The sequence below is a fragment of the Paenibacillus sp. sgz302164 genome, from assembly GCF_056120505.1.
On sequence record NZ_JBVYOL010000005.1, the window covers coordinates 118,840 to 234,182 of the forward strand.

General features: G+C 52.3%; 74 protein-coding genes and 2 riboswitches (2 of these 76 only partly in view). Of the genes, 10 read left to right on the forward strand and 64 right to left on the reverse strand.

Translation table 11 applies throughout. The features are described 5' to 3' along the window. On the reverse strand, positions 1 to 1,609 hold the 5' portion of the coding sequence (locus tag AC0LWT_RS10325) for a glycoside hydrolase family 127 protein (RefSeq protein WP_474681152.1). It extends 341 nt beyond the left edge of the window; only the first 1,609 of its 1,950 coding nucleotides appear in the window; its start codon is at positions 1,607 to 1,609; its stop codon lies off the left edge, out of view. 164 nt (positions 1,610 to 1,773) lie between these two features. Between AC0LWT_RS10325 and AC0LWT_RS10330 the strand changes: the two genes are divergently transcribed. Then, the gene (locus AC0LWT_RS10330; protein WP_474681153.1) at positions 1,774 to 2,673 is read left to right on the forward strand and encodes a helix-turn-helix transcriptional regulator; all 900 of its coding nucleotides are present in this window, start codon (positions 1,774 to 1,776) and stop codon (positions 2,671 to 2,673) included. A 64-nt stretch (positions 2,674 to 2,737) separates the two neighbouring features. Here AC0LWT_RS10330 and AC0LWT_RS10335 read toward each other — a convergent pair whose 3' ends face one another. The 6 genes from AC0LWT_RS10335 to AC0LWT_RS10360 all read right to left on the reverse strand — a co-directional run bounded on the left by AC0LWT_RS10335 (position 2,738) and on the right by AC0LWT_RS10360 (position 8,585). Then, positions 2,738 to 3,931 carry an ADP-dependent glucokinase/phosphofructokinase gene (locus tag AC0LWT_RS10335; RefSeq protein WP_474681154.1) on the reverse strand — a complete coding sequence of 398 codons (1,194 nt, stop codon included), beginning with the start codon at positions 3,929 to 3,931 and terminating at the stop codon, positions 2,738 to 2,740. Further along, positions 3,928 to 4,752: a carbohydrate ABC transporter permease gene (locus AC0LWT_RS10340; protein WP_474681155.1), complete on the reverse strand. Its 825-nt coding sequence runs from the start codon at positions 4,750 to 4,752 to the stop codon at positions 3,928 to 3,930. Before AC0LWT_RS10340 ends, AC0LWT_RS10335 begins: the two co-directional genes overlap by 4 nt. Before the next feature lies 1 nt (position 4,753). After that, the gene (locus AC0LWT_RS10345) at positions 4,754 to 5,662 is read right to left on the reverse strand and encodes a carbohydrate ABC transporter permease (protein ID WP_474681156.1); all 909 of its coding nucleotides are present in this window, start codon (positions 5,660 to 5,662) and stop codon (positions 4,754 to 4,756) included. A gap of 54 nt (positions 5,663 to 5,716) precedes the next feature. Next, on the reverse strand, positions 5,717 to 7,072 hold the full coding sequence (locus AC0LWT_RS10350) for an ABC transporter substrate-binding protein (RefSeq protein WP_474681157.1): 1,356 nt from the start codon (positions 7,070 to 7,072) through the stop codon (positions 5,717 to 5,719). Between the two features lie 94 nt (positions 7,073 to 7,166). Next, on the reverse strand, positions 7,167 to 7,703 hold the full coding sequence (locus AC0LWT_RS10355; protein ID WP_474681158.1) for a D-lyxose/D-mannose family sugar isomerase: 537 nt from the start codon (positions 7,701 to 7,703) through the stop codon (positions 7,167 to 7,169). 18 nt (positions 7,704 to 7,721) lie between these two features. After that, positions 7,722 to 8,585, reverse strand: coding sequence for a ketose-bisphosphate aldolase (locus tag AC0LWT_RS10360; protein ID WP_474681159.1), 864 nt, complete (start codon positions 8,583 to 8,585; stop codon positions 7,722 to 7,724). Positions 8,586 to 8,938: 353 nt separating this feature from the next. On the opposite strand from AC0LWT_RS10360, the gene AC0LWT_RS10365 reads away from it, so the two are divergent. From AC0LWT_RS10365 to AC0LWT_RS10380, 4 genes are all read left to right on the forward strand, one after another. Next, positions 8,939 to 9,688, forward strand: coding sequence for a DeoR/GlpR family DNA-binding transcription regulator (locus AC0LWT_RS10365; protein WP_474681160.1), 750 nt, complete (start codon positions 8,939 to 8,941; stop codon positions 9,686 to 9,688). 144 nt (positions 9,689 to 9,832) lie between these two features. Beyond that, on the forward strand, positions 9,833 to 10,486 hold the full coding sequence (locus tag AC0LWT_RS10370) for a TetR/AcrR family transcriptional regulator (protein ID WP_474681161.1): 654 nt from the start codon (positions 9,833 to 9,835) through the stop codon (positions 10,484 to 10,486). A gap of 67 nt (positions 10,487 to 10,553) precedes the next feature. After that, entirely contained in the window at positions 10,554 to 10,973 is a 420-nt protein-coding gene (locus tag AC0LWT_RS10375; RefSeq protein ID WP_474681162.1) for an SRPBCC family protein, read from the forward strand. Further along, positions 10,970 to 11,563 carry an NAD(P)H-dependent oxidoreductase gene (locus tag AC0LWT_RS10380; RefSeq protein ID WP_474681163.1) on the forward strand — a complete coding sequence of 198 codons (594 nt, stop codon included), beginning with the start codon at positions 10,970 to 10,972 and terminating at the stop codon, positions 11,561 to 11,563. The genes AC0LWT_RS10375 and AC0LWT_RS10380 overlap by 4 nt, the downstream gene beginning before the upstream one ends. Before the next feature lie 159 nt (positions 11,564 to 11,722). On the opposite strand, the gene AC0LWT_RS10385 is transcribed toward AC0LWT_RS10380, so the two are convergent. The 13 genes from AC0LWT_RS10385 to AC0LWT_RS10445 all read right to left on the reverse strand — a co-directional run bounded on the left by AC0LWT_RS10385 (position 11,723) and on the right by AC0LWT_RS10445 (position 39,799). Beyond that, positions 11,723 to 12,157 (reverse strand): hypothetical protein, encoded by a 435-nt coding sequence (locus tag AC0LWT_RS10385; protein ID WP_474681164.1) that lies wholly within the window; start codon positions 12,155 to 12,157, stop codon positions 11,723 to 11,725. A gap of 31 nt (positions 12,158 to 12,188) precedes the next feature. Continuing rightward, positions 12,189 to 13,040 (reverse strand): sugar phosphate isomerase/epimerase family protein, encoded by an 852-nt coding sequence (locus tag AC0LWT_RS10390; RefSeq protein WP_474681165.1) that lies wholly within the window; start codon positions 13,038 to 13,040, stop codon positions 12,189 to 12,191. Positions 13,041 to 13,248: 208 nt separating this feature from the next. Continuing rightward, entirely contained in the window at positions 13,249 to 14,493 is a 1,245-nt protein-coding gene (locus AC0LWT_RS10395) for an LL-diaminopimelate aminotransferase (RefSeq protein WP_474681166.1), read from the reverse strand. A 56-nt stretch (positions 14,494 to 14,549) separates the two neighbouring features. Then, complete coding sequence (locus AC0LWT_RS10400) at positions 14,550 to 15,692, reverse strand: radical SAM protein (protein ID WP_474681167.1); 1,143 nt, start codon at positions 15,690 to 15,692, stop codon at positions 14,550 to 14,552. A gap of 53 nt (positions 15,693 to 15,745) precedes the next feature. Then, a complete protein-coding gene (locus AC0LWT_RS10405; protein ID WP_474681168.1) occupies positions 15,746 to 16,006 on the reverse strand; it encodes an acyl carrier protein in 261 nt (86 codons plus the stop codon). 13 nt (positions 16,007 to 16,019) lie between these two features. After that, the gene (locus AC0LWT_RS10410; RefSeq protein ID WP_474681169.1) at positions 16,020 to 23,087 is read right to left on the reverse strand and encodes an SDR family NAD(P)-dependent oxidoreductase; all 7,068 of its coding nucleotides are present in this window, start codon (positions 23,085 to 23,087) and stop codon (positions 16,020 to 16,022) included. 27 nt (positions 23,088 to 23,114) lie between these two features. Then, positions 23,115 to 24,380, reverse strand: a complete 1,266-nt coding sequence (fabD, locus tag AC0LWT_RS10415; RefSeq protein WP_474681170.1) for an ACP S-malonyltransferase — start codon at positions 24,378 to 24,380, stop codon at positions 23,115 to 23,117. A gap of 114 nt (positions 24,381 to 24,494) precedes the next feature. Continuing rightward, on the reverse strand, positions 24,495 to 25,541 hold the full coding sequence (locus AC0LWT_RS10420) for a MupA/Atu3671 family FMN-dependent luciferase-like monooxygenase (protein WP_474681171.1): 1,047 nt from the start codon (positions 25,539 to 25,541) through the stop codon (positions 24,495 to 24,497). Further along, positions 25,538 to 29,302 carry a non-ribosomal peptide synthetase gene (locus AC0LWT_RS10425; protein ID WP_474681172.1) on the reverse strand — a complete coding sequence of 1,255 codons (3,765 nt, stop codon included), beginning with the start codon at positions 29,300 to 29,302 and terminating at the stop codon, positions 25,538 to 25,540. Before AC0LWT_RS10425 ends, AC0LWT_RS10420 begins: the two co-directional genes overlap by 4 nt. Before the next feature lie 17 nt (positions 29,303 to 29,319). Further along, positions 29,320 to 32,442, reverse strand: coding sequence for a cyclic peptide export ABC transporter (locus tag AC0LWT_RS10430; RefSeq protein ID WP_474681173.1), 3,123 nt, complete (start codon positions 32,440 to 32,442; stop codon positions 29,320 to 29,322). After that, positions 32,439 to 33,692, reverse strand: a complete 1,254-nt coding sequence (locus AC0LWT_RS10435; protein ID WP_474681174.1) for a macrolide family glycosyltransferase — start codon at positions 33,690 to 33,692, stop codon at positions 32,439 to 32,441. The genes AC0LWT_RS10430 and AC0LWT_RS10435 overlap by 4 nt, the downstream gene beginning before the upstream one ends. 42 nt (positions 33,693 to 33,734) lie before the next feature. Beyond that, complete coding sequence (locus AC0LWT_RS10440; RefSeq protein WP_474681175.1) at positions 33,735 to 35,207, reverse strand: SagB family peptide dehydrogenase; 1,473 nt, start codon at positions 35,205 to 35,207, stop codon at positions 33,735 to 33,737. Between the two features lie 83 nt (positions 35,208 to 35,290). Next, on the reverse strand, positions 35,291 to 39,799 hold the full coding sequence (locus tag AC0LWT_RS10445) for an amino acid adenylation domain-containing protein (protein ID WP_474681176.1): 4,509 nt from the start codon (positions 39,797 to 39,799) through the stop codon (positions 35,291 to 35,293). Positions 39,800 to 40,109: 310 nt separating this feature from the next. Here AC0LWT_RS10445 and AC0LWT_RS10450 point away from each other — a divergent pair, with 310 nt between their 5' ends. Together AC0LWT_RS10450 and AC0LWT_RS10455 are read left to right on the forward strand one after the other, a co-directional pair. Further along, a complete protein-coding gene (locus tag AC0LWT_RS10450; RefSeq protein WP_474681177.1) occupies positions 40,110 to 41,672 on the forward strand; it encodes a cysteine peptidase family C39 domain-containing protein in 1,563 nt (520 codons plus the stop codon). A gap of 107 nt (positions 41,673 to 41,779) precedes the next feature. Next, complete coding sequence (locus tag AC0LWT_RS10455; protein WP_474681178.1) at positions 41,780 to 42,097, forward strand: hypothetical protein; 318 nt, start codon at positions 41,780 to 41,782, stop codon at positions 42,095 to 42,097. 73 nt (positions 42,098 to 42,170) lie between these two features. On the opposite strand, the gene AC0LWT_RS10460 is transcribed toward AC0LWT_RS10455, so the two are convergent. The 8 genes from AC0LWT_RS10460 to AC0LWT_RS10495 form a co-directional block, all read right to left on the reverse strand. Beyond that, on the reverse strand, positions 42,171 to 42,341 hold the full coding sequence (locus AC0LWT_RS10460; protein WP_474681179.1) for a hypothetical protein: 171 nt from the start codon (positions 42,339 to 42,341) through the stop codon (positions 42,171 to 42,173). A 276-nt stretch (positions 42,342 to 42,617) separates the two neighbouring features. Next, positions 42,618 to 43,133, reverse strand: a complete 516-nt coding sequence (locus AC0LWT_RS10465; protein WP_474681180.1) for a hypothetical protein — start codon at positions 43,131 to 43,133, stop codon at positions 42,618 to 42,620. Between the two features lie 381 nt (positions 43,134 to 43,514). Next, positions 43,515 to 43,895, reverse strand: coding sequence for a hypothetical protein (locus AC0LWT_RS10470; protein ID WP_474681181.1), 381 nt, complete (start codon positions 43,893 to 43,895; stop codon positions 43,515 to 43,517). 807 nt (positions 43,896 to 44,702) lie between these two features. Next, positions 44,703 to 45,053, reverse strand: a complete 351-nt coding sequence (locus AC0LWT_RS10475) for a hypothetical protein (RefSeq protein ID WP_474681182.1) — start codon at positions 45,051 to 45,053, stop codon at positions 44,703 to 44,705. Between the two features lie 16 nt (positions 45,054 to 45,069). Continuing rightward, on the reverse strand, positions 45,070 to 46,596 hold the full coding sequence (locus tag AC0LWT_RS10480; protein WP_474681183.1) for a WXG100 family type VII secretion target: 1,527 nt from the start codon (positions 46,594 to 46,596) through the stop codon (positions 45,070 to 45,072). Between the two features lie 35 nt (positions 46,597 to 46,631). Continuing rightward, positions 46,632 to 49,151 (reverse strand): DUF5704 domain-containing protein, encoded by a 2,520-nt coding sequence (locus AC0LWT_RS10485; RefSeq protein WP_474681184.1) that lies wholly within the window; start codon positions 49,149 to 49,151, stop codon positions 46,632 to 46,634. Between the two features lie 1,058 nt (positions 49,152 to 50,209). Beyond that, a complete protein-coding gene (locus AC0LWT_RS10490) occupies positions 50,210 to 51,487 on the reverse strand; it encodes an S-layer homology domain-containing protein (RefSeq protein WP_474681185.1) in 1,278 nt (425 codons plus the stop codon). Between the two features lie 53 nt (positions 51,488 to 51,540). Beyond that, positions 51,541 to 51,651, reverse strand: a riboswitch (cyclic di-GMP riboswitch). Between the two features lie 304 nt (positions 51,652 to 51,955). After that, positions 51,956 to 52,354 carry a hypothetical protein gene (locus tag AC0LWT_RS10495; protein WP_474681186.1) on the reverse strand — a complete coding sequence of 133 codons (399 nt, stop codon included), beginning with the start codon at positions 52,352 to 52,354 and terminating at the stop codon, positions 51,956 to 51,958. Between the two features lie 275 nt (positions 52,355 to 52,629). On the opposite strand from AC0LWT_RS10495, the gene nfi reads away from it, so the two are divergent. Further along, entirely contained in the window at positions 52,630 to 53,319 is a 690-nt protein-coding gene (gene nfi, locus AC0LWT_RS10500) for a deoxyribonuclease V (protein ID WP_474681187.1), read from the forward strand. A 93-nt stretch (positions 53,320 to 53,412) separates the two neighbouring features. On the opposite strand, the gene AC0LWT_RS10505 is transcribed toward nfi, so the two are convergent. The 12 genes from AC0LWT_RS10505 to AC0LWT_RS10560 form a co-directional block, all read right to left on the reverse strand. Next, positions 53,413 to 53,718 carry a toxin-antitoxin system YwqK family antitoxin gene (locus tag AC0LWT_RS10505; protein WP_474681188.1) on the reverse strand — a complete coding sequence of 102 codons (306 nt, stop codon included), beginning with the start codon at positions 53,716 to 53,718 and terminating at the stop codon, positions 53,413 to 53,415. Positions 53,719 to 53,882: 164 nt separating this feature from the next. Beyond that, entirely contained in the window at positions 53,883 to 54,242 is a 360-nt protein-coding gene (locus AC0LWT_RS10510) for an Imm3 family immunity protein (protein WP_474681189.1), read from the reverse strand. 14 nt (positions 54,243 to 54,256) lie between these two features. Beyond that, positions 54,257 to 55,081 (reverse strand): deaminase domain-containing protein, encoded by an 825-nt coding sequence (locus AC0LWT_RS10515; RefSeq protein WP_474681190.1) that lies wholly within the window; start codon positions 55,079 to 55,081, stop codon positions 54,257 to 54,259. A 743-nt stretch (positions 55,082 to 55,824) separates the two neighbouring features. Then, positions 55,825 to 56,193: a hypothetical protein gene (locus tag AC0LWT_RS10520; RefSeq protein WP_474681191.1), complete on the reverse strand. Its 369-nt coding sequence runs from the start codon at positions 56,191 to 56,193 to the stop codon at positions 55,825 to 55,827. 14 nt (positions 56,194 to 56,207) lie between these two features. Further along, a complete protein-coding gene (locus AC0LWT_RS10525) occupies positions 56,208 to 61,883 on the reverse strand; it encodes an RHS repeat-associated core domain-containing protein (protein ID WP_474681192.1) in 5,676 nt (1,891 codons plus the stop codon). 353 nt (positions 61,884 to 62,236) lie between these two features. Continuing rightward, positions 62,237 to 62,347: riboswitch (cyclic di-GMP riboswitch) on the reverse strand. A 276-nt stretch (positions 62,348 to 62,623) separates the two neighbouring features. Next, the gene (locus tag AC0LWT_RS10530; protein ID WP_474681193.1) at positions 62,624 to 63,319 is read right to left on the reverse strand and encodes a YesU family protein; all 696 of its coding nucleotides are present in this window, start codon (positions 63,317 to 63,319) and stop codon (positions 62,624 to 62,626) included. Positions 63,320 to 63,359: 40 nt separating this feature from the next. After that, positions 63,360 to 64,979, reverse strand: coding sequence for a sulfatase family protein (locus AC0LWT_RS10535; protein WP_474681194.1), 1,620 nt, complete (start codon positions 64,977 to 64,979; stop codon positions 63,360 to 63,362). Further along, the gene (locus AC0LWT_RS10540; protein ID WP_474681195.1) at positions 64,976 to 66,178 is read right to left on the reverse strand and encodes an oligogalacturonate lyase family protein; all 1,203 of its coding nucleotides are present in this window, start codon (positions 66,176 to 66,178) and stop codon (positions 64,976 to 64,978) included. The genes AC0LWT_RS10535 and AC0LWT_RS10540 overlap by 4 nt, the downstream gene beginning before the upstream one ends. Positions 66,179 to 66,271: 93 nt before the next feature. Beyond that, positions 66,272 to 67,828 carry an extracellular solute-binding protein gene (locus AC0LWT_RS10545; RefSeq protein ID WP_474681196.1) on the reverse strand — a complete coding sequence of 519 codons (1,557 nt, stop codon included), beginning with the start codon at positions 67,826 to 67,828 and terminating at the stop codon, positions 66,272 to 66,274. 88 nt (positions 67,829 to 67,916) lie between these two features. Continuing rightward, positions 67,917 to 68,798, reverse strand: a complete 882-nt coding sequence (locus AC0LWT_RS10550; protein ID WP_474681197.1) for a carbohydrate ABC transporter permease — start codon at positions 68,796 to 68,798, stop codon at positions 67,917 to 67,919. A gap of 15 nt (positions 68,799 to 68,813) precedes the next feature. Next, positions 68,814 to 69,779, reverse strand: a complete 966-nt coding sequence (locus tag AC0LWT_RS10555; protein WP_474681337.1) for an ABC transporter permease — start codon at positions 69,777 to 69,779, stop codon at positions 68,814 to 68,816. Between the two features lie 150 nt (positions 69,780 to 69,929). Continuing rightward, positions 69,930 to 72,542 carry an exo-rhamnogalacturonan lyase family protein gene (locus AC0LWT_RS10560; RefSeq protein ID WP_474681198.1) on the reverse strand — a complete coding sequence of 871 codons (2,613 nt, stop codon included), beginning with the start codon at positions 72,540 to 72,542 and terminating at the stop codon, positions 69,930 to 69,932. Positions 72,543 to 72,859: 317 nt separating this feature from the next. On the opposite strand from AC0LWT_RS10560, the gene AC0LWT_RS10565 reads away from it, so the two are divergent. Then, the gene (locus AC0LWT_RS10565) at positions 72,860 to 74,194 is read left to right on the forward strand and encodes a hypothetical protein (protein ID WP_474681199.1); all 1,335 of its coding nucleotides are present in this window, start codon (positions 72,860 to 72,862) and stop codon (positions 74,192 to 74,194) included. An 852-nt stretch (positions 74,195 to 75,046) separates the two neighbouring features. On the opposite strand, the gene AC0LWT_RS10570 is transcribed toward AC0LWT_RS10565, so the two are convergent. Both AC0LWT_RS10570 and AC0LWT_RS10575 read right to left on the reverse strand, forming a co-directional pair. Then, the gene (locus AC0LWT_RS10570) at positions 75,047 to 77,344 is read right to left on the reverse strand and encodes a helix-turn-helix domain-containing protein (protein ID WP_474681200.1); all 2,298 of its coding nucleotides are present in this window, start codon (positions 77,342 to 77,344) and stop codon (positions 75,047 to 75,049) included. A 154-nt stretch (positions 77,345 to 77,498) separates the two neighbouring features. Beyond that, positions 77,499 to 78,962 (reverse strand): stalk domain-containing protein, encoded by a 1,464-nt coding sequence (locus tag AC0LWT_RS10575; RefSeq protein WP_474681201.1) that lies wholly within the window; start codon positions 78,960 to 78,962, stop codon positions 77,499 to 77,501. A gap of 367 nt (positions 78,963 to 79,329) precedes the next feature. Between AC0LWT_RS10575 and AC0LWT_RS10580 the strand changes: the two genes are divergently transcribed. Continuing rightward, a complete protein-coding gene (locus AC0LWT_RS10580) occupies positions 79,330 to 79,914 on the forward strand; it encodes a Crp/Fnr family transcriptional regulator (RefSeq protein WP_474681202.1) in 585 nt (194 codons plus the stop codon). Between the two features lie 8 nt (positions 79,915 to 79,922). Here AC0LWT_RS10580 and AC0LWT_RS10585 read toward each other — a convergent pair whose 3' ends face one another. From AC0LWT_RS10585 to AC0LWT_RS10690, 22 genes are all read right to left on the reverse strand, one after another. Further along, positions 79,923 to 80,642, reverse strand: coding sequence for a DUF4386 domain-containing protein (locus tag AC0LWT_RS10585; protein WP_474681203.1), 720 nt, complete (start codon positions 80,640 to 80,642; stop codon positions 79,923 to 79,925). Between the two features lie 231 nt (positions 80,643 to 80,873). After that, the gene (locus tag AC0LWT_RS10590) at positions 80,874 to 82,016 is read right to left on the reverse strand and encodes a glycerate kinase (RefSeq protein ID WP_474681204.1); all 1,143 of its coding nucleotides are present in this window, start codon (positions 82,014 to 82,016) and stop codon (positions 80,874 to 80,876) included. 85 nt (positions 82,017 to 82,101) lie between these two features. Beyond that, positions 82,102 to 83,577, reverse strand: coding sequence for a sulfatase (locus AC0LWT_RS10595; protein ID WP_474681205.1), 1,476 nt, complete (start codon positions 83,575 to 83,577; stop codon positions 82,102 to 82,104). Between the two features lie 72 nt (positions 83,578 to 83,649). Then, on the reverse strand, positions 83,650 to 84,642 hold the full coding sequence (locus tag AC0LWT_RS10600) for a formylglycine-generating enzyme family protein (protein WP_474681206.1): 993 nt from the start codon (positions 84,640 to 84,642) through the stop codon (positions 83,650 to 83,652). 25 nt (positions 84,643 to 84,667) lie between these two features. Further along, positions 84,668 to 85,204 (reverse strand): chromate transporter, encoded by a 537-nt coding sequence (locus AC0LWT_RS10605; RefSeq protein ID WP_474681207.1) that lies wholly within the window; start codon positions 85,202 to 85,204, stop codon positions 84,668 to 84,670. Positions 85,205 to 85,219: 15 nt separating this feature from the next. Further along, on the reverse strand, positions 85,220 to 85,864 hold the full coding sequence (locus tag AC0LWT_RS10610) for a chromate transporter (protein ID WP_474681208.1): 645 nt from the start codon (positions 85,862 to 85,864) through the stop codon (positions 85,220 to 85,222). A gap of 288 nt (positions 85,865 to 86,152) precedes the next feature. Further along, entirely contained in the window at positions 86,153 to 86,962 is an 810-nt protein-coding gene (locus tag AC0LWT_RS10615) for an ABC transporter permease (protein WP_474681209.1), read from the reverse strand. Between the two features lie 5 nt (positions 86,963 to 86,967). Then, entirely contained in the window at positions 86,968 to 87,777 is an 810-nt protein-coding gene (locus AC0LWT_RS10620) for an ABC transporter permease (RefSeq protein ID WP_474681210.1), read from the reverse strand. Continuing rightward, the gene (locus AC0LWT_RS10625) at positions 87,752 to 88,759 is read right to left on the reverse strand and encodes an ABC transporter ATP-binding protein (protein ID WP_474681211.1); all 1,008 of its coding nucleotides are present in this window, start codon (positions 88,757 to 88,759) and stop codon (positions 87,752 to 87,754) included. The genes AC0LWT_RS10620 and AC0LWT_RS10625 overlap by 26 nt, the downstream gene beginning before the upstream one ends. Positions 88,760 to 88,768: 9 nt before the next feature. After that, on the reverse strand, positions 88,769 to 91,000 hold the full coding sequence (locus AC0LWT_RS10630) for a type I polyketide synthase (protein ID WP_474681212.1): 2,232 nt from the start codon (positions 90,998 to 91,000) through the stop codon (positions 88,769 to 88,771). Beyond that, positions 90,993 to 94,745 (reverse strand): SDR family NAD(P)-dependent oxidoreductase, encoded by a 3,753-nt coding sequence (locus tag AC0LWT_RS10635; protein WP_474681213.1) that lies wholly within the window; start codon positions 94,743 to 94,745, stop codon positions 90,993 to 90,995. Before AC0LWT_RS10635 ends, AC0LWT_RS10630 begins: the two co-directional genes overlap by 8 nt. A 20-nt stretch (positions 94,746 to 94,765) precedes the next feature. Then, a complete protein-coding gene (locus AC0LWT_RS10640; protein WP_474681214.1) occupies positions 94,766 to 102,217 on the reverse strand; it encodes an amino acid adenylation domain-containing protein in 7,452 nt (2,483 codons plus the stop codon). Continuing rightward, positions 102,177 to 103,472, reverse strand: coding sequence for an ACP S-malonyltransferase (locus AC0LWT_RS10645; RefSeq protein WP_474681215.1), 1,296 nt, complete (start codon positions 103,470 to 103,472; stop codon positions 102,177 to 102,179). The genes AC0LWT_RS10640 and AC0LWT_RS10645 overlap by 41 nt, the downstream gene beginning before the upstream one ends. After that, positions 103,469 to 104,506: an HAD-IIIC family phosphatase gene (locus tag AC0LWT_RS10650; RefSeq protein WP_474681216.1), complete on the reverse strand. Its 1,038-nt coding sequence runs from the start codon at positions 104,504 to 104,506 to the stop codon at positions 103,469 to 103,471. The genes AC0LWT_RS10645 and AC0LWT_RS10650 overlap by 4 nt, the downstream gene beginning before the upstream one ends. A 4-nt stretch (positions 104,507 to 104,510) precedes the next feature. Continuing rightward, entirely contained in the window at positions 104,511 to 104,762 is a 252-nt protein-coding gene (locus AC0LWT_RS10655) for an acyl carrier protein (protein ID WP_474681217.1), read from the reverse strand. Between the two features lie 11 nt (positions 104,763 to 104,773). Continuing rightward, a complete protein-coding gene (locus AC0LWT_RS10660) occupies positions 104,774 to 105,223 on the reverse strand; it encodes a 3-hydroxyacyl-CoA dehydrogenase family protein (protein ID WP_474681218.1) in 450 nt (149 codons plus the stop codon). A gap of 155 nt (positions 105,224 to 105,378) precedes the next feature. Then, on the reverse strand, positions 105,379 to 109,167 hold the full coding sequence (locus tag AC0LWT_RS10665) for a non-ribosomal peptide synthetase (RefSeq protein ID WP_474681219.1): 3,789 nt from the start codon (positions 109,165 to 109,167) through the stop codon (positions 105,379 to 105,381). Between the two features lie 12 nt (positions 109,168 to 109,179). Next, entirely contained in the window at positions 109,180 to 109,578 is a 399-nt protein-coding gene (locus AC0LWT_RS10670) for a VOC family protein (protein WP_474681220.1), read from the reverse strand. Positions 109,579 to 109,590: 12 nt separating this feature from the next. Continuing rightward, on the reverse strand, positions 109,591 to 110,757 hold the full coding sequence (locus tag AC0LWT_RS10675; protein ID WP_474681221.1) for a pyridoxal phosphate-dependent aminotransferase: 1,167 nt from the start codon (positions 110,755 to 110,757) through the stop codon (positions 109,591 to 109,593). A gap of 3 nt (positions 110,758 to 110,760) precedes the next feature. Then, on the reverse strand, positions 110,761 to 112,044 hold the full coding sequence (locus tag AC0LWT_RS10680; RefSeq protein WP_474681222.1) for an ACP S-malonyltransferase: 1,284 nt from the start codon (positions 112,042 to 112,044) through the stop codon (positions 110,761 to 110,763). Beyond that, on the reverse strand, positions 112,044 to 112,745 hold the full coding sequence (locus tag AC0LWT_RS10685) for a thioesterase II family protein (RefSeq protein ID WP_474681223.1): 702 nt from the start codon (positions 112,743 to 112,745) through the stop codon (positions 112,044 to 112,046). Before AC0LWT_RS10685 ends, AC0LWT_RS10680 begins: the two co-directional genes overlap by 1 nt. After that, on the reverse strand, positions 112,745 to 115,343 hold the 3' portion of the coding sequence (locus AC0LWT_RS10690) for a cyclic peptide export ABC transporter (RefSeq protein ID WP_474681224.1). It continues 509 nt past the right edge of the window; 2,599 of the gene's 3,108 nt are visible here — the last part of the coding sequence; its start codon lies beyond the right edge, outside the window; it ends in the stop codon at positions 112,745 to 112,747. Before AC0LWT_RS10690 ends, AC0LWT_RS10685 begins: the two co-directional genes overlap by 1 nt.

The window sequence follows — 115,343 nt, forward strand, 5'->3', positions numbered from 1 at the left end:
GCACTTTTTCAACCGGCATCGGAAGCGTCATTTCGATGCTGTCGCCGCTCCGCCATTCCCGCTTTATTTTCGCATAGCCTTTGTGCGTGCAATCGGCAAGATCGAGCGGGGCTCCGTTGACGGCAATGCGAACATCTTTGCACCAAGCGGGCAAACGGAGCGCTATTGTGAACTCGCCCATCTGCTCCGCCTCCCCCGCAACGGTCAGCGTTACGCGCTCATCCCACGGATAATTCGTTTGCTGGCGAATTTCCACGCCGTTTCCGTGAATCGTTTGCCGCACGCTGCCGCCTATGTACAAATGCACGAACAATTCCTGCTGCCCTTCATCGTAGGAGTAGATGTACTGCCCGAGCGAAGCGATCAGCCTGGCGATGTTCGGCGGACAGCAAGCACAGCCGAACCACGGCATCCGCTCCCGCTGCACCGAACGCAAATCTTCGCGCAGGTCGCAGGCGGCCGGCCAAACTTCAAGCGGGTTGACGTAAAAATACCGTTTGCCGTCGAGCGAGATGCCGCTGAGAATGCCATTGTACAGCACGCGCTCCATGACATCGGCGTATTCCCGGTCCCTTTCGTTTTGCAGCAGGCGGCTCGCCCAGAACATCAGGCTGATCGCTGCGCAAGTTTCCGTGTAAGCCCGGTCGTTGGGCAGATCGTAATCCACGGTGAACGATTCCCAATATTCATTGGAACCGATGCCCCCCGTAATGTACATCCGCTTCTGCGTCACGTTGCGCCACAATGTTTTGCACGCTTCAAGCAAGCCGCTATCGTTATATTCGGCCGCAATATCGGCTGCACCGCTGAACAAATACAGCGCCCGGACCGCATGGCCTTCGGCGGTTGTCTGCTCGCGCACAGGCAGATGCGCCTGAAAATAGTCCGCCCTGCGCTTCGCCACCCGGTGCTCGGTACGCTTCTTCTCCTCATCGTCAAAAAAATAGGGCTCCCGGCCGCGTTCCTCGACGAAATATTTGCTTAACTCCAAATATTTGCCGTTGCCGGTCGCATGATACAGCCTCACCAGCGCGAGCTCGATTTCCGGGTGTCCGTCATATCCGCGAATTTGCCCGGGTTCCGGGCCGAAGACGGCGGCGATATGGTCGGCATAGCGGGTCATGACGTCAAGCGCTTTCTTTTTCCCCGTTGCCTCGTAGTAAGCGACTGCGGCCTCGATCAGATGGCCCGCGCAATACAGCTCGTGATCGTCGCGCAAATTGGTCCATTTCCGCCCGGGCTTTGCCACCGTGAAGTAGGTGTTTAAATAACCGTCCTCCTGTTGAGCCCGTTCCAGCAGCTCGATCACTTCGTCGGCTATGCGCTCCAGCTTGTCATCCCGCTTCAGGGAGACGGCGTAGGCGGCGGCCTCCAGCCATTTGGCCAGGTCGCTGTCCTGGAACACCTGCCCGTAAAAATCCGCCTTCAACTCTCCGGCGGCAATCCGGAAATTGTCCACCGTATGGCTCGGTTCGGTGTCCGGAATCGTATCGTTCAACGCATCCCACTGGTAAGGAATGGCGGTCTCCCGAATCAATTGCTGACGCTTCGACCAGAAAAAATCGTCAATCTTGACCTGCTTCAAAGGAATGGCGCGCATTGGCTTCATAGGTTTCCTCCCTTAGCCGTCCGGCTACATTTTGTACCAATGGCTTAATGATAGCACCGCGGCCCTCATTCTGTCGGCAGTCTCAAACCAACAATAGGTGTACAAAACTTACCTTTTTGGATAACATAGGGAGGTAATCAGCCGGAAAGGATGTGGCCGCTCCAATGAAGCTTCTGAAAGCGAACATAACCGCCCCAATTGAATTCATATCTGGAGGACAATTCGAATCCGGCGCGCCCTGGATACATTCGCGGCGAACGATCGACAGCTTCGAGATGATTATCGGCGTCAAAGAAACGCTTTATATCGAGCAGGAAAATGTTCAATACGCGGTAAAACCCGGGGACATGCTGCTGCTGCTGCCGAACCGCATCCATCAGGGCTGCGCGCCCAGCCGCAAAGGGCTTTCCTTCTACTGGTTCCACTTTATATGCCCCGGCGAGCACCATATCGCCGACGTTCAAACCGTCGCCGATGAAATCCGTCTGCTGCAAACAGACCCGGAAGCGCACCGCTTCAACACGTCCGTGTACATCCCGCTATATTTCAAGTCCCCGACCATCGAGCGCATCAACATCATCTTTCAGCAATTGCAGCATCTCAATAACTCGAATTATTCCACCCGATTCGGCGTCCATTACTTCCTGACCTCGCTCCTGATCGAATTGTCGGAACAGGCGATTGCCGGCTTTCATCCTGCGAACGCCCGCCCCCGCCGCGATGAGGACAATACGATGGCACGGATCGCCGAATGGGTCCGCATTCATGCCTCGGAACCGATTTCCGTCGCTGAAATTGCCGATAAATTCAGCTACAACAAGGACTATTTGTCCCGCTGCTTTAAAAGAAAGACAGGCATGAATTTGCTGGAATACATCCATGTTCTGCGCATTTCGAAGGCCAAGGATTTGCTTTTTCGGACAACGCAAAGCATCAAGGAAATTTCTTATTCGGTAGGCATCCGCGATGAAAAATATTTCATGAAACTGTTCAAAAAATACGAAAAAATAACGCCCACGGATTTCCGCAAGGCGTACTATATGACGCATATGAATAAGGAGTAGGCAAGGCCATGTCATCGTGTTCCCGATGCACCGGGGAGGAAGAAGCGGCCTGATCGGATCGGGATCAAGCCCCCTCATTCTCCCCCGGGGCCGCCGAAATTGGCGCAGTCAATAGCAAACCGCCTGTAAAGGTATCGCCTAGTCCTACCGTGCATACCGCCCGGGCTTTCAATGCGGGAACGATAATCACGCTGTCTGTTTTTTCCGCCGCTTGCGCCAGTCTTGCTCCCCGCGGATGCGGCTGCAGCGCCGATTCCCACGTTTCGATTTCGGAAAGCGTGCAAAAACGCCCTTCGGCAGCTTTGGATGCCGCAAATCGAACGCCGTTGCTCAGCGCCTCTTTCCACCCGGAACGGCTCCCGCTCGTTACGCACGCAGCGAACTGATGCGTATGGACAATTAAGTTCGGCGCTTTAAACAGGTTGTGCGCTTCCAGCAACATGCCGATCAGCCGGTCATCGTTCAGCTCCAGCAGCGGCCGCTCCGTTGGAAACAGCTCGCCCAGTTCATCTTCGTTTAATCCGATGCTTTGCACCAGCGGCCCAAGCTCATGAATGATGCGATACTGATCGTCCCTCGAAAATATCGCCGCCAATTCCAGATGAACAGGCAGGCGGCATTCGCCCAGCGTCTGCAAAAATTGTTTGGTTTCCGCCAACAATTCAACCATATCCTCAGCGGCATCGGCAGCGTTGTACCCCGATATAAGCAGCCAACGGCATTTGTCCGGCTTATTTCGCAAACGCTCCGCAAAACCGGGGGCAATCAAACGTTTGCCAAACTCTTTCAAGCCCCGCAGAATGATCCGGTTGGAGACGTCCTCCCGATTGTACTCCAAAATATAATGAACAGCAGGGCGTCCGTGTTCCTTCAATTCCATTTCAAGACCGCTTTGGGAAACGAGAAAATCGAAATCTTTCGACCAAACGGGAAAATTAACGACGGCGCCATACCCCGCTGCGCAAACAGCGCTTGCCGCCTGCAGGCCTGTTCCGCCTACGGCCCAACTCCAATCCGTCAGGCTGTCCATCTCCGCTAAAACGCTTTCATTTGTAATGATATATTCCGCGCCGCTTCCCCTTTGAACGTTCCAAACAATCGCTTTGTACAACTCATCCCAAGAGGAAATATAAGATACCGGAGGGGCGGCAGACATATTTGGTAATGTACATCGTTGTTGAATCCGGTCTAGCAGGGCTTCATTTAATGTTCCCGTCGCATCGGCGTTGGCCGTAAAACCGCAGGCGATTCGTATCATCCTTTTACCGCACCACCTATCAAACCTTTAGTTAATTTATTTTCAAAAAGTATAACGATGAGAATTAGCGGCAAAGTAACGACGATGGAAGCGACGGACATATCGCCCCACGGGACATAAAACATTTGGGGAAATAAAGCGATGCCTACCGGAATTGTCTGCGATTGAATGTTATTCGTCAGCGTAAGCGCCAACAAAAATTCGTTCCATGAGGCGATGAAAACGAGCAGTCCCGCAGAAACAATACCCGGCATGATTAAAGGCAGCGCAATTTGCCAGTACGTTCGGACAATCCCGCAGCCGTCCACCGCCGCAGCTTCCTCAAGATCGCGAGGCAAATCCCGAAAAAATCCGTACAAAAGCCAAACGGATAAAGGCAGGCAAAACAGCATGTAAGAAATAATGAGTCCGGTATAGCTGTTGTAAAAACCGATTTGTTTCACAAACGAGTACAGCGGAATGACCACGGCAATTTGCGGAAACATCGAGGTTGCCAAAAATAATCCGAGGGCAAGCCCTTTGCCCTTAATCGGCAATCTTGCGATCGAATAGGAAGCCAAGCTTCCTAAAAGAAGACAGATGAAAGTAACGCTGACCGCTACGATAGAGCTGTTGGCAATGAATCGGATAAAATTCGATTCCAGCACATTTTTATAATGGGATAGCGTAAATTTGGGCGGTAAAATAGGAGGCAAAGAATTTAAATCGCGATCAAGCTTAAATGACGTAATGATTTGCCACAGAAACGGTCCGACATTAAAAATTATAACTGCGGCGTACAGCAGCAAAAGAAACGCTTTAACTATTTGTTTGCGCTGCATATCAGTTTTCACCTTCTATCCAAACATAGGTGCGGCGCAGCAAATATTGGATGATCACAGCAAAGATAAGCACGGATACGGCCATCACCGCCGCCATGGAAGCGCCATACCCGACCTGTGTCGCGGAAAACGTCGTTTTATACGCGTAGCTCGACAACACTTCCGTCGAGTTGGCCGGTCCCCCGCCAGTCAAGACGTAGATCAAATCAAACACCCGATAAGCGTCCAATGCCCGCAATAAAAAAGCAGTCAATAAGGTTGGCAAGAGCAGCGGGAATGTAATGAGCCGGAACCGCTGCCAGCGGCGCACGCCGTCAATATCCGCAGCTTCGTATATTTCTTCCGAAATCGTTTGCAGGCCTGCAAGCAGGATGAGGGCCATGAAAGGCGTCGTTTTCCACACATCCGCAATGATGACCGCCCACAAAGCGGACGAACTGTCGCCCAGCCAATTTTGGTAAGACCCGATGATTCCCGCTTTGGCAAGCAGATAGTTGATCAAGCCAAAATCGCCGTTGTACAGCCACTGCCACATCCTGGCGGAAATGACCGTTGGAATCGCCCATGGAATAAGGACGCTCACTCTGACCCATTTTCGGCCTGGCAGCTTTTTGTCGAGCAGCAGAGCGATGCCGAGTCCCAATACGGCTTCCAAAATAACTGAAATCATCGTAAACAGCCACGTATTCTTATATGCAACCTTAAACCATACATCGCCCGCTAAGTCGACATAATTCCTTATTCCGACGAACGCGGATACCGGATTAATAAATGTCGTGTCGTAAAAGCTCAAGATGAACGTCCGCATCAAAGGATAAAATCCGATCACCATTAGAATCAGCAGTGCGGGAGCTATGAACAAATATCCGGCCAGCATCGATTTATGCTGTCTTTTCATTCTTGGCATCATCTATGACCACCTTTTGAGCTGCGCGGACAACGCAGCTCATGGACTTGGGCGCAGTTATTTCAACAGGTCGTTCATTTGCTTGTCTAGGTCGGCCAGCGCTTTATCGATCGGCATTTTATCTGCCAGCACCGCGGAAATGCCGGCCTGCAGCTTCAGCGAGATTTGCGGATATTTAGGGCTAACCGGGCGGGCGATAGTGCCCCTGAACACATTGTCGAGATTGGAAAGAAGCGGCACGCTTTTCTTGAGCTCTTCATCGGCCAAAACCGCCGGACGCGTCGGACTGAACGCCATTTTTTTGGCAAAGTACAGCTGCGATTTTTCGCTGGACAAAAATTTAGCGAATTTAACGGCCGCTTCTTTATTTTTGGAATTTTTCGCAACCATAAATTGATATCCGCCCATGGCGGAAGCGCTTTTGCCTCCGTCAAAAGACGGCAGCGGAGCGACGCCGACCTTTCCCGCTACCTTCGAGCTTTTCTCGTCTTGCGATACGTTCCAGGTATACGACCAATTGCGCAGGAAAATCGCATTTCCGTCCGTGAATACGGTTCTGCTCGGCTCTTCGTCGGACGACAGCACAGAGTTCGGACTTAAGCCGCTCGCGATCGAGTCTTTCATAAATTGCAGCGCCTTGGCGGCTTCCGGGCTGTGGATGACCGGTTTTTCGCTCTCATCCAAAACCGCTCCATTGGCGCTTGTCAAAAATTCCACAAAATCGCAAACGAGAACCTCAGCCTGCTTCGCTTGCCACATGAAGCCTTGCAATTTGGAGTTGTTCTCTTTTTCCTGTATAAGCTTGGCGGTTTTCGCCAATTCGTCCCACGTTTTGGGCACGGGCTGATTGTATTTGTCCAGCAAATCTTTGCGGTAAAACAGCATACCTCCGTCGACATACCAGGGCACGGCCATCAATTGCTTCTTATAGGTTAGCGCGCCGATGACTCCGGGATAATATTTATCTTTATCCGTAATGTACGCATCCATCGGTTCCGTCCATCCGGCGGCGGCAAATTCGGGCACCCAAATGACATCGCCGGTAAATACGTCAACATCGTTTTGTCCGGAGGATAAGGCGGTGACCAAATATTGATGTATAGCCGTGCTTTCCGAAGGAGCGGGGAGTTGATTCACTTTGACGGCAATATCGGGATTTTCCTTTTCGAATTGTTTGACCAATTCCGTCCAGGAATCTTCGCCAAAAGTTTTCATCCCGGCAAAATTGATGGTTACTTTCGGAGCCGGCTTTGCATCTGAACTTTGAGCGGATGCCGATGCCGATGCTGCCGCACTTGGCGACTGGGCTGCACGATCCCCGCCGGTTACTTGCGCTTGCCCTCCGCATCCACTGATTGCGGCCACAACCATACATGCGGGAACGGTTAAAGCAAACCAACGTTTTTTTTGCAAAATCAACGCCTCCCCATTCATTTTTGAAAGTCGATCCACATCGCCGCACGATATGTAAGCGTGTTCAAATCGGCGTAAACATACGGCTGTATGTTTAAACCGTTCTTACGACCCGCGGATCGGTAAACACGTCATACTCATCCAAGCTTATGGAGGAAAACTCGCTTATAATGGCTCCGTCGGCTCCGGCTTGAAACCAATGCTTGACATTAGGCCGAATCGTATACTGCTCCCCCGGGCGCAACATAATTTCGTGCATAGCCGTATAAAACGCTTCATCGCCACGTGGCACGCAGCTCTTGATATGAGGCGCCGCCTCCCCTTCCACATAAAGATACACAAGACCTGAACGGCAGCGAAAAGTTTCCTGTTTGCCCGGATTCCCGGCATCGATCGGAGGATGGGCATGTTCCGCACAAGTTTGCCCCGGGAACAGTACAAGCTCTTTTGCACAATAACGAGGCATGTTGACATAAGTAAATAATTGCAATCCGGTTCGCTGCAAATTTCCCAGACCAAAATCCGTAATCTCAATTTGCGATTGTTCGCCGGGAGTAAGGACAATTCCCGCGCTTTTGAAATAGTCCATCGTTTTTTTCCTGGCTTCTTCCCTTTCCAAATGAGTCAGCATATACCCAACTCCCCGAAATTAGTATAGGGCGCTTTTCCCGGTTGAACCGAATAGCTCCATTTTTTTCAATATCAAAGCTTTGGCGGCTTCGATAGGGGCCGGAAATAAAACCGTCGGCTCGCATTCTTTTTCGCGGGCTGCGAATTCCGCGCGCATTTGCGTGAAAAATGCTTTTTTCATTTCCGTCGAAATGTTCACTTTGCTAATACCGAGCCGGATCGATTCGGCTACTTCTTCGGGAGCGTTATCGGAACCGCCGTGCAGCACTAAAGGAATGGGCACTACAGATGCAATTTGCTTTAAACGTTCCAGCTGCAGCTTTGGCTTTCTGGATTTCGGATACATGCCGTGAGCGGTGCCGATAGCTACAGCCAGCGTATCGATTCCGGTCAGAGATACGAATTCCGCCGCTTCTTGAGGGTCTGTATACATGATCTCCTCCTCTCCCCCTTCCATGCTTCCTTCCGCTTGGCCTACCGTACCGAGCTCGGCTTCGACGGAAACCCCCACCGACTTGGCGATGGCCACAGCCTCGCGGGTTCTTCTTACATTTTCTTCAAAGCTGTATGTAGACGCATCTATCATGACTGACGTAAAGCCGCAGCGAATCGCCCGGATGATCTGCCCGTTCGCGGCGCCGTGGTCCAGATGCATAACGACCGGCACTTTAACCTTGTTCGCCGCTTCCCGGCAAAACGCCACAAAGCTGTCCGTCAAAAATTCAAGCTCGGAAGGATGGATTGCCAAAATAACCGGAGATTCGTGCGCTTCCGCCGTTTCCAGAATTGCCCGTAAAAATTCCCCGTTGCCGACGTTAAAAGCACCCACAGCAAATTTATTTTTGTAGGCAACCGACAACAACTCGCTCATCGTCATTAACATAGATCATCCGTCTCCTTTAATTGGGTTGTATTTCCATGATCATATTAACAACATTTTGTTTGATAGTCAACATAAAACAAACAATTAAAACTTTTCTATGCGCTTACAGCAAGTTTCATTGCTATAATTCCAACATTTTTACTTAAAAATAGATCAAAATCACCCAAATTGTTTATATTCACGTTGGAAAAATCTAACCAAATACGCGTTTTTGTGCCCTGATTTACTGCAATGATTTATTTCTCATCCATATTGTTTTGATTTTGTTTATATACCCAGCGAATTATTTGACAAAAAGAGGCTTTTTAACTTAGTATGTTTATATAAACATTTTGCAAACTGGAGGAACTCCAATGTCAGAAAGACGATTAAAACAAGCCTCCGAGTTGATTAAGTTAAAGAAGAGCGTCTCCGTGCAGGATCTCATGGAACATTTCGATGTTTCCGATATGACCGTTCGCAGAGATCTGTTGAAGCTTGAGAAAACCGGAGAATTTCGCAGATTTCACGGAGGCGTGCGCTATATCGACGAAGCGCCCCTGGACTTGAGAGAAAGTCAGCATGAATCGGAGAAACGGCGAATTGCCGACTATTGTTTGACATTAATTCAACCCTATGACACGATCATTTTGGATTCGAGTACGACAACGTATCAAATTGCCGTTGCTATGGCTGAATCCCAGCTTCGGGACATTACGGTAGTCACGAACTCCCTGAATGCCGCGTATCAACTGAGAAATATGGAACATATTACATTGATGATGTGCGGCGGCGAGATGAGGAAACCTTCCAAATCGTTCATCGGCAGCACCTCCAGAGAGTTTTTTACAAACATTAACGTCAACAAAGCTTTTATATCGACCGGCGGCATTACCATTAAGGGGTTCACGACCCATGACTACGCGGAGGCGGAAATCAAACATTGCATGACGCAGGCAAGTGAAATGACTTACATCCTCGCCGATTCCTCCAAATTCAATCAACGCTCCTTGCATTTGTTCGCCCCGCTGGAAAGCGCGAATATGATTGTTACGGATAACAACGTAACGGACGAATGGGTGCAAACGATTGAGAAATGCGGGATTGAATTGGTCAAAGTTTAAAAAACAAAGGGCTGTCCCTTCGTCGTTTTGATGACTTATGGGACAACCCTTTATTGACGTTTGGGCGAAAGGCAGGGTGCGGATTTCCATCTTGATCGCTTTCACGTATACTGGTAATAAAAAATGTAAGCAAGGTGTGAAGACATGTCTCCCCGTACAAAGGAACAGAACGAGTCTATTCGAGCGCAGCGTAAGCAAGAGATTTTGCAGGCAGCCGTTCACGTCTATGTGTCAAAGGGCTTTTCGGCCGCGACATTGAGTGACATTGCAAATCAGGCGGGCCTTGCACATGGACTGGTGTATTACTACTTCAAAAATAAAAAAAGCCTGTTTCGGGAACTTTACGAAAGCCTGATGGACCGCTCCCTTAACTACACAACTGAGCATTTTGAACAGGATACGCCAGTGCTCGAGCAATTCAAAAGCTATGCCCTGCTCGTCTGCGAACGTATCATCAAAGATCCCGTGACCCAACGTTTTTATATGCGAATCAGTCTGGATCTGCATCATCTGTATCAGCCCGGGGAATTGTCGCCCTTTGAATGGATGAAGAGCTTTATCAAGCCGATGGCGCAAGCGATTGACAAAGGAATTCATCAAGGAGTCATCCGTCAGGGAGACGCAAACCTTATGGCCATGCAATTTTGGGGAGCGGTCTCTCAGGGAATGAGTTACATGGATCAGTTTCTTCAAGATCTGGCCGCCCAAAATTTGACGGAAACGGAAATAAACAACGAAATGAGCGAAAAAGTCCAACAAATAGCCGCATCGGCAGTTTCGTTTTTCAAGCCGGATTAATTTTTTTCGGTTTATGGTTGACTGAGTTCTCAACCAAAAATATAATGAACTCAAGGAGCGTGATCATTTGCCAACGATTTACAAAGAGATTTTGATTGATGCCTCGCCTGAGCAAGTATGGGATGCGGTCAGCGACGTAGGTGCTGTCCATCATCGTCTGGTCCCCGGCTATACCGAGAACACCCTTATGAACGGTAACGAAAGAACGCTCTTTCTGCCAAAAGGCGGCATGGTTCGCGAGCTCATCGTTTCCGTTGATGAAAAGGAACGGAGAATGGCGTACGCGGTAAAAGAAGGACGTATGCCGCTATTGCATCATCATGCATCCTTCCAAGTCTTCCCACATGGCGACAACGGCACCAAGCTCGTATGGATAACCGATTTCCTCCCGGAACATCTTGCTGCCGAAATTCAAGCACGTGTAAATCGCGGAGCAGAGGTTATGAAAGAAACCATCGAGGCCGAAACGAAGGGAGGCTATCGATGAAAATTCTAGTCATTGCAGCTCATCCGAGGATCGAACAGTCTCGCGTAAATAAACGCTGGTTGGCGGAATTGCGTGGATACCCCGATCAAATAACGGTTCATGAACTATATCAGGCATACTCCGATTTTGTAATCAACGCGGAACATGAACAAGACCTCGTTGCACAGCATGACCGCATCGTGCTGCAATTTCCAATCCAGTGGTATAGCACACCGGCTTTGCTCAAGCAATGGCTCGATGACGTGTTTACGACATCCTGGCTGTTCGGAGCTGGCGGCAAAACCGTTGCGGGGAAAGAACTCGTCCTGGCCATGTCGATCGGAGGCGATGAATCCTCCTATCAGTCGGGCGGCTTAATCGGCTATACAATCAGCGAACTGATCCGCCCCATTCAAGCGTTTGCCAATCAAATCGGCATGACTTTCCTGCCGCATTACAAATTTTATGGCGCGGTCAAAGCGGCAGATGACCAAATCGAAAATAGTGCCTCAGACTACGCGAAGTACATCTTATCTCCCGATCTCAATCCCCTCATCGTTCGCAAACGTATGCTCGCTGAAATGAGCAAGGTCAACTCAACGCAAGTATAAGGAAAAATGTAAAAAGACCTACTAAATTGTCTTGGTCCCGGAACAGCTCAGTCGGGGGGATTCGTAATACACCTGATTGGTTTTACCGTTATCGTAGAGCATGAGGCCGAGGCTAAGGCCAAACTTGCTCGCAAACTACCCGTTTCACCGTTTTTAACGTCATATGCGCGGCACTTCGCCGCCAAAGAAACCGGCAAATCCGCCGGCCAGTCGTCGCGCGTGGTAGAAAGCCTGCAAAAGTGCAGGCTTTTTCCATAAAAATGGTTCATTTCCGAGAAAAGCCTGCGATTGTGCAGGAATTTTCGATGAAAATGAACCTGAGCCCATGTTCGCGGCGAAAAGCCTGCACAATTGCAGGAATTGTTCGCGGCGAGCGATTAAGGACGCAAATTCATGTATTTTTGCAGGTTTTCTTCGTGCAGCCAGGCAAATTGAGGCTATCTCCTCTAACGCGGGGGTTTCTGGGCAGCCTAAGATTTGCAAAATAGTTCGCAGCCCCAGCGCATCGAGAACGTCAGAGCTGCGAGTCGGTTCGAGGCAATCTTCATTGCCTTGACCGTCCCCGACCGTGCCCCCTACGACTGCCGCAGACAAGAAAAAAGAGGTGCACCCGGCACCCCTTTTATTAGGCTTCTTTCAATAATCGCTCCAAGTTGCGATAGCTGATCGCAATGCCTTCCAGCTCGTCTCTGGCAGTCACGTCCTGCTCGACGAACATATATTTGGCGGCCCCGATGCTGCGCGCGGCTCGGATAAATGAGCGGATGTCCAGAACGCCTTCGCCCACTTCCGAAAAATGACCGGGATCCTGCGTCTTATACAGCTCATCGATCGTAATAGGACTGTCCGCTCCGAAGACGTCGAACCAATTCACAGGCTTGGCCACAGCCGGCAGATCTTTTTGATGCAGCATTTCGCAGCGGTCCCCCAGCTTGTTCAGCCAGTGAACCGGGTCTGCGCCGCCTCTGGCCGCCCAATACGTATCGAACTCGAATTTGACCAAATCTTTCTCCATATGCTCCAGCATGATGTCCATGACCGTCTGTCCATCAAACACCTGAAACTCATGAAAATGATTGTGATAGTACAAGTCCAGGCCGTTCTTTTTGCACAATTCCCCGTACCGGTTAAACGATTCGCTGAATCTCAGCACGTCGTCCCGGTTGGAAAAAAACGCGATCGAGCACCCGATCGCCTTGCTGCCGATGATGTGGTTGGCCTCGATAATGCCTTCCCACTCGGTCTCCTCATTCACCCGGGTATGGCAGCCGACGGCTTGCATGCCGAGGCGGTCAAGATGTTCCCTTACCTGAGCGGGTGTAACGTCGCCTCCCAAGCTTAATCCCTCATCCGTCTTGCGAATGACCATCTCCAAATTTTTGTAACCGATTGCCGCGACCTTTTCCAAAGTGCCGACAAAGTCTTGTTTTAGCGCATTTTTTACTGAAAACAGCTGCAAACCCATCGATAAACTCATGTCAACTACCTCCGCTACCCTATAATCATTTCGTTGCTAGCGTACAATTACAATTGTAGAACAAGCCGTTCGTTCCCCTCTACCCGAAAACCGACTTCAATTAACGTTATAACGACTTTTTTCCGGCCGGCATGGCTATAACAAAGAAAAACCCGGTACAATCCATACCGGGAACCGCGCATACGGCAAACCTATAGTGAGTATTTTCCTACCACACAAAGCGGATATCGTGCAATCTCTCGCTCAGTTCCTGCATCAACGCGTCTTCAGCCTGCTCATCCTCGGCCTCGAACGTAACGGAAAACCGCACATGGGCTCCCGCGTCGTCCCAAGGTACTGTCGAGATGAGCTTTTCCATGATCAAGTATTCGGAAAACTCCTCCGCCGAGGCGAACTGCCTTCCGTTCTCGATCCCCCGCGGAATCGGCACGTACAGGAAGAAGGAGGCTTTCGGCTTTTGCACGTCAAAACCTGCCGACCGCAGCACTTCAACGAGCTTGTCGTGCCTGCGGGAATACTTTTCAACGGTGAGAGCCGTAATTTCAGGGTGGTTCAAACAGTAAACGGCCGCCTTCTGGATAGCCAAAAATTGACCCGAGTCATGGTTTTCCTTGACATGGGCAAAAGCTTTTACAATCAGCTCGCTGCCCGCAACGAAGCCGATCCGCCAGCCCGTCATATTGTACGCCTTGGACAAAGAATGCACAGCAACGCCGATTTCCTTCGCACCCGGAACATTCAAAAAGGACAGCGGCGGATTGCCGTCAAATGTTAGAGCGGCGTAAGCTTCGTCGGAAATGACGATAATTTCGTGCTTGCGGCAAAACGCCACCACTTCTTCGTAATACGCTCTCGTTGCCGTCGCGCCGGTCGGATTGTTCGGGTAATTCAAATACAGCAGCTTCGCCCGGCGGACCGTTTCTTCGGGAAGCGCGTTCAAATCCGGGAAATACCCGCGTTCCTTGACCAGAGGGAGCTTGACCGTCTCGCCGCCGAACCAATTCGTATGCGTACCGATGATCGGATATCCCGGTGCCGTCATCAGCGTAACATCGCCGGGGTTGATAAAAGCGGCTGGCAGTTGCGCCAGGGCGCTCTTCGATCCGATGCAGTGATTGATCTCGGTCTGCGGGTTCAACCCCGTTATCCCGTAAATGCGCTCCATATATCGGGCCGCCGCCTCTTTCAACTCCTCTGAACCGTTGTCCGAGTAAAAGCGGTTTTCTTTCTTCGCAGCTTCGGCCGCAAGTACCGCCACAACCTGCTCATCGGCCATCCAGTCCGGTTCGCCGAGCCCCATATCGATAATCGCGATGCCCGGCTTTTCTTCCCGGGCACGCGCGCGGGCCCTTTTGATTTTCTCGAATTTGTAAACGGTGGTGTCTTTGCCAAACCGCTCTCCGCCGATTCGTTCGGCGAACATGTTTTGAATGTAGCTTTCGACAGTCAGCATGCAATCATCCCTCCATGATAATGACATTTTCGAATGACGGTTCGGAATGCGCCTCGTTAAAACGTTTCCGGGTCGGCGAACAGCCGCGTGCACCGGTTGCACATCATCAAATTGTCGGTTTTCAAATAATTGCGGAACGTGCCCGCCCTCTCGCCCTCCCATATATGCTGGAACGAATGCTCATAAATATTGCCGAATTTATAGTCGGGAAGATCGACGCAAGGATAGACGTCGCCCGTTCTGCGGATGATCAGCTCATGCCAGGGAGCTACGCACTTGGACCGGCCGAAGACGTTGTCGATATCCGTGTAATAATCGTGAATATCGACGTAGTCCGAATAGTCGACGCCTTCGGCGCGCCATATTTCTTGAAGATCGCTTTTCAAATATTCGGTATCGATATCGATCGACTCATCGACGAATCCTTGCCAGGCAGGGGACACGTCGCAGTCCAGATGCTCTTTCATTTGAGCGGCATATGCCTGTCCCCGTTCATGCGTCGTGTAGAGCAGGGGGGCGAAGTTGACCGAGATGTCCCGGCTTTTGGACCACGGGCTTTTGGTGTCGTGCAGAATGATCGCAGCGTCCTTGAACCGTTCCCGGAGGGAAGGTATAAAATGTTTGGCGCTTTTGTAATTGGACGGGGACAGCACCATGTTAATGCTGATGAACGGAAACATTTTTCTCCTGCGTTTCTTTTCCAGCAGCAGCGCCTCGATATTGTCGCAAATCGTTTGAAAGCTGTTTTTGCCCCGGATAGCGTCGTGATACGGCTCAGGGCCGTCGATCGAAATATTGACGACGACGACGTTCTCGATCAGGAAGGGAATGCTTTTCTTGATCAGGGAACCGTTGGTGTTCACGTACACGTTCATCTTTTTGCTGCGCAGATGGCGCACCAGCTCTTCGAAATGCTTGTAAAGCATAATTTCGCCGCCCGTCAAAATGACGCCGATTTTGCTGTTCACGGCCGCCGTTTCATCGATAAACCGTTTGAGCACATCGATATCGAGCTGTTCTTTGATGATTCTTTGCGGTTCTTTGAGCGCCCACCCGGTCTCTCCCCATATATGGCAAAAGGAACACCGGTAATTGCATATTTCCGAAGGAAAAATAGTCAATTGCTTCAAATGAGGAACCAAGTTTTCCACATGCTTGACGAGCTTGTCACCGCTCAAAGCCCCGGCATTCGTCCACATCAAATGTCCCTTCTTTCTATCGATTAGTAAACATCCGGCTGAGATCGGTTCGGTCAGGCGCTGGAAGGCATAGAGCTCGATACGTACTTGATTATATTGTTCACGGTCAAAAAGTTTTGGAACTGCAAATCATCATCGTCCCACGAAACCCCGAACTCCATCTCCAGCGCCAACACGAGCCGGATGAAGGTCATCGAATTGACGCCGAATTCGGACAAATCGTCCTCTGGCCCCATTTGTTCCAACCGGCCTTCGCTATCCTCCAAAATATCTTTCAGCATGAGCATGACTCTATCTTTGATATCGTCTTCCACCTTAATTCCTCCTTTAGTTAGGTGATGAACTTTTCTCCAGGCAAGCTTCCAATTGCGACGAAAGAAGGGCGTTGAATTTGTTTTCGGCTGCGGCGAGCAGAACCAGCTTTTCATTGCCCGCTGCAAAAACCTGCGGATTGAAATCCGGCTGATACATGAATCTGGCCATTCCTTTTCTGACGTATTCCCATTTGCCGATCACGTCGTCCAGCGCTTCGAGCAGCACTTCTTCTTGTCCGAAAAGCTGGGTCAACCGGTACTTTTCCACCTGTTTCACCGTAATCGCCTCATTCATGAACGCGACCAAATGAGCGGAATGTTCCTTTAACACCTCCCCGGACGCAGTCAGGCTGCGGTAAGTGCCGATGAACCGGTTAAGAACGTTCATGCTGGCGGCGATTTTATCCTTGCCCGCCGCCATATTTTTGGCAAACGTTTGAACAGCGGATGCTTTGTCCGATGGCACCGGGGCATGGCGGAATACAAAATGGGTGGCCAGATGCAGGCCCTCGTTCACAAAATGCTCGGTAAAACCCGCGCAGGCCCGTCTTACATCCTCAAAGGGAATGACGCGTTTTTTGTAGGACAAGTTTTCCCGTCTGTCGTGCTCGATGATGTGAAACATCCGCTCTTTGCGGTTATAGCCGTACACCAGCAGCGTATGGTCGATATGCTGTTTGAGATAGGCGTCGCGGCGAATCGATTCATAGAAGGAATCGACCCAGACGACGGCCGGATTTCCCTCGGACAAGCTTGCCGTGATCTCCTCGACAATGTTTGCATTGTCATAACGCGTCTCCACGCGCAGGCCTGCTTGTCCGAACAGCTGCTCCAACGGAATCGACGGCGCGTACCCGGCGCTGAACTGCTCTCCCGCATATTCGTAAACGATCAGATCGTTGACTAAAAACGGCAAAATACTTTGCCCAAAATGGCCCGCAATCGGAAACATCGAGTTGAAAAAGCAATTTTGGTAAAAAATTTCGTTGAACGGCTCGAACCGCGGGAGAATGACGGCATCGCTGTCATCCGCTTGCTCGCTCGGCGGACGATCGGCTTTGTCGTTCGACTGACGCTCTGCTCTATCGTTCGGCTTGGCCGGATTCGTTTCCGCCGCCGGCTCCCGGCTGCCGCCCCCCAAATGTTCAGCCAATTCCTTGATGCACCTGAATCGGTACAAATCGTCCGCGGAAACGGAAATCCGGCTATCGCTCCATTCGGCTTCCAGCCGGATCGCCGACAAGGAGTTGCCGCCCAATTCAAAGAAATCGTCGTAAATGTCGATGTCCTGAATGCCCAGCAAGTTCCCCCATGCTTGGCCCAGCGCTATTTCCAACGACGTGTAGCGGCGATCCTCCCTTCCTTGCAGACGGACGGGAACGGCGGATTCCTCCGAACGCGGTTCCCGGTTCTCTTGCTCGATACCGGGCTCATCCGGTTCCGGTTCGATCCAGCACCTCGTCCGCTGGAACGGGTACAGCGGAACTTGAACTTTGGTCCGCGCTTCATCGCCGTACAAGCTTTCCCAATGAATATCCGCGCCTGATACGTACAAGCGGCCCAGCTCGTTCATATCCGCCTGATGCCGCCCGCTCCGCCGCATCGCATCCAGCAGGGCGGACGCTTCCGCGCTCAGCCACCTCCGCTCGCCCGCTGCGAGTTCTCCGCGCTGCAGCTTTTCCTTGTGAACGGTGATGATGCGGTGTTCGCCGTAAAACGTCCCTTCGGGCAGAGGCCCGTCCAGCCCCTCAGCGCACAGCTGCTGAAGCTTCGCGAGCAAGCCGGCTTGATCCTCAGCGACAATCGCCAGCCTGTGGGCGTAATGCCCCCTTCCCGTATTTGCCGTGTAGCAAATATCGCTTAAATCGGCTTCGGCCGACTCTGACCCGGCGAATTCCCGGTAGCTGCGGAGCAGCGCTTCCAGGGCCGGCCGGCTTTTGCCCGACAGCGCCAGCAGATGGCGGTCACCCGGTGCGGCTTGCCGTCCGCCCGCGCCCTCGGTTCGGGAGCCTGCCGCCGGAGCTTCTTCCAGGATGACGTGGCAATTCGTGCCGCTGAAACCGAACGAGCTGACCCCGCATCTTCTCGGGATTCCCACTTCCGCTTCCCATGCCGCCGCTCTGTCATTGACATAGACGGGCGAGAGCTCAAAAGGAATTTTGCGGTTCGGCCTCGAAAAATGCAGCGCAGGCGGCAGTTCCTTGTAGACGAGCGCCGCAATCGCTTTAACAAGACCAGCCACGCCGGAGGCGCTGTCCAAATGGCCGACATTGCTTTTGACCGAGCTGACCGCGCAAAATTGCTTTTTGTCCGTAAACCGCCTGAACGCCCTCTGGATGCCCTCGATTTCAATCGGGTCGCCGAGCTTTGTGCCCGTCCCGTGCGCCTCGATGTAGGCTATCGTTTCAGGATCGATACCCGCCTGCTCCCAGGCTTTGACCAGCACTTGCTCTTGAGCCGGAGCGTTCGGAGCGGTAATTCCGATGGATGCGCCGTCCTGATTGATCGCGCTGCCTTTAATGACCGCGTAAATGCGGTCCCGGTCCGCGACGGCCCGGTTTAGTGGCTTCAGCAGCAGAGCAACCGTCCCTTCCCCCCACACCGTGCCGTCCGATTGATCGTCGAAAGCGCACGTTTGCCTGCTGGACGATTCGATGCCGATGTCGGAAACGCCGTCGACAGGCATGAGGCATACTTTGACGCCGCCGGCAATAGCCATATCGCATTCGTCGTTTTTCAAAGCCATGCACGCCAAATGCACGGCGACAAGCGACGAGGAGCAGGCCGTATCGACCAGGAAGGCAGGGCCTTTCAGATCGAGCAGGTAAGAAATCCGGCTGGCGATCAGGGAAGGGGTATTGCCGGCACCGGCCATTTGAACGAGAGATGGATGCTTTTTGGTAATGTACTGCCCGTACACCGGCCAATCCGCAAAGCCCAAATAAACGCCTGTCCGGCTGCCCGCAAGCTTGCCGCCGCCATAACCCGCATCTTCGATCGATTGCCAGCAAGCTTCCAGAAACAGCCGTTGGTTAGGGTCCATCAGCATGGCTTCTTTGGGCGACAAATTGAAAAAGCCGTAATCGAACCCGTCGACTTCGTCCAAAAAGCCTCCGTAGCTGTACTCGATATCCTGTTTGCGCAAGCTGGTGTAGTTCAAAATGAAACCTTGGCAGTCCTTCTGTCTGCTCGGCGGATATTTCCTGATCGACTCCCGCTTATTGCTGATATTTGCCCAAAATTGCGCGAGATGATCGGCATCCGGCATGTTGAGCGAAAGCCCGATGACGGCGATATCGTTCACATCCCGCCCGGCGCCGCTTGCTCCGGCGGATGAAACCGCCGCTTCTGCTTCCGTTTCCTCCGGCCCTTGCAGAAACGCCGATATTTGAGCGATCGTCGTATGGGTGAAAAAATCGGCAATCGCCGTTTTTCCGGGAAACTGCGCTTCGATGATCGCATGCACTTTGGTCAGCAAAATCGAATCGCCGCCGATTTCAAAAAAGTTGTCGTGAACGTCCAGTTCCTCATATCCGAGCACCTGGACCCACGCCTGCGCCACTTTTTGCTCGATCTCCGTGTACTCGCTATCCGCTTTGCCTTTCAGCTGCATGCGTTTCGCTGCCGCAGGCGCCTGAGCCGGCGCTTGTGCAAGCGGCGCTTGCTCCGCTTTCCGGAGACCGATTTGACGCTGCAGTGTCCCGGTCAGCCGGAAAGGCAGCCTGTCGCCCAGCTCAAACAGACGGCAGTCAAGGTTCCATTTGCCGACAAACAGCTGCCGGAAATCGCGGTTCAAGGCAAAATCGAAAGCGTGAACGCCCTGCGCGACAGGCAAAACGTGAAAAAGCTCTTTCTGCTCGTCGACGGACGTGCCTTCGGAAAGACCGGTATTGTCCCAAGCGGGCCAATTGATGACGAACGTCCGCCGGCCTTGGCGGCTCCGGAACGCTGCAAATGCGTCCAGATAGCTGTTTGCCGCCGTGTACGGGCCTGATCCGACGCCCCCGATGAGCGTAATCGCGGAGGAGAACAGCGCAAAAAAGTCAAACGGCTCCCGGCGCGTCCAGCGATCCAAAAGCCAGGTTCCCTGCACCTTGGCGGCCAATATGGCACCGAATCGCTCTTCCGACAAACGGCTTACATAGTCGCCCTCGCCAATCCCGGCCGCATGCACGATGCCGTTTATTTTGCCGTAGCGCATCTTCAGCATGCCGATCGTTTCTTTTACTTGCTTTTCGTCGGCGATGTCCGCGCTGATACACTGCACGGAGGAGCCGTTTTGCTCCATTTCCCGGATAGCGGCAATCCGGCTGCACATTTTGGGATCCGCACCGCCGCTTAGCAAGCGATCCCACGTGGGCGGCTCCGGGAAAACGGAACGGTTGATCAGCGCCAGATGGATGCGATGCCTGGAAGCAAGCCATTTGGCGACATGCAGTCCGATGCCTCCCAAGCCGCCCGTTACGATATAGACGCCATCGGATTTCAGCTCGATCGGGCTTTCGTTCCCGCTCTGCACGTCGATCGGACCGATTCGTTCGACGTACCGCTCGCCGCTGCGGTAAGCGACCTTGTATTCGCTCGTTTCCGCGCCCAGCTCCGCCAGCACGCAGTCAAGGTCTGACGCGGCTTCGATATCGATGCACCGCACGCGAATATGTTTGTGCTCCCAGCCGAGCGCTTTGCCCAGTCCAAATAAAATCGAATGCTCTGGATTGACGCGGGCTTGGCTGCCCTTCACCTCATGAACGTGATCGGAAACGAGAAATAGTTCCATCGCGTTGGTATTGCCGCTCTCGCTCATCGCTTGCAGAAGGTGAACGATACTGTATGCGCCGCGCTTCAAGCTGCCCTCAAGATCGTCCAAAGTATGACACTCCGCTTGATCGGTGAAAGAAGATAGGTGAACGATTCGGGTCACGTTCTCTTCGCCGATTTCCCGCAGCAGCCGCCTGTAGTCATCCGCCGAGCCCGCAATCGAGTAGGCGTCCTCACCCACGGCTTCAAACTTGCCGCCGAACCCCACCTCGATAACCCGGCTGCCATCCGCTCTCAGCTTCGCGGCAAGCCGCTCCCCCATGCCCCCATCGCCGTCTTTAAACAGCAAATAACGATGGCGGGCCGCTTTCCGGCCTTGCAAATCGGGGGCGATTTCGCTTTTTTCCCAAACCGCTTGATGGAAAAGACTTTCCGCTCCGGCGCCTGGCTCCGCTGCAAGGGCATCCGTCTCCGGAGAGAGAGCGGGAATATCCAGCCAGCAGCTCTTTTTGTCGAAAGGATACGCCGGAAGATGGAGCCGCCGCCGTTTTTCCTGCCTGTAGAGCCGGTGCCATTCGATATCCGCCCCATTCTCGTATAAGAGGCGAAGCTCATGCAAAAGGGCGTCCTCCTGCTCGCCTTTCGCCGCATATCGGTCCAAAATGTCCGCGGCCGCCCGGCTTGCTTGTTGCGAATAGGCGCTCCGCCCGCTCGTCGTCCCGTCGCGCTCAAAGGAGGACAGCGCCCTTGCCAGTTCCGCGGCATTGCCGGAGACAAGGGCGAGGCGGTAAGGATAATGCCCCCTGCCCGTGCTGAGCGTGCAGCACAAATCGCCCATATCCGCAGACGGGTGAGCCGCCAAAAATTCGGCATAGTTCCGCGCCAAATTCCGCAAAGCCGTTTCCGATTTCGCCGAAAGCACGAACAGGCGCGGCCTGTTCCCGGGCTCATCGCTTCCACCGAACGCATCGGGAGCCTCTTCCAGCACGATATGGCAGTTCGTCCCGCTAATGCCGAACGAGCTTACGCCGCAGCGCCTAACGCTGGCTTGCGAGTCCCACTTGGCCAGCCTGCCGTTCAAGTAAACCGGCGATTCCGCGAAATCGATTTTCCGGTTCGGCCGGCTCACATGCAGCGTCGGGAACAGCTCCCGATGCTTCAAAGACAGCACGGCTTTGACGAGTCCGGCGATTCCCGCCGAATTGTCGAGATGGCCGACATTGCTTTTGACGGAACCGATGGCGCAAAACTGCTTTTTGTCCGTAAACATGCGAAACGCTTTTTGTATGCCCTCGACTTCGATCGGATCGCCGAGCTTCGTCCCCGTTCCGTGCGTTTCGATATAAGCTATCGATTCGGGATCGATGCCGGCTCTTTTCCACGCTTCTGCGATAACTTCCGCCTGCGCATCCGAATTGGGCGCCGTTATTCCGGCCGAGCTGCCGTCCTGGTTGACGGCGCTGGATTTGATGACCGCATAGATCGAATCGCGGTCTTCCTGAGCTTTGTACAAAGGCTTCAGCACGATCGCCACGACGCCCTCGCCTGTACCGGTGCCGTCGGAAGCATCGTCGAACGCCCGCGTTCTGGAGGTCGAAGATTCGATGCCGACTTCAAACGGTCTGACCGGCAGAAGGTGAATCTGGATGCCGCCTGCAACAGCCACATCGCACTCCCCGTTGCGGATGGCCTGGCAGGCCAAGTGAACCGCGACGAGCGAGGAGGAGCAGGTCGTATCCACGATCAGGCTCGGCCCCTTGAGATCCAAAATGTAGGACAGCCGGCTCGCGATGATCGGGCGGATGTTTCCGGCCATCGACATGGAGGCGGATTCGGGCTCGGCTTGCTCGATCATTTTTTTGTACTCCGAATCGGACCCGTATCCGAGGTAAACGCCTGTCCGGCTTCCCTGCAGCTTGTTTCCGCCATAACCGGCATCTTCGATGGAGTTCCAGGCGGTTTCCAGAAACAATCTTTGATTCGGATCGAGCAAGCCCGCTTCCTTCGGCGACAATTTAAAAAACGGGTAATCGAATTTGTCGATCTCCTCCAAATAAGCCGCCTCGCCGTAGCGAACCCGGGCCGGATCGGTTCCGGTATAACGATAAAACCGGTCTGCCGCCGTTTTTCTGGAAGGCGGAAGCTCCCGCACACAATCGACGCCCGTCCGCAAAATATCGTGGAAATCTTCCAACGTCTCCGCCAAAGGAAACTTCAAGGCGATTCCAATGATCGCGATATCGCTTTCCGCCACTTCGTCCATGTGCACATCGTCGTCTTCTTCCAATGCCAATCCGTCCAATTTAATGGCGTGGAATTCCACTCTTCTTCACCTCCTGGTTGTGCGCGGCTAAGCGCTGTAGAAGTGCGCAAACTGCTCTCGCGTACCCGTATCTTCCACAATTTCGCGGAACCGTTCCCTTTGTTCGGCTTCGGAAACCCCTTTCGTATCCATAATCAGCTTCAGCATTCGCAGCGCTTCATTCATTTGCCCAAAATCGGGGCTACTCCCGTTCTTGTCCAGCTGTTCCTGCATCGATTGAATGTTCCGGTAAGGCTCAACAACTCCCCGGCGGTATGCATCGTCGTCCCAATTCGTATTGCGCGTGCTCACCGCTGCCGTCAGGCATTTTGTGACTACGTTGTTGACGGTATTTCTTTGCGCTTGCTCCCGCAATTCCGGCTCCAGCCCTTTGCGGACTTCTTCCAGATTTTCCAATTTTTCAAAAGGGTAGCCTATCATTTGCGGATCATTCGTCTTCGCCAGGTTGGCCAGCACTCTTTTCGGTCCGAGCTCAATCGCCTTCTCGACGCCATTGCGGCTGAGATACCGCATCGTCGCGTCCCATCTGACAGGCGATATCATTTGCGCGACCAAATTCCGCACGATCTCATCCGGCTCCGAATAAGGCTCCCCTGTCACATTGGACAAAACGGGCCAGCGGAACGGGCCGAAAGCGCAGCGGTTCAGTTCTTTTTCCAGCTTTGCCGCCGCAGGCGCCATAAGCGGGCTATGAAAAGGCGCGCTGACGTTCAAGTAAGAAAGCCTTGCGCCTTGCGCCTCCAATCTTTGTGCGGCCGTCCGCACCGCCTCCGCATGCCCGGAAATAACGATTTGGTCCGGCGCGTTGTAATTCGAAACGACAACCTCCCCGCCGTGACCGGATGCGCGCTCGCACTCCGCATGAATCGTCTCTTTGCCGATTCTCATCACGGCGCACATCGCCCCGATCCCTTCCGCCGCCGCTTCCTGCATAAACCGTCCTCTCGCCCGGACAAGGGTCACGGCATCCGCGAAGCGGATAGCGCCAGCGCACGCGAGCGCCGAAAATTCGCCCAGACTATGCCCTGCGGCATAAACGGGAGATATACCAATTTCCTCCATAAATACCATGTACGCCGCCACACTGACCGTCAGCAGAGCAGGCTGCGTATACTCCGTCCGCGACAATTGCTCGAGGCTGCCCTCAAAGCACAGCTTGCTCAAACTTTCGTTCAACGTATCGTCAGCCTCTTGAAAAACTTGCCTCGCCGACGCGTATCCGTCGTAAAGCTCTTTGCCCATACCTGCATATTGCGAGCCTTGCCCGGGAAACAGGAAAGCCAATTTTCGCATGAATACCATTCCTTTCCACCCAATCCGTCATCCATGAGTCAGTCCGACGGAGTTACTTTTGTGCATACCTTCTACGTGATTCATCGGACTGACTCCTGGGAGTCTGTCCTTGCTTCACGAACCGTAACGCCGCCTTAAGCGGTCCACCTGCTCCAAACTTTCGAGAATATCGGCGTGCCGCAGCCCAAAATCAACGAGACAGGCAATTTCGTTAACGCCGATGGAAGCCATGGCGTCCACCGTGCGGGCGCATGACTCCGGGCTGCCGAAGAGCGCGCATTCTTTCCAATATCGCTCGAACGCCATGGAAGCCAGCAACCGGCGGTGCGCATCGGTAATTTGCTCGGGGCTTATGCCCAGCGCTTTCCGGATCATTTCCGCATCGTACATCTCGGTATGCCGCATCAAATATTGAATCATCGGCTCGCGTACCGTCTCCCTGACCCTCTGGACATCCTCGCCCATAAATGTGTGCAGCATAAGCGTGACGACACCGTCCGAGGCATGTCCGAATTTCCTCCGCTCGCTGCGGTAAATGGCGATATTCTCCTGAAGCGTGGCGATGTCGATAGCATACAGCGCGGTTAAAATGTTGGCCCCGATCTCGCCCGCTTTTCTCCAAGTTTCTTTCGTTCTTGCCGTCGTCACCCAGATGTCGAGCTTGCGCTGTTTGGGCTCGGGATAAATCTGATCAATGACATGCTCGGTATCGCCGGAAGGGAACGTCACGGGCTCCCCCCGCCAAAGCCGCTGCAAAATATCGATCCGCTCGAACATAATCTCTTTGCGGATTTCGAAATGATCGGGCGCCAGCACGTATTCTTTGGGATGCCACCCGTAAGTCACGGAAATGTCGACCCTGCCGTTCGACAAATTGTCAACGACAGACCAATCTTCGGCGACGCGAATCGGGTGGTGAAAAGGAAGCGAGATGCTCCCGGCCCGGATTCGGATCCGCTCGGTTTTGACGGCGATGGCGGCGCTGAGGACGGACGGATTCGGAAACAGGCCGCCGAAACGATGGAAATGCCGCTCCGGAGTCCAGATGGCTGCAAACCCGCGCTCATCGGCAAATTGGGCGATTTCCAAAAGAGAGCCGTATTTGTGCCCGGCATTTTCCTCGCTGTCCGACGAAAAAAAGAAGATGCTGAACGCCGTCATGAATAGACCCTGCTCTGAGACAACTGTGTGAGCAATCGGCCATAGGAACGGAAAAGGGTGTTCATCTTTTCTTTATCGAGCCTTTTGCCGTTAAACTTGCCCACAAAAGAGATCCGCTTCCCGTCGCCGTCCCCTTCGATGCCGAGCGCAATATCGTACACTTCCAGCAACCGGTCAACCTCCCCTGGCCCGGCGCCTTTGTAAACGAACGGCAGCACGGCATCTTTGGGTTTGCTCGTCACGTCCAAAGCGAGTCCGTCCCTTCCGTTAAACCGGTACGCTTCCAGGCCCCCGGAACCGCTCCTCGCGCCGTTTACGAACCGGAACAGCTCCTGAAAGCCTTGCAGTTCCGCCAAATCAATCCGCACCGGCAGCACGTCCCCGCCGTCCTCCGACAAACAATGCAGCGTTGCGGTCTTGCTTCCGCTGATTTCGGTAAAAAGATAGCCGTACATGGACACCAGCACGTCAACCAATTCGACATTGCTCTCGGCGGCCAATTGCCGGAGCGATTCCGGCAGTCCGTTTTGCAGATGAAACCGGACGACCCCGACCCCGCTTGCGTGCGGCTGATGCGCGAAATAAGCGGCAGGCAGCGGCTGATAGCCCGCGACGGCCGGCCGTTCGGACAGCGGAGCCCTGTCCTTCGCATCCACCCAACCGGCCAGCTTGGAAATAGTGGACTGCGAAAATAAATCCGCAATGTTCGTCCCCCAGGCGTACTCTTTTTCCAGCTTGGCGTGCATGTGCATCAGCAAAATCGAATTCCCCCCGATATCGAAGAAATTGTCATGAAGGCCCACGCTGTCCGACTGCAAAATTTCTTTCCATACCGCCATAATTTTATGTTCGGTTTCGCTGGCGAACTGCTCTTCCAAAACGCCGGCGTTCAACCTTTCCTTGGACCGCATGAGCGCTTTTTTGTCGATTTTGTCATTGCCCGTCCGCGGAACTTCATCGATCTTATAGTAATAGGAAGGGAGCATATAATGAGGAAGACGCCCGCTCAAATACTCCCTCAACGCATAGCTTTCGATCTCGTCCGCCGGCTTGATGTAAGCGGCGATGCACTTCGTTCCGCTCGCGTCGTCAATCGGCAAAACGACCGCCTCGCCGACGGCTTTATGCCCCAGCAGCGCATGCTCGATTTCCCGCGGATCGATCCGGTAGCCCCGTATTTTGACCTGTTCGTCGTTTCTGCCGACAAACCGGATACGGCCGTCCGGCTGCCAAACCCCGATATCGCCTGTCCGGTACATGCGGGTTCCGGAATCGAAAGGGTTCGCGACGAAGGCCCGCTCCGTCAAATCCGGGTTGTTCAAATACCCTCTGCTTACGCCGCTGCCGGCAATGCAAATTTCCCCCGGTATGCCGATGGGCATTAACCGGTTTCCTTCATCCAAAACGTATACGTTATAACCCGTAATCGGCGAGCCGATGGGAATGTTTTTCACCATTTGGGTACCGCATTTGTAATAGGTTGCGCAAACCGTAGATTCCGTAGGCCCGTAAGAATTGTATACATTCGCATACTTCACGAGATTGGAAAAATGCTCAAATTTAAATACGTCCCCTCCGCTGATGAAAGTATGAACGCTCGCCAGCCGCTCCCGCTTGTTCAATTCGTTCAAAAGCAGCGGCTGAACCGTCACGACGCTAATGGTGTGCTCCTCGATAAGCGCTGTCAGCCGATCGATATCGATAACGTCCATCCGGTTGGCGATGACGATCGTTCCCCCGCTTAACAATGCGGGATACGCTTCCTCCACAAAATGATCGAAGGAGCATGAAGCTTGCTGGAGGACGACATCCCCCGCCGTCAGGCCAAATTCGTCCTGAAACGCTTGCACGTAACTCAGCAAATTCCGATGCTCCGCCATGACGCCCTTCGGATTGCCGGTCGAGCCGGACGTGTAGATGACGTAAGCGAGATGCTCCGAAACGTTGACATTCTCCAAATCGGCGCTATCGCCGGTGCGCAAAAGATCGTCGTCCGCATGGATGACCGTTCCTGCAAAAGCGAGCCCATCCGCCGCCCCCTTGCGCGTCAAAACAATACCCGCAGCGCTGTCGCGCAAAATATAAGCAATTCTTTCGGCCGCAAACGTATGATCGATCGGAATATACGCGCCTCCCGCCTTCAGCACGCCGAGCATGGCGACGATGAAATAAGCCGACCGTTCCATCAGCAGGGCGACGAGACCGTCGGGCGCCATGCCCGCTTCCCTAAGCCGCCTGGCCAGCCTGTTGGCCATTTCGTTAATTTCCCTGTAGCTGTATTTGTTCCCCTCGCAAATAACCGCAATATGGTCCGGCGTTTGGCGGGCTTGCTGTTCAAACATTTGATGAATAAGCTCAGGGCCATGCTTCCGGATTGGGCGGTTAAAATCGCTGAGCAGTTGATGCCGCTCCCGCTCCGTGACGATCCCGATGTCGCTGACCTGCACGTCCGGGCGGCGGATCATTTGCCGCATCACTTCCTTGAAATGCCCGGCGATCCGTTCCATCGCATCCTTGGAAAAGCCGCTCGTATGATAGGCGAACTCGATCTCCCACTCGCCGAAAGTTTGGATGCCAAGCGTCAAAGCGTAATGCGTCGTTTCATGCATGCTGTAGCCGTCAACCTTAAGGTAACGGCCTTGCTTCGCGCTGCTGTCCAGCGGATAGTTTTCGATCACGACGATCGAATCGAAATAATCGTCCTTCCCCGTCATCCCGCTGTACCGCCCGATATCCGGCAAAGGGGTGTTTTCGAACCGTTCTCTCTTTTTCAGCATGCCGTCGACGGATCGGATCAGTTCCTCCGCACGTCCGCCATCGGGGAAATGAACCCTCAAAGGGATCGTATTGATAAAAAGCCCCACCATCTCGTCCACCCGATCGACATCCGGCACCCGGCCCGACACGGTCGTTCCGAAAACGATATCACCGGACCGGTTGTATTTGTGCAGTAGGACAGCCCAAGCGCTGTACAGCAGCGCAGCCGGCGTAATTTGGCGGCTCGCCGCAAATTCGGTCATGGCGCTTACTTCCGAAGCCGTGAACGCCGCCGTATGGCTCGCGGCCTTGCCGGACTCCGTTTCCGAACGGTCCTCCAGAACGTGCGGCAAGGAAGTGCGGTCCGCAGCATCCTTCAGGCACTCGCTCCAAAACACTTGCTGCTCGCGCTTGTCCTGGCCCTGATGCCATTTGATAAACTCCTTGAATTTCGTTTTCCGGGGTTTTACAGGCTCTTGGCCCGAATGGAACGCGTCATAGGCGGCCATAAATTCCTGCAAAATAATGCCGTTGCTCCAGCCGTCATACACCAAATGATGCCAGGTGACGATCATTTCGGAGCGCACATCGTCAAGCTTGCACCATGTAATTCGAAAAGGCCGCGTTTCCAGATCAATTTGCGTCCGCCTGTCCCGCTCCCCGATTTCCCGGGCCAGCCTTTCCCGGTCTTCGGCAGGGTAGGAGGACACATCGTACGTCATCATCGGAACTTCGATTGCGGCCAGCACAATTTGCACGGGATGCTCAAGCTTTTTCCATCTGAATACCGTCCGCAGCATTTCATTCGTCTCTATGACGTAGTTCCATGCTTTTGTCAGCGACTGCAGGCACATTTCGCCGGAAAGCCGCAAAGTCAGCTGCTGGAAATAAAAACCGTTCTCTTCGCTGCTCAAATAGTGATAGAGCATTCCTTCCTGGGTAGACGTCAAGGCCAGCACGTCTTCTATATTTCTTTTGTCCAACTTATTCGCGTCCGTTGCCATCAATGCTCCCACCCTCTTCACGAATTCATGGCCGTATCCATGGCGGCCGCCGCAAAACTGCGTCTTTCGCGCTTCATGACTTTCCCCGTCTCCATCTTAACGATCTGATCGGCCATGCCGAAAAACCGGTCGTCATGCGTAATCGCAATGACGCATTTCCCTCTGCCCGTCAGTTCCGGCAGCAGCGTGTCATAAAAAAACTGCCTGAACTCGGGGTCCTGATCGGCCGCCCATTCGTCGAACAAATAGATCGGGCGATCCTCCAAATAGCTGACCAGCAGCGCTAACCGTTTCCTTTGCCCGGCGGAAAGCCGGAGCGTGCTCCATTCGCCGTCCTGGATGCGGACCTTGTCGTGCAAACCCAAAACGCTCAAATACGTTTCGACGTCGCCCGTTTTTGCTTCCCAATCGATGCCATACAGCTTCGCGAACAGATGAAAATCGCTAAAAACCGCAGCATAATGCTGTCCAAGCCGCTGCGTATCGATGCCGGTTCCGTTCACCCGGACTTCGCCGCTGTCAGGCGCATACAAGCCGGAAATAAGCTTGGCCAGCGTCGACTTCCCGCTGCCGTTCCCGCCGGTTATGAACGTAATTTCGCCTGAACGGAACGCCAAATCGACGGGCCCGACCTTGAAGGTTTCGCCTTCCTCGTTCGTATACTGGTAGACGACGTTTACCAGCTCCAGCTCCGCGAAAGGGGCCGGCTGCGGCTCCGCCAAACGGGCGGTCTGCTCCCCGTCTGCGGCATCGAGCTGCCGGGAAAGCTCGTTAATTCTGCCCCAGCTGATTTTCACCCTGAACAAATTCGGAATCGTGCCCAAAATGCCGTGAATAGGCCCGGTCATATACAGCAGCACGAAAACATAAGTCCGAATCGACGTATCTTTTAAATCGGGAAACAGCACAGGGAACAGGAAAGCGATCACGCCGACAACAAAAGAAAACAGCAGCTCTCCGATCACGTTCACATTGGCAAACTTCATATCGCCCTGAATGCGCTTTTGCCTGTACGTAGAAGAGCTGGCGATCATATCGCGCTTGAAGTCCTCCCGTTTGCCGTTATGGATGCTCAGTTCTTTGAACCCGGCGATTAAATCGTTAATAAAGGTAAAAAAGACATTTTGAATGTCCCGCGTCTGTTCCCACAGCTTGCCTGCCTGTTTGCCCATCCCAAAATGGAGCCCGGCGGCGAGTACAATGACGAGCACCGAAACGAGCAATCCGTACACGCTGATCGTACCCATGTAGACAAAACAGCAAATCAGCGTAACGAGACTTGTCGCGCCGGTAATGACGATGTTGGAAAAATCGCTGATCGTCTCCGTGTCGTTGTTCAGCGCCGCCTGGATTTTTCCGTATTCCAGCTTTTCGACTTTTTGATAGGACGTATTCAAAATTTTTCGAATCAAATCCGTTCGCTTCTGGTACACCATGTTGTTGGCCATATGGATCAAACGGCTTCTGACCAGCCTTTGCCCGCACACATAGACGGCGATGCCGACGAGCAAATACAGCAGCAGGCCGCTCTGAAACTTCTCATTGTCGCGGTTCAACGCCTCATTGACAACAAATATAATCATCGCATTGCCAAAACCGCTCGCCATGCTGAGCACGATCATCACGAAAATCGGCTTTTCGCCGGGCTTCGGGAAAAACTGCGTGAGCATAAAATACAGGCTGAACAGCAAGACAGCCGCAAACACCGCAAGGACGGCGGCGCCAAGCGTAGAAGGCGCCCACACTTGAATGAAATTCCAGTTAAGCCCGAAATAAATTACATCCGGGATGCGGTACAGGCAATAAGCGAAAGCGGCCATAAAAACAAGAAACGTCAGAAAGACGAGCGTAACGCCGGCCGCGTTTCCGGTAAATCTCCGTTGTTTTCCGAGCGCCTGCCGGGCGAAAACGGACATCAACCATAGGGTCAAAGCGATGATCGGAAAAGAGATGAAGAGCACAGCCGACGCTATGCTATCCATACTTTTGTACGTATCGTTCGCCGGCTTCGGCAGCTTTTTGTTTTGGATGATGTTCATCACGCCCTGCCCGATCGTCTGCGTGTAGGAGGAGTTCAGATTGGCCATGACGGCCACGCCGACGCCGTCCTGCGGCCTGAATACGATATACGACGAGAAATTCGGATTGTTTCCGCCGTGCGACAGCTCGCCCGAACCGCTCTGGTAAACCGACCAGCCCGAAGCGTAGGAAGAGCCGTCGTCGCTGGGCGCGACCGTCTTGTCCGGCAGATGGGACTTCTCGATCAGCCTGCGGTCGAAGCCGCCCGGAACGGCCGTTTCCAGCTGAATTTTCAACCATTTTGCCATGTCCTGCCCATTGGTGATGACGTAGCCCGCCGGAACGTTGCCCCTGTATGCGGGAGCGTCATAGGCCGCCGCCCGAAACAGCGCGAATTTGTATCCCTGCGCCAAATCGCCGGAATTGGCACCCGCTTTGAACATCACCGTATGATTCATGCCAAGCGGCTTTAAAATATGTTCGGCCATATAAGATTCGTAGGACTGGCCCGACACTTCCTGAACGATTAGCCCCAGCACGTCATAGTTGATGGTGGCATAGACGTATTTGTCGCCGGGAGGGAAATCCAGTTCCTGCCCGACCAACGTTCTCACTGTTTGTTCCAGCCCGTCTTCGGCGTCCGACTTCGGAATGTCTCCGATCGTTTTGAACGGAATGCCGCTCGTGTGGTGCAGGAGCTGGCTTAAGGAAATGTCCGCCGCCGCCCCTTTTTCTTTCATGTGAAACCACGGCAAATACCGGCTTACAGGGTCTTCGAGATGCAATAGCCCTTGAGCTTCAAGCTGAAAAACCGCGAGCGCCGTAAACGCTTTGCTTGTGGAGCCAAGCTCGAACAAGGTATCCGGCGTGACGGATTTCCCGGCGGCTTTGTCGGCATAACCGAAGCCTTTGTTATAAACCGTTTCGGAGCCATTCACGATCACTACGGAAAGACCGGGTATTTGCGACCGCTTCATATTGCTTTGAATATAAGCTTCGATATCGCTTGTTTGATCCGCTGTGAGCAGCGGTGAGGCTGAAGCGAAAGCGGAACCGGCAGAGGCAAACCACTGCAAGATGAGGAACGTCAGCGTCAGCAGAGGCATCAGCGCTCTTTTCATCGATTCGCGACCTTTTCCTTTTCGCGTTTGACGAAAGCGAATATATCATCCGCCAACCGTTCCAATCCGCCTGTAGACGCAAGTGACCGCTTTATGTTCAGACAGTTGTCGCGATAAGCCGGGTTTGTCCAAACGCGGTCGACCGCTTCCGCCAGATCTGCGGCTCCGATCTCCTTGTCCTTCATGAAAATGCCTGTTCCCGCCCTTTCCACCGCGATAGCGCCCATAAATTGGTCGAAGCTTTGCGGGATGACGACTGTAGGAACTTCAAAGCATAAGCTTTCATGGATGCTGTTGGCGCCGCCATGCGTGACGAAAACGTCCGCGCGCTTTAAAATTTCCAGCTGAGGAACGTAAGGGTATACGAGGAAATTGTCCGGAATCGGCCCCAACCGCTCCAATCCGACCTCGTGCCCGACCGACATCACGACCTGATAATCCGTTCCCCCAAAAGCTTCGATGCAGGTTTCGTAAAAATCCGCCACCGCGTTGAAAATAGTGCCGAAAGCGATATAAACAAGCTTTCTTCCGTCAAGCGCCTCGTAAGGGAAATCGGCCGTTTCCTTTCTCGGATATATGGAATACCCCGCAAACAAGTAGCTGTCGTCGAACGCTTCGGGATAAATTTGAAACTGTTTCGACGTAAACAAGATGTTGAGCTGCTCCTTGCTGCAAAAAATATCGTTCACGACATTGATATGTTTCAAACCGTACTTCAAAGCTACGATTTTTGACAGCTTTTCCGTTATTTTCCGGTATACGTCGACCTCTCCTTTATGCTTTTTGTAGAGAGGATCGTCTCCGGCTCTTAGCACGTTTTCCATGAAAAAGGCGGGATCGATAGCGGCCATCTCGTCGATAAAAGCAAAATTGGCGAACAGCGAAATGCCGGGAACGCCGAGCATCTGCGCGATTTCTCTCCCCCAGTAGCAAAAAGCGTCATGAATAATATAATCGGGCTTTAATTGCCGAACCTCTTCCCCGAAAGCATCGATCACCGCCCGGCTTCTGTTCAAAATGAAATCGGCCGTCACCAGAAAAGCCTCGATGCCTCCGCCGTCATAGGTTCCGAAGCCGATGCCGCCCTTGTAGCTTTTGAAGACGGCTCCGGTATTCTCGATCGTATCGCGAAACTTTTCATCCGTGTAATAAATGACCTCTTCCCCCCGCTCAACCAGCTTGCTGATGAATCCGAGCGTTGGATTGACATGACCGTGCATATCCACACTGAAGAAAACGACCCTCGACATAATCATCCTCCCGACTTCTTTCGGCGTATTTGGGTTGGTCGGCTACTGCAGCCCGTTTCCGGGTTTATTAAGAACGTACCGGTCAAGTTTTCGGATCGAAGCCGAGTTCGGATCGCCCTTGCCCCATGCGCCGGCATACATGATTTGCGATTGATGCGGCAATTGCAAAAGCTCTTTCACCTCTTCGTCGTAATAGCCCCCGATCGCGGAGTAGGCCAATTGAAGCTCCTGGGATTTCAAATACATCAGCTGCCCCAAAATACCGTCGGCAATGGCTCTTTGCTGAAATAACGCCAAGTCGCTCTCATCCGCCTGGGAAACATCCATGACGAAAAAAAACAGAATCGAGCAATTATGCACCAACGCTTGCCCCAAGCAAAGATTGGCAAACACCTGCCTGAAATCCCCCGCTTCGATCATTCTCAGTTGACCGTCAAAATGGTAAATGCCGGGCAGCATGTCCTCGACGGCATGGACAACCATATAAAAGGATGAATAAATGTTCAACTGATGAATAAAATCAAGCATCCGCCAAAAATGGTCCCGCGAAATGTCCGCAAGCGCGTAGGCCGGACTGGATCTCCGCTCGATCAAAAGCCGCAGAATTTGATTATAATCGTCCCATTCGGCCGGCAGCGCATGGCGGGCCAGCCATCCTTCCGAAGGTTCGCGAACGGAACGGCTTACCTTGGCTTGAAAATCGGCGATGGGCTTCCAGTCGAACAAACTCTCTTCTTTATCTTCCGAAGAAGGGATCGTGTGATCGGCAAACGCAGCATGCTCGTTCAGAATCGTCAAAGCCGAAGCACTGCCGCTTCCTTCGTCTGACGTTGACGGGTGGCGAACCGCAATAACGGCAACCGGTTCTTCATGGTCGTCCAATTGAAGCAGCGACTTGATATCTTTGGACTTTGTTATCGTATATACGGAATGATCCAGACCCAATGCATGCAGAATCAGCTGAAAATTAGCGACCGCATGCCCGGAATCGATCAGGCTGAAATGGTAGCCTTTATGCGAATATTTCCAGCAAGTTCGCCACGGAACAATGGAAAGGACAAAATAAAAGTCCGCATTATGGTCCTGCTCCAGCAATGTGGAGCAAAGCAGGTCCGCAGCATCCGCTCCGGGCATTTTGTAGAGCAGCGTCTGCAGCGCGCTGTAATAATAAATGCCGGGTTCAATCCCGTCCATGCTGCGGATGACTACATACACTTCAACCGGGTAGCACCCTCCGGCAGACGGATACGACCATAAAAGCTCCGGCTGATGGCCGTAAAACTTGACGGCGGTCGTTCCGAACGAAGGAAGCAAGATGCGCTCCAGCATCCTCGTGCCGGACAACGGCGCCGACCTAAAAGACTCTTCCGTATAAATCGATGTCTTTAATCTGACATAAGGACCGCTAACCTTTTTGAATCGTTCTGGTCGGCTGCTCGTTTCAAATCTGCTCCCAGCATATTCCCTGCCTCTGCAAATTTGAAAGATGGACAAATGATTCACCGGATTACTCATTGGATTTATCATCCTGTTTATCCCCACGCTTTACCGTAAATTTGTCTTCGTTTCCAGCAGCTTTCCCAACGGGCAAGATAATCTCAGAAATACAATCCTTCAAGCGACTCCTGGGATAAAGCGATCGTTTCAAAATCGGACGGCGTAAACTCCACCTCGTTTTTTTCGCAGCAATGGCGGATGAGCGCTTGTAAATGACTCGCGTATGTTTGCACAAACCCGTTAACCGTCTCCGCTTTAAACAGATGGCGGCTGTAAGTTACCGACACATGCAGCTTCCGGTTCACCACCATGACGTTCATGTCCAGAAGCGAAGTGAGCCGGTTATCCATGCTGCATTCGACGCCGGATGGTTCATCTGCAATTGAAAATAAATCGTTGTCGAAAGTCGCGTCAAAATCGCCTAAATAATTGAACCTGATCCGTTTTTGCCCGCCGTTGTCCTGGATGCTTTCTGTCAAGCGGGCGAGCACGCCGAATCCGACGCCTTTCCGGGGAATTTTCCTCAGGTGCTCCTTGGTGCGCTTGATCCGATCCGGCATAAGCTCGGCAGATACCTGGAAGAGTTTAACCGGATACAGGCTTGTAAACCATCCGACCGTTCTTGACAAATCCAGCGGTTCCGCGAACGGTTCCCGGCCGTGGCCTTCCAGCTCGATCACGACTTCGTCCATTTGGAAAACGTCGAAAATAGCGGCGCCAAGAGCGCTGACAAGCAGGTCCTTCGTGTCGGTGCCGTAGGCGGCATTGGCCTGGCCAAGCAATCGGCCGGTCTCCTCCTCCGCCAAATGCTCGATAACCGTCTCTGAACTTGCCACCGTATCTTCCCCAAGCGCAAAATCAACGCGAACCGCCGTCTCGGCCTCGAGAACAGACTCCCAATACGCCCGCTCGTTCTCGATGATTTCCGCATGGTTCCACAAATATTCGGCCCAACTTTGCGCGGAGGCTGTCTTCAAGGGCAGCGGCTCCGTTTGTTTCATGACGAATTGCCGGTGAAGGCTGACCAGATCTTCCAGCAAAATGGTCCACGACACCGCATCGACGATCAGATGGTGAGCCGTCAGCAGCAGCCTTGTGCCGTTCGTCCCAAGATCGAACAGGCAGGCTTTGAGCAGCGCTCCCCGATGAATGTCCATCGATGCTTTCAACGACTGTCCCAGCAGGCGCATTTGCAATTTTTGCTCTTCATAGCCGTAATCGGCCAAATGAAACACTTCGACCCGGCACTTCTCCGCCCGGCTGTTGTAAAACAACCCATCGTTATCGGCGCTTACATGTATTCTCAGGGCATCATGATGCTCGATCAGGTCATCCATCAACCGTTCAAGATCGCTTGCATCAATAGGCTGCTTCAAATTCAGCAATAACGATTGGTTATAATAATGCCGGTCGGCAAATTGTTGGGCGAAAAACCATGAGCCGATAGGCGTCGGCCGAATGCCGCCTTCGCACCGCCGCTGATCGGCCATATCGGCCGCAGCGGATTTGCTTACGCGCCTTACCATGTCCCCGATCACAGGGTTGGCCAAGATGTCCGCGACTTTGATGCCGTACCCGCCGCTTTTCATCCTCGAAGCAACCTGGATCGCTTTGATCGAATCGCCGCCAAGATGATAAAAATTGTCGGCAAAACCGATATCGCCGGCTTGCAGCACATCGCGCAAAATGCCGACCAGTCCCGCTTCCGCCTCATCCCGGAAAATATCGGCCGCAAGCCCGGTCTGCTGCCGTTTCTCCGGTTCGGGCAGCATGTCCCGGTTGACCTTCCCGTTCTTGTTCAGCGGAATTTCATTCATCACGATGAAATGGGCAGGCACCATATACGCCGGCAGCCTGTCCGCCAAATACGTTCGCCATACCGCTGACGAAACGCCGCTTTGGCCGACCACATACGCGCAAAGATACGGGCTTCCGTCTTCATGCCGCCGGTCGATGACAACGGCTTCCCGGATCGCGTCGTGCTCGCACAAATACCGCTCGATCTCGCCCAATTCGATGCGATAGCCGCGAATTTTCACCTGATGGTCGACCCGGCCCGCATACTCGATCTTCCCGCCCTCCAAGAACCGGGCAAGATCCCCCGTCCGGTACATCTTCCTGCCTGTTGCAAAAGGGTTCGGAATAAATTTGTCCCTCGTCAAATCTTCCCGGTTCATGTACCCCCTTGCCATTCCGTCCCCTGAAATGTACAGTTCTCCAATCACGTGCACAGGCACGGGATTCAAATTGGAATCAAGAATATAAATCTGCACATTGTCGGCCGGAACGCCGATCGGAACCGAGACGTTATGATCGCGGTCCGTGTCGAAAGCATGAATCATGCATCCGACAACCGTCTCCGTGGGGCCGTATTCGTTGTAAAGCTCAATTCGTCCTCCGAAGCTTTCCTCAATTTGCCTGGCCAAGCTCGTTCTTAAATCTTCCCCCCCGATAATAAAACGTTTGACGGATGAATCCTGGTGGTTCAGCTCCCTTAACAAAGATAAATGCGCCGGCGTCAGCTTGACGACCGTAGCTTTGTTTTCCTTCATAATCCGAAAAAGCACGTATTCGTCTCCGTCGTCGCCGTAAACCATGATGCAGCCTCCGGAAATCAAAGGCGTGAAAATCGAAGTTACCGTAAGATCGAAGGCAAGGGACGAATACAAAGGGAATATTTCGATCTCCTGCTTTACATACATGTTCTTGGCCCACCAAATGTAATTGACCAAGCCCCGGTGCTCGATCATGACCCCTTTGGGCGTTCCGGTCGAACCCGACGTATAGATGACGTAGACCAAATCGCCGGGACCGCTCTCCGCTTCCGGATCGGATGAATCGCCCCGATACAGGCCGGGGTCGTTCAGGTCTATGACCTCTCCCTTCATCAGGGCGCGTTCCCTTATATCCATGTTCGCGAGCAGCAGGCTGCAGCCCGAGTTTTCGAGCATATAGGCAATTCTGCCGTCCGGGTAAGCCGCATCAATCGGCAAGTAAGCTCCGCCCGCCTTCAAAATCCCCAAGATGCCGATCACCGTCTCGATGGAATGGCGGGTCAATAACCCGACAACCGTTTCCCGGCCCACGCCCCGGGCGGACAGGCGCCTCGCCAATTGATTCGCCTTTACGTTCAGCTCCCGGTAGGTGAGCTCTTCCCGCTCGTGGCGGATGGCGATCCGCTCCGGCGTTCGCGCCGCCTGCTCTTCGAAAAGCCGGTGAATCGTCTTGCTGCGCGGATACTCGGCCCCGGTATCGTTGAATTCCGCAATCTGCTTGCTTTTCTCAGCCTCGGACAACAAGGAGAGCCTGGCGATCCGCTCGCCGGGATTGCAAATGATTTGCTCGACGAGTATGTTCAGCCGCTCGTACAAATCCTCAATCTGCCGTTCCGTATACGCTTGAAGCTTGTAATCGATCTCAAGCAGCAAAGCTCCCGATTCGGCCCAATCCTTGACGACCAACTGCAGCGCATACAGCTGGTTTCCGTTATACAGCTCTTCCACTTTCGCTGGAGAGCCGTCCCACGAGGTTGCGACTTTGGTGTTGTAATAGTTCACACAAGTGCCGAATAAGCCGTCGCCCCCTCTTTTATTTAATTCGAGATCCTGAACGAGAAGGTCGTACGGATATTTTTGGTTATAGTAGCATTCCGTCAATTGCTGGTGGATACGGACAAGCGCCTCCAGAACCGGGCTCGAATCGTCAAACGTATACCGGAAAGGCATCGTGCTTGTAAACATCCCTGCGGTTCGCTTCTCCTTTTGCCCCGAACGGTTGAATACGGGCACTCCGATGACAAGATCGGTTTGCCCCGCAGTCTTGTTCATATACAGCATGTACAGGAAAATGAATATTGTGTTGACCGAGCATTTCGCGCTGGCCGCAAGCTCTTTGATTTGCAAAGAACGAACGGGATCCAATTCGTATGTTTTCCTTTTTCCCGCCGTGGAACCGTAACCATGATTCGTCAAAACGTCGGGAAGAACACTGAACTTGTCCAGCCAAAACCGCCTGTTCTTCTGAAATCTTTCGGATTGGATATACCGTTCCTCCTGCCGGGCATATTCCAGATAGGCGGGCGCCGGTTCAAGCTCGGCCGGTTGTCCGTTCAGAAGCGTCATATAACAATCGTAAATCTGATCGATGACCAAATTGCTGGACCATCCGTCGGAAACGATATGGTGGAATTTTACAAGAAATCCGTTATCTTGGTCGGAAATTTTGAACATCGGAAACCGGCAAAGCCTTCCCCGCTCCAAAACGAACGGCGTTTGCGCTTCCCTTTCCAGCCACTGCCGGAATTCCCGCTCAGGATCGTCATAGACGGAAAAATCGATGAAATCCGGTGCTTCGGCATCGCTTTCGTCCACATATTGACGCGGTTCTCCGTCGATTTCCACGACTCTGATGCGAAGCGCTTCATGCCTCGCGATTTGCAGGCGTATCGCCTTTTCCAGGAGGTTGAAATCGACGGGCCCATTGATTCTTACCGAACCGGCGATGTTGTACAGCGACGTGTCCGGGTATATCTTTTCGGTATACCATATTCGCTTCTGAGGGTGAGTCAAAGAATAACATTTCGGATGATCGGGTCGAAATACGTCGAACATCAAACAGTCCTCCTATTCCTCGACTTGATATGGCGAACATCGGGGCTGCTGCTCTTGGATGAAAAAGCTGTAAAAGGAGTCGTTTGCATGCACATGGAGGCAATTGTTGCGGTAACTTGCAGATCGTACTGCAGAGGTAAAAATTAACGCGCGTTAATTTCCAATTAAAGGGTTATTTTTTCTTTATCTTAACTTGCGGATTTCAAGCTTGTCAAGATAACTATACAACAAATAAAATTTAGTCTAATATGAATGTAAGTATATGGAAGTCCCTCGAAACCAAAATACGGGAAAGGTTGGAGATGCGTGCATGAAATTGCTTGAACTCGAACCGCTAAAAAGCGATGGAGGGGATTGTTTTGATGATGTCATCGTAACCATGAACGGCTGGTATCGGCGTGGATATCAGCTGATGTACGCGGACGCGTTGAAATTTTATTTCGACCCGGATCGACCGGACCAGACCATCGGAACCCGGATGCAGACGAATTTCAGCAATGCTTTGGATTTGCTCCAACATTTTCACGGATATAACATCGAGGTATACCACAATATTTCCCCGACCGACGGCTTAGCCCTCTTCAAAGAACAGCTATCCCAAAACAATCCGATCGGTCTTATTATCGATACTTTCTACAGTCCCTGGGATAATAATTACCAAAAAATCCATTACTTTACGCATGTGATGCTCGTAGCCGGCATTGACGCCGAAACCGGCGATCTGTTATGCGTCGACCCTTTTTTCGTTAAAAAGAATATGCGGCTGCCGCGCGATCATTACATGGACGGGTTTATTTCCTGCATGACGATGGAGCCTTCCGGCTCCGGTATGCCGGGTAAAAACCAGGTGCTGGCAAGCCTGCGGACCAAACTGCTGGAGTATTTGGACATCGCGCCGGCCAGCTTTGAGGCGTGGGCGGAAACGTTCCGCTCCATCGATTTTGCGAAAGAGTCGCAAAATAACGACTTTATGGCGGGCCCGCTTAATTCGAAATTGAACACGCTGGTCACCGGCCGGTTCAACTATGTCAAAACGCTTGATTACATTTCAACCCTGTATGGACTGCCGCAGCTAAGCGACTTTTCCCGGGAAATGAAACTGCTTGCCAACAAGTGGAGCACGATTCGCGGCCTGATCGCCAAGCTGAACTATATGCCTTTACATCTTTTGGATGACAAAATGAAAGACAATGTGATTGGCCGAATACGGACGAACGCCGAAACCGAAGTAGGACTCGTCGAACGGCTGATTGCTGAATTGGAGCCTTCCAAAATTCAAAATCAGGCTTTCGTTTCCGCCTTTCCCGCCCCGCTGTCTGCGGATGACACCGTTCAGAAGATCGAGCATGTGCAGCTGCAGCAGCTGTTCGACACCCGCGGGTTCGACAATGAAAGCGGAACCGCCGATTACGATACCAACGGGTTTAGCTACGCGAGAGCCGGCATTCCCGTAAGCCATGAGCTGCACGTTGCGGACATGTCCTTTGCTTTCCGCGCCCTGCTCGATGACTCCTTCGATAATTTGTCCTGCATGGGCCAGTCGGTTCCGCTTCAAGCAGACCGGTATCGCGGAATCATGGTGCTCGGAAGCAGCCAATTCGGCAGCTGTCTGGATACGCTCACCGTCATATACGAGGACGGCACAACCGACCAAGTGCCGCTCGGATTTTCCGATTGGTGGAACCCGATTCACGTAAACGGGGAAGTCATCGCCCTGGAGGCGAGTACCATGAACAACAAGTCGGGCTTGCTGCCCAGCAAGGTGTATCTGTATGCGGCCAAAACCAGGCTGAACAGTACCAAAACCGCCACGGGCCTAATTCTCCCGATCATGCCCAATCTTCACATTTTCGGTATTTCCATGTGGAAATAAAGCAGCTGTTCAGCCCTAGCAAAAAGAAGCCCCCGAACTCCGCTTTTACGGCGCGTTCGGGCGGCTTCTTCCAAGCTGTTTATAACAATGACAGCAGGGTATTGTGAATGAGTTCCTGCCTGAAACCCGGTGGCCAGCAAAGCTTCGCCGGCCACTTTGACGGGCAGTTTTCCGGGGCGATTTTCGATTTTTTAAAAAGCAAAATGGGCATCAGCATCGCCTACGCCATAACCGAAATCTGCGCGCTGAATAGGTCCAAAGAAATGGATCGGAATGCCATTGACGTGCTCGGCGAAGAGATCGTTTTACTGAAGCAGCTCCACTTTGACGACACCGACAGGCCGGTTTTCTATTCTCTGGACTATTTGAAAAACAGCGTTTTCAACTGTTCATCAAACGCGAGTAGTCCCGCTCGGGCAAAATGAAAACGGAGCCAGGGTTTAGAACCCGCTCCGTTTTATTTTATCGCGCTGCACGCTCCCATGCCGCCCGAACCGCTCATTTCCAAGCCTTGGCTTCTATATGTTTTTTCTTCGGAAACATCTTTTTCAGCAAACCCTTCTTCTGCTTCTCATCCAGAATCTGCTTAACGCCGCGGATCAGCACCCTATACCTCATCTCATCGTCATGACTCATCGTCTGCAGCTGGCTAAAAAATTTATCGTCCATTTTAAGCACCTCTCCAATTCGGCCATTGAATTAATCCGATCGGCCTATTATTTTATAGTCCTTTTTGACTACATTATAACATCCGATTCTCACAAAAATCTCACAAAATGTGCTTTTTTGTCAGGACAAAATAAAAAAAGAGGGGACTGCCGCTCTATTGCCTGCCGCGGCTTAAGATCCATTACTTTGAAATTGCGAGTCGTACTCCTCTCAACGTTCAAGAAAAAGGACAGCCTGACCGCTTCATCAGCGGCTCGACTGTCCTTTTTCTTGTTTTTATTTCTGTTCTTGCTGAGTCCGATCCTCGAAAGCAACCCGATTGACCTCGGCAAAGCGCTGCAGCTTCTTTGCAATGACAGCGACATCGAAAAGGTTCATACGCTTCGAGTAAACCCACCGCGTTTTATTCTCCAGTTCAATGGACACAGACCCCGGCTTGTAAACAATTTGTTTAATATTCGATGCTTCGAGGATGAGTTCTCTCGAATATCCTCTCTTCGCCAGATTGGTCTTGCCTATTTTCAAATAGGGGCGGCGAACGAAATACATCAACAAAGCTACGAATAAGTATCCGCATATCGTAACTATATACATGCCGTTCTGGTCGGCCTTCGTGTACGTAGCCAGCAGAAACACGAAAATAATTACGAACAATAAAGGAAGCAAAAGGCTGCGGCCTTTAAATACTTGAGGCTTGTCAGGATCGGAAATAGGGGATATCCCTTGCTTCGACCTCAGCACATTGGCCTTCTTCGCATTTTTACTTACCATTCTTTCCCACTTGCGCGACATGAACGTACCTCCCAGTATGCTGCTCTTTGTAAGGACCTGCAGAGCTTATCCTTATTTCACTGGAAAGTCGCCCATTTGTCAAGCTAACTATGAGGCAAATGATTGTACGCCCGTATCCATAGGGGATCTGCGGCCTGCGCATACACTAATCTGACGACTAATTTTCCAAACTCCCATCCCCTGCAAATGCTCCGGAATACGATGGCACCAAACAGATGGCCGAAGAACGGAAGAAGGGAAGCAGCGTTTCGTAGCATCGGCCATTCAGGGAGAGATCAACAGGTCAATCATGGTCGTATCTGACCATGATTGACCTGTTCAATGACGGGTTCATTCGACACCCACCCACCTTTAAAAATATAGCATATCATAGAAGTAGTGTTACAGAATTGTTATCTGTTTTATAGCTGTTAACTCTTTTCTAGCATATCTCCCATCTTCAAGCGGTACGTAAACCATAATAGAAATTTTAATTTCATATTCCCCTGACAGTAACTCAGATTCATCGTGGTCAGCCACATCTATAATCATATATTTTGGAGTGTGTTCCGTAATTGTAAAGGTATACTTAGGAAGATTTAACGTCGAGACTATAAATGAACCGAACGTTTCCTTTCCATTCTTATACAACATAATTTCTTTCATATCAATTTTGTCGGATATTATTTCTTTTGTATCAGATGATATTTCTAATACTATAGGGATAGATTTGTTTAATGCTCTGTATTCGAATCCTTCTAGTAAATGTATTACTAACTTCATATTCATTGCCCCCTAAAAAAGTCATAATACTGTTGAAACCACTGAAGGTCTTCGTCAGAAAGTCCCATCCTTTCCCTTGCCAAATATTTGTCGATGTTGCGTACCTCTCAGCTTGTTCAACAGGTAATGCCATAAATTCTTTTCTACCCAACTTAAGGGATTGTCTATAATGCTTAATCTCATGCAAAATTGTATTAGCCATCATTTTTGCATTACCGAAGTTTTTATTTAAATCTAGAATCGGTTCGCCTTTTGCATTAAACTTAAACAAAGTGATTGGCGGCGCACACAGTTGTTCCCTGGCAGTCATAAGACAATCTCCTGATTTCGGGTTGTCTACATTTTTCCATGGATATTCGAGGCTTTGAAGGTGGGACAGGTTTGACGCTTACGTGAATTTAGTGAAAATTTCACATGTCTAGTTTTATTTTACTTTGCTTTGCCGTACTTTTCGTTGTTAGCGATACCGCGGCAGAAAAGAAAACCACATTACGGGTGGCTAACTCGCATTGTGGCGTTCTACATGGGTATTGGTTTCATTAATCCATCAGGTACTAAACTTTTAAATATGAACGTATACCCTTGATAGAGGTTCAATAAAAAACAGGTCAATCAGGGTGGTATCTGACCATAATCGACCTGTTCAACGTAACGGAAAACCGTTATATAGGTGATAAAATTCAAGCATTTATATGCGTACTAACGAAATGACGAAATCTTCATACGGGCATTACATAGGTTAAGTTTGTTATTGGTTGAATGTTGGGTTCATTCGGCACTGGGTAGCCCGCCCACCACTGTTATTAATTAATTCATGCTTTCTGCAATTCTTTCCACAATTTCTTTATCCCAATCATCAAGATCAGCCATTAATTCCTCATATTTGCATTTCGATTCAGGAGTATCAATAGCCAAAAGTGCCGCTATGCTGTAATGCCCTATGGTGTCGATTCCAAAGAGTTTATTTACATTCGGGTCTCGAAATTTGCTGATGTAAGAAAGTTTAGAAATAATCTCTTCGTTACACAATTTTCTGCTGACAATCTGACTTATAGCACTTACTAAAACCTGATTATGATGAATATCTAAACACTTGATAATTTCAAGATCGTTTAATTTGCCTTCTCTTATTTCCTTCGATAAACTTAAAGGTTTCACTCTTCATCGCCTCTCTTTATTCATTTACAGGACCAAAGTTGTCTATTAGATATTGCCTTTCAGTTCTATAGTTGTTCCACAGTTGCTCAGCAAGAGCCTTGTTACCTATTCGGTCAGCCTCTTTTATTTCAACCATGTATGCTCTGAGTTCCATAATAATTCTATTTTTGAACTCATAAGTAACATCCAATTTGGGGTAGCCTTTTGCCATATCGTCTAGAAAATGTTGATACTCATGTCTTAGAGCACTTATTGAAGCATCTTCATATATATTTAATTGCCCTGGAATATTTCCTTTTGGTGCATATGCCATAATATCACGATCTAGGATTCTTACTTCTACTCCTGCTTCCTGTGCTTGCTTAATAATATCATCCCATTCCTCAGGGTGGGAAAGACGTCCAGGACCATAAATATCCCTAAACGGATCAGAATCATTCTTCCCTAACATGCTATCAGGTAATCTATCTTTCCCCGTCCCCTCAGCTTGCTTCACCAGCGGAACAAGCGGGCTCTCCGCCTCTACTGCGGCAGTTGCCTTGCTTGCATTCGATGTGAGGACACTCAGTTCCTCCGCACCCTTTGCACTTCGTACAACGGCCCCTAACGGTACAAAGACTTCTGCCGTTTTCTCGATGCCATAGCCCAGCATTTCCGCTTTCCGGTTCGGACTCGCTTCTTCAAATTCCTTTATCGTACTCACGACTGCTTTCGTTACTCGTCCCGGCAGCTGCTTCACGTTCGCGATCCCATTCTTTGCATCTTCTTGCAATGTATACAGCGGTTTCTCGCTGCGGATCGTCTTCAAGGCGTATTGTGTACTTCGCACTGCCGAGCTAAACGCATTGCCCTTTAGAGCTAATGATACCACACCAGATAGTGTCCCTATAACTCCTTTGGCCACTCCGGTTTTAAAATGCTCTTCCAGTTGAATGCGTTGGTCTACGGCGTCCAGTACGCTTGTTATGTAGCGGTTATCCAGTTTGCTTCCTTCGAGCAGCTTCTGGATGATATCTCTTCCTTGTCCATTATAGGTGCTTGCATCCAGTGCTGAATAGACCCACTCTTCCCCTTGCTTGACTTTGTTGTCCAGCCAAGTGATTCCTGTCTCTACCGCATCCAGCCCACTTTCGAGAAAATCGAGTAACCTCGCTCCGCTTCGTCCCGTCCACGTCGTACTCATGGTTTTTACTGCCGCTGCGTTTTTGACTTGAGGTAGGAAACTTCGCCCGGTCAGGGCATCTTTCACCCATGATTTCCAACTTCCGCTGAAAATACCCGCGCCTTTCCCATCCGCCTCATCAAACTGATTCGCTTTTTTCGTGGCGAAGTCCTGGATTTGCTGCAGTTCGCAGCGCAGGTCCTGCAGCATCCGGTCAATCGATTGGTAGCCGCTGTCCACATCGGACCGCTGACGGCTGGACATCGTGAGCCCGTTCATCGCGCTGTGAAGTTGGCTTTGGATGCGCTCCAGCGTCCCGATCGTCGCATAAAGCTCGCTCGCCGTGGCTCGCAGAGTCGATGTGTCTACACGTATTTGCACCTAAGTTCCCCTTTCGTTAGTGGACCGCAGCTCTTTTAATGCGTTACCCTTGCGCCAAAATCGTCATAACTGGATAAATCCCCATGATAGAACGCCACATCGCCGTCCATCAGCGTGAACGTGTTGCCGTATTTATCCGTCGTCGCATTGCTGAATCCTTCCATCTGCCACTGGTTGTCCAGCGGGACGCTCTCCCCGGGCAGCCGGTAATAGCGCAAAAAGGGATTCACATAATCGGCATTCTTGATGCTCTCCAAGTTGAAATTCACGATGATGTACCCATCCTTCAAAAAAATCGGCGAATGATCGTCCAGCCCGCCATGCGTTCTCCCGTATTCCGCGATATTTGTGCCCGCCGCCACCACATAAGGAGCCGCCGGCAAGCTGTACTCGCCATACCAGTGCTGGATCGAAGCCAGCGCCCGCTGCGGATCTACCGAACCGGGCACGCCGGTTTTCGGTCCGATCATCGTCCGGGTTAGCCATGGCGACGTGAACCATGCATACGCATTGCCGACCCAGGACTTGCGCTTAGCCCGGTACAAAAAGTCGCTTACGCCATAGTTATCCGCCACATACGCGGCCGTATCGGTAAGCTCTTCGCCCGGCACATTGCGCATCGTGTCGTTCAGCAGCACATGCCGCTGCTGCTTGTCGTCGGCGGAGCCGATTTTCACAAAATACCTCACCGGTTTCTCCGAGTAGGCGTGGTAGTACAAATCCACCGGGATACGCCCCGTGCCATCCTTATTCACAAAATAAAACGATGGCGTGATCCGTATCCCATCCCGGCGCCCGAACATGTTCCCCTTCGTCTTCAAGTCGAATTTAAAATGATACCCGGTCTTGATCGACACGGTATGGTCATAGCCCGGAAACGGGTGGCTTCCCGGATGAATCGGCAGCACATACGGATAGCTGTTGCCCCGCGAGATTCCGTCGATATCGTTCGTGCCGGTCCAGTACGAAACGCCTGTCGGCGAGATGCCGTCGCTCGTGCGGAACACGTACTGCCAATCATAGTCGCCGATATCCGTGATATGAAAATCGTACAGCCTGCCGATCGCCTCTACCGGGATCGTGTTCGTCGCTACGTGATTCGGCCAATCGAAATTGGCGCTCGTTTGTGTCGTAAAGTTCGTAGGCGCATTGATCGCAATCGACCGAAAATGAACTGTATAAAACCCTTCGTCGATCCACGTCGGCATGATGAACGTCATGTCCGGCTGATTCACCGGAATGTCGACCCATGTCCCCGCCCCGATGTACGCCGACTTATCCGCATTCCAGACGTCGAATTCGAAGCGGACTTGCTTGTTGGCGGTGTACTTGGCGTAATCGCCGTACCCGTTTGTGACCCCGTACCCGCCGAAGCCGGGGTACGCGTCATGCTGGCCGGTCGTCGGCACGAACACCGTGAACGGCCGGTCCAAAATGACCGCCGCCCGGCCTGCGGTGGGCACGACTTTTTCGTTGTGCGCCTGATCGTCGGTCACAGACGGGTACATGACCACCGGTGTATGCACCGTCACCGGATTGATGCCGTCGATCGGATAGTCTTTATCCGATCCGCCTTTGACATTCCCCGGAATCAGCGGGTAATAGATCGTGCCGGTCGTCGGCTGATCCGCCCGGTTGACAAGCGAATTGCTGACGACGTAGCCATTGCCGTACAGCACATCCCGGCCGATCATCGTCGGCTGCGGGATCGTTCCCGGAGTCTGTCCCTGATCGGGGTACCGGGAATTTTCCATAATCGTAACGCCGTTAAAAACGACCAGATCGTTGTTCACCTGGTTGCGACCCACGGCGTTCTCCGCTGCCGATTGAAACTCCGGCGGCGTACCTCCGGGTGGCGGGCCACCGCCAGTCCCCAGATTGACCCCGCTGCAAGTAGCGGGGAGAACATGAGCCTTTACATCATCGTTATTATCCGATTGCAGCGTTGGCGCCGTATAGCCATGGGGATCCAACTGAACCGTTTCATCGGGATAGCCGCCGAGCGCATAATTCGTGATCGTGGACTTCTCTAATCCATAGACTTCCAAGTTGTCGATTTGCCAGTAGCTATACGGGCGTTTGACGGTCATGGTCTCGGTTACGGTTTCCTCCATAGGGACCGGTGGCGCCCCTTCCCCGCCGCCTACCGTCCAGACATATGTTTTGGTCACTTCAACCGCATACGACACCTCACCGGTCATATTCGCAAATTGATTTTGAAATAAATACTCCAGCCCCAATACGTTCGCATAGAGGCTTTCCGAAGTCGGGATGCCTTTTAACACATCGAATCTTTCCGCATCCCGCATATCCGCGAGAAGCACACCGCTGGCCGCAGGGTCCATGACGGCGGCCTGATTAATCGTTCCTTTGGCCGGGGGGCCGATCATGTAGGAGCAGCTGTTGGGTGGCACAGGCGAACAGCTGTTTTTGACTTCAACGCTAGTGCTTCCTTTTTCATCTACATTTCCAACAGCTTCAACATAATGAGCTTGAATCGTAGTCGTTCCCACGCCTACCGCTGTAACAACACCGACTGGGCTGACTGTAGCCACACCTATATTCGAACTTGACCATGTTGTTTTCGGATTGCTGGTCACATTCTCTGTTGTTGTGCCAGGTTTCGTAAGAGTCGCCGTAAGGGATTTGGACTTATTCGTAGATAGGTCCATACACCCAGGATTTGAAACGGTTAAGCCGCCCGATCCGTCTTTGTAATAAACCTTCAATTCTAAATCACGAAAAAACCATGACTCTCCAATAAAATCAATCTTCATCGGACTGTAGTAGTTATAAAAGAGTGCCCTTGGATCTGCAAAATGCCCGTTATCTGCTGGCACATAATCAAAGAGCTCCGTAAAAGTCACTCTAGCACTCTTATCTGTCTCCAAACTACCGGAGATATCGTAGATTTTTCCAGATGGTTCAGGCGTGAATGATCCATTGTTATCTACTGCAGGATTTTCCACGCTGTTAATTTGCACATAGTCAACAGGAACTATAATATTTGAATCGTTAGACATTTCCGTTGGCTTTGGAACCCTTCTAAAAGTATTCCATGGAGCTTTAGAAGGAATTTCGGGCAAACCATATGAATCATTAGGTATAGAAGAATCATTCGCGGCTCTGTTAGTATCCCCGTCATCATCAGCAAATGTCCAAGGCCAACCGAGAACCCAGTTAAAGTTTCGATTCCATTTAAACACACCGACAGGTGAACGCTTGTTCCTTGCATTAAAATCCGAATGATTTCCATATATTGCATCAGGATACTTATAAACAGTGCCACTTTCTAAGGTTAATTCATACCTTGCTGTATCTGTACCTGGATCGACTAATACAACTTTATCAATTTGTGCCGGATCGCCTCCGACATCAATTGTGGAAGGGCTTGGATTGAAATACTCTTGTGGCAGCCATTTCCCGGCGTACGAAATACCATCAATGGTAAAGTTATCGTTGTACCCCCCTGGCGCACTTAATGTTGCTGTGACCGTCGGAGGCGTGCCCGTAGCACTAGCTTTGTCAGGGTAAATAATGATGGATAAGACATTGCCAAAAAACAATATCATGAAGAGGAATATACCTATCTTTTTTTTCATGTTAAGAACCCTTAATTTTGGTTGTAATTATAATCAGGAGCAGACAAAACAACCTCTACATACTTGCCTCCGAATTGTTGAGGTTGGCTAAACTCTAGGCCAATGTTTGGTATTTTTTTTTCGACAACTAGATTACCCTTTGGAATAACAAAGCCGTTAATATACTCCTGATCACGTAGATCTTCCCACTCATGCCCAGGATAGTTCATTTCAATTTGAAAATCCCCTTTTTTGGATTTTGAATATAGCTGCTCGCTTGCGTCAAGAATACTCGGATCATCGCTAGGAGTTTCAGAAACAAGTTTGGCAGTCATTTCGATTCCACTCTTGTAGTACAATGGTGTAATTCCGTATTTTTTTTCTAAAGTCAAGCGATTCATCGCAACAAGAACATATGCGCCACTGTTTATGTTCCTATATTTCCCATCCTTGTGACTTACCCATTGCAAATCATCGGGAATATAGCTGCGGAAAGGGTCGTTTGGATCATCAAGGTCAACGACAATGACTTCTTTTGCCGTTGACCTTACATTTCCATTATCAGAAGCGAAGTCCAACACATCGGGTTTAAACTCACGGATCGGTTTCCCAAAATATCGTGGGAGCATAATCATGATATTTGTTCGATGCCATGTGACCTCTGCCCTCGAAACAGCATGTTTGTCAGATTTGAGTGTATTACCATTTTTAATATCAAGTATGCGCTCAATAATGGCCACCGCCTGTGCACGTGTCGTCGTTTTATCCTCCCCGAGCGTGCCGCTGTCGTCCAGACCGGCGATCAGCCCGGCTTTCGTCGCCAGGTACATCCACTTCTTGTCATCCGTGTTATTGTCGCCGGTAGCTGCGCGAACCGCTATGCGCGCCATTTCGTAGCGAGTCATCGGCGTATTCCAATCCCCGCTCGTAAAGTCACTCCATTGATGTATTCCCACACTGACCGCCGCGTTAATGTACGGCAAATACCAGTCATTGCCAGAGGTAACGCCAGAAACCGAAAGTTGAAGTGTGGTATCGACCATTTTGATAAATTCGGCGCGCGTCACTTGTTCGTTCGGTTTGAAAGAATGGTCTTGGTAACCTTCGACATAGCCTTTTTGAATGGCTCCAGCTATGGTTGCTTCCGCCCAATGCCCTTTCGTATCGCTGAAGCTGCCTGTGGATGCCGTACCGGCGGCATTTGTTGTTTTCGTGCCTGGCGTAGCGGCGGTTGAATCAGCTTGGACATCGGGAATTGAAGTCCCAAGTAATGCAATAACCGCTAGCGATGTAATCAAATGAACTCTCATTTTTATACCTCCATAGTAAAAAATTTGCTTTTCAAAACAAAAAAACCAACGCCTTTGGCGGCCCGGCTGCCGTTTCTATAAGGAATGTCTGGCGACACACACCCCATAGAGTAGGCCCGTGGCTTTGCGTCCCTGTCTTTCGATCAGGTTTGCCTTTTCAATTTCACTTGGTCTTTCAGGTATTTAAAACTATAAAAATAGTGCATTAGATCTAATTAAAATCCCATATTAACCCATAATATAACATATTTTCACAAAAATTTTATAACTTGCACCGAACATGAGCATTGCCTTTACGAATTCCATCCATTGCCCCAAGGGAAAATACAGCGCCGCGCCGTTTTTACGATCATGACCTCCAGTTGCAAAAAACAAGGCCAATTACATCAAATTAGGGACAATATTTGACCAAATCCTGCTAATTTAGCAAATACTATGACTGCTACTTATCAATTTCTTATCATCGCCTCATGGTGCTGGAAACCCCCACATAGGCACTTTTACTTCATAGAATTTTTTGATATCACTTTTTTCTACCCACTTTTCGTATTCAAAACGATCCACTTCTACAAATTCATACTTTTTTATAATGTCTGGTCCGTGCATACCACTGCCCAACAATAACCTGTTGGAGTCTTCTTGAAAAACAGGAAATTCAAGACCATCGAATATCACAGCATTTCTTACATCGTATATCGACTGAATCTCGTTTTTTTCGACACGTTTACAATAATGTCCCGTACTATCAAGAGTAAAACCTAAGCTACTCTCAACATGTTCTTTTGTGAACAATTCATAATCGTTCGGATTGTGTTCGATAACTTCGTACTCTCGCCCTTGATATAACGCCCAAATACCATTTCGCATAAAAATACCTCCGATTTTAAGTTCAATTTCCGAAGCATAAGCTCTTTCATCTGTGACATATACGATCCATTGATTACCTTAAACCTTAATTCCTACTTCATTTTCTCTTAATGGATGTTCATCAAACCAATTGAATCGTTCTAACATCTCTATTTCAATTATGTCCTTTGCTTCCTGCTCTGTCATGTTTCCAGCCTCCTTTTCATCCGAAACATGGTAAACTCCTCGTATGAGAAGACGATAATCTTTTAATATACAAATAAAAGGTGGTTTCAATGGAGCCAATATTCATTCATCCGTGGGAATTAAGCGAAGAAGAGGTAATTTCCATACAAAATAATTTAGCTGAAAAGGTCATTAAAAAAGACCAATATGATGAAGTAAAATATGTTGCCGGAGTTGATGTAGCTTATTGCAAACGAAGTGATATTTTAATTGCAGCATTAGTCATTTTGGAGTCGACATCATTAAAACTAGTGGAATCAGTAGTAATTGAAGATACAGTTCGATTTCCATATATCCCCGGATTATTTTCATTCAGGGAGTTACCCCCAATCATTAAGGCGTTTAAGCAAATAAAAATAAAGCCAAATTTAATTGTTTGTGATGGTCAGGGTATCGCACATCCTAGAAGAATTGGGTTAGCTAGTCACTTAGGAGTTCTTTTCGATATACCGACTATTGGTTGTGGCAAAACTAGATTATTAGGCACTTTCGAAGAACCTAAACTTCACAGAGTGTCGTGTTCACCACTAATAGAGAACAATGAGGTAGTTGGAAATGTACTAGGAACTCTGGACAATATTAAGCCTGTTTTCGTGTCAATCGGTCCCCGAATTTCTTTAACCACAGCATGTGAATGGATATTAAAAATTTCACCTAAACATCGTTTACCCGAAACGACTCGACAAGCTGACCATCTTGTTAAAATTGCTTTAAACAAGATCAAATTGGGTTGGTTCTGATTTTTCTTTTATTAATTCCCCTTTTTCATTCCATTCTCTATAGGTAATTTTAAAGCCATAAAGAGATTCTGCGATTGATCTAATAGATCCATCCTAATACCAAGAAAAAGATTTTCCAGCAATAGCTCCCTTGCTCATACATCTAAAGCCTTCTATTTTGCCACTTTCATAAAATGTAACATAATCGCCTTCAGGTACACCATTCACATAGTAACAATAATGAGCTAAGTTCCCAGTACTATACTTTTCATAAACAAGACCTGTTATTGGTTTTCCTCCATCTTCCATAGGTTTATCAAAAACTTGATCACCAAACTCTCCAGAAAAACAAACATCACCTATAAATTCTATCCCGTTTAAAAGAATTTCTTCTGCCGCTAGAATATTTAGTTCCTCCATATTATATAAGCCCCCTTTTTCCGTTCGTGAATCATCGCTGCTCTTTCGGGCAGGCCTCAAAATGTATCAACTCATGAAAAAAAGAAGACCACAATACAGGTGGCTAGCTCGCATTGTGGCACTGTTCGTTGCTTGGTAATTTACACAAAATTACTGATAGATCATTACAAATCTAGATTTTCATCCTCTATGACCAACCTAACATTTTCCAAGTACCGTTCCCTGATATTAAGTTCAGAAGAATCAATGTTTTCTTTTTTCCAGATGCTTATCAATCTCTTATCTTCAATAATTTCTAATGCATTTTTTACAATATGTTCTCTAATGCAATTATTACGCACACAAATTTCTGCCAATATTACAGTGAACAACCAATTTATTTCCTCATAGTCGTCTGTTTGGTTTTCATACTCTACGACCAATCTTGAAATTGCTTGACCTGGTGATAATCCATCAGAAATAAAACTCGTGTAATCTTTCGGGACATACTCCATCAATTCATCATATGTTAATTCTTCTACCATATTCTACCTTCCACCTATCTCTTTAATTCTCTTATATAATACACATAAATCTCTATATCTGGGAACATCTCTTTGAACTTTAAAATAATTGGACTACAGCTAGCACACGGCTCTCTATCAGTATAAAGGTCAATTCTCCCTTTTCTCTCCCTTGGTTCAAGCTTTTTCAGCTCGTCAGTAATATCCTCCAAAATTTTAAATTCTGTATCCCATTTTCTTGTATAAGCACCTTCTCCATCAATGACATCTAAATCGTTAACATCTCGTGGTGTGAAATTCCAGTCCTTCTCATCTTTAAGAGTCGAGAAACCTTGTGCATCACCTGCATCACTTACAGCGTTTACACGACTAGAAGATTTATACTCAGATCTTAATCCTTTTATCTCTACTTTTGCCAAACCAAAATTACCTTGTTTCCTAATTTCCTTTGGCAGTTCTTTTCTGAGCTCTTTACTTCTCCTAGCTAGTTCTCCACCGATACTTTGCGAATCGATTGTTACCTTCTCAGCAGTAATAACTTCACTTTTCAAAGAAGATTTCCCCGTCCCCTCACCCTCCGGCAGCTTCTCGTTCGGTCTCTCATTGGGCTTCTCAGGCGGTTTGATCGTTTGCGGAGGAGTTCCCTGGTCTACTTCACCGATTCCCCTGGCCGTATTCCCTAAAGCGGGCTTCCCCTTCGAAATAAGCGCTGATGTCCCTCCTGCGATCATGGAAGCCAGCCCGAAGCTCGCCATCCAGTGCTCTTTGGAGAGCGCTTCTTTCGGATCCAATGCCTCCTTGACCGTTTCAACGGCCCCCATGCTCAGCCAATTGGCAAAATCGTAGGGAGAGTCCATCATTTTGTTTGCCCTGCTTTGTAGACCGTCGTTGATGCCTTTTGGAATCCCCATAGTTAAATAATTCAAAAAATCAGCAGGGGAATCCAGAGAATGGGCGGCGCGTTCTTCGAATCCTTTTATAATGTCCTTCCCGATTTCCTGGAAGCTATCCGTATGTCTATCGCATTTTTCCTTCTTGTCTTAAGTTTTCGTATAGTGCTTTATTTGCTAACATTCTGTTATACAGTTCCTTAACGCATCATCCTTATTTTCAAATTCCTTAATATTCATTCTCTTCCTCTCTCGCTATAATAAACAATCCATTTATCTCTTCTTTTAGCTACGCAGTTTTTCGATTTTTTTCAATTTTTTCCAAAAAACATATCATTCATATGGCATAGTTTCATCTTCCAATAACAACTCTTGCAATTCTTCTCTTGTCATTTCAATAACACTCCCTTTAATCAAATATTTCCCTGATATATCCTTCTTTTAAATAATATGCTTATTCCTAACCTATGATTCAAGTTGGAATAAACCTTTGAAAGTTTATCAATCATGTTTGTCAAACTTTCTAAGAGTTTGCTTTGTTGGCTGTATTATGCGACCTTGCAATCACGATATAAACCCGTGTATTTTAATTACATTGTTTGAGCTGAGTTTATACGGGGCCATACCGACTGGATAACCCCAGCCCAAAAAAGAAACCTTGAAAGGCACGAAGCCAGTCAAGGTAAGTTATAATACACTATCCGTTTCGGTATTTATTTCACCAAGAAAATCTGGCCATCATGGTTGCAAACAATAATTTTTGAATAATCCTTAGATGCAGTTATCACGTCCAGCCCTTCCTCCCTATCAGGATTGATTCTATCTTTAAGAAATGCAATTACGTTTGTCTTACTCGTTAAAAACAACTTATCCTGATAGTCATGAATTGGGTGCTTGTAAAATAGATAGTACTCTTCTCCAGTAGAAAGTGCATCAGTATCATAAACTTGATTATCTACCCGCACCCAGTTTTTAATATTTTCCCCTGGTTCTATATTTTCGGGGTTGATTTGTTGCAATAACTCTTTCATTATTTGTTTTGCTTCATTTTGATTCACTCGACTTCCAGGGAAAACTTCCATTTTTATTATCCCTCCTAATTAGGTTCGCTATAAAAAATATGACCTTTACCAGAGTTACTAGAATGCCAATCCTTCCACTTTATGTGTGGGAGGTCATTATGGGGGGCATTTTGGGTGTGCTTTTCGTTTGGATGTCTTTCATAACCCTTATCATATTTTTTAGTAGAATATTGTTTATATCTATTCATGTTACCTCTGCCTTCTTGCAATAATACTTTTGCTTCAGACGCAGATTCAACCCTAAAGTTTGAAGATCCACCCTCATTTAATTTTTTAACTGCATTGCCCCACTCTTTACTTCCTCTAGTTATAACGGGCATTTCAGTTGCCTTAACATCTTTACCCATCCCCTCAATTTTTCTGGCAATAGACTGCTGAGCCCGATAGGCAAGACGGGCATCTGCAACAGCTTCGCCACCCAAGGGAATAGCTGCCAATAAAGATAAACCGGCATTAACTGTATCCCCCTCATAACTATAAAGAAGGAAATTTGCGCCTTCCGAGAATATATCTACTCCCGGTATATTCCCAGCTATATCAAGGGCTGTATGCACCCAACTGCTCCAATCATCCCCATCCCTGCTCAATCCAAAAGGATCTACATAAGAAACAGGATTTCCATTCACATAAGCATAGCGGTTTAGCGTCTGCCCATTTTCAATACTACCAATCAGAACATCACGATTCAAGAACCGTTTAATTTCAGGATTGTAGTACCTAGCTCGCATATAATACAACCCATTACTGTCAGTCATCACACCGTCTCGTCCATTATACATAAAAGGAGTCATGGGTGTCCCAATGTGATAAGTCAAATTCCCATAAAAATCATATCCAATACGATCTGTAATGTGCCCACTCTCGTCAGTAAGAACGGTCGTACTCCCTCTTCGATCATAATGGTGTATCGATAGATTCCCTTCCACATCTTCCTTACTTATTAAGCCAAGACCATAGACATAATACGCTTTAGGTACACCTGCCGCATCCGTTTCCATCAACACTTGGCTTAAGGAAGTATTAGGATTAATGACAAAACGAGTAGTTACCCCATTTTCAATCTTGGATACACGGTGGTTTTCCGCATCATACCCATAGCTTGCGTTCCCCGCACGGATAAGTCGATTCTGCGAATCATATTGGAATGTCAGCATTTGACCGTTTAAAGGCCCGTTGGTCATGTTTCCATCTGCATCATAATTTACAGGATTCCCGTTAAACTGAGCTAATCTATTATCAGCGGTATAAGACATATTTACATTTTGAATAACGGTCTGCGCGCTTCCAGGCTGGTATACATTCTGGAAAACAGTTAAATTCCCGGCCGGATCGTATGAATAGGATTGGCCATATACTGCATCAGCAATACCTACATTAGTTAACCTACCCAATACATCGTATGCATAGTTATAAACCTCATTCGTGACGCTGTTTCTTTCTGATAAAACTAAATGGTTGTTATCATAGGTATAGCTGTAATGATTGATAGCACTACCAAATCGATCAGTGTCATTCGTCTCAATCAGTTGTCCTGCTTTATCGTATAAGTTCATTTCTGTAGAACCATCGGGACGAATTGTCTTACTTAGTCGGCCATTTACATCGTAAACGTATTGGGTATGACGGCTTCTCCAATCTGTTACCTGGACAAGCCGATTTGTCGAATCGTACTCATAGGTGACCACTTTACCATCAGGATAAGTTAACGTTTTTAAATTTCCATTAGCATCATAACTATATTGAATTGTATTGCCAAATACATCTTTGTAGCTTGTCAAATGATTCAATGAGTCATACTGTCTGCTAATAGTTCCATTACCATCTGTAGTAATTAGTGGGTTACCATTTGCATCATATGTTTGTGTAACAGTACCTTCCGGATTTGTAAAACTGATCTGTCTTCCAGCAGCATCATATTGATATGTGGTTTCTTGGCCGCGACCATTAACTATACTTACAAGTTGTCCTTGAGTGTCATATTTATACTTTATCGTCGAGCCAGATGATGTCGTGATTGAAACTATTCTTCCTGCAGAATCATAAGTAAAACTGGTATTATTATTGTTTGCATCTCCAATAGTTGTACGGTTTCCATCGGTATCATAACTTTGCTGGTTATTCCCACCAAGTGTATCGCGAGTTGAAATTAGTCGATTAACAACATCATATTTCATCGTTGTCGAACGACCAAATGCATCAATAACTTGAGTCACTCTATTCAAACTATCATATTTTTGGGTTGTAACGTTGCCCAATGCATCAGTAATAGAAATCGGATTATTTACTGCATCAAAAGAATAAGTTTCAATTGTATCCCCATTTCCATCCGTTTTTCCGATTACATTACCCACTGTATCATATTGCGTACCAAAAGAATTTCCCTTCGGATCAGTTACACTGGTTAAACGTCCTTTAGAATCTCGGTGGAAATAAGTTGTATTACCATTGGCATCTATCACTGAAGCTAGTCGATCTTCTCCGTCATATTTATAGGTAATACTTTGATTTAACGCATTAGTCTCTGACAGGAGATTACCGTTTGCATCGTAGTTGTATTTGGTTAAACTCCCTTTGGGATCAGTTTTAGTAACTTTATCACCGTGACTATTGTAGGTATATTTAAAAGTATTACCTAAACTGTCTGTCTGAGTTAATATATGACCAGCCGCATCATATGTATACGAATCAGAAATGTCCCCTTTCTTTTTCTTAACAATTCTGCCGATGTTGTCATATTGATAATTGGTTACTACACCAGTAGGATCGGTTTTTTTTACAAGATTGCCTTGTGCATACTCGTACAATGTCTTGGCTTTCAAAGGTGTTGTTACTGATTTCAACAAACCGTCGCTATTATACTCATTTGTGGTACTATTGCCCAACGAGTCCTTCACATTTAAAATGTTATTGTTACTATCGTAGGTGTATGTGGTTGTGTTCCCTTGAGCATTTTGTACAGAAAGTAAATTGTTTTTGGAGTCATACGTCATGATAGTTAGATTGCCATTTGCATCAACCGAATTTATCAAATTACCTTTGGAATCATACACATACCTCGAAAAATCCCCATTAAAATCTCTTTCGCCCGTACGATTCCCATTTTGATCATATGAGTATGTTTTGATATTTCCCATTTCATCTGTTAACTGTATTAGCTCATAAAAACCATTATGGGTTACTGCATGTTTCTGACCATTACGATCCGTTATCGTAGTAATTATATTTCCAGGCAAACTTGTTTCATCATAGTTGAATAGAGTAGCTGGATGATTCGCCAAAGCATCTTTTTGTGAGATTACTCTGCCTCTATCATCATAAGTATTTATGAAGGAAACAATCCCATCTGAATCCGTTACAGTCAATACTCGCCCATTACTATCATACGTATAATTTGTAGGATTTCCATTCGCATCTACGATGGACGTTAAGTTTTGATTAGCATCGTAGGTAATAGATATTTCACGATTCACTACATCTTTAATTCGATTCATTAACCCATTTGTATTATAAAAAAATTGAAGGGCTTGTCCTGAAACAGGTTCATTCACAGTAATTAATCGGCCTGCATTATCATAACTAAATTGATAAGTTTGTCCATGACCATTCAATAATTTTGTGACTTGACCGGTAGGGTTAAACAGATATGTGGTTTGATCCCTGAGGGTTAAAGTATAGCTTCCATCGCTATTTTGAACTAGATTATCATAATTGACGCTCAAGTCTGAGCTGGTGTATTGTCCGCTACTATTTCTCGCAAAAGTATTCTGACGGTTTGCATTCCAATGAACAATGATATTTCCGCTTGATTGCTTTTCCAAATATGTTTCAAAGTCATGGCTCCAACCTTTTCCTAATGGGCCAACATTAAGTAAAAGGGAATTGTAGTGAGTATTGAAGCTGAGTGGAAGTTCTCCATTTACCGTAAGCAACGATCTTGTAATCTCGTGCGCTCCAGTTGCCGTGTTTACTGGGTCAGCTTCAAATGTTTGTTCGTCCATTATTCTGGAATCTAAAGTTTGTATCTTGGAAATTGCATTACCTCCAGAGAGATTTATTTCTGGAACTCTAGAGAAATTGCCAGTACCCAAATTAAAACTTCCTACATAACAATTTGGGTGTTGTTGAACAGTGCTTCCCGATGGTGCCAAATACAAGTCTATACTGCTGGTATAATGTGACGGGTCAGTTGAACTGATTTGAAATACCAATTGTGTGCTGGAACTAGAGATAACAGTGATTCCCACATTATTATCCTTGTAGCCAATCTGTTTTCCACTCGGATTACGTGGATCATTACTCTCTACCAACATGAAATTTCTATATCCATACCCACCGTATCTCATGCTTACCCAATATTCTAAGGGAGGCAAATTATTTCCAGTAACTGTAAACGTGGGATTAAAATACATGTCACCATAATTTGCAGTTATTGAAGTCACTTTTATTGTGTTGGGAGCTAATGTACCCAAATTAAAACTTCCTACATAAAAGCTCGGATGTTTTTGAACAGTACTTCCCGACGGTGCTAAATACAAATCTATACTGCTGGTATAATGTGACGGATCAGTTGAACTGATTTGAAATACCAATTGTGTGCTGGAACTAGAGATTACAGTTATTCCTACGTTACTATCTTTGTAACCAATCTGTTTTCCACTCGGATCACGTGGATCATTACTCTCTACCAACATGAAATTTCTATACCCTTCACCACCGAATCTCATATATGTCATATACTCCAAGGGGGGCAAGTTAGTTCCGGTAATGGTAAACGTGGGGTTAAAATACATGTCACCATAGTTTGCAGTTATTGAGGTTACTTTTATTGTGTTGGGAGATAATGTGCTCAAATTAAAGCTTCCTACATAAAAGCTCGGATGTTTTTGAACAGTACTTCCCGATGGTGCTAAATACAAATCTATACTGCTGGTATAATGTGATGGGTCAGTTGAACTGATTTGAAATACTAATTGTGTGCTGGAACTAGAGATTACAGTTATTCCTACGTTACTATCTTTGTAACCAATCTGTTTTCCACTCGGATCACGTGGATCATTACTCTCTACCAACATGAAATTTCTATACCCTTCACCACCGAATCTCATATATGTCATATACTCCAAGGGGGGCAAGTTAGTTCCGGTAATGGTAAACGTGGGGTTAAAATACATGTCACCATAGTTTGCAGTTATTGAGGTTACTTTTATTGTATTGGGAGCTAATGTACTCAAATTAAAGCTTCCTACATAAAAACTTGGATGTTGTTGAACAGTACTTCCCGATGGTGCTAAATACAAATCTATATTACTGGTATAGTGTGATGGGGTTGTTGCACTGATTTGAAATACCATTTGTGTGCTGGAACTAGAGATAACGTTTATTCCTACATTATTATCCTTGTAACCAATCTGTATTCCACTCGGATTACGTGCATCATTACTCTCTACCAACATGAAATTTCTATATCCATATCCACCGTAACTCATGCTTGTCTTGTATTCCAAGGAAGGCAAATTAGTTCCGGTAACGGTAAATGTAGGGTTGAAATACATATCACCATAATTTGCAGTTATTGAAGTTACTTTTATTGTGTTGGAAGTATCCGCCGCATAAATGGTATTATCAACATCTTTGAACAATATGGAGAATAATATTGTTAATATTAGTAATAATGAAGTAATCTTTTTCAAAAATAACTCACCTCAAGTAATATAAAATAAGAATTCAATAAACGGTTAAGCTAATCAAGTGATATTATCACCAAAAAATTGCAAACAGTCAGCATTCAAAATAATAGCGCTTACATTGTTGAATTTTAACCTAATACCTACGGATTAGCCCCCTTCCTCTCTTATCTTTATGCCGATTTTGAAGTCCGATTGGAACTGATCAGAACCGTAACTATATCGATTATCAACTTAAAAATTTCGTTTCAAAGCCTCCTTTCGGAAATAATTCTTGGTGATCTCTGGTAAAAGAAGGTCGGCATCTCGCATGTCATCTCGCTTTCTGAGCTGCTTTCAACAACAAAAAACCAACCGCTTGTGGTAACCCGGCGGCCGTTTCTCCAGAGATGTCTTGCGACATGCATCCCGGAAAAGTAGGTCCGTGGCTTTGCGTCCTTGTCTTTCGAGCAAGTTTGCCTTTTCATTTTCACTTGGTTCATAGGTAGACGAATCTATAAAAAATAGTACATTCGATCCATAACTCTATCCATAATAACCCATACTCTTGTTGACTATCAATATAAATTTCAATTTTTATCCAAAGTATGCGAAATTTCGCGAAAAATCGCCACTGAAACGATTTCTCCCCACCCCGTTCCTTTCCTCAAGGGTTGCTGAACTGAAGCGGGGCACAAGGTCGCTTGGCAACAAAAAGGCAGGCTCCCGATACGATCCGTCGGCAGCCTGCGACCCGTTCGAACGCGCTAATTGGAACCTTTTTCTCTCACCCGATGCACCTGCAGGTTGCGGTATTCGGCGATGAGCGGGGCCATTTGGCGAAACCCGATCCGTCCTTGGCCGAGGATAGGGCCGTAAGTCGTACCGTCATCCTTCCATTTAAGCACCAAAAGATCGTTGATGGCGAACAGCACCTCCCCGCCATGAACGATCACGCGCATGCGATACGGCCCTCTCGCGTCGAGCACGGGCGGCAGCGGATCGGCCCCCTGCGCGGCCAGATGAAAACCGTAACTTTTTCTTAAGTTACAGGTATGAAAAGAGCGCTCCTCCTCCCATAATCTGCGGTAATAGGAGATGTGATAAGCATTGATGTCCCCGTGGTGGTACTGGTCATAGACGCCTATCCGCCGCTCGAGCCCGGGGTCGAACATATCTTTGCCGCTGCGGCCTGCCGCGCTGAAAAAAAGAATGCAAAGCCCCGGCTCTTTAACTGGCCAAAACTCCCAACTGATCGACAAGCCGTCCGGAAACGTCTCCGGGCACCAAAGCACAAAATTGGCTCTCTGCCCTTCCCCGGCATCCAGGGCATTCTCCATCCGCATTCTCCCCTGGGGAAAAGATATATTCGCGCTTCCTTCCAGGCGAAAATCCGCAATATCCGCCGGTGAAGCAAGCGGGTTCTCATACAGCGTCTCCACGATTTCATATTGTTCGAACAAAGCATCTACCTCCTGCACTCAAAATCGAAACACCGGCCCCTCACGAATCCTTCGGGACTAAAGACCTTATAACGTCGCTCCAATCGCCGCCCAACGCTTGCCAGAACCAGGACCTCCGCCCTTCCGGCAGCAGCGAGGGCGGGATTCTGGAATCCCACGGCATACGCGAGAACGGCCGCGGATTCAATGAAGGGGCCTGCGCTTGATAAGGGATCGCCTTCAACTCCCGGCCTGTTTCATCGAGCGCGATTTCAGGATTGCCGTAGCTGCGGATCCACTGGACCGCCGCTGCCCGATGCTCGCTTTTCACATGCTCAAAAAGCGGATCCTCCGCCAAATCGACAAGCTCGTGCGGATCATTCGCGAGGTGATACAGCTCTTCGTAACCGCCGTTTTGGTAATACAAATATTTCCATTCCTTACTGCGGATATGAAGCATATAGTTGGGCGGCACGTAAAACTCGGAGCAGACGAAATCCCGACGAACGGAAGCCGGTTCCGCCAGCAGCTTCAACAGATCCGCTCCGGGGCGGCCGTCGTCTTCGCGGTGCCCGCTTGCCCGGTTCACGAAAGTAGGAAAAATGTCCAGCAGAGTCGTCAACTCGGCGCAGCGGGTGCCGGGTGCGATCACGCCGGGCCACCGGGCGATCATCGGGATGTGGAGGCTGCCCTCATACCCGAAGTTTTTGAACCATAATCGATGGTCGCCAAGCAGTTCCCCATGGTCCGAAGTAAACAGAACGAGCGTATTGTCAGCCAGCCCATCTTCATCCAGCGTGTGCAAGATTCTGCCGATCTGCTCGTCGATGAACGTAATATTCGCGTAATAATACGCCCTGTTTCTAAGCAGCGCCCGCTCCGAATACAGATCGGCTTCCATCGCTTGGCGGTGCGATTCGATGTACGGATTTTTGGAGGTACCGTCCTTGTCCGACACCCAAGGTTTCGGCAAATTCTCCGGGTCGTACAGACCGGTCAAATGCTGCGGGCAATCGAAAGGAGCGTGAGGCTTGACAAATGATATCCATAAAAAAAACGGTTTGTCCGCAGGTCTTTCGTTTTTCAGCCAATGTACCGACCGATCCCCGCACCACTGCGTGATATGGAGCTCCTTTGGCAGCCCGTTCACAAGCGGCTTCAATTCGTTATAGCCGATTTCCGGCGGCTTCTCCCAGCCCCAGGCGCCATGCTCGATCAAGTACCGGTCGTAGTCGTCGAAACGAACGTCTTCCACGCGCTCCGCGGTGCGCACCCCCCTCATCTCCTCCGACAAAATGAGATGGTCCATGCCGTACGTCTGCCCTTCCGGCGTAAAATGCATCTTCCCGATCGCCTGGCTGAAATAGCCGGCTTTAGCCAAATAAGCCGCGATCGACTCATCGGCGGCGACAGCCGGAGCGGATTCGTTATCGAAGACGTTCGTCTTTCCCGCAGCGAATCCGGTCATCACGCTTGCCCGCGCCGGTGCGCAGAGGGGGCAAGGGGTGACCGCATGCTCGAATACGGCCCCCTCGCTCGCCAGCCGGTCCAAATTCGGCGTTCGTATCGCGGTATTGCCGTATGCCCCTAACGTATCCCAGCGCTGCTGGTCGGTGAAGATGAGCAGCAAGTTCGGTTTGTCGCTTTTCGGTTTCACGCTTTTCGTTTTCGCGCTCATCATGGCTTTACCGGCATTTCGGGGAGGGATTCGAACTCCGGAATATCGGCTATGTACAAATTGCCGTACCCCGACATATCGCTTGTAAACAGCACCTGCCTGCCGTCCGGGCTTAGTCTCGGATGAACGTGAAGATTTTGCGTATGGAAGCTTCCCCTGTGCTTGCACAGAATGCGCGGGCCTTTGAACCCGGAACCGTCGTTTCGCCACACCTGCAGCGTATCCTGGAACTGGTCGCCGTGATAAGCGTTCGTCTGCTGGCCGTCGCCGATGACAAGGGACAAATCGTTGGAGTGCACATGCATATTTTGAAAAGGAAACTTGTACTGCTCGGCGCCGCTGTTGTCGTACTTGACGGCCCCGATAATTTTCCCGGTATGATCGTCAAGCGAATTGGTAAAACCGTGGTAACCGATATGAACACCGTCCGCCAGCCAATATTCATGCCCGACATATTCATTCGGCAGCGTTTCCTTCACCTTCCAATACCGCCCGGTCGCGATATCCAGTACCCAAATCCGATGATCGATCTGCTCCCAGGGCCCTTCGTGGCAAAAAGTCAGCAAATTCGCTTGCGTCGGCGACGTATTGATATGGCCGATCCACAGCTTATCTTCATGAAGCCTGTTCACCTTCCCATCCGCGGGTGAAACCGCCATAATCATGCTGTGCGGCTTCGCGCGGAAATACGCTTCAAAGCCGAGGTAACCGTTCTTCGTATCCAGCGCGATCCGGTCCGTCAAATCCTCGTTCAGCCCGAAGCACAACCACCGCCCGTCCGCGGTGCAGCTCATGCTGCCGAATCTGTAGTTCGCGGGAATCGTAAAAAGAATCCGCTCTTCCAACGTTTCCAGATCGATGGCGCGAATCGAATTGTCATAGTAAAAGTACGCTTCATGGCCGTCAGGATGAAGAAAAGCGCCTTGAATCCGGGATTCGCGGCCGCGCTCCAAGTCCGTTAATTGAGTCATGGCGCCGCTGTGCAGATCCATGCTGTACAGATTGGCGGCATTCCCGCGGTCCGAGCCGAAGATCAGCTTGCCGTCGCCATAAAAGCCGTTGTTCGTAAAATAAATATGGTAGCTGTGCGAATTGTGATTCGTCAGCTGTGTGACGGTTGCACCCGTGATCAAATCCGTAAAACTGCGCCGTTCGGACGGCCAAACCGTTCCTTTGGTGCCTCCGGTGTTTACCGCTGCCATTGCCATCGCGCTCCTTTGGTTTGCACGGTGAAAGTCCGGCCACATACGGATGACCGGACCTTCGCCGCGAGGAATTGTTCCATTCGCTGTATGCTATTTGCCTGCCTTGGAAGCGGCGTAGGCATCGTTTATTTCTTTGGTATACGCATCGCCGCCGTTCTTTTTCCACAACTCCATTTCGGCTTTAAAGCCGGCCTCATCGATCTTGCCTACGATAAATTTGGTCCGCGCGTCTTCGACGGCCTGATCCAACTGCGTGCCCTTTTGCGTGTAGGTGGCGGTTGTAAACGGTTCGGCGGGATTGGTGACGATAATTTTTTCATTCGCTTTTTGCACGTCGTTCGACTTCTGGCGAAGCGGTGTGGATGGTTTGAACATGTCCGGTATCATGTACGGAATCGAAGACAAAATTTGCGAGATGCCTTTGTTATTAATATCCGGCGTCATCGGGTCGGTTTGCAAAATAAGCGTAACCAGCTTGCCGTCCTCCACTTTGTAATGAACGCCTTCGATACCGTAGTTGATCAACGCCTGCATCTCTTTGTCGTTCGTTTTGTCCAGGAACGTAAGCACCTTCTTGAGATCGGCTTCGGTTTTTACGGCGGATTTGGAAATAAGGAACATCCCGTTGTGCCCAGCCGTCGGTAAATTGTGCAGCCCGCTCGGACCGCTTACGGCGCCGATGATGTCGATGCTGGCTTTGGGGTTGATCTGCTTCATTTTCTCATCGATTTGATAGGAGCGCTCCGTAACGTCAATCGCAACGCCGGCTTGGCTGTTAATGATCGGATCGTTCCATTTGGCCGAATCGTACACCGCAAAATCCGGATTGATCAGCTTCTCGTCATACAGCTTTTTGAAAAATTTGAGCGCTTCCATATATTCCGGCGTCAACTGGGCGGGAACCAGCTTGCCGTCTTTTTCGCCCCATTTGTTCGGAGCGCCGAACCAGGTTTGCATAATGTCCCACGGTCCGCCGTATTTGGTCACGACCATCCCGTAAGTGTCGTTTTTGCCGTTTTTATCCGGATCGTTGTTGGTGAACGCTTTGAGCATCGCGTAAAATTCGTCGATCGTCTTCGGTTCCTGCATGCCGAGATTGTCAAGCCAATCCTTCCGGTAGCTGATGCCCATCCGTCCGATCGGCCGGGATACGTAAAGACCGTAATATTTGCCGTTAACCGAAGTGTTGTTCAGCACAGTCGGATTCGCCTGCTTCAAATTTGGATAATCTTTCAGATACGGGCCGATTTCCCAGAAAGCGCCTCCGTTGATCGCATTGGCGACAGCCGATACTTTGGCATTGTTCACAAACACAAGCGTAGGCAAAGTTCCGGAAGCAAGGGCGATGTTCAGTTTATCGCTGTAGCTCGTATCGGGAGTAAACTGCAAGTCCAGCTTTGTATTCGTATATTCTTCGATTTTTTTCCATACTTTGCTTTCGGGGGTTGCGATATCATTGTTGTAACTTTTCAGCATGATACTGATTTTGAACGGCGCTTCCTTGGCGGTCGCCCCTCCGGCCGTCGTCTTCGGCGCATCCGCCGCATTAGGCTTCGCAGTGTCGGAGCCGCACCCCGTGATAGCGCTTACGGTTACGAGCGCACTCGTCAGTACAAACCATGTTTTTTTCGTATTTTTCCAACTCATGTTCTTTTCCTCCCCTTGATGATCGGTTTACTGGTTTATGATGAAGCATGCACCCGTTTTCCAACCGGCGCTGCGACAACCCGTTCGCTTACCCTTTGACCGCGCCGATTAAAACGCCTTTGGCAAAATATTTTTGAATGAACGGATACACGAGCAAAATCGGCAGCGTACCCACGACGATGATCGCCATTTTAATCGACTGGTCCGGCGGTTTGACATAGGTCGGGTCGTAGGTTCCCATTTCCAGCGCCCCCGTCGCCATCAGTACGATTTGCCGCAGCAGCACCTGCATCGGCCACATTTTGGCATCCGATAAATAGATCAGCGCATTGAAGAAATCGTTCCAGTGGGCGACGGCGTAAAAAAGCCCGAATGTAGCGATAACCGGTTTGGAAAGCGGCAAAACGATTCGCCACAGCACGCCGATATCGTTGCTTCCGTCAATGCGCGCCGATTCGATCAATTCGTTAGGAATTTCCTGAAAAAACGATTTGACGACGATCAGGTTAAAAGCGTTGATCGCGACGGGCAGCATGACGGCCAGGTACGAGTTCAGCAGTCCCAAGCTTTTTACAACCAAATAAGTAGGAATAATCCCGCCGCTGAACATCATCGTGAAAATAATCATGTTCAACACGGCGTTTCGCCCGACCATGTGCCGCCGCGATAAAGCGTACGCCATCGTAAAGGTGAAAAACAGATTAACGAGCGTTCCCCCGACGGTAACAAATAACGATACCAATAAGCTCCTTGGCAATGCGTTATCTTTAAAAACAAACTTGTAAGCGTCGAACGTAATGTGTTTCGGAATCAGGAAAAAGGATCTGGCCCCGATCTCAAGATCGCTGGCGAACGATCCCGCGACAATATACAAAACCGGAAGCAGCATGGCAAGGGCGACGACTGCCAGAAACACATGGTTGAAAATATCGAAGCATTTTTCGCCCAGCGATTGGTGCCGATCGTTCATCGTTCTCCTCCTTTCTCAAAATATGCCGGAATGGCCGGCCCTTTTGGCCAAGTAATTCGTTGTGAACACGAGGACGATGGAAATGATCGCTTTAAACAGCCCTACTGCCGCACTGTAGCTGAAAGCGCCCTGCATAATCCCGGCCGTGTACACGTAAGTGTCGAACACTTCGGCGACCGGACGGTTCAGCGGGTTGATCATTAACAGCACCTGCTCGAATCCGCGGTCCATAAATTGCCCCATGCGCAAAATGAGCAGGACGATGATCGTTCCCTGAATGGCCGGCAGCGTAATGTGCCACAGTTGGCGGAACCGGTTCGCGCCGTCGACGTAAGCCGCTTCGTACTGCTCTTGATCCACGCCGGCAAGCGCCGCCAGGAAGATGATCGTCCCCCAGCCCATTTCTTTCCAAATGCTTTGCGAAATAATCATCGGCCTGAACCAGCTTTCGCTCGTCAGAAAATCGATTTTATGTCCGAAAAGCCGCAGCACCGCTTCATTAATGACTCCGCCTTCCGTCGTCAGCAGCAAATAGGAAATGCTCGCTACGATAACCATCGAAATAAAATGCGGGATATAAATGAGCGACTGGATAAAGCGCTTGTAAAAAGCTTTGCGCACTTCATTCAGCAAAAGCGCCAGCAGAATCGGAGCCGGGAAAAAAAACAACAAATCGTACAAACCCAGCAAAAGCGTGTTGCGAATTAATGTAAAAAATATCGGGTCCTGAAAAAACTGTTTGAAGTTATCGAGTCCGACCCATTCGCTGTTAAAAAAACCGGCGTAAGGCTGGTAATTTTTGAAGGCGAGCAGAACTCCCCACATCGGAACGTATTTGAAAATAACAAAGTAGGCCAAGCCCGGGAGCAGCAGCAGCAGCAAATATTTGTCCCGGATGATTTTGCTCATCAGCGAGCCCCGTTTGGAAGTTCCTACCGCTCTTTCGGATATCAAGCTCTGTCCGGCGCCCGTTTGTTTCATCATGTTCTCACTCCTTCGCAGTTTGGTACTTCACACACTATAAGAATCGAACATTTCCGGCAATCATACTTTTTTTGCCCGGCATATCGAGCTTTTTTCAAAAAAGTGCAAACCCGGAAAAAAAGTATGGCTGCACGTAATGCCTAACATTCAAGCGTTCAGCTCTGCCGGCAGAGCGTCGCCGATCAGTTCCAGGCACATAATCGCGTTGAGCGACCACTGCGAAACGACGTTGGTCGTGATGTGCGGCAGCTCTTGAATCGGACGGACATATTCCAGCACCGGCACCTGACAGATGTGTGCGGCATCTTCGCTGCCCCCGGGCTGGCGGTTTTCCAGCATGATGCGCCACGTCTCCGCAGCCAGCTCCGGGCTGTTATGCCGGTTGGCCGCATACGCCGCCATAGCTGCGGCGAACATCGGCCAGCTGAACCGGTTCGGATGGATGGCCCCGTTCGTGCGGGCCAGCTTTTCCTCGGGTTCAAGGTAGTAGAACGCTCCGAACTCGGCCAGCATGTCATCCCAATCGGGATCGGAGAGCAGCTGCGAAAGCTCCATCCACACTTGCGGCGCGCCGAAGGAGACGGCCATATGATAGGCGTAGTTGCCGTCGCCGATATGGGTGAGAACGCCGGTCGCGGGATCGTACCCGAAAGTCGTGCCCGATAAGAGCCGGAACGGCGCTGCCTTCAAATCCTTGATCCCTTGAAGGATTTTGTCACGGTACTTCACATTCTCGAAGCGCTCCCACTGTGACATCCAATTCGAGCTGAAGGCCGCCCAGTCCGGCCCGCTCCTGATATGGGCCGGGTGCTCGTCGGGCGGGAAATAGGCGCGCATCGGATCGAGGCGAACGGCGGCAAAATCGGCGTCGGCCACTTCCGCCAAAATATCTCCGACGCGTTCATCCGCAGTCAGGAAATAATAGTACCGGTGCAGACCCGCCATCGCGATGCGCGCTTCCTTGCAGCCGCAGCCCCAGTGGACGACGTTATGACGGGAACCCAGCCCGGCATATTCCCCAAAATGGTACACGTCCACTTCGCTTGTATGACGCGTCATCGCTTCCGCCATCCGGAACAAATCCGCCCGTCCCGACCGCAAAAACGAAAGCCACAGCCACATATTCGGCACAAGCTCGGTATTTTGCCAGGCAAAACCGCCTACATCGTACCGCCAGTTATGACGCGCGGCATCATAGGTGTGCATGAAATCGCCGTAATCCCAAAAACCGTACCAGCGCCGCTGCTCGACCTCTTGTTTGTAAAAGCCGACCCAGGCGTCCAGTTGGTCTTCGATCCAGGCTTTGGCCGGCGTGCCGCGGTCAGGCAGGCTCCATGTCCCGAACGCGTGCGTATCGTGATAACGCGCGGGCTCGCAGACGAGCTGCGGCGGAGCTTGCAAGTGCCGCGTCATGGACGCCAGGTCAGCCGCATCGGGGGTCCGTTCGCAGCACCACAGCATGAGCTCGCTCGTGTTGGCGATGCCGTGCGGCGTGCTGCGCAGCTCTTCCGCTCCTTCATAAGCGGCCTCCACATAGGCGGCCGTATCGTAATGGCGCATATCCATCGCCGCGCCGTCCGGCGACCAGAACCAGAGCGTCAGCCTGGCTTCGTCCGTCGTCATCCCCGTCACTTCCAGAGACGAAGGATGCTTCTGCCAAAAGTTGCGCAGCCCTGCCGCAAGCCCGCCGTGAGCGTCCCCGGCATATGCGAGCCCGCGCGCACGATGGCCGCTGACGGCTTTCACCGGGCTGCATGCCGCGCTTGTCTGCTTGACGACCGTGTAAGAGTCGGCGGAAAGCTGCGTCAACCTGTAGCTGTCCCAAGCGGCGGAAGCATCCAGCAGCGCCAGGAATGCCGCATCGCGCCCATCGTCGAATTCAATCGCTTCGCCGGCTTGCTGGCGCCAAAACTTATCCATATAGGCGTCCTTCGTTCGCCAGGTCGACAAATGCTTTGGCGATTCGCTGAAAAAGCCGGTGTCGCCCGCAAACCGGACGTATCTGTTATACAGGGGAGCCGTCAGCGGCAGGCCGAACGAGATCCCGAGCCCTTTCACGTAATCTTCCTGCGGATCGACGTCAAACAAAGCTGTATGGACGATCCGTATCGAAGCGTGATTGGCGTAAAAATAAAGGCGCAGCCGGAAAGGAATCCAGGAACGCTCGCCGTCCCTCGACACATGCACCCCTTCCGCCAATACGACGACCCTTGCATGCCCTTCGTGCTCCACATGGAGGGCCGTGATCTCGCCGTCCAAATATTGTTCTTTTAAAAGGCGTCCGTCGCCGGGAAGTTCGCGGCGCTCTTCACGCATACTGACAAGCGAGCCTTCCGCGCCGACCTGTTGGTCCCCGTAGTACAGCGACCGGATGAGCGCTTTGCCCCGCTTCGCCATGGTACATCGGATTACGCCGGTATCCACCGTCAGCTCGTCGGCCGACTGCCGGATTTTCACGCCGGCTGCCGAACTCGCTGCGGCGTCAGGATCATCGGCTGCTTGCAGCGTGTAGCCTTCGCTCGCAGGTTTATCGAAAGAAGCGGCATGCGCCGTCCACTTTACACTGCCGTCCGGCCAATAAGCCGTAGGCCAGCTTTGCAGGGCGACCGAACCGCCCGACGCATCGGTCAGCGTGAACGAACCGGCTTGGGAGCGATCCAATTCGCCTGCGCGCCAAGGTACTCCCCACGTCACGCCCGCAGCAGTCGCAGGAGCTTCTTCCAGCCAATTGATGCGGATTCCCTTCATCTGTTGTTCCATTTCCAGCAACAACCCCTTCCGAACTGCATATGCGCGGTTCTCCATTCCAGCTTATGAACGGTCGGAATTTCCTGCAATTGTACTTTTTTAAACCCCGCCCGGGCAGCGGTTTATCTTTTTTTCGGAATTAAGACTTTTTTGCAGGGGAGGGAACAAAGTGTTGGGCACGAGTGCAGGGGACGTTTGTAACCAAAAAAAGTAGAAAAGTCAAAAATTGTTAACATTTAGGAGTTTATTCCTATCTTTAAATCTAGTAAAATATGTTAAAATATTGAAGATATCGAATTACAATTAAATAAGGAAAATGGAGGTTAATTATGAAAAAATCAATTCCTGTACTTACTTCTTTGGCTGCAGCGCTGTTGTTGTCTTCCCAAGTTGCTTTTGCCGACGAATCCAGCCTTCCGGCAGCTGATGTTCTTACGAAAGCCGCAAGCCAGGAAATCGTCAAAAACGTAGAGGTCAAGGTCACTAATTTACTCGACCAAAACACTAATGGAAAGAATTCGCTTTCCGCACTCCAGCAAGCAGCAAGCCTTCTTCCTCCTCAACTCCAGGCCGCCACTACATTCAACTTCTCGCAGCGCGATTTCGGCGAATCCGTCGTGCAGACGAGCGATGGCGGCTATGTGTTCGCAGGCTCTACCACAGTTAACGGAAACGAGGATATCCTATTTGCCAAGACGGACGCTTCCCTGACGCTTCAGTGGGCATATACGCTGGGCGGAACCGCGGTAGAAACGGGCGTCGAGGTTCGGCAGACGAGCGACGGCGGGTATGTCATCGCCGGGACAAGCAATGCAAGCGGTTCTAAAGACATCTATTTGGCCAAGACAGATGCCAATGGAGCGATACAATGGGCCAAAGTATATGGCGGCCCAGGCCAAGAAGAGGCTGAAGCGATGGAAATCGGGCATGACGGCGGCTACATCATTGTCGGCGCCAAGAGTGGCAGCCTGAATACGAACGACGCTTACATGCTTAAAGTGGATGCCAGCGGCAATGTTCAATGGAGCCGGACATATGGTCAGGATAATCTGGAGGATCGCTTTTACGGCGTAGGCACAACGCCGGACGGCGGCTATGTGGCAGTCGGATATAAAACCATCTTGCAAACCATTCCAGGCGGGACGGAACAAGCGATGTATGGGCTGATGGCCAAAGTAAACGGCTCAGGAGGAGCGGTATTCGAGTCCACCCTTGACAAGAATGCCTATCTAAACGGGGTTGCCGCAAGCAGCAGCGGCTACGTGGCTGCAGGGACCATCAACAACTACGGTACACCGAACAGTTCTCAGGGGTATAACATATTTGTAACCAAGGTCGGTACTTCGGGGGCCAAGTTGTGGACGAACCAGTTCCATTCGACGGGTGGCGATTTTGCCAATGATGTCAAATTGGCCAAGGACGGCAATTACGTAGTGACCGGGCTAACGTCCCCGCAAGTGGGGAAAGAAGATCTGGTGCTGATGAAAATCAACAACTCGGGAAATGCGTTATGGTCGAATACCTATGATTTTGGCAATACAGGCGAAATCGGCAAGCGTGTGGCAACGACCAATGACGGCGGTTATATAGTTACGGGCTCGTACCAGGCGAATAGCTCCAACGGCAATTATGACGTCCTTTTAGTGAAATTTACAAGCGATTGAGCAGCAGCGGCAAATAAGCTTTGGAGAAAAGGGGCTGGCCCGAAAGGGTTCAGCCCCTTAGTCTGAGGAAAAGCCTGCACAATCGCAGGCTTTGCCAGGAAAAAACGGGGCTCAGCCCCTTTTCAGCGGAAATTCCTGCAAGGCAGGCTTTTGCCGCGAAAAAGCGGGACTCAGCCCCTTCATCCGGCGAAAAAGCCTGCACTTTTCAGGCTGTTGAGAAACCCCCTTTTTTCCTGGATGCTCAAAAAAAGCACCAAAAGCATGAGCCAAATCCCCCTCTCAGATCGTTTTAAATCAATTTTTTCTCTTCAAGATGAGTGCCCCCACATAAAAATTGATCTGAGAGGAAACCCGTTAGACTTTCTCAACAGCCTGACTTTTGCAGGCTTTTTCCGACCGGCGAGCTGCCGGGCCGCTTCGCAAACGGCTGTGCCGGCGGGGCGGCCGGTGCCATGCGGCTCCGCTACGCGCAGACGGGGCTGGGCAGCGCTCGTGCGAAAAACCTGCAAAAATACATCTTTTTGCCCGTTGAAACGCCCGCAGCGAAAAATTCCTGCAAATGTGCAGGCTTTGCCACGAAAAAGCGGGGCTCAGCCCCGTTTCAGAGGAAAAGCCTGCACAATCGCAGGCTTTTCCTCAAAACAGCCCGCATCCGGCTAAAAGCCTGCACAATCGCAGGCTTTTCCTCAAAACGGCCCGCATCCGGCGAAAAAGCCTGCACTTTTGCAGGCTTTGCCGACCGGCGAGCTGCCGGGCCGCTTCGCAAACGGCTGCGCCGGCCGCCGAGCCGCATCCCGGCCGGGCCCCAAACCAAAAAAACCGCCGTTACAGGCGGCGGTTGCGGCATTGTTTTCACGCGTTGCGGTGAAATTCCCGATATTGGCTGGGCGTAGCGCCCTGCTGCTTTTTGAAGATCCGGTTAAAGTAGCTCGGCTGATACCCGGATTTTTCGGCGATGTCGTTGATTTTCATATCCGTGTCCCGCAAAAGCTCCTTCGCTTTTTCAATGCGCAGTTCAGTCAAGTAGTCGATGAAGTTTTTGCCGGTAACCTGCTTGAACGCTTTGCTTAAAGCGACCGTGTTCGTTCCGGCGTAATCGGCGCAGCTGTCCAGCGATATATCTTTCATGAAATTGTTTTGCAAATAAATCATCGCCGTTTCTACCGTCTTTTTCACCTGGGCGTCGGAACGCGATTCCAGTTCTATGATATACGGGCTGACAACTTTGTCACTGAACCACGCGCGCATCTTTTGCGGATCCCCGGTTTGCATCAGCTGTTCGTACAAATTGGACGAGTTGAAAATACGGTTTGGATTCAAACCCGCGAGCCGAACAGCGTGTAAAATGCTGCCAAGCAACTGGAGCGCTCCTTGGCGGATATCAATCGTTTTGGCGCCGCGTTCGGTCAGCTCCTCCAGGAACGCCCGGATCAACTGGTTCGCTTCTGCGGCTTGACCTGTCCGAAGCGCATGAATAATTTCTCTTTCGAGCGCAAACGGATAATGAATCTCGTCCGGCTTCTGGTCGTTATCGTCCGGCGATTCCAGATCGATCAGCAGATTCCGGTTCTCAAAACGGCGGCTGCCGGAAGCCTGCATCGCTTCCTCGAATCGGGAAGGCACATGAACGATTGATAAAGCCGGGCTTCCGAGCGCGATCGACACGTACATTTGGAGCACATGATGAATCGCCTGCATCAGCTCCTGCCCGAACGTTCTGACCGCTTCCCGCTGCTCCGCTTCTTCCGGAACGAAAATAATAAGACCGACGGATAAATCGTGAAAGTTGATGACTTCCGCTTGCTCGAAACGGTTCGAGGCAAGCTCCATCGTAATGTTGGCGGCAGCGAAGGTGATCAGCCCTTCATCCCCCGGTGAAAAGCGTCCTTCCAAATTTTTGAAACCGCTCAAATGGATGTACAATACGGCATATTGCCGGCGGTCTACCGTCCAGCCGAAATTACGCATTCTTTCCAAAAGCGCCTGTTCGGAATACGAATAAAGGTACCCTTGAACGAGCTGCAGCAGGAAGCCTTCCTTAAGATGCGGAAGCTGCTGCTCCAGCTTCGTTTGCAGCGTCCTGCTTTCCCGGGTCAAATGCAGCCATTCTTTCTCAATGAGCTTGAAATCGTCATTGTGCTCTTTTCCCAGCACGGACGGAGCCGTCGTCCCCGTCAGCAGGCTGACTAGCTGCGCGATCGGAGAATATATCCGTTTCGAAGCGAGCCAGGATAACACGGATGCCAGCAGCAGCATCGCGACGCTTAAAGTCAAAATGAGCTGGGATATGAAGACGACCGGTTTGGTAATGGCGCTGATCGGCGAGGCGGAGACGTACGTCCATTCGGTGTTGATGCGCGACATCGTGCCGAAAGAGACGGTATACGTCGTGTGGTTCCAGTCGAACAGGAAGGAGCCGGATTTCGCCTTGCCGGCGACAATTTGCTGTCTCAGCGCTTCATCAAGCTGCGCCGACGGCTCTTTTCCCGCAATGGAAAACATTTGCTCGCCATTTTCTTGCAGCAGAAACGTGCTTCCCTCGTCATAAGGGGTCAACGTCTGGAGCATGGCAGCGATCATCGAGCTATCGAGGCGGGCCAGCATGATCCCGTACGGACTCGGCGCAGTTTCGGGAATTTTGATCGCCAGCGTAAATAAATCTTCATCCGCCGGCTCCGACTGCGGCTGCCGCAACCAGAACACTTTGTCGCTATTCGCAAGCAGCTGCCTGTACTTGGCGATCTGCGCAGCATCCGTCAACGCCTCGTATTCCGGATTAAACCGCACGGGAGACGGGCCTTCCAAGTAAAGCTCCGTTTGTTTGGCCAGCGTGTTGGAGCCATGCATAATCGACAGCGCTTTCGTAATATCGCGGGCAATTTCAAAATCGCGCGACAAGCTTATATTGGACAGCGAGTAGTTGAAATTGGGGTCGAAGGCCCAATGTACGACCGAAGTTTCCACATGGGCGAACTGCTCGCTGATGTTGGCGGCTCTTTGCTGAATCTGTTTATTGTGCATCTGAAGCAGTTCGTTATCAAGGCGGTCACCTGCCAGCCAATAAATCAGGCCACCGATAATAAGTCCGGGAATACTGGAAATGATCAAAATCAAAATCCAATTATTTCGGAAGCGCTTACTTTTAAGCACGATTGTCCCCCCTGATCTATTTATTATTATATATTTTTCGATATTCACATCATACCACACAGCGCAAAATGTTGTGCATAAGATTCGAATGCGGCCGATTCCGGCAAATGTAAATAAACCTGCCTTGACAGGCAGGTTCTTGTTTTTTTCTCAATTAGCTTTGAATGGAATCGAGCACATTGTCGGTAAAATATAAATACTGAGCGCCGAAACTTGTGCCGTAACGGTACACCCATTGTTCCATTTTTCCGTATACATTGACGTTGTCCGGTTTTCCCCAGGACATAAGAACTTGCTCCTGCGTCATGCCGATGCGCACCTTTTTCCGCCTGATCACGTCTTTTATATCGCTGGACCAGTCAAATTTGGCCAAAGGGTCTTCGATGTAAAAGCCCGAGGTTAGGGCGTCTAGTGAAGAAAAACTAAATTTGATCGTTTTACTTCCGTTGCTTAAAGTTGCGGTTAATCCGCTGTAGCTGATAAGAGATAATTTTTCATATTGATTGAATTTCTCTTCGCCGGGATAGGACAGGGTGCTGCTGCTCCATAGCGAGTCGGCGTATTTCTTCCATAAGTTCTCTGCGGCAATTTCAGTCTGCAACTTCTCGGCTGCCGTGTTGATTTTGCCGTCAACTCCCCAAGATGCATTCTTGGTAAGGTCTCCGGCTGTAAGATCGATCCGATGACCTTTTCCCCATGCAACTTGGATGTCCAAATACTCGGACAAAAATGGAATCGGCACATAAAGCACGGACTCCTCTGAAATAATCGGATAGTCCATGCGGCCTTCATGCAACTCCATACCGCTTCCGAAATAGGTTATCAGATTGCTGTTGGAGCCTATCAACACAATCCGGTTCGGGTGATTGATTCGCAGAACGTCGCCAATTGGTTTGGCGGACATTTTCAAGTTGCCGAGAAGCGCCCACAGCGGTATGTAAATGACATCGTTGCGAACGATCGGGGGATAGTCGGATTTTAGATAGTTTCCATTGACATAGATTTTATATTCGTCCGAAAGCAAATTTACTGGCTTTCCTTGGTTCCAAGGCCCCTCATACCATACATCGTTGTAGATGGACGTGCCTTTTACGGCAGTACCCTGCCCCTGTGGAAGTCCATTCACCAGGTCACCTGAATAAACAAAATGATTGCCTTCCCATTCGAAATAAGGATACCCCATAATGTTCAGCGTCTTATCGGCGGTTTGAACGGTCGCGTACTGCTTTTCCCCGTTCCAATCCACTTTAGCGCCAAATGCCTCGCTGATTAAACGCAAGGGCACAAAAGTTCGATCATCCTCTATTCGCGGCGAAACTTCCAAGGTTTTTGGTTGGCCGTTGACTTGGACAACAGGATCGTTGATTTTCATAAACACGGAAGACCCTGCTCTGTTCAGAGTAATGGACTGCTGCTCTCCGTTCCAAGTCAACTTGGCATTCAAAGCATCCGTAATATCGCGAAGGGGAACCAGCATACTGCCGTTAATTAAAATCCCGATGTCCATGTTTTGTTCCGTCTTTTTGGTCTGCTCATCGGCAAAAACCGGCAATGACGACGCGAACATCAGCGTAATCGACATTGTCATCATGATAGTGCGCTGAAAAAATGTTTTCATTCACAAAACCTTCCTTCATCTAAAGTAAATATATGTCCAAAACTTTCAAAGATCATTTTGAAAGTGTCAAGCGCATGTGCTCCTTTAGAATTAATAGGCCTCTGCTTAAAACTATGAAGTGGGTAAATTTTACTATGTTTTAAACATTATAACGCAAAATACCTGCTGAAACAGCAAAAATTGTGCCGATATGTGGAAAAAAAGCTGATTTTTTAGGGATTTGTGCGATTAATCAGACAAACTTCTTCAGCAATTTGAGCGGGAAAGAATTTTATGATCTTTAACATACATACTATAGTATGGTAAGTTGAAACTACATAACATGATTTAACCGAACCGTTTCATTAAGAGCCGAAAGGAAAGCAAAATGAAAAGCATACTTTTGAAGTATTTAGCCAGATTTACAACACTGAACGAAGAAGAACAACAGATGATCGTTGATGAGATACGAGTCCAAGAATACAAAAAAGGGACAATGCTCCTTAGACAAGGAGATGTCCCCACTCAATGTTATTTTGTATTGAAAGGATGTGTAAGGCAGTACTCGATAGATGAAACGGGAAAAGAGGTCACATCCAATTTTTACACAGAAGAGCAAGCGGTGTCGATTTTCAATCATCATAAACAAGATAAGTCATCCTCGTACTCATTAACTTGTCTGGAAGACTGTGTATTGGTTGTTGGCGATCTTGATGCCGAAAATGCCATGTTTAACAAATACTCGCAATTGGAAACGATGACACGCAAGATGGTAGAGGAAAACCTGGGTGAGGTACAAAATGAATTGGCTTCATTTATCGCATCTACACCTGAAGAACGTTACAAAGCGTTATTGCGAAAAAGGCCTCATCTAGTCGATCGCGTACCCCAACATCAATTGGCGAGTTATCTCGGTATTACCCCGGAATCATTAAGTAGAATCAAGAAGCGAATTCATACAGGCGATTTTTAGGGGAATTATTATGCGCTTTTGGGAAGTTTTCCTCTTCTGAACAGCAGCCATATCCCAAAGCCCAGTTCTCCTGCAATCATTGGCACGCTAAATACAAGATTAAGGGTTGAAATTAACCCATCATATTGTGCTAGAAACGTTTTGCTTAGGTGAACGACAATATAGCCTATTGAAGCAAGAACTAATAAAATGCCGATCACTTTAGGAATGATGCCTGATTTGAAAGCCAGATAGCCCACAATCATTAAATGCCAGCCGAAAACGATCAAACCAATCGACCAAATAGATTCAAATGCATCGAGAAAAAGCATCATAAGCGCTTGAAGTTGTTCGATATTAAATGAGGATAAATAGCTTGTATGTCTTGAGAGAAGCAGCACAAATATCAAGTTCAGTATGGCCATTCCCAATATAGCCGCATAAATAAGACGGAGCCATGCTCCGAGCAATGAAAGACTTTTATTAAATGGCTGTAGAAACACATGGAAAGCCCAGGCGACCACAATGTCAGCAATCATAATGATGACCCAACCCAGAATTTCTGCTTTGAAAAGGTTATTGGATGACACGATGTTGTTACATGTAGCCGCCGGATTGCCTTGTACCACAAGGCTTCCATGAACAAACCCATAGGAAAAAAAAGAGGCAAGCGCCATGATGACAAGTGAAATGCCGGCAGTTAAAGCGGATTTCCGCTGATACGATAGTTCTTTGACCGAGTTAGCCATAAAATAACCCCCTATATAGAATTGTCGATTTTCATTATATGAGGAGGTTTACGACTGGTCATTAACTTAAGTCAAGAAAGCAATTATAATGATCCGGTAAAAATTCGCTGGAAAAAGAGATTAAAGAACCGCAGCATTGATGCCCGGCTAAACCGGTGGTTATGACTCCGTCAATGCCGGAGGGCGGCGATTTGCCGGGCACCGGGTGCAGCGGCCGGCTTCTTGGGCGATTTACCAATACTTCGCCGGAATCGCCAAGGTCTTCATTACGGAGGCGACCGCATGCCTGATCAGAGCGGGCGCCTCGCGCATCGCTTCTTCAAGCGGCATCGGATTTTGCGCCGTGCCGATAATGACGTCCAGTCCGAGATCGTAGAGCGGCTTGACGTCCCCAGTGACGCCCCCGGATACGCAGATGACCGGCTTATTGTATTTTTTGGCCGCTTTCGCCACTCCGGAAGCCGTTTTTCCGTACGCGGTCTGCCCGTCGGTGCGTCCTTCGCCCGTGATGACAAGATCGGCCCGCTCCACCCATTTCTCAAACCCGATCGCTTCCAGCACGATGTCGATTCCGCGGGCCATTCTCGCGGACAGGAACGCCATCAAACCGGCGCCCATGCCACCCGCTGCGCCCGCGCCCGGCACATCCGCGACGTCTTTGCCGAGCTGTTCCAGAATCAAGGAGCCCAGATGCGATAAGCCCTGATCCAGCGTTCGAACCATCTCCGGGGTCGCCCCCTTCTGCGGCCCGAAGACGGCCGAAGCCCCCTGCGGGCCGCACAACGGATTGGTCACATCGCTGGCGACAATGAATTCGCAGTCCCGAGTGCGCGGATCGATGCCGGAAACGTCGATGCGTTTGATGCTGCTCAACTCACCGCCGCCGGGCGAAATCTCGCAATCTTGGGCGTCGAGGAAGCGGACGCCGAGAGCTTGAGCCATGCCGGCGCCCCCGTCATTCGTCGCGCTGCCGCCGATGGCGATAATCATTTTGCGGCACTGCTTGTCGAGTGCGGCTTGGATCAGCTGTCCGGTGCCGTACGTCGTCGCGGCCAGCGGGTTCAAGCGGTGCTTGGGCACAAGCGTCAGCCCCGATGCCGACGCCATTTCGATGACAGCCGTCTGCCCGTCGCCCAAAATGCCGAACTCCGCCATCACCGGGTCTCCCAGCGGTCCGGCCACTTCCGTTTGGTGCAGGGAACCGCCCGACGCGTTGACGAGAGCGCGCACCGTTCCTTCCCCGCCGTCGGCGATCGGGACGGTGAACACCTCGGCGTCAGGCATCGCTTCCAAGATGCCTTCCTTCATACAGGCAGCGACTTCGATAGCGCTCAAACAACCTTTATAAGAATCCGGCGCAACCACAATTTTCATGAAATCACTCCAAACAACGATATATATCCGCTTTTCCGTGAATCCGAACCAGACTGACCAATGAAAACGCCATCATAATGGGCCGTTACTTGTCTTTTAATCCCAATCTCAAATACTGCTCTTCAGGCGATTGCACGTCTTCCATAGCTTTTACCAAATGCTCCGAATACCGTTTTTTAAGCTCCTCATCCTGTATGGGGTCCAATTGTCCATAATCCGATTCAATATGAAACAACAAAGATTCCTGCCCATGCCGGGCCATCTGAAACGGCACTCCTTCCTCGCTGAACGGAATGCGGTAAACCGGATAATCCGTATACGGCAAAAAGGCGCCGGTCCGAATGCTTGCGGGATTGTGCGGGCCCAGAAATTTCCGAAAAGCGGTCGGCATGGCGGTATACGTGTAACAAGGGTGGTTATCGCTTCGAACCGGCGCGCGCATATAGGTGTATGCTCCATCCGTAATATTTACGGTCATGCCAAACATTCCATACAAGGCAAAGTCGCGAATTCGCCGCTCCGTCCCCCGAATAAGCCCGAGCAGGGAATGCCCTCTGACTGTAGACGGGATCTCCACGCCGAAATAATCGAGCAAGGTCGGCATCAAATCGATATTTTGCGTAAGAGCCGAAATTCGGGTATTCTTCGCAGCGCCCCCGGGCAGATGAATCATCAAGGGAAGGTGGGCGATTTCGTTGTACACATGCATAATATTTTTTCCGGTCCAATTGTGCTCGCCGAGCAAAAAGCCGTGATCTGTCGTCAGGATGACCAGCGTATCGTCCCATAAGCTTTTCCGGTCCATCACATCCAGCAGCTTGCCGAGCCACTGGTCGATCATCGTCAAGTTAGCGGCATACCGCTTGCGCAAATGTTCCATAGCTTCGGGCGGCTCCTCCGCCTGCGCATACTTCGGCCAGTCGAACCGCGGCCCGTCATAGTCATCGGCATACATGTCCAAATAATGCTGCGGACAATCGAACGGCTCGTGCGGGTCGAAGGCCTCCACCATCAAAAAGAACCGGTCCTCATCGCCGATGTCCTCAAGCCAGTCACAGGCGGCTTGCACCGTCCGCGGTCCGGGAAAGTCTTCTTCCCGCTTGAAGGCGGCGCGATTTTTTTCATACTGCGCATCCCATCTGCCGTAATGCTCCGCAGGCGGCTGCGGAGACTTTATTCGGGAAATCCACGGGTCGGCTTCCTGACCGCGATGGAAATCCCAACTGTCGAAAGCCTGGCAGTAGTTTTCCCCTCCGGTTTTAAAATAGTGATAGTGATCCGTTACCATGTGCGAGAATACGCCCTTGCTCCGCAGCGTTTCCGGCAATGTTACGTCAAACGGTTCGATTCCTCCCCAGCCTTTTTCCAAAAAAGCGAGCCTGCCCGTCATCATGTCTCTGCGCGCCGGCATGCAGGGCAGCGATCCGGACCAGTGATTGTCGAATACTGCGCACTTCTCCGACAGCCTGGCGATGTTCGGAGTCTTGACCCAACTTTGCCGGTTATAGATGTCCAGCATATGGCGATTCAAAGTATCGAGCAAAATAACGATTGCTTTCATAGCAGTGATTTCCCCCTTCTCTTGCTTTCTTGCGGAAACTCGCCGGGATGCCTGCGCTGCATCAATCGTCCCTTAAGCGTCGGCCGCACAGCGGAACCCCATATTGCCTGTCGAGCTGTCCGGCGTATTTTGGCTGCGGGCAGCCAACCGGTAGCGGTTGCAATACGATTTATGGCACAAATAGGAGCCTCCCCGCATCACCCGGCTTTGTCCCCGGGAAGGACCGGCCGGATTGACCCGTGGCCCGTTCAAATGGTAGGCAGGACTGAACCAATCGGAACACCATTCCCATACGTTTCCGGATACTTGATACAACCCGAAGCCGTTAGGCTCATAGGTGCGAACCGGCGCGGTTCCTGCATATCCGTCGCTTGCATTGTTTTTCACGGGAAATTTGCCCTGCCAAATATTGCACATATGTTTGCCGTTCGGTTTGAGCTCATCGCCCCAAGGGTATCGTTTTTGAACCAGCCCGCCCCTGGCGGCATACTCCCACTCCGCTTCCGTCGGCAAGCGTTTGCCCGCCCACCGGCAGTAAGCCTGGGCGTCGTTCCAGGAAACGTGAGTGACCGGGTGGTCCATCCGTTCTTCGATGCCCGAATCCGGCCCTTCCGGGCGGAACCAGTAAGCGCCGTCAACCGGCAGCCACCAGGGCGTCTGCGGAACGGAATTGACGACCTTCTTCGCCGTTTCTTCGGAAACAAATAGATGAAAAACAAACGACCAGCCGAACTTTTCGGCCTCCGTCACATACCCCGTAGCATCCGTAAAGCGCTTAAATTCCTGATTGGTCACGGTGCAAGGATCGATATAAAAGGGCCCCACCGTCACTGCGCGGACAGGTCCTTCGCCATCGGACGGAAATCCTTCCCGGTCATCGGTCCCCATCAAAAACTCCCCGCCCGGCAAATAAATCATATCCTGTTTGGCGGGAAGCGATGCGTCGGCAGCTCCGGCAGTCCGATTGTCTTCCGCCGCTTTGGAGCTGCCGAACGGGACGAACGAGATGGCGGCCTCGCTTCTGGAAGCGGAGCAGCAGGATGGCTTATTGATTGAATCCGTCATAAGAAACCTCTCACTTTCCTAAAGGTCATTGAAAGAATGCGATTCCCAGCAGCCCGGACAGTAAAATAACCGCAATCGGGTGCATTTTATATTTCATGACTCCTATAATAACACCGCCCGCAATCAGAACGCCAAAAAAAGTTTTCCATGTTACGAGACCCGAATTCAGCCCGGAAAAGCCAAAATGAATGGCGGCAAAAACAATCAAGCCCGTAATGATCGGACGCAAGCCGTAAAATGAAGACCTGACCCATTTGTTGCGATGAATTTTATAAAAAAAGGCGGTGATGAGAATCATCAAAATAAGGGAAGGAAGCACGATTCCTGCCGTAGAAATGATCGCGCCCGCTATGCCGGCCGTTTTGTAGCCGATCAGCGTTGCTGTGTTCGTTGCGATAGGGCCCGGCGCCATTCCGGCTAATGCCACGGCATCGGCAAACTCCTTTTCGCTCAGCCAATGGTGTGACGAAACTTCCAGTTGAATGACCGGAATCATCGCATAGCCGCCGCCGAACGACATAAAACCGATTTTAAAAAAAGTTATAAACAAACTCCATAGCATACAGACATCCGCTCCTTAAATCCCTTCGGCGATAAAATAATCGGCATATGTAAATCTTGACGGGGAATCGAGCGGTTCTTCTTTTTGCAGTCTTACCTCTAGCCCCAATTTTTCCTTCGTTTTAACAATAATGATGCCGATGAATAAACCGAATCCGATCACGAATAAGGGATGAATCGAAGTCGTCAGAAACAGCACGACAGTGCAGATCATGGCGGCAAACGTCATTTTGTCGAACACGGCGGATTTTCCCAATTTAAAAGCGGCGACGACGATTAAGCCGACAATGGCGAAATGGATTCCTTCCAAAGCCGCCGCAATTTTGGGGTTATGCTCGATCTGCGCATAAACGAGGCTAAGCGCGAACGCGATAAGAAAAGTAGGCAGGGTTATGCCCGTTACCGCCGCTATCGCCCCCGGAATTCCGGCAAGCCTGTAGCCGATAAAAGCCGAAGCGTTGACGCCGATGCCTCCCGGAGCGGAACCCGCGATTGACAGCACGTCGGACATCTCGCTCTCGGAAACCCACTGCCGTTTGCCCACCACTTCCCTCTCGATAACCGGAATCATCGCATAACCCCCGCCGAATGTGGCAGGCCCAATTTTGAGAAAAGTCCAGAAAATGTGCCCAAGCTGTTTGATCAGAGCCGCATTCATCATGAATGTCCTCCTAGTCTTTTATTCTCTCCTTTCTCATTATAGCTTACTTTATTCCATTTTGGAATTATCTTTTTCGGAGACTCTATTAAAACCGCAAATAGAGAGATGAAATAAGTGCAATTCAGCTCCTATCAATTCATTCAATCCCCATAACATTTATATGTTTTTGTCATTTTGGAATATAGTCTTTAATTTTCCCCTATCGAACAAAAAGCCGCGAAGAAACGGTCCTTAATACCCCCCGCTTCTCCCCGGCTCTAAAATTCGCACATCGTTCCGTCAAAAGCTTTAGCTGCTCGCGCTGCTGTAATGCCTCAAGCAAAATTTCCATACCGTCCGCGTCAATATGAAAACCAAAAACGGAACGAGTACGGCCCAGACTGCGCCGCCGGCGTCCATTTTTTGCAGCGCGGCCATGGCCGGAAAATTCGTAATCACGAAAATCGGGAGCACAAAAGTGCCGATCCGCTGAATCCATTTGCTGTAAATGCCCATCGGCATATTGTTGAAGTCCCACAGCTTATCGGAAATTTCGATCACCGATTGCGTTTTGATAATAAAAAAAGCGAGCAGCTGCGGCAGCAAAAACAACGCGTACATCAAAATCGTCCCGCATGCGATAAACAGCGCATACTTGGCGATGATCGCCGCGCTCGCGTCCAATTCAAGCCGGCGCCAGGCGACGACGACCATCGTAATGCCCGCCGCAAAGTTCGGAATCGGGAACGAGAAATTAATCCGCCGCAGCGTCGCCATGAACTGCAAGGAAACGGGCTTGGTCAAATACATGTCCAGCGTGCCGCTTCGCACATGCTCCGATAACTGATAAAAATTTTCCATGAAAAACATGACATAAATGCCCGTCATAATCATGTAGGTTCCAATAAACAGCATCACCTGATCGGGCGATAACCCGTTGATGTTAACCCCGACCTGATAGACCAGGAGCACATAAAGCAGCTTCGCAAGCGTAAAAGCGCATTCCTGAGCGATGCCGATGACGAAATTGAGGCGGTACTCCATTTGAGCGATCAGGCAATTTTTAATAAATAGCCCGTAGATCTGCAAGTATTTGCCGGCTTCGCGAATGAACGTCATGATCGCTAACCTCCGATCGCCACATATTTTTTTAAGCCGAAGCGCCAAATGCCGTTCGCCAAAAGCGTCGCAGCGACCGCCCAGGCCGCCTGCACCGCGAGACCCGCCGCGATTTCGGCCGTCCCCAGCTTTCCGTTCCAAATGTTGATCGGAAAATAGATCGTATACTGAAACGGCAGCCATGCAAAGATGCGGCCCGCGGTTGCGCCGAACACATCCAGCGGAAACACGCCTCCGCTCAAAATATTCGACATCAGCTGGAAGCCGATAAATACGGCCCAAACCTCAGTCATCCAAAAGGCAAGAAGGCTGAGCAAATAAAAAATCATGCCGTTGAGCACAACCGCCATCAATATGGACGGCACGAACAGCGCGAGCTTGCCTCCGCTAAACGGCAAATTCCCGAACATGGCAAAGCCGAGCAGCAAAACGGCGACAATGAGGGCGAAAGCGGCAAGCTGAACCGTTTTGCTGCCGTAAAAGCAAAAAATGCGGTACCAGAAGTAGCTGATCGGCTGAACGATGAATTTGTTCAGTCCGCCGCTTTTGATATCGTTCGCGATTTCGTATTCGAACCCCGCCGATACGAACTTACCGACCGCTACAGCCATAATCGTATAGCCGATCATCTGGTCATACGTATAACCGTACACCGTCCCGGACGAAGAACCGGTGAAAATCGCGTTCCACATGAATAGCTGGATCATGAGCGGAAAGACGCCGCTGACAAGACTGAGCCAAAAATCGGTGCGGTATTCCATCGCGTTTTGAACGCCGAGAGCAAAGCTTTTAGTGTACTTGCCCGCTGATTTCAAGGCTATCACGATCCTTCTTGTAAATTTCGGCCAGCCCGTCTTCGATCGATAAATCCTCGATCGTGAAATCGACGACAGGCAGCAGATCCAATATCGTTTTCGTTATCGTCCTCATCTCGTCCTTGGCTACTTCCAGAACGACATGATAATCTTCCGCCTCGATCACCTCGCCGTAACGGCTCAGCGAATGCGCGTAAACCGGTTCCGCGAATTGTAGGCGAATCCGCTTGCGTTCCCCGATCAGCCGGTTTATTTTACCCAGCTCCCCGTCGTACGCGATAGCGCCGTGATTAATAATAATCGACCGTTTGCACAAATCCTCGATATCGTTCATGTAGTGGCTCGTTAGCAAAATCGTCGTCTTCGTTTGCTGGCTGTAATATTTGATGAAAGCGCGAATATTTTTTTGCGAAATCAAATCGAGGCCGATGGTCGGCTCATCGAGAAACATGATTCTGGGCCGGTGAATGAGCGATGCGATCAGCTCGATCTTCATCCTTTCGCCGAGCGACAGCCTGCGCACCTGGACGTTCAGCAAATCCTTCACGTCGAGCAGCTCAGACAGCTCATCGAGCGAGCTTTGAAACGTTTTGTCGCTCAGTTCATAAATCTTTTTATTCAGCAGCAGCGATTCGCTGGCCGGCAAATCCCACCACAGCTGGCTTTTTTGGCCCATGACGATCGAAAACTGCATTTTATACGCTTTTTTCCGCTCCCATGGCGTATATCCCAGCACCGACGCCGTTCCTGAAGTCGGGTGAAGGATGCCGGAGAGCATTTTGAGCGTCGTCGTTTTGCCCGCTCCGTTCGGTCCGAGGAGGCCGACGACCTCCCCTTCCCCGACTTCAAATGAAATGCCGCGGACCGACTTGCGGATCAGCTTTTTGCGGGACAATAAATTTTTCAACGAATGGCGCAAGCCCGTCTCTTTTTCATAATATGTATATTCCTTGGACAACTCGTTCACGAGGATGGCCGGCATAGTTATCTATCACTCCTTCGGTCGAATGCTGCCGGCATAGCCATCAGACAAATGAGCAGCTAATAGTTGGATAGTCGGATACTGTTGAAAAACGTTCATATCGGCCATGATGCCGATTTCGTTCATTTTAGCTTCCATATGGACTGCAACGATGGAATGGCCGCCAAGCTCATAAAAATCGTCCGTTACAGAAATTTGCTCCAGGCTGAACACTTCTTTCCAAATGCCGGTTAGCAGACGCTCCAGCTCTTCGCGGCTCCCCGCATGGATCGCCGCATGGGTTGCCGCCTCTTTGCTCTGTGCGGGGCGGGCTGAATCGGAATAGCTCTCCGGTATGTCCATCCAGCACGAAAACGCGCGGAACGGGTACGTCGGAAACGGCGTCCGCCGCCTCGTTTCCCCTTCATAGAAGCGGCTCCACGGTATCGCGGAGCCGCTGGCAAAGGCGGCGGCGAGCTGCCGGAGCACTTGCAGCGCCGTTCGGCCCGAGCGCGTCCATTCCTCGGTCAACGCGCGGACATGAGACGGAGGGACGGGCTCCCTCCAGCCGTTTGCGCCGTCGCCGTACGCATAGTCGGCCGCGCCGGTTTCCAGCGGCTTCGCGCCGTCGGCAATGCCGTCCATGATCCGGATCATCTCCGCCCTGCCGCCCGCGGCGAGCGCGAAGCGGTACTCGTAAGCGTCTCTCCCCGCATTGGCCGCAAAGCAAAGATCGGCAAGCGGTATGTCCGGCCGGGAAACGAGCCAATTCCGGACTTGCCGGATATAGTCCGTCAGCGCCTGCCGCTCGCGCGCGGATAACACCATAAGCGCCGGTGCGTCCGAGGCCGTCTCCGCAGCCGAATCCGGCGCGGCCGGCGCCTCTTCCAGCACCACGTGGCAGTTCGTTCCGCTAAAGCCGAACGAGCTGACGCCGCAGCGCCGCGGCGATCCGTCCGCCTCCCAGTCGCGCAGCCGGTCATTGACGAACAGCGGCGAATCTTCGAACCGGATGTTGCGGTTCGGACGCGTGAAATATAACGACGGCGGGAGTTTTTTATTCGTCAGGCACAAGGCGGCCTTCACCAGGCTGACGATGCCCGACGCGCCGTCCAGGTGGCCGATGCTGCTTTTGACCGAGCCGATCCCGCAAAACTGCTTGCGGCTCGTATACCTGCGAAACGCCCGCGTAATGCCGTCGATTTCGATCGGATCGCCCAGCTTTGTTCCGGTGCCGTGCGCCTCGATATACGAAATCGTTTCCGGCTTGACGCCCGCCCGCTCCCAGGCGTCGACGAGCAGCTTCTCCTGCGCGAGCGCGTTCGGCGCGGTCAGCCCGATCGAGCTGCCGTCATGATTGAGCGCGCTGCCTTTAATGACCGCATAGACATGGTCGCGGTCCCGCACCGCCTGCGCTAAAGGCTTGAGCAGCACGGCGGCCGCCCCCTCGCCCCATAACGTGCCGTCCGCCCGGTCGTCGAACGTCCGGGTTTCGTCCCCACTCGTTTCGATGCCGATTCTGAAGTCTTTGTCGACAGGCAAAATGTTCAATTTGATGCCCCCGGCCAGCGCCTGATCGCACTCTCCGTTAAGCAGGCTTTGGCAAGCGGTATGCACGGCGACCAGCGACGAAGAGCAGGTCGTGTCGATCGCCATGCTCGGACCTTGCAAATCTAGGAGGTGATTCAAACGGCTGGCGATAATCGGCGCGATGTTGCCTGGCAGCGCAACCCCCATTTTGTCGGGATGAAGCCTGGACAATATCGTGCCATACGTCGGCCAGGCGTTGTAGCCGATGAACACGCCGGTCCGGCTGCCTGCCAGCTTTTTGCCGCCGTAGCCCGCATCTTCCAGCGCCGCCCAAGCCGTTTGCAAAAAAATGCGCTGGTTCGGATCGAGCAAATTCGCTTCGCCGGGCGACAATCGAAAGAACGGATAATCGAAATCGTCGATGGAGCTCAAATAACCGGCTTGCGCGTAGCGGACAGCGCCGCCGGTCAGACGGTCGGCCTGCGCTTTGCGGCCTGCGGGAAGCTCGCGAATGCAGCTCGTCCCCTCCGTCAAATGGCGCCAAAAAACGTCGTAATGATCCGCCATCGGCAGGCGGACGGACATGCCGATCACGGCGATCGCATCCTCCTTCCTCCGGGCGGGCCGGTCCGCATCCCGCGCGCGCAGCCGCTTGACGAGTTGGACGCCGACCTGCTTGTCGATTTTCCCGGCGGCAATTTGCTCCAGCACATATTCGAGCGGACTATCCATTTCCTTCACCTGTCCCTTCGTCCGTCAAGTAGGACATCGCCTTCGATACGGTCACTTTCCCGCTGGTCAAACGGTCGATCAGCTCCTCGATATGTTCTTCGCCGTCGTCGCCATCTCCGCTGTTCACGCCTCCTGCGTTCTCCTGCAAACGCGCATTCCCGGTAGGACGACGGTTCTCGTCGATCAGGCGGGCAAGCTTGGCAATCGTCGGAAAAGCGAACAGGTCGGACAATTGCACGGTACCCGGAAAATGCCCTTCCACCAGCGACAGCACTTTCATAATCATGATGGAGTTGCCGCCGATATCGAAAAATTGATCCTCGACATGGAAGCTGGAATAACCGAGCACCTCCTGCCAAATTTGCGCGATCTGCCGCTCGGTAGGCGTATAGCCCGCATCATGGCCGTGCAAAACAATTTGCGGCTTATCGTCCGTCGCAGCAAAAGAATCGCTCGCCGCGCTTTCCCGGCTTTCCTCGCGCCGGTCGTAATAATCGGCAATCCCGATCCTGCCGGTGATGAGAAGAGCGAACCGCTGGCCGCCTCTCGCCGGATTGCCGATGATAGCGCGGCTGAGGCCGGAGCGGAGAAAGCGCTCGAAAGCTTCCATCCCTTCGGCGCTCGAAACCGAATCGAGCACGCCGCCGGACAGATCGGAGCCGGAAAGCACGGCCATTCCCGTTTCGTTCCATGCCGGCCAATTGATGCATTTCGTCCCTCCGAGACGAAGATTCCGCTCCTCGCAAAACGCGTCCAGAAACGCGTTGGACATGCTGTATTCGATCTCGCCGGGCAATCCGACCAAAGCCGAAATGCTGGAGCTGCAGATAAAAAAGTCAAGCGGGTCCTCCTGCGTCAGTTCGTCCAAATGCATCGTCCCGAAAAGCTTCGCCGCAAGCGCTGCGCGAATGACACCCCGCTGTTTATCGAACAGCGCGCCCTGCTGCGGGGTGACGCCCGCGCAGTGAATGACGCCGCGGATCGGACCGAAGCCGCTGCGGATATCCGCAAGCGCCGCTTGCAGTTCGTCGCGCGAGCCGGCATCCGCATAATGGACCGAGACCGTGGAGCCGGCGCCCCGGATATCATCCAGCGTCTGCGCGTCGGGCGCCGATAGCCGGCTGATGACGGCGATATGAAGCGGCTTTTGATCAGCCAAAAATTGGGCGATCTCCTGGCCGATGCCGCCTCCGCCTCCGGTAATGACGTAGGTGCCCCCGGCCCGCAGCGGCAGCTCGCCGGACGGAGCGTCTTTGGCGATACGGCACACCCGGACGTATCGCTCTCCTCCGCGCAGCGCGACAATTTGCGGAGAATCCGCCTCCGCCGCGGCTGCGAGTTCGCCGGCTAAGGCGTCGGGCGAAGTGAGCGCGTCCGTATCGACGATCCGAATACGCAAATTCGGCGACTCCAGCGGAAGCGTCGTCCCGAGCGTATGAAGCAGCCGGTTGCCCGGAAGCAAACCGCCCTCCCGCCCGCTGATCGCATAGCTGTGCGCAGTCACAACGACGAGCTCGGGGCCCAGCCCGCGGTGCCCGGCGAGAGCTTTGCACAAGCCGATCAAATGAAACAAGCCTTCATTGACGCTCGCTTCCAGCCGGTTTGCCGCAGGTCGAGGATCAGGCGGCTCCAGCCCATGAACAAAGACGATTTGATCGAGCTCTCCCGGATCAACCGCAGCGAACAAGGCGCCGTAATCGGGCGCAAGCGCGGGCGCGGCAAAATCGAGCCGGAACACACTTGCGCTTTCCCTGCCGAACTCCGATCCGGGCAGCACTTCCACTAACGAGTCCGCTCCCGCCCGGATCGCGTCTGTCAGCTTTGCGGCCGCCGCGCCGCCGTCGTGAACGGCCAGACAGCGCTTGCGGACCGGCGGACGCGCCTGCGCATCCGATGGCGCTTGTTCCCATCCGGGCTCCCAGAACGGAAGCGGAGCGGCAAGCGGGCCATCGATCCAGCACCGCAGCGGCTCGAACGGATAGAGCGGCAAGCGGACGCGCTCGTGCGCGTCTTCCGCGTACAGCTCCCGCCAATCCGCTTCTTCTCCACGCGCGTACGCGGCGCACAACCGGCGCATGACGCCTGCGTCCTCCGGCAGATCCGCGCCTCTAGCGAGGCCCGCGCCGGGAACGATCGTCTGAAAATCGCTCTCCTGCAGCGCGTTCAGCGCATCGGCGATTTCCCGCCGGCTTCGGCCGGCGACCACGAGCCGGCAGGTAAAATGGCTTCTCGCGGCATTCGCCGTAAAGCAGATGTCGCCAAGCTTTTCCGGCCGCGGTTGAGACAGCCAGGACGCCATTTGCCCGGCCCGCTGCCGCAGGACGGCAGGGGACTTGGCCGAGAGCGCGAGCGCATGCGTCTGCAGCGCTGGGGCCGAAAGCGGGCTTGGGACACTTTCCGGCGCTTCCTCCAGCACGATATGGCAGTTCGTGCCGCTAAAGCCGAACGAGCTGACGCCGCACCTGCGCGGCGTGCCGTCTGACGTCCACTCTCTGAGAATGTCGTTGACATACACAGGCGATTCCTGAAAGGCGATGCTCCGGTTCGGCCGCGTAAAATGCAGCGTCGGCGGAAGCCTCCGAAGGTAGAGCGCGTAAACGGCGCGCACGAATCCGGCCAGGCCCGCGGCGCCGATCAGATGGCCGATATTGGGCTTGACCGAGCCGATGGCGCAAAATTGTTTTCTGCCCGTAAACCGGGCAAACGCCTTGCCAATCGCCTCGATTTCGATCGGATCGCCCAGCTTAGTGCCGGTTCCGTGCGCTTCCAGATAGGCGATCGTTTCGGGATCGACTCCCGCGTCCCGCCAAGCCTCGACCAGCACTTCCTCCTGCGCGAGCACGTTCGGAGCGGTCAAGCCGATGGAATGGCCGTCCTGATTGACGGCGCTCCCTTTGATGACCGCGTATACCGGATCGCGATCCTCCAGCGCCTGGCGCAGCGGCTTGAGGACAACCGCGCATACGCCTTCTCCGGTCACGGTGCCGTCGGCTTTATCGTCGAACGTTCTTGTTAGGCCCAACGACGATTCGATGCCGACCTTCCCGGTCAAATCGACAGGCAAAATATCGAGCCGGACGCCTCCCGCCAGCGCCATTTCGCATTCGCCGCGCAAAATCGAGCGCACAGCGGCATGAACGGCGACGAGCGACGAGGAGCAGGACGTGTTCACGATCATGCCGGGACCTTTTAAATCAAAATGGTACGAGACCCGGCCAGGGATCATCGACACCAGGTTGCCGACATGGGCTTCCTTGTAGGCCGCCGGAGCGACCTCCAACACCCGGCTTGTATAACTGTACGCTTCGTGATCGTAGCCGACGAACACGCCGGTCCGGCTGCCCTTCAGGCGCTTGTCGTCGTAACCCGCGTCTTCGAAGGCGTGCCACGCCGTCTGCAGGAACAGGCGCTGATGCGGGTCCATCAGCTCCGCCTCGCGCGGGGACAGGCCGAAAAAGCGGTAATCGAAACGGTCGATGAAGCGGAGATAGCCCTGTTTGATGAACTGCCATTCGCTTTTGTCCATTTGCTTGAATCTCGCATACCTCTCGGCTTCCATCCTGCGGGAATACGGGAGATTGCCGGTCGCTCCGACGCCGCCCGCAAGCTGCTCCCAGAACGTTCTTGCATCGCCCGCCCGCGGAAAATCGAGACCGATTCCGATGACCGCAATTTCATTGCCGGTCTCCGTCCGGGCTTCCGATTCAGGCTTAAGCTTCATGAGATCGATCAATTTTTTGGCCATGTCCGACTCTCCTCCTCCTTTTAAAGTTGTTCCGCCAAAATGTGCAGCAGCTTCCGGAAGCGGTCCGAGAGCGCCTTCGCGGCTTCGCTTGCTTCTGCGGACCTTGCATCTGCGGACGCCTTGTACAGCGCTTGCACACCTTCCGCTTTCGACATGCACAGCGCTGCGGCGAATTCGCCCTTCACGGCGGCCTCCTCCCTGGCGAACATCAGCGCGCCCGAGTCCGGGCCCGCTTGCGAAACGACGCGGACGGAGTCCGTTATATACCGGGCGGTCAGCGCCTCCACCCCCTGCTCCACGCTCTCGATATCCGCCAGCGAAATACGGTGGGCGGTCTTGATGCCCGCTTCGTCCGTCGCGACGAGCTTTACGCTTTGCTCACCGTTCAAGTCCGCGATCATAAAAACGAACGCGACCAGATAGATGCCGTAAGCGTTTACCCCGCAGCGCCGGGCCAACACGTCAAGGGAGCGGCGGGTATCGGCGGGAAGCAGCACCGACACGGTCTTGTATTCATCGGGGTTTAAGCGCCGCGCCAGCTCTCCGGCCAACGTCTCCACCGTCGGATACGCGAATAAATCGGCGATGCTCACTTTGTTCGGATACATATTCTCGATTTTACCGTGAACGCTCATGAGCGAGATCGAGTCGCCGCCGATGTCGAAAAAGTACTGCTTGATGCCGAAGCGATCCATACCCAGCACCTCTGTCCAGATGCGGAATATTTGCTTCTCCAGCTCCGTCGACGGCTCGACGGGCGCTTTGTCCGCGAGCAGGGCAAGCTCCGGCTCCGGGAGCAGCTTGCGGTCGACCTTTCCGTTCGCGGATAGCGGAATGCTATCAAGAAACGTACAGCGGGCCGGAATCATATAGCCGGGCAAATGGGCGCTAAGGTGCTCGTACAGCGATTCCCGGTCCGCTTCCGGCAGAGCCCCGCCGCGAACGATGTAGGCCGCCAGGTACGTCTGGCCTGCTGCGTCCTTTTTGTCGATGACGACCGCATCTTTGACGCCTGGATGCTTCAGCAGGAGGTTTTCGATCTCGCCGAGCTCCACCCGATAACCGCGAATTTTGACCTGATGGTCGCGCCGGCCGAGAAATTCGATATAGCCCTCTCTCCGCATCGCGCCGAAATCGCCCGTGCGGTACAGCGGGCCGAACTCGTGATGAACAATGAACGATTGCTTCGTCTTGTCCTCGTCATGCAAATACCCGGAAGCGAGGCCCACTCCCCCGATGTAAAGCTCTCCCGTAGTGCCGACCGGACATATCCTTCGCTCCTCATCCAGCACATACCAGCGCTGATTGCCGAGCGGAACGCCGTAAGGAATCGATTTCCATTCGCCGGGCACGTCCGCAACCGGGTAGTAAATTGACCAGATCGCCGCCTCCGTCGCGCCGCCCAAGCTGTACAGCGATGCAGTAGGAAATATTCCCCTGACCGATCCGGCAAGCGGCAAAGGTATCCAGTCTCCGCTAAGCATGATGACTCTCAGCTGCGAAAGCGGGCTCCTGTCCGAAGACAGATGATCCAGCATCGCATTCAGCAAAGCCGGAACCGAATTCCAGACGGTGGCGCCGGCCTGAGCGGCGGTGCGCAGCAGGGCGGGCATATCCCGCTGGTTGTCGATGACGATGACGGCCGCTCCGGCCGCCAGCGCCCCGAACCAGTCGTATACCGACAAATCGAAGCAAAAAGAGGAGATGGCCGGTATGCGGTCGTTTTCTCCGATAGCGAACCGTTCGTTAATATCCAGTATCGTATTGGCCGCTGCCCGGTGCGTAATCACGACGCCTTTCGGCGTCCCCGTGCTGCCGGACGTGTAAATGACGTAGGCCGTATCGTCAGGGCGGCTTTCCGCGGCAAAAAGGGGCTGTCCGGGAAGCTCCGGCTCCAGATCCAACTCCCGCACCTTGCCGATAACCGCCGCGGCGTCGATCAGGCTGCGGCACCCGCTGTGGCCGACGATATAATTCCGCCGCTCCTCCGGATATTCCGGCTCCACGGGCACATACGCGGCCCCAACCATCAGCGCTCCCAGGATGAGCGCAATCGTGCTGCTGTCGCGGCGTCCCAACACGCCGACAAAGTCGCCGCGCGATATGCCGCACGAGCGCAAATATATGGCAAACTGCCGCGCAAGTTTGCTCAGCTGCCCGTAAGTCAGCTCCTGTTCGCCGGAGATGACGGCAATCTTGTCCGGCTGCCGTGCGGCCCGCTGCGCGAACAAGCCGTCCAGCGTGACGGCCTGCGGCAGCGGCCTCGCCGTTTCGTTAAAGCGGGCGTACAGCTCGGCTTCCGCCTGCGGGAGCCGGATGCCGCCGGCTGCTCCTTCATTTGCGGCAAGCCGCTCCACCCGGTGCATGAACGTTTCGAACATGCCGGACATCATGTCCTCATCGAACAATTCCGCTGCATAGTCCCAGCTCAACTCGACAACGCCGCCGCGCTCGGTCAGCTGAAAGTCCAAATACACCTGAGAGGTTTGGCTTACTCTCATTTTCACGTCTCCGGGAACGTCGCCGCCCGAGCCTCCGGCATGAAAATCCTGGGACAGAAGGCTCGTGAACACGAACGGCATCATCGCCGCTTTCGGTTTTTGGCGGATTTTGGCCAGCTCCCGAATCATCTCGGTACCGTCGAAGTGGCGGTGTTCAAGCGCTTCCAGAATGGTGCGGTGAACATGCTTCACCTTGTCCCAGAACGCGAGGCCGGTGCCCAGATCCAAACCGAGAAGCATGAGTGACGTAAAATCTCCGACCATGTTCGGGATATCAGGGTGGAACGGATAACGGTTGAATACGGTCAGGTTGATAGCCAGTCTGGGCTGATTGGACCAATAGGACAGCACATCGGCGTATATCGCGCAAAAGACGGCGGACGGCGTCACGCTGTGCCGGGCGGACATGTTTTTGAAACGCTGCCACTCCGCCGCCCCCAGCATCGCGCCGAGCCGCCGGAACGTCGGTTTCGCTACGGTCCCCGGTTCCCGGACGAGCGGCACGGAAGGCGGCTCCGGGAAGCTGTCCAGCTTGCCCAGCCAGTATGTTTTGCTTGCTGCATACGTATCGGAGCGCCGAAACGCTTCGTAGGCTTGCATATAATCGCGGAATGTGAACGCCAGCGGCGGAAGCTCGATGTGCGGATGCAAATACGCCTGCATGATGTCATTCTCGATGATTTGCATGCTGAGGCCGTCCGCGATCAGCACGTCGAAGCCGATGCACAAATAGTGCGCGTCATCGCGGATGCGGAACGCCTTGATTTCGAACAGCGGCCAGCGTTCGGGCCGGAATACGTCGTGCGACATTCTGCGGCGCTCCATTCCGATGCGTTCCTGCTGCCGCGCGTCGTCCAGCGCCCGGATATCCTCCGTCTCAATCCGGTAGTCCGGGACGCGGTCCAGCACTTTTTGCTTGCCGCTCGGCAAAATGACGCAGCGCAGCATGGGATGACGCCGCACGGCCTTGTTCAGGCTGTCGTTCAATTTTGCCGGATCGAGCGTCGTTTCCAGCTCCGAGTAGGCATGGGTCGAAACGCCGCCCATCTCGAAATAGTCGCTGCGGCCCATGTAGTAAGCGCGCTGCACTTCCGTCATCTCAAACGGCTCGGCGAGCTTGTCCGGATCGGGCAGCGCCGCCGGATACACCGGAGCCGTCCGGCTGTCCCCAAAGTTCTGTTCGTCGAGCCATGACGCCATCCGCTCAATCGTCAGCAGCTCCATGAACACCGTCGGCTTCATCTCCGCGCCGAACTGCCTGTCAATGCCCGCAATCAGCTTCATCATGGAGATCGAGTCGCCGCCAAGCTCGTAAAAGTTGTCAGCGACACCGAGCGTCCGGTAACCGAGCACGCGGCTCCACACCGCGGCCGCACCTCGTTCGGCGGCAGAATAGGCGCCGTCAGGCCGGCCTTTCAGCTCGACATCAGGCAGGCCGCCCTGCTGTAACTGTGCGACCTCCTCCCGCCACTCGTCGGCCGCCATAGGAATCCGTTCGCGCAGCAGCTCATCCCGCGTCTCGTCCGCAAACTTGAACGCTAGCGTATCGAGCATGCGGACGATGTCGGCATCGCGATTGAACTGGCCCGCGATCAGCCTCGGCAAGCCCGCGGCCAACGCCTGTGCGAAATAGTGGCCTGCATGCTCGCCCGACATCACCTTGAAAAGTGTGTACTGCCCGTACAGGCGCGCATATTCGGGTTTTCCGGCTCCGAGCACACTTGTAAAAAACGTCTCCTCCCACGTCGACCAGTTGACGGCGACCGTCCGCTTGCCCCGCGCGTTCCGCTCGTCCGTGAACGCGTCCAGAAAGGCGTTCGCGGCCACATAGCCGCCGACGTTGTTTCCGCCCGTCAGCGTCATCACCGAGGAGCAAAGAACAAAAAAATCAAGCGGGTCCCGGTCCGTCAGCTTGTCCAGCAGGCGGGTTCCGGCTACTTTCGGCGACAAATCCTCACACAGCGTCTCCATCGTCAGGGGCGATTGCACCTCGTCGTAGCTGCGCACGATGCCCGCCGCATGAATGACGCCCCGGATCGGGCCGAACCGCTCGCGGATGTCCGCCAGCGCAGCGCTTAGCGAGCGCTCGTCGGCAATGTCCGCCTGCATGCAGACGACCTCCGATCCTCCGGCTTCGATCTGCTCCATAAGCCGCATCCGCTTGTAGAGCGTTTCATGTTTGCGGTCCATTTCGTACTCATACCGCACCCGCTCCCACGAAGCCTTCGCCGGAAACGGCGACCGGTTCAGCAAAACGATGCGCACGGAGCAGCTTGCGGCAAGCTCCTTGGCAAGCTGCAAACCGACGATGCCGACGCCTCCGGTAATGACATACGTGGCTCCGGAACGGATCGGAACCGCATCAGCCGCCGGCTGCCCCGCCGAGTCCAGCAAGGCGATCCGCTCGACATAACGGCGGCCGCCGCGCAGCGCGCTCACATAGTCGTCCGACGGCTTGTCCAGCTCGTCGAACAGCAGGTGTGCGGCGGAGCTGCCGTCCCAGTCGATGCAGCGGCATGTTGACCCGGGAAGCTCGTAGGAGACGACTTTCCCATAGCCGAAAAAGGCGGCAAATTCCGGACGGACGACCGCTTGCCGGGCCGCTTGCTCGGCCGACACCCCGTAAGCCTGCGGGGCGACGAGCGTCATTCGGAGCGGGCTTTTCCAACCGCCGCCGCGCAGCGCCGAGACGAGCAGGAACAAGCTGAACAAACCGTCAGCGAGCTTATCTCCGCTGCCACGCGGCCCCTCCGCAAGATCGTCCAACGCGGCAAAATGGACGACGCCTGCGACGCCGAGCGGACGAAACCGGTCAACTAGGCGTTCGTAATCGCCAAGCGTCCGCCCGACGGTAAAGCGTCGCTCACCGGTTTGCGCGAACGCATGTCCAAGTGTCACCTCGACCCATTTGCTGCGGTGCGCGTTGTGCCGCTCGGCATACTGTTCGGCAATGCCGCCGGAATCCATAAACACGACCAAGGCTCCGTTCGGCGCGGTGGCGGGCTGATCGTTGTCGGCCTGCCGCCATTCCGGAACGAACAGCTGCGCTTCTGAAGAAAAAAACGAACGATACAGCTGATTACCGCTCATCTCCAGCCAGCAGCGATTGCGCAAAAACGGATAAACCGGCAGCCGCGTCCTGACGCGCCGCTCTCCTTTATAAAGCTTGCGCCACTGCACGTCCGCTCCCGCCGTATACAAAGCGGCAATTTGCCGCAGCTCCGCTTCCGATGGCGGCAGGGCGTCCGCAAGCAGGCCCGCCTCGGCTGTCGCCCTCTCGGCGTCCCGCTCCGAGGCGGTGACGACGCCCGCATAAATGCCCTGCCCGGGGAGCGCGGCATCGCCATCGCCGTCCAGCAGCAGATCGGCGGCGATCCGCAGCCGCTCCGCAAGCAGGTCCGAACCGTCGGCGATCACAGCCAGCCGGTATTTGTAATGGCCCCGCCCCGTACATGCGCCATGGCACACATCGTCAAAAGCCGCCGCAGGCTCCTCGCGCAGCCATTCGATGTACTGCTCCGCCAGCTTCACCAGCGAGTGCCGCGATTTGGCCGACACCGCAAAAATGCGCGGCGCGGACGATTCCCGCGACGCAGGAAGAGCCGGCGCTTCAGGCGCTTCCTCCAGCACGACGTGGCAGTTCGTGCCGCTGATGCCGAACGCGCTGACGCCGCAGCGGCGCGGCTCGCTCCCTCTTGGCCACCTGTTCAGCCTGGCGTTCATATGGAACGGCGAACGGTGAAGGCGGATTTTCCGGTTCGGCCTGTTAAAGTACAAGCTGGCCGGCAGTTCCTCGTGCTTCAGGGACAGCACGGCTTTGATCAGCCCGGCCAAGCCCGCCGCGCTGTCCAGGTGGCCGAGATTCGATTTGACCGAACCGATGGCGCAAAACTGCTTCTTGTCCGTATATTTGACGAACGCCTTCATCAGCCCTTCCATTTCGATCGGATCGCCCAGCTTCGTCCCCGTCCCGTGCATTTCGATGTAGGAAATCGTCTCGGGGTGCACGCCTGCCGCTTTCCAGGCCTTTTCGATAACGGCGGCCTGCGCATCGGGATTCGGCGCCGTAATGCCGTTCGAGCGGCCGTCCTGATTGATCGCCGAGCCTTTGATGACCGCATAGACGGCATCTCCGTCCTTGAGCGCCTGCGGCAGCGGCTTGATGACGACCGCCGCCACGCCTTCGCTGAGCGTCGAACCGTCGGCCTTGTCGTCAAAGGTGCGCGTGCGGCTGTCCGCCGATTCGATGCCGAGCTTATGCTGGCGGCGCACCGGCACAAGGTTCAGCCGAATGCCGCCGACAATCGCCGCGCTGCAGTCGCCGGCCCGAACCGCTTTGCATGCCTCGTGAAGCGCGACCAGAGAAGAGGAGCAGGCCGTATCGATCATCATGCTCGGGCCGTGCAAATCCATCGCATAGGCGACGCGGCTGGCCATCATGGAAATGATATTGCCCGCGGCCGCGAGCGCCGCCGAATCGGGCTCCAGCTCGCCGATCAGCCGTTTGTAATCGTACAGCTCGCTGGCCGAATAGCCCAAAAACACGCCGGTATCCGTCCCGGACAGCCGTCCGTCGCCATAACCCGCGTCTTCCGCAGCCTGCCACGCGCATTGCAGGAAAAGCCTGTGCGCAGGGTCCATCAGGCTCGCTTCCTTCGGCGACAGCCCGAAAAACTCGTAATCGAACGTATCGATTTCATCCAGATAGCCGAGCTCGTCAAACTGTGCGTCAAGCGCGTCCTGACGGAGACACCGCTGCAAATAAACTTCCGCGTCGCGCTTCCTGCGGCCGGGAACCCCGGTCACGCAGTCCAGCCCGACCCGGAGGTTGCTCCAAAATTGCCGCACATTGCCGGCTTGCGGAAAGTTCAGCGCCATGCCGACAATCGCCATTTCCTTGGCTGTAACTTCCTCCACTTCGGTCTCGATTTCAACTTGATCCAGCAGTTCGAACAAGCTTTGGCTCAACATCGATTTCCTCCTGAAAGACGGATGCTGTTCCCGTATCGCGCAGCAGCTTCCCGTAATAGTCTTTGCGTTCCTCCGGCGGAACGCGCTTGGTGTCCATAATCAGCATGAGCAGCCGGAGCGCCTCTCTCATCTGCGGAACGGTCGGCGGCAGCCCCGCCGCATCCGCCTCGTCAGCCAGCCGTTCCAACTGCTCGTAAGGCTGAGCCGCGCCCAGCTCATACTCCCGGCTGTCCGGGTTCAAATTTTTGACGCTGACCGCGATGCCCAAACACAGCTCGATAAAATGGTACTGCGAACCTGTCGCGGGCAAGCCTGAATGTGCCGGCGCAAGCCAAGGGAGCTGTTCAGCATCCCCGGCCACGCTGTACGATACGGCGGCAAACGGCTTCCCATTCTCTTTGACCAGCATGCTCAGCACCGATTTGGGCCCCATTTCGATAGCCGCATCCACCCGCCGGCTTTCCGCATAATCAAGTATTTTCCGCCATTGCACGGGACGGACAAGCTGCCCGCCGAGACTGGCGGCAAGCTCGCCGGCATCGCGGTACGGAGCCGCCGTGACGCCCGACAAGACGGGAAAGCGAAGCGGCTGGACGGCGCAGGCCGCCACCGCCTCGGCGAGCCGCTGCGCCGCTTCGTTCATTAACGGCGTATGAAACGGCGCGCTGTTATACAGCGGCGTCGTGACGATATGCGGCTGCCACAAGGCGGCTTCCAGCCTTGCCAGCGCCTGATGCGTGCCGGCCACCACCGTCTGCCGCGGGGAGTTGAAGCACGCGGGGGCGACGATATCATCGCCCGCCGAGCATTCACCGCACAGCCGGATCAGCTCTTCTTCGTCCGCGTCCTGCACGACCATCATGCAGCCGATATCCCGCTCGGCCAATTCCAACGTCAGCCTGCCTCTGAGCTCCACGATCCGCAGCGCATCCGCAAAGCCGAGCGCGCCCGAGCATGCCAAAGCGCTGTATTCTCCCAGGCTGTGACCGGCTGCAAAGTCCGGTAAAATTCCAATTTCTTCCATATACACCGAAAAAGCCGCCTTGCACACCGTCAGCAGCGCAATCTGCATCAGATCGACGCGGGACAGATCGCGGAACGTGCCGGAAAAGCACAGCTTTTTAATATCCATGCCGAGCGTGTCTTCAGCTTCTTCAAAGCAGAGGCGCGCCGCCGCCGATGTGTCATACAGCGTCTGCCCCATTCCCGTATGCTGCGAGCCCTGGCCCGGGAAAAACATCGCAAGCCTGGTCATTGCCGCACCCCCGCTTCTTCCACCTGCACATAAGACGGCAGCGGCGGCACAGCGTCCGAAGCGTATTCAAGCAGCAGAAGGCCGCTGTCTCCGCCCGCTTCTTTAAATCCGGCGAACTTGAATGTCATGTACATCATCCGGTTTCTGTCCGTAGGTTTGAACTCCGCCAGCAGCTTTACGCCCCGTTCCCTGGCCATGCGCACGATGAGCTGCAGCAGCACGCCGCCTACTCCTCTGGACATCACTCTGCATGACATCAGCAGCAGCTTGAGCGTCCAGCTGTCCGCGCCGCGCTCTACGAGCGCCAGCCCGATTTTGCCGTACGTTCCGTATGTATCCGTCAATTCGGCGACCAGCAGCAGATGTGTATGCGAATGAATGAACGAGGCAAGCTCTTCGTAAGAAAACGTAATGCCGGTGGAATTGAGCTGATGCGTCCGGACGGTCAATTCCTCCGCCCGCTGCAAATCTTCCTCAGCCGCCGGATGGACCGACAGACGCATGCCGAGCGACGCCAAAAACTCTTCCTGCGGCCCTGCGAACGCCATTTCGGCCGTTTTGCGCCGCTCGTCCGCCTTCATCATCAGCCTGCGGTTTCTGGAATCCTCCGTGATGAATTTCGGCATCATCCTCGGCATGTCCAGCAGGGAAACGATGTCTCCGGCGTCGATGCACAGCACTTCCGGCAGCACGGAAGCCACCTCGTCGCGCTCGAACGGCTGGTCATCCACAAACGCGATGGCATCCGTCCCGATATTCAATTCGCGGGCGATCGTTTGAATCGACGACGATTTGGCGTTCCAATGAATTTGCGGATATAGAAAAAAGTGGTCGATAGCGAAGCTGCGGAGCGTCTCAAGCGCGTGTTCGCCGTCGTTTTTGCTGGCTACGGACAGTAATATGCCGCGCCGGTCCAGCTCCTCGAATACGGCAACGATGCCCGGCCGCAAACGCACGGTCTCATCCTCAAGCAGCACGCCCGTCCATACCGTTTCATCCAAATCCCAAACTACGCATTTTACCGGTTTTTCCATAAGTCTACCCCGTCTTTCGCCCAGGGGCCGTTTTTCGTTCGACGAATCGGCAAATAGCCTGAACCGACTGAAAGTTTTGAATCTCCAAATCTTCGTTCTCTACCGACAATTCGAACGTCTTCTCCAAAAAGTTGACCAATTGCATAGCGAACAAGGAGTTCACCAGACCGAGCTCGAACAAATGATCGTCATCCCGATACTGCTTGCGAATGTATTTGCCGAGAAACGCCTTGACTTTGCTCTGGATTTCGTCCACGATAATCGCCCCTAATTGTCATATTCGTAAAAGCCTTTTCCGCTTTTCATCCCGTACAAGCCGGCGTCGACCATCTTTTTCAGCAGCGGGCACGGGCGGTATTTGCCGTCCTTGAATTCGCGGTACAAATTATCGATGGAATAATAAATCGTATCGAGCCCGATCAAATCCGCCGTTTCCAGCGGCCCCATCGCATGGCCGAAACATTCCCGGAACAATCTGCCGATATCCTCCACGGACGATATTTGCTCCTGCAGCACATACACCGCCTCATTGATCGTCAGCATCAAAATCCGGTTGGATACGAAACCGGGCGCATCCTGCACCAGCACGTACGATTTCCCCATGCTTGCCAGAAGCTCGTCCGTTATGCGGATCGTTTGCTCGCTCGTATGGTAGCCGCGAATGACTTCGACGGTCGGCTTCCGTGCAACCGGGTTCATAAAATGAATGCCGATCACGCGATCCGCCGCCTTGTTGCCGAGCCCGCCTTGCCTTTGTAATCGGAATGACGGAGGTGTTGACCGCAAAAATGCAAGATTCCGGACAAATCCGATCCATCGCTTCGTAAACGGGTTTCTTGATCTCCCACCTTTGATTCTTTGGATTCTATGGACTAAACCCGATTTTCAGCCGTATATACGGTTAATTTCATATGTGCGCTAACCCACTGCTTCACCTGCTCCTTGCTAAAGCGCCCGCCGCCGGATAACCGCCACGTTACGGCCGCCGCCTCCGGACCGGTCTCCCGCCATTCGACCAGCAAATTAAACATCGCCGGCAAGGAGGAATCGGCGAAGGCTTGCCCGCCTTCTTCGCAAATAACGACAAGCGGGCGCAGCGACGACTTCGGCGTCTGGGCCTGGAGCAGGAACGATTCCGGCGCCAGCCAGCGGCCGCCGTTTCCCGCCTTTTGATCGGCGTAAGCGGCCAGCAGGGCGGGCACTCCCTCCATCGCGCGAAAATCGAAATAAAGCGGCTTGATCCTGGCTTGATCCGGGTGCAGCTCATACAAGGCGATCTCATCCTGCCCGGAAAGCTTGTTCAGCAGCAAAGCCAAAGCGGCGACAGCGATGTCGCTCGCCTGAAATTCCCGCTGCGAACCGGCTTTGTGCAGCAAAGGCCATACCCCGGCCGGCATCGAGGCTTCGAAAACGGACAGCTCCGCCGAAGCCGCCGCTTCCTCGTCCCATTGCGGTATGACGATCGAGCGAAGCGGAACCTGCACCATCTTTTCATTGTGCGCCATGCCGCGAATGAACGACGCCTGCTTGCGGATCGTGGCGTTGGCGAACAGATCCGTCACCGCCAGCTTGACGCCGAACGCATCGTTCAGCTGCGCGGCAAGCTGCAAAATGAGCAGCGAATTGCCGCCTGCATCGAAAAAGCTGTCCATGACGCCCAGCTTGTCCCGGTGCAGCACATCTTCCCATATGCTCATAATCCGCTCTTCCAGCTCCCCTTCCGGCACGGCGGCGGCATTTCCGGCGGGCAGCGCGCCGGCTTCCGTCTCGCGAAGCGCATGGCGGTTGATTTTGCCGTTAGGCATCAGCGGCATTTGATCCAACTGCACGAATTGTTCGGGAATCATATACGACGGCAGCTTTTTCCTTAAAAACTCGCGAATGACGACGACCGTCAGCGCGGAAGCAGCCGTAAAAAACGCCCATAACGCATCCTCGCCTCTTGCATTGGCACGGACGATGACCGCAACCTCGCGGATTTCCGGCAATCGCGCCATGCCGTTTTCGACTTCATTCAGCTCAATCCGGTTTCCTCTTATTTTGACCTGGTGATCGACCCGCCCCAAATAGCGGATCGACCCGTCCTGCCGCCATGAGGCCAGATCCCCTGTCCGGTACATCGTAACGCCGGGCTCCAGCGGGTGCTCGATAAACTTGTCCCGGTTCATGTCCGGCCGATTCCAATAGCCGTAGGAAACGCCCGCTCCCGCGACGCACAATTCGCCGATCATGCCGAGCGGCTGGAGCATGCCGTGATGGTCCAAAATGTATGGCCGCATATTCATCACCGGCCTGCCGATCAACACCCGCTCCGTATCCGTTGCGAACGGAATGCGGTAATGGAGCGTATCGTCGCAGCATTCGGTTTGCCCGTAGGCGTTTACGAGCTGAATCCGGTAATAGCTGTAAAACCGATTCACGAGCACGGGCTTCGTCTCTTCCGAAGTGAGCGCGATTGCTTTTAGCCGGGTCAAAGGCAGCACCGGCTGTCCCTGTTCAAGCAGGCGGACGTAGGCGTTCAGAACGGACGGTATCAGCTCGATGACGGTTACGCCGTCCTCCTCGATCCGTGCGAACTGCTCCAGCGGATCGCGCTCCACCTCCTCCGAATAGACGACAAGCTCCGCACCCGCAAACAGCGGAGACAATATTTGCCAGATCGAGGCAACTACATTTACGCTGAAATTGCTGCCGACCTTGTCGCTTGCACCGATGCCCAATTCGTGAATTTTGGCATAGGCGTGGTTGACAATTCCGCGGTGATGCAGCATCGCGCCCTTCGGCTTACCCGTTGAGCCGGACGTGTAGATCATATACGCGACGCTCTGCGGAGACGAGGCGTCTGGCGTCGCCGCCTCCGCTTGCTCCGCGCTAGCGGAGGCAGCCGGCCTGCCGGGAGCGATCGGCAGCACGGTGCCGTCGAAGCCGGCGGCGGCATCCGCTTCGTCCAGCACAAGCATGGCGGCCGAGCGGCTGTCCTCCAGAATCGCAAGCGTCCGTTCGGCCGGATGGTTCCGGTCGAGCGGCACGCAGATGCAGCCCGCTTCCAGGATGCCGAGGACGCCCGCGATCATCTCCGGCGACCTGGGAACGTACAGGGCGATCCGCTCCTGCTCCCGCATGCCGCTCGCTCTTAGCATGGCGGCGATGCGCAGCGCCTGTTCCCGCAGCTGCCCATAGGTCAGCAGCCGATCTTCATACCTGACGGCGGCCCGCTCAGGCGTTTGGAGCGAATGGCGCCATATCAGCTGCGGAATCGTCTGTTCCGGACAATCGGCCGCCGTATCGTGAAACAGCTTGCCGATCTCCGCTTTTTCCTCAGCCGTGACGAGCTCCATGCCGGCCATCGGCAGATCGGCCCGCTCCATGAATCCGTCGATCATTCGCCGGTAGCGAAGCGCGAGCAGTTCGATTGTCTCCGCGTCATAAAGCTGCGCGTTGTAGTGAAAATCAATATGAATGCTTTCTTGCAAAGACACCTGCAGCGTCAAATCGAAATTCGTTTCTTCGTGCACGTACGTTTTGCTTACGCGCAGCCCGTCCGTCTCGGCAAGACTTCCCCGCCCCAGCGGGTAATTTTTGATGACGATCACCGAATCGAACAGCAGGGTGCCGCCGCCCATCTCGCTGTAGGCCGCCAAATCCAGCAGAGGGATGGAAGCATGCGCCTCTTTGCCGGATAAATCGGCTGCGGCTTTGCGCAAATAATCGACTGCAGTATCATTCGGAGCGGACGCAAGACGAAGCGGCAGCGTTTGGATAAATAGGCCGACCATGTGCTCGATTCCCGCAATTTCGGGAGGACGGCCGGATACGGTCACGCCGAAGCAGACGTCACTCGTATTGTTGTACTTTTGGAGCAGCGCCCCCCAAGCTCCGTAAAGCAGGCTCGCCATCGACAGCTGCCGCTCCGAGCAAAACCGGCGCATCCGGGCCGTCATCGGCTCGCCGAACGCGCAGGCTACGGAAGCGGCGGACGGCGCATCCGCGAGCTTGGGCCGATCCGGCGGAATTACCGAACGCTGCCGCATGCCTGCCAAATACGCCCGCCAATACGATTCCTGGGCGGATTTATCCTGTTCGTGCAGCCATTTGATGTAGCTTTTGTACGGCGTTTTCCGCTGCATCACAAGCGGTCGGCCGCTTTTAAGCGCATGATAGCCCGCAAGAAATTCCTGCAAAATAACGCCAAGACTCCACCCGTCGATGAGCATGTGATGATAATCGAGGAGCAGCTCGTATTTGTCCGCAGCCCGTTTGCACAGCAAAATACGGATCGGAGCCGCGCTCACGTCGATCCGGTCGTTCAGCCTCGCTTCGCGGAGAGCCGTCAGCCTCGCCGGCATATCCTCTTCCGGCACGCCGCTTAAATCGGTCTCGTCAATCGGAATGTCATGCTCGCGTTTAATAATTTGTACGGCCTTGTGGCGGTCGTTCCACCGAATGACGGTGCGCAGCATCTCGTTGGCTTCCGCCAGCTTTTTCCACGCTCCGTAGAAAGCCGGAATGTCCAGCCCGCCTTCCATTTCCAGACCCGCCTGCTCGCAATAAACAAGCGCCTCTTCGCTTTGCAAATAATGGAAAAGCATACTTTCCTGCATCGGAGTCAGCATCAGAATATCCTCGACCTGCTCCCTGGCTATCGGCACAGCATTTGCCATCTGGCTTCCCCCTTACTCCAGCAATTCGATTAGTCCAAGATGCTTTTCGTAAATAAAAACCACATTCCGGTTTTGGATAGCGGGGGCGGGACTTTTGCCCGATACGACGAGCGCGCCCAGACCGCTTAACCGCTCCAGTTCCGCATCGATGCTTTCGACATGTATGCAGACGTGGTAAACCGTCGCACCCGCCCGGCGCAGCAAATCGTACACCGGAGAGCCTTTGCCGGCCGGCTGTATCAGCTCGATCGTGTAATCCCCCTCTACAAAACAAACCAGCACTTGTCTGGCAGAGTCCTCCACAACCTCGCGCACGACGCAGCCGCTGCCGAAAAGCGCCTTAACCGACAGGATGGCAGCTTCGATATCGCTCACGACCCATCCGACATGATGAACCTTTCCGATATGCATCCACCCTGCTTTCTAGATCATTTGAAAAAACGACACAAGCCGGTCGATGCCGGTATGATACTGCTTGCTCGAAAACGAAAGGCGCAGCGCCCCCGGCAGGCCGAAATCGGAACCCGGAACGGTTGCGACGCAGCAATGCTCCATAATTTTTTCCGCCAATTCCAGACTCGTCCCGATGCCGTGAACTTTCATAAATTCCGCGCATTCCAGCACGATGTAAAATCCGCCTTTGGAATAAAGCGCTTTGACAAGCGGCACGTCCTTGAACCGCTCCAGCGTATAGTCGCGCCTGTCTTTGTAAAGCGCCTCCAGCTCCTTTACGTCCTCTTGGTGGCGAAGCGCCTCGATCGCTCCGAATTGGACGACGGGGTCGAGCGTCAGCAGCGTATGGTGCTGAATGACGGTCAGCGGCGTTACCAGCTCGTCGGGAACGATGCAGTAGCCGACGCGTCTGCTGTACATGCGGTACCCTTTGGAAAACGCGTTCGTCGTAATGAAGGTCGAAGCCGTATTTTCGAGCTGCATGACCGACTCCCCCGGCTCGTCGAAACAAATGTTGGCGTAAATCTCGTCGTTAATGACGACCGCCTGCCCGCCTACGATCGCATCGATTTGGTACAATTCCTCACGGGTCAAAATGTTGCCGAGCGGGTTGCCCGGCGAATTGATGACGACGACCTTCGTGCGGGCGGAAAAATTTTGTTTAAAAGAGTCCACGTCCAGCGCCATGGTCGACAGGTCGATGTTGTAATATTTGACGGTCGCTCCGGCCAGCAGGGCGCTGAAATGATACAGCGAGTAATACGGATGAGGAAGCAGCACTTCGTCCCCTTCCTTGAGCAGCACCTGGAACAGGTTGCGGAACAGCGAGCTCGTGCCGACGCCGATCACGAAGTTTTTCGGCGGAATTTGCAGTTGGTAGCGCTGCGCGTAATGAAGGGACAGCTCCTCCTTCAGCTCGGGCAATCCTCCCGGGAATACGAGCGTGCTTTTGGAAAAATTGCGCATGGCCCCGACCATGGAATCGGTAATTGCGTCCCGGACGGGAAGCTCGGATTTGCCGAGCGTCATCCGTATCACTTCTTTGCCCTCTTTCTCATAGTCGTAAGCCATCTGGTCCAGAACGAACATCAGAAAGCGCTCGTCGTGGTAGCGGATATTGTCTTTCACCTGCAGCATGGTTTAGCCCTCCTTAAGGTTTTCTCTTGAAAGAAAAAAACTTTCCGTTCCCGTCTCTCTCATCAGCTGCTCGAAGCGCATGCGGCGCTCGTCCATCGGCGTTTTTTTCGTCTGAAACACGGAGTGCAGCATATCCAGCGCCCTCGCCATTTCTTCCTCGCTTGGAAGCCTGTCCTCTTCATCGAGAGCGAGCTGCAGTTGATGCACTTCTTTGTAAGGCTTGGACACGCCCGCCTCGTATTCGGCCGTGTTCCAGTTCGAATTCGGCGTGCATACCGCGATAGCCAAACAGCGGGAAACGAAGGACCGGGGTGAAGGCGCTTCCGTCCGCGTATGGCGGAACATGAGATGCAGACGCTGTCTGTCCTGCTCCTTATCGTAGGCGAACAGCTTCATGGCAGGGGCCGCCTGCCTCAACAGATTGAGGGCGACGGCCGATGGGCCCGTATCGATGCATAAAGCGGTCCCTTGCTCGATCATATACCGCATCGCCTGCACCCATTTGACGGGGGCTGTCAACTGCCGTTCGAGCAGCCCGGCGATGACGGATTCATCCTCGTAAGGCGCAGCGGTTACGGTGGATACGACCTGATATTTCAGCGGCCGGTACACGATCCGCTCCAGCTCTTCCCTGAATCCGGCAGCGGCGTCCTCCATCAGCGGACTGTGAAAAGGCGCGCTCACGTTCAGCTTCACGATCCTCGCCCCGCTCCCGCCAAGGCGCTCGGCGCAGCGCTCAACCGCTTCCCAGTGACCGGAAATGACCGTCTGCTCAGCGGAGTTGTAATTGGACACAACCGCGATGCAGCCCGGGCCGCTCGCTTCGGCGCACGCCCGTTCCACCGTCTCCGCGTCGGGGCCGATCACCGAAATCATCGCCCCGGAACCCGGAGCCGCCGATTGCTGCATCAGCTGCCCACGGCGGCGGACGAGCTTCACCGCCGCATAGAACGGAATCGCCTTTGCACAGGCCAGCGCCGTAATTTCCCCAAGACTGTGGCCGGCCAAAAACGCCGGTTCCAGGCCCGTCTCCTGCTGCAGCGCCGCAAACGCCGCATAACCGGCGGCAAGTATGGCAGGCTGGGCGTTGGCCGTTAAGGTCAACCGGTCGTCCGGCCCCTCTTCGCTTAAGCGGAGCAGGTCGAAACCGGCCGCATCGCTCGCCTCCGCATAAATGGACTTCGCAAAGGAATACCGCTTCGTCAAATAAGCCCCCATCCCGACGTACTGCGCTCCTTGTCCGGGAAACAGGATGCTTGTCCGGATCATCATCATCTCCCCTTTCATTAGTCAAGCTCTTGCAGCGTCGAGACGAGCAGCGACGTGACCTGGCTTTGCAAATCGTGAATGAAGAAGTGGCCGCCGTCAAAAGCCTCGAACCGGCATTCGCCGGCCGTATACGCTGTCCAGCCCCTCATATCTCCGGAAGTTAACGGATCTTCCTTGCCGTAAAGCACGGTCATTCCGCACTGAACGTGACGGCCCGGTAGCTGCCTGGGCGGATCGTCATTGTGCGCATGCAGATCCGCGCGGATGATCGGCAGCATAATTTTCATTAAATCCGGCCTGTTCCCGACTTCCTCGGGAAGTCCCCCCAACAGCCTCAATTGCTCGATCAGCTGCGGATCAGCCAGATGGGGGTCGATGCGGTAAGGCTTGGGCTCGTGCGGGGGCAAAACCCCCGAAACGAATATATGATGAGGATTCGGCAAATCCGATTGCTCCAGCTTCTCGGCAAGGCGAAAAGCCATGGCCGCCCCGAGGCTGTGGCCGAACAAGGCATAATCGGCCTGGCCGATGCGCTCCCGGATATCCTCGAAGGCGTGCTGAATCAACCGCTCCATCGAGCTTAAGAGCGACTGGCCGAACTTTCGTCCCCGGCCGGGGAGCTCAAGCGGCTGAATGCGGATCGCTCCGCCCAGCTCTTGCTCCCACTTCTTGTAAATCGACGCCGTTGCGCCGGCATAAGGCAAGCAAAATAAATTCATTACGACCTCCTTTGGAGCGCGTATTGTTCCGCATGCGTAACTTGACCGAACTCCAGCTTGAGCACTTTGTCCGCCAAATGGAAATACCGGTCGTCGTGAGTGATGGCGATCACCCCCTTTCCCTGCTGCTTCATCCTTTTGAGCAAATGGGTGTAAAAATAGTCCCTGTACTCAGGATCTTGATCGGCCGCCCATTCGTCAAACAAGTAGAACGGCCTGTCGTCCAAGTAGCACAGCAGGAGCGCGAGTCGCTTCCGCTGGCCTGACGACAATTTCGTCGTGCTGAAAAGGCCGTTTCGAATTTCAACCTTGTCTTTCAGCTGAAGCAGGTGCAAATATTCGTCGATCTCTTGTTCCCTGCCGGCCACATTCAGGCCGTATATCCGCTCGAATAAGTGAAAATCGCTGAACACGGCGGAGAACAACTCGCCAAGCTCGCTTGCTTCGGCAGGTCTGCCGTTCACCTGAACCGCACCCTCATCAGGAGAGCTGAGTCCTGTGATCACTTTCGACAGCGTCGACTTCCCGCTGCCGTTGCCTCCCGTAATAAATACGATCTCGCCCGCGCGAAACGTATAATCGACGGGCCCGAGCTTGAAAGCGGCGCTTCCTCCGCCGGGGTAATGATAGACGACGCGCTCGAGCGACAATTCGGTCGCAGTATCGGCAATTTCCGCTTTATCCCCCGCAGGAATGCGTTTTTTATGCCCCGCTTGCACGCTCAGTTCGTCCAGCAAAGCGTTCACGCGTTTCCAACTGATGCGGATGCCGATCATTTGCGGGATGGCGTTCAGAACGCCGTTGATCGGGCCGGTCATGTACAGAAACACGAATACGTAGTTGCGAAGATTGGCGCTTCCCATCTGTTTAAATATTTGCGGAAACAAAAAGGCAACGACCCCGATGACGACGGTAAACATCAGCTCGCCGATCACGTACACGTCCGCGAACATCAAGTCGCCCTGCGAACGCTTGTCTTTATAGAGCCTGCTGTTGCCCTCCATATCCTGCTGAAATTCGTTCCGTTTTCGCGAATGGAGCGAGAGCTCTTTGAACCCTTTGATCAAATCGTCCGCAAATTTGAAAAAAACGTTTTGAATATCCCGGGTAATTTCCCATAAACGATTGACTCTCGCCGAAACGGTATAAAAGATCGTGCCCGCCGCCAAAATGATGGCCGTGGAAATAAGCAAGCCGTACACGTTGAGAAAACCGAGATAAATAAAGCAAAACAGCAGCGTAATCACGCTGGTAATCCCGGAAATGGCCATATTGATCGAATTGGATATCGTCTCCGTATCGCTGATGAGCGCTGCGTTGACTTTGCCCGCGTCCATCCGCTCCAGATTGGCATAACGGCTGGCCAGCATGCGGTCGACAATTTCCATTCTTTTCTCATACAGCATCTGATTGGCAAAACGCACCATTTGGGTGCGGACGATTTTTTGGGCATATACGTAAAATAAAATTCCCATCACAAAATACATGAACAGCGTCGTCGGAAACTTCTCGCCCTGCTGAAACGACTGATTGATCATGAACACGATAAAAGCGTTGCCGAAACCGCTCAGCAAACTCATCATGACGATGGTCAGCACCGGCTTTTCCCGGGGCAGCGGGTATAAGCGGCATACCATAACATAACAGGCATACAGGATCATAAGGACAGCGAAGAGCCGAACCGCAAGCAAAACCGCAGGGGACGCCCACACTTCGACAAAGCTCCACGGCAGCTCCCAGAACAACAAATTGGGCAAAAAATAGAGGCCTGTCAAGCAAACCGCAAGCGAGAACGCGGACAAAAGCGCCGCAACGAGCGTTTCCCTGCCGATTCCGGCAAACGAACGCTTGCCTTTGACGATCTCCATGCCCGTCTGTCCGTACGAGTACAAAAGCCCCGCGCCCGCCAGAAAGGCAAAAACGAGCATGCACATCGCGACCCGGTCGATTTGCGTATAATAGTCGACCGGGTTTTTCTCCGGCTTTTGGCCGAGCATGAGGTCCATAACGCCTTGGCCGATCTTGCTCGTCAAATCGGAGTTCATGTTCGCCAGAACGGCTACGCCAATCTTTTCTTCGGGCCTTAGCACGATGTAGGAAGAAAACGTCGGATTCGTCCCACCGTGGCTCCATTCGCCTCCGCCCTTCTGATAAATCGCCCAGCCGGCCCCGTACGACGAACCGTCGCCATTGGGCGGGACGGTCCGGTCGGGGATGTGTGAGCGGTCGATCAGGGAGCGGTCGAACGAGCCTCCTGCCGCCGTGCCCATCTGCAGCATCATCCAACGCGCCATGTCCCTGGCGTTCGAAATCACATAAGCTGCCGGCGTATTGCCGCTGAACGGCGGCGCATCATACGGCCTGGAGGACAAATAGCCTACTTTAAAGCCCTGCGAAGGCTTGGCCCCGGTCACGTTGCCGTACCCGGCGAACGTATGCTTCAGCTCCAGCGGACCGATCACACGGTTTTGCAAATACGAGTCGAACGGCTCGCCGGCGACCTTTTCCACGATAAGCCCAAGCACATCGTAGTTAATCGTGGCGTATAAAAACTGTTTGCCCGGCGTCTCGGAAAGCTCTGTTCCGATCAGCGTCCGG

Coding starts and splice junctions, on each gene's coding strand:
- AC0LWT_RS10330 (WP_474681153.1), top strand. CDS start 1,774: ATGAAGCTTCTGAAAGCGAACATAACCGCCCCAATTGAATTCATATCT.
- AC0LWT_RS10335 (WP_474681154.1), bottom strand. CDS start 3,931: ATGATACGAATCGCCTGCGGTTTTACGGCCAACGCCGATGCGACGGGA.
- AC0LWT_RS10340 (WP_474681155.1), bottom strand. CDS start 4,752: ATGCAGCGCAAACAAATAGTTAAAGCGTTTCTTTTGCTGCTGTACGCC.
- AC0LWT_RS10345 (WP_474681156.1), bottom strand. CDS start 5,662: ATGATGCCAAGAATGAAAAGACAGCATAAATCGATGCTGGCCGGATAT.
- AC0LWT_RS10355 (WP_474681158.1), bottom strand. CDS start 7,703: ATGCTGACTCATTTGGAAAGGGAAGAAGCCAGGAAAAAAACGATGGAC.
- AC0LWT_RS10360 (WP_474681159.1), bottom strand. CDS start 8,585: ATGTTAATGACGATGAGCGAGTTGTTGTCGGTTGCCTACAAAAATAAA.
- AC0LWT_RS10365 (WP_474681160.1), top strand. CDS start 8,939: ATGTCAGAAAGACGATTAAAACAAGCCTCCGAGTTGATTAAGTTAAAG.
- AC0LWT_RS10370 (WP_474681161.1), top strand. CDS start 9,833: ATGTCTCCCCGTACAAAGGAACAGAACGAGTCTATTCGAGCGCAGCGT.
- AC0LWT_RS10380 (WP_474681163.1), top strand. CDS start 10,970: ATGAAAATTCTAGTCATTGCAGCTCATCCGAGGATCGAACAGTCTCGC.
- AC0LWT_RS10390 (WP_474681165.1), bottom strand. CDS start 13,040: ATGAGTTTATCGATGGGTTTGCAGCTGTTTTCAGTAAAAAATGCGCTA.
- AC0LWT_RS10395 (WP_474681166.1), bottom strand. CDS start 14,493: ATGCTGACTGTCGAAAGCTACATTCAAAACATGTTCGCCGAACGAATC.
- AC0LWT_RS10400 (WP_474681167.1), bottom strand. CDS start 15,692: ATGTGGACGAATGCCGGGGCTTTGAGCGGTGACAAGCTCGTCAAGCAT.
- fabD (WP_474681170.1), bottom strand. CDS start 24,380: ATGCGAAAATTGGCTTTCCTGTTTCCCGGGCAAGGCTCGCAATATGCA.
- AC0LWT_RS10420 (WP_474681171.1), bottom strand. CDS start 25,541: ATGACGGCGTTCAGCATCTTCTTTTTTTCGTCGGACAGCGAGGAAAAT.
- AC0LWT_RS10425 (WP_474681172.1), bottom strand. CDS start 29,302: ATGGCAACGGACGCGAATAAGTTGGACAAAAGAAATATAGAAGACGTG.
- AC0LWT_RS10430 (WP_474681173.1), bottom strand. CDS start 32,442: ATGAAAAGAGCGCTGATGCCTCTGCTGACGCTGACGTTCCTCATCTTG.
- AC0LWT_RS10435 (WP_474681174.1), bottom strand. CDS start 33,692: ATGTCGAGGGTCGTTTTCTTCAGTGTGGATATGCACGGTCATGTCAAT.
- AC0LWT_RS10440 (WP_474681175.1), bottom strand. CDS start 35,207: ATGAGTAATCCGGTGAATCATTTGTCCATCTTTCAAATTTGCAGAGGC.
- AC0LWT_RS10445 (WP_474681176.1), bottom strand. CDS start 39,799: ATGTTCGACGTATTTCGACCCGATCATCCGAAATGTTATTCTTTGACT.
- AC0LWT_RS10450 (WP_474681177.1), top strand. CDS start 40,110: ATGAAATTGCTTGAACTCGAACCGCTAAAAAGCGATGGAGGGGATTGT.
- AC0LWT_RS10455 (WP_474681178.1), top strand. CDS start 41,780: ATGAGTTCCTGCCTGAAACCCGGTGGCCAGCAAAGCTTCGCCGGCCAC.
- AC0LWT_RS10460 (WP_474681179.1), bottom strand. CDS start 42,341: ATGGACGATAAATTTTTTAGCCAGCTGCAGACGATGAGTCATGACGAT.
- AC0LWT_RS10465 (WP_474681180.1), bottom strand. CDS start 43,133: ATGTCGCGCAAGTGGGAAAGAATGGTAAGTAAAAATGCGAAGAAGGCC.
- AC0LWT_RS10470 (WP_474681181.1), bottom strand. CDS start 43,895: ATGAAGTTAGTAATACATTTACTAGAAGGATTCGAATACAGAGCATTA.
- AC0LWT_RS10490 (WP_474681185.1), bottom strand. CDS start 51,487: ATGAGAGTTCATTTGATTACATCGCTAGCGGTTATTGCATTACTTGGG.
- AC0LWT_RS10495 (WP_474681186.1), bottom strand. CDS start 52,354: ATGCGAAATGGTATTTGGGCGTTATATCAAGGGCGAGAGTACGAAGTT.
- nfi (WP_474681187.1), top strand. CDS start 52,630: ATGGAGCCAATATTCATTCATCCGTGGGAATTAAGCGAAGAAGAGGTA.
- AC0LWT_RS10505 (WP_474681188.1), bottom strand. CDS start 53,718: ATGGAGGAACTAAATATTCTAGCGGCAGAAGAAATTCTTTTAAACGGG.
- AC0LWT_RS10510 (WP_474681189.1), bottom strand. CDS start 54,242: ATGGTAGAAGAATTAACATATGATGAATTGATGGAGTATGTCCCGAAA.
- AC0LWT_RS10515 (WP_474681190.1), bottom strand. CDS start 55,081: ATGATGGACTCTCCCTACGATTTTGCCAATTGGCTGAGCATGGGGGCC.
- AC0LWT_RS10520 (WP_474681191.1), bottom strand. CDS start 56,193: ATGGAAGTTTTCCCTGGAAGTCGAGTGAATCAAAATGAAGCAAAACAA.
- AC0LWT_RS10535 (WP_474681194.1), bottom strand. CDS start 64,979: ATGATGAGCGCGAAAACGAAAAGCGTGAAACCGAAAAGCGACAAACCG.
- AC0LWT_RS10540 (WP_474681195.1), bottom strand. CDS start 66,178: ATGGCAGCGGTAAACACCGGAGGCACCAAAGGAACGGTTTGGCCGTCC.
- AC0LWT_RS10545 (WP_474681196.1), bottom strand. CDS start 67,828: ATGAGTTGGAAAAATACGAAAAAAACATGGTTTGTACTGACGAGTGCG.
- AC0LWT_RS10550 (WP_474681197.1), bottom strand. CDS start 68,798: ATGAACGATCGGCACCAATCGCTGGGCGAAAAATGCTTCGATATTTTC.
- AC0LWT_RS10555 (WP_474681337.1), bottom strand. CDS start 69,779: ATGAAACAAACGGGCGCCGGACAGAGCTTGATATCCGAAAGAGCGGTA.
- AC0LWT_RS10560 (WP_474681198.1), bottom strand. CDS start 72,542: ATGGAACAACAGATGAAGGGAATCCGCATCAATTGGCTGGAAGAAGCT.
- AC0LWT_RS10565 (WP_474681199.1), top strand. CDS start 72,860: ATGAAAAAATCAATTCCTGTACTTACTTCTTTGGCTGCAGCGCTGTTG.
- AC0LWT_RS10575 (WP_474681201.1), bottom strand. CDS start 78,962: ATGAAAACATTTTTTCAGCGCACTATCATGATGACAATGTCGATTACG.
- AC0LWT_RS10580 (WP_474681202.1), top strand. CDS start 79,330: ATGAAAAGCATACTTTTGAAGTATTTAGCCAGATTTACAACACTGAAC.
- AC0LWT_RS10585 (WP_474681203.1), bottom strand. CDS start 80,642: ATGGCTAACTCGGTCAAAGAACTATCGTATCAGCGGAAATCCGCTTTA.
- AC0LWT_RS10590 (WP_474681204.1), bottom strand. CDS start 82,016: ATGAAAATTGTGGTTGCGCCGGATTCTTATAAAGGTTGTTTGAGCGCT.
- AC0LWT_RS10595 (WP_474681205.1), bottom strand. CDS start 83,577: ATGAAAGCAATCGTTATTTTGCTCGATACTTTGAATCGCCATATGCTG.
- AC0LWT_RS10600 (WP_474681206.1), bottom strand. CDS start 84,642: ATGACGGATTCAATCAATAAGCCATCCTGCTGCTCCGCTTCCAGAAGC.
- AC0LWT_RS10605 (WP_474681207.1), bottom strand. CDS start 85,204: ATGCTATGGAGTTTGTTTATAACTTTTTTTAAAATCGGTTTTATGTCG.
- AC0LWT_RS10610 (WP_474681208.1), bottom strand. CDS start 85,864: ATGATGAATGCGGCTCTGATCAAACAGCTTGGGCACATTTTCTGGACT.
- AC0LWT_RS10615 (WP_474681209.1), bottom strand. CDS start 86,962: ATGACGTTCATTCGCGAAGCCGGCAAATACTTGCAGATCTACGGGCTA.
- AC0LWT_RS10625 (WP_474681211.1), bottom strand. CDS start 88,759: ATGCCGGCCATCCTCGTGAACGAGTTGTCCAAGGAATATACATATTAT.
- AC0LWT_RS10630 (WP_474681212.1), bottom strand. CDS start 91,000: ATGGATAGTCCGCTCGAATATGTGCTGGAGCAAATTGCCGCCGGGAAA.
- AC0LWT_RS10635 (WP_474681213.1), bottom strand. CDS start 94,745: ATGGCCAAAAAATTGATCGATCTCATGAAGCTTAAGCCTGAATCGGAA.
- AC0LWT_RS10640 (WP_474681214.1), bottom strand. CDS start 102,217: ATGTTGAGCCAAAGCTTGTTCGAACTGCTGGATCAAGTTGAAATCGAG.
- AC0LWT_RS10645 (WP_474681215.1), bottom strand. CDS start 103,472: ATGACCAGGCTTGCGATGTTTTTCCCGGGCCAGGGCTCGCAGCATACG.
- AC0LWT_RS10650 (WP_474681216.1), bottom strand. CDS start 104,506: ATGGAAAAACCGGTAAAATGCGTAGTTTGGGATTTGGATGAAACGGTA.
- AC0LWT_RS10665 (WP_474681219.1), bottom strand. CDS start 109,167: ATGGCAAATGCTGTGCCGATAGCCAGGGAGCAGGTCGAGGATATTCTG.
- AC0LWT_RS10670 (WP_474681220.1), bottom strand. CDS start 109,578: ATGCATATCGGAAAGGTTCATCATGTCGGATGGGTCGTGAGCGATATC.
- AC0LWT_RS10675 (WP_474681221.1), bottom strand. CDS start 110,757: ATGCTGCAGGTGAAAGACAATATCCGCTACCACGACGAGCGCTTTCTG.
- AC0LWT_RS10680 (WP_474681222.1), bottom strand. CDS start 112,044: ATGAAAGGGGAGATGATGATGATCCGGACAAGCATCCTGTTTCCCGGA.
- AC0LWT_RS10685 (WP_474681223.1), bottom strand. CDS start 112,745: ATGAATTTATTTTGCTTGCCTTATGCCGGCGCAACGGCGTCGATTTAC.